We start from the raw sequence: 115343 nt of genomic DNA, 5'->3' as shown, positions 1-115343 counted from the left end.
CTGCGTACGTGCCCTGCTCACGCTGCTGCCGGGTAGCTTGCGGTGGCTGGTCACCGTGGATGCGATGCATACCCAGGTCGTCACCGCGAAGTTGATCTGCGCCACCTTGAAGTCGCACTACCTGATGATCGTCAAGTCCAACCAAGCCAAAATACTTGCGCGTATCACCGCGCTGCCCTGGGCCGAGGTGCCCGCAGCCGCTACCGACGACTCCCGCGGCCACGGCCGTGTCGAGACCCGCACCCCGCAAATCATCACCGCTGCACGAGGAATCGGCTTCCCCTACGCAAAACAAATCATCCGGATCACTCGTGAACGCTTGATCACCGCCACCGACCAGCGCAGCGTGGAGGTGGTCTATGCCATCTGCAGCCTGCCGTTCGAGCACGCCCGCCCTACCGCGATCATGACCTGGATGCGTCAACACTGGGGAATCGAGAACAGCCTGCACTGGATACGCGACGTCACCTTCGACGAAGACCGTCAAAGGGCACATACCGGAAACGGCGCACAGGTCCTAGCAACGCTACGCAACACCGCGATCAATCTGCACCGCCTCAACGGCGCCGACAACATCGCCGAAGCCTGCCGGATCACCGCTTTGACCGCCAACCGCCGCCTAGACCTCCTCAATCCACAATCCCCCAGCTCACAAGCCCGCTAATCAACAACGCCGGAGCCCTGCCCTCGGAGCTGACCACATCGGAGAGCTTCCCGCGAATCAGCAAGATCGGGATCGTCAGGTTCATCGCGGCGCGCTCGAAGTTTTCGGTGCGCAACTCCGGGTCGTCCCCAGGTGCGGTCATCATCGCCGGATCCCAGTGCCAGTACCAGCGGCCGTCGCGCAGGCGCAGGTTCTTCTTCAGCCCTTCGGGGCTGCGCGGCTTGGTCCGATGCGGCAGATAGGTGGCGACGGCGTCAGCGGCCTCCTCGAGCGTGGCGAACCCGTGGAGGTTGGTGAACATGAAGTCGCGGATGCGGGCGCTGCCGTCCTTTTCGTATTTCGGCACCACGTCGACCAGCACCAACCCGGTCACCCGGTCGGGGCCAGCCCTGTCCGCGACGAGGATGCCGGTCAGCCCGCCCATGCTGGCGCCGATCAGCACGACCGGGCGTCCGATGGCGTCGAGGACGTGCAGGATGTCAGAGGTCAAGGTTTCGATCGCGTAGTCCGCGTCCGGCGCCCGGTCGCTGTCGCCGTGTCCGCGGGTGTCGAGCGCGATCACGTGGAGGCCCGTATCGGCCAGAATCTGGCCGGTGTTCTTCCAGGAAAACCGGTTTTGGCCGCCACCGTGCAACATCAGGATGGTGGGGCGACCGGACGCGGCGGTGTCGCGGTTCCATTCGTCGGCGACCAGGGTAATCCCCTCAGTACCGGAAAACTCGACCGTTCGGGGGTTGTTGCTCATGGCGCTCACGTGTTCTGACGTTACCTAGCTGCTTTAAGCACCCGCTGTTGCGGGGCCGATAGCGCGGTCGCGATGAGTTTGCCGCCCAGCCGGGGTCTATTGAAATGACGAGATCCCAACGACCAGGAGCCGCCAATGCCAGCTATCACGCCCTCGCTGTGGTTCGACCACAATCTGGCGGAAGCCGCACAGTTCTACACGTCGGTGTTCCCGAACTCGCAGATCTAGGGATTCAACCGGCATACCGAGGCGGGGCCGGGTGAACCCGGCACGGTGATATCGGGAACCTTCGTCCTCGACGGGGTCCGGTTCATTGGAATCAACGGCGGTCCACAGTTCCCGTTCACCGAGGCGGTCTCGTTGACGGTCAACTGCAAGGACCAAGATGAGGTCGACTACTACTGGGATCGGTTAACCCAGGGCGGTACGGAATCGCAGTGCGGTTGGTGCAAGGACCGGTTCGGCCTGAGCTGGCAGATCGTTCCCGACCGGCTGTATGAGCTGCTGAGCGATCCGGACCCGGCACGGGAGGCAGCCGCAACCACCGCGATGCTCGGCATGCACAAGATTGTGGTCGCCGAGCTGGAAGAGGCGGTGAACGCCGCGGGGTGAGCTCACTCGGTGAGTCGGCCAATCCATTCGATCGTGGCGTCGATGACCGGTTTGACTTGTTCGGGCTCCTCGCATGCCGCAACCATCAGTGACGATTCCTCCATGATCGCCAGCAGAGCGCGGCTGAGGAATTGTCCATGCAGCGACGAGTCGAGTTCTAGCATCGCCATCCAGCTGCGAAAAGCAGACGTCATGCGATCGCGACGAGTGATTCCGAAGTCGGTCGGTCGATCTCCGGAGGCGAGCAATCTGGCTACCCGCCGATGCTCCCAGAGCCCATCGAGGTAAGCCCGTACACCCAGTTCGAAGATGCGACGCCGGTCGGTTTCGTCGCCGGCCTGCTGAAGTGCTTCCTCGATCTTGCCTTCGACGGCGCTGGCCATCTGCTCGAAGATCGCCAGAAACAGTTCGGTCTTACCGCCGAAGTGGTGATAGATGCTGCCGATACTGGCCCCGGAGCTAGCCACCACTTCGGCCATGGTGGCCGCATTGAAGCCTCTGGTGGCGAACACCTCGGTCGCTGCGTCGAGGATCCGGCGCTGGGTGGCGTCTGTTTTGGCCCAGCGGCGCCCGTGCGAGTCGGTCGACATATCTAGAAATTAGCCGCTGGATCATCGTCGTGCGAAGAAATTCATCGCATGTCAGCCCGACGGTTTGGGATGCAGGCGGGCTCGGTGTGGGCTCGAATGCGCATGCCCAGCGAGTTCGGCCCCAAACGGCCCCCGGATAGGTACCAGACAATCTGGCTGTATCGCGGCCGGCGCGTCGCGCAGCGCCACCCCGGCCAGACCCGGTATCGGAGCGGCCTGGCGTGCCTTTGGCCGGTCACGGACATGCATCCGGTTCGCGCCGTCCCCTGGGGTAACGTGGCGAACACCATCGACTTGGATCCGCCTGCGGGCCGCGATCTCGCCGTCGCGTCGAGCAAGTGCGTAGGCTCAGCGACCGTGCCGGGAGACGACGGCGGTGTCTCCGATCGGTGGTGTTGTCCTCATTCGGCGCCAGTTACGTTGGTGCATACGGGTTGCACGTGGCGAACAGGAGTCAACATGCAAGACGATGCCGCTCGGTGGGTCAGCGGGCCCATCGAGCCAGCCCTCGAAGGTTGTGCCGGCGCCGCGGATGACCACGACAAGGCCCGTGATGCCTGAGCCGCGCTGGATCGATGTGCCCGGGCCCAACGGTGATCTGAAAGCCTTGACCTGGGGTCGCCCCGAGGCGCCGATGGCGTTGTGCCTGCACGGCTTTCCCGACACGGCCTACGGCTGGCGCAAGCTCGCCCCGATTCTGGTCGACTCGGGGTGGCGGGTCGTTGCACCGTTCATGCGGGGCTATGCGCCGTCGGCGATTCCCGCCGACGGGAGCTATCACGTTGGTGCGCTGATGGATGACGCACTGCGGGTGCGATCCGCTGCTGGCGCTACCGAGGGTGACGTGCTGATCGGCCACGACTGGGGCGCCATCGCCGCGGCCGGCTTGGCGGCAATGCCCGACAGCCCGTTTTCCCGGGCCGTCATCATGTCGGTGCCACCGGCGGCCGCGTTTCGCCCGCTGGGCCGGGTGCCCGACCGCGGCCGTCTGGCCCGCGAACTGCCCCACCAGCTCTTACGGAGCTGGTACATCCTCTACTTCCAGCTGCCCTGGTTGCCCGAGCGGTCGGCGTCGTGGGTGCCCCGGCTGCTGTGGCGACGATGGTCGCCCACCTATTACGCCGAGGAGGATCTGCGCCACGTCGACGCTGCCATCGGGACGGCGGAGGGGTGGCGCGCGGCGTTGGGTCCCTACCGGGCAACCATTCGCAACACCCGGCCGCCGGCCCGCTACGCGGAATTGAACCGTTGGTGGACCGAGGCGCCTCAATTGCCGGTGCTCTACCTACACGGTCGTGACGATGGCTGTGCCGTAGTGGCTTTCACGCACTGGACGGAAAGGGTGCTGCCGCCGGGCAGTGAGGTGGCGGTCGTCGAACAAGCCGGTCACTTCCTGCAGCTCGAACAGCCCGAAGCGGTGGCCAAGCTGATCCTGCCGTTCATTGCCCCGCCGGGCTGAACCGGTGGCGGCGCACCCGATGGCGGCCGTCGATGCGCAGTTCTATTGGATGTCGGCGAAAATGCCCAACGATCAATTCCTGTTGTATGCATTCGACGGTCGACCGGCCGAACCAGAGTGCGCCATCGATCAGCTCGTCCGCCGGGCCCGCGCGTGTCCGGAGCTGCGGATGCGCGTCCACGACGGCGCTGTGTTGACCTATCCGCGGTGGCTAGCCACCGACGTCGGGTCCGAACAGGTGGTCCGGCACAACCTTGACGACGACAGCTGGCACGGTTGCCTCGCGGCGGTGGTCGGGCTGGCGCGCGAGCAGCTGGATATTCGGCTGATGTCGTGGCGGGCACATGTATTTGCCCCCGTTAGCGGGATTCCGGGCGTCCAGGCACCGGGCACCGTTGTCGTCGTGCAGGTCGCCCACGCCCTCGGCGACGGCGTGCGCGCCTCGGCATTGGCGGCCCGGCTGTTTGGGCGCCGCGCTCCCATCCCCTCGGCGGAGCCCCGGCGGCGGGGCTTTCTGCCCAGGGTGGCCGCCGATGCGGTCTGTACGCACCGCCGTCTGGTACGTGACACCGAAGCCGGATTGTTGGCACCCGGCGCCGGATCGCGGCCGCTGCGCAGCACCAACGCCAGGCCCGAGGGCGCCCGCGAGCTGCGCACATTGGTGCGACATCGCTCCCAGATCTGCGGTCCGACAGTCACGGTCGCGGTGCTGGCCGCGGTTTCGGCCGCACTGTCACGGCTACCCGACGGGAACGCCGAACAGTTGGGCGCCGAAGTCCCGATGGCCAAACCGGGACTGCGGCAAGCAAACAACCACTTCGGCAACATCGTTGTCGGGTTGTATCCGCAGCTCGAACGCGGCGAGCGGATGCATCGAATCGCCGCCGATCTGGCCAACGCCCGTCGTCGCATGCAGCATCCGGCGGCCAGCGCGTCCGATCTCGCCTTTGCGAGGGTCCCCGCCGCATTGTTGCGCTGGGGGGTAAGCCAATTCGATGCGGACATGCGGCCGGATCAGGTGGCCGGAAACACGGTGGTGTCCAGCGTACACCGCGGCGCTGCCGATCTGAGCTTCGGGGAAGCTGCGGTGGTGCTCACGGCCGGGTATCCGGCGCTGTCACCGGTGATGGGGCTGACCCATGGCGTGCACGGCATCGGCGACACCATTGCGGTCAGCGTCCACGCGGCACAGTCAGCGGTGGCCGACATCGACTCCTACCTGGAACTCCTTGACCAGGCTTTGTAGCGAAAACTACTGGGCGTCACCGGATCTAGCCGCCTGCTCGCGGGTCAGCCCGACGGCCAGGATTAATTCTTCGTGCAATTCGAACCACACCGTGTGGTAGGAGTCGATGAGCGGGCGGGTCAACCAGGCGGTCTCGCCGGCCTTGACCCTGCCCAGCGCCGCACTCAACTTTCTCGAGTAAGCATGCAGCCGCGGCAGCTGTGTCGCCGCGGTCGCAATGATCGGCTCCACCCGCTGGTGCACATCATCAAGCTGGGCCAGGATTGCGGCGTCATAGTCGGCGTCGTCATGGCTGTTCGGTTTGCCGCCTCGGAGCTGACACTCTGTCACCAGAGCCTTGAAATCGGCATTCACGGAACGAAAGTCGCTGTAGACGTTGGCCAGTGTGGTCGCGTCCGCCGCGTTGCGTTCCTCGGTCAGCAATTCGCTGAGCCGGACCCGGCCCTCGGGACTGATGCGCAATGTGGTGTCGCCGACCAACAGGTTTGCCGCGGTCAGCCGCGCGACCGTGTCCGCGACTTCGGCCAGGTCCAGGCTCACCGTCTCGGCAAGGTCGGGCGGGCTCACCCGCCCCTTCAACCTGATTGCTTGCAGTATCGCCAATTCCGTCATAGACCGTCCTGCACACGTAGCGCGTTCAACATGGTGATCAGCGGTGCGTCCGAGACGACATCGGTGTAGCCGGCGGCCATCGCGGTCAGCACCCCAGCCTCGGAAGGATCGTCGAGCTTGGGGTAGTCGCCGCTCGCATGCGCGCGCAGCGGGCTGATCTTCAGCGCGATCGTCGTGAGATCGCGTAGCTCGGGTGTGTCGTCCTCCGACCACGCGGACGGCGCCAAAATGCCCTCGCGCACTTCGCCCGTGTAGCCGTCGACGGTAATCCGCTTGCCGGCCAACGAGGCCGCAACCCCGTCACCACAACCGACCACCGCCACCCGGCCGAGCTCACGGCTGACCACCGCAGCGTGGCTGGCAGCGCCACCGATCTCGGTGACGATGCCCTGCGCGGCAAGCATCCCCGAGACGTCTTCGGGCCTGGTGTGGTCACGCGCCAGGATCACCTGCTCGCCCCGGTCGGCGGCGTCCAGCGCCTCGTCCACGTCGGTGTAGGCCAGGCCCGCGGCCACTCCCGGGCACGCCGGCAGGCCCTTTGCCAAAAGCGATGCGGCCAAACGCTCTTCCGGCTGCAGCGTGGGCAGCAAGAGGGTCTCCACTTGGGTGGGGGTGATTCTGCGCAGCGTCTCGGCATCGTCGATCAGGCCGGCACCGCGCAGTTGCAGCGCCAATCGCACCGCAGCCTGCGCGGACCGCTCGGCGGATCGTGTCTGCAGCAGCCACAGCTTTCCGCTTTCGACGGTGAACTCGACTTCTTGCACCTCGGCCGCGAGCCGTTCCAGGCCGCGCGCGGCATCCAACAATTCGAGGTAGATCTTCGGCAGTCGGTCGCGCAGGGCGGTGATCGGTTCTACCTTGAGCAGACCCGAGACGACGTCATCACCCTGACCGCCGGGTAGCCATTCGCCGAACGGTTCGCTGGCGCCGGTGATCGGATTGCGCGACGACAGCACCCCGGCGCCGGAATCGGCGCTGCGGTTGCCGAACACCATCGCCTGAACCACGACAGCGGTGCCGCCCTGGTCGTCGAGACTGTTGTGGTTGCGGTAGGCGATGGCGCGCGGAGAGTTCCAGGAGGCGAACACGGCGCCGATGCCAGCACGTAGCTGCTCGTAGGGGTCGTCGGGGGGATCACTTCCCGCCACGATTCGCCGATACATGCGGGTGAACCGGCGCCTGGTGTCGCGCGCGAAGTCGCCGGTGCCGGGGGAGGCCAGGGCCTGCTCGACGGTGTCGTTCATGCCCAGGTCCAAAATTGTGTCCATCATGCCGGGCATCGACTGGTTGGCTCCCGAGCGCACACTGACCAGCAGCGGATGCGGCCCGCTGCCGAAGGTGCGTCCCGTCTCGGCCTCCAGCCATCTGATCCGGTCCACGACGTCGTCCCAGATCGCGTCCAGTGTTGGTGCTGGATCCGCCAGGTAGCGCACGCCCACTTCGCTGGTGATGCAGAAGGCAGGCGGCACCGGCAGATTGTTCCGGCGCATTGAGTCGATACCGTGGCCCTTGTTGCCCAGGACCTCCCGAGGCTGATGTGCGCGGCCGTCCAGTAACACCACGGCGGGGCCGGTGAACGGGATGCCCCCGGCTCGTGAGAAACGAGTCGTGGTGCACCCCCTTGTGGTCTTCGGCAAATTCCCAGAACGCTCGCTATGTTTCCACACGGTTCAGTAGCGTCCGCGGCTCGGCGCTGCTGTTGTGGGATGCGCCGAATGATCTAGGTTTGCACTCATGGCTCCCTACGATGTCGGATTACTGATCCTTCGGCTGGTGCTGGGCCTCACAATGGCCGCGCACGGATTCAACAAGTTCTTCGGCGGCGGCCGGATTCCGGGCACGGCACGATGGTTTGAAAGCATCGGCATGAAGCCCGGAAAGTTTCACGCCACGGTGGCCGCGATCACCGAGGTATCCGCGGGCTTGGGACTTGCGGCCGGCCTGCTCACTCCGATCCCGGCGGCGGGCTTTGTCTCGCTGATGTTCGTCGCGGCCTGGACCGTGCACCGAGCCAACGGATTTTTCATCGTCAAAGAGGGCTGGGAGTACAACCTGGTGCTCGCCCTCAGCGCCGTCGCGGTGGCCACGATCGGTGCTGGAAAACTGAGCCTGGACTGGGTGATATTCGGGAACAACTGGCTCAATGGCTGGCCGGGTTTGGTGGCATCGCTTGGGCTTGGGCTGGCCGGGGCCTTCGGCCAGTTGCTGATCTTTTACCGGCCGCCGGCTCGGCAGGCCGGATAGCCGACGGGCGCAAACCCGGCTTGCCGTGGCTGCGCGGCGAAACACTAGAACACGTTCTAGTGTGTGAAACCATGGGATTTCTCAAGCCCGTGCTGCCGCAGGTCGACATTGTCGAATGGGGCAAGGGCACCCGCAGTGAAAAGATCCGCCCGATGGCCCGCCATTGGGCCGAGGTCGGCTTTGGCACTCCGGTCGTGATGCACCTTTTCTACGTCGGCAAGATCCTGCTCTACATCCTGGTGGGCTGGCTGATCGTGTTCAGCACCAAAGGAATCGAAGGATTCACCGACGTCAAGTCGTGGTACACCGAGCCGATCGTGTTCCAGAAGGTCGTGCTCTACACGATGCTGTTCGAGGTCGTCGGGCTGGGCTGCGGGTTCGGCCCGCTGAACAACCGGTTCTTCCCGCCCATGGGCTCGAGCTTGTACTGGCTACGATTCGGCACCATCCGGCTGCCACCCTGGCCCGAGCGCGTCCCGTGGACCGCGGGGACCAAACGCAAGCCGGTGGATGTCGCGCTCTATGCGCTGTTGTTGATCATGTTGGTGTCGGCGCTGTTCACCGATGGCTCCGGCCCGATGTCGGAGCTGGGCAGCAAGGTGGGGCTGCTGCCGATGTGGGAGATCGTGATGATCCTGCTGCTCCTGGCGATGGTGGGGCTGCGCGACAAGGTGATCTTCCTGGCCGCCCGCGGTGAGGTCTACGGGACGCTGACGGTCACCTTTCTGCTCGGCGGGATAGACATGATCGTGGCCGCCAAGCTGGTGTTCCTGGTGATCTGGATGGGTGCGGCGACCTCCAAGCTCAACCGGCACTTCCCATTCGTGATCTCCACGATGATGTCCAACAACCCCTTGTTCCGGCCGCGCTTCATCAAGCGGATGTTCTTTGCAAAGTTTCCCGACGATCTGCGGCCCGGATTGCTGTCACGCATGCTCGCGCACCTCAGCACTTTCATCGAAATGTTCGTTCCCGTGGCGTTGTTCCTGTCGCACGGCGGCTGGCCGACCACCGCGGCGGCGATCGCGATGGTCTGCTTCCACCTGGGAATTCTGACGGCGATTCCGATGGGGGTACCGCTGGAGTGGAACGTATTCATGATCTTCGGCGTGTTGGCGCTGTTCGTCGGCCATGCTGACCTCGGCCTAACCGATGTGAAAAGCCCTGTGCCGGTAGCGATTCTGTTTGCCGTGGTGGCAGGAATTGTCATCTTGGGCAACTTGTTCCCGCGCAAGATCTCGTTTCTGCCCGGGATGCGTTATTACGCCGGCAACTGGGACACCACGTTGTGGTGCATCAAACCCTCGGCTGACGCCAAGATCAAGCGGGGGATCGTCGCAATCGCCAGCATGCCGCAGGCTCAGCTGGAGCGCTTCTACGGCAAGGACCGGGCGCAGATCCCGATGTATCTCGGATACGCGTTCCGCGCCATGAACACTCACGGCAGGGCGCTGTTCACCTTGGCCCACCGGGCAATGGCCGGCCAGGACGAAGACGACTATGTCATCACCGACGGGGAGCGGATCTGCAGCACCGCCGTCGGCTGGAATTTCGGCGACGGACACATGCATAACGAGCAACTCATCGCCGCGATGCAGCAGCGCTGCAACTTCGAGCCGGGGGAGGTGCGTATCGTGCTGCTCGACGCGCAACCGATCCACAAGCAGACTCAGGCCTACCGCCTGGTGGATGCGGCCACCGGCGAATTCGAGCGGGGATGGGTGCGGGTCTCGGACATGGTGACGCGGCAGCCCTGGGCCGACGACGTACCAGTCCAGGTGCAGTCGGAGTAAGGCCGTCGAGCGTCGAGTGTGACGCCACTGCGAGATTTCATCGCGAAACTCGCAGTGGCGTCACACTCGACAGACCCCTACGCCTCGGGTCGTACTTTCTGTGCGGCGGCGACCATGTTCTGCAGGGACGCCGTCACCTCATCAACGTTGCGGGTCTTGAGCCCGCAGTCGGGATTGGCCCAGAGCCGCCCAGCCGGAACGGCTTTCAAGGCGGCACGTAGCGAATCCGCCATCTCCTCGGCGCTGGGCACTCGTGGTGAGTGAATGTCGTAGACGCCGGGGCCCACACTGTTGGCAAAACCGATCGCATTCAGATCGTCGAGCACCTCCATGTGGGAGCGTGCCGCCTCGATGGAGGTGACGTCGGCATCAAGGTCCGCGATGGCCCCGATCACCTCACCAAATTCCGAGTAGCACAGGTGAGTGTGGATCTGGGTCGAGTCGGCAACTCCGGACGTCGCCAAGCGGAAAGCGGCTACCGCCCAACGCAAGTACACATCCTGCTCGCTGCGCCGCAGTGGCAACAATTCGCGCAGCGCCGGCTCGTCGACCTGGATCACCGCGATGCCGGCCGACTGCAGATCCACGGTCTCATCACGAATGGCCAGCGCCACCTGATTGGCGGTATCGGGCAGCGCCTGATCGTCACGCACGAAAGACCACGCCAGGATGGTGACCGGGCCGGTCAGCATGCCCTTGACCGGCTTGGCGGTCAGCGACTGCGCGTAGCTGATCCAGTCGACCGTCATCGGATGGGAGCGCGCGACGTCACCGTAGAGAATCGGCGGACGCACGCAGCGGCTGCCGTAGGACTGGACCCAGCCATTCTGAGTGGCGAAGAAGCCGTCCAACTGCTCGGCGAAGTACTGCACCATGTCGTTTCGTTCCGGCTCACCGTGTACCAGCACGTCGAGTCCCAGCTCTTCCTGTAGGGCGATGACGTCGGCGATCTCTTTCTCCATCCGGCGCGCGTACTCCGCCTCGTCGATCTCGTCGGCGCGCAGTGCCGCACGGGCGGTTCGGATCGCCGTGGTCTGCGGATAGGAGCCGATCGTCGTGGTGGGTAGCGGCGGCAGCTGTAGCCGTGCCTCCTGGCTGAGTCGGCGTGTGGCGGCATCGCCCCGATGCACACCCGAGGCGAGGATGGCATGGATGCGGGCCCGCGCCTGCCCGTTGTGCAGCCGTGGATCCTTCTTGCGGGAGGCCACCGCTTCGTTGGACGCCGCGATCTCAGCGGCGACCGCCTCGCGCCCCTCGCGCAGAGCGCGGGCCAGAACCGCGACCTCGGCCACCTTCTCCGCGCCAAATGCCAGCCAGCTGCGCAGGCTAGCGTCCAGGTCGGTCTCGGGCTCCAACGAGTACGGCACATGCAGGGTCGAACACGACGTGGACACCGCGATGCTGGCTGCCGAACCAAGCAGGGTCGCCAGCCGGCTCAACACCGCCTGCAAGTCGGTGCGCCAGATGTTGCGACCGTCGACGATGCCGGCTACCAGCGTTTTGTCGGCCAGCTCAGGAGCCGCGACGATGGACGCGATCGCGGTGTGCGCACCGGCAACCAGGTCGACGCCGATCGCCTCGATGGGGGTACGGGCCAGCGCCCCCAGCGCGGCGCCCGGGTCGCCGAAGTAGGTAGCGACATGGATGGCCGGCCGGTTGGCCAGTGACCCCAGCGCGGTGTACATCCGTTCGGCAAGCGCGGGCGCGTCGGGGCAGATGTCGGTCACCAGCGCCGGTTCATCCAGCTGTACCCATTGGGCACCGCTATCGGCGAGCAGTGACAATAGCTCCGAATAGATCGGCATCAGCTCCTCGAGCCGCCCTATCGGCGCGGATACGCCGTCGACGGCCTTGCTGAGCAGCAGGAAGGTGACCGGGCCGATGACCACGGGCCGTGCCGGGATGCCGAGCTCCTGCGCCTCTTTCAATTCGGCGAGCACCTTGTCGGGATGCAGCCCAAACCGGGTGTCCGGCCCGATCTCGGGGACCAGGTAGTGGTAGTTGGTGTCGAACCACTTGGTCATCTCCAAGGGCGAGACCTCAGCATTGCCCCGCGCCGCGGCGAAGTAGCGGTCCAGGTCGTCGCAGATCCCGGCTACTCGGGTGGGCAAGGCGCCCAACAGAACTGCGGTGTCAAGCATCTGGTCGTAGTAGGAGAAGGTGTTCACCGGAACTGAGTCCAGACCGGCCGCGGCCAGGTCGGTCCAGGTGTCGCGACGCAGGGTGGCGGCGACGGACTCCAACTCTGCTCGGTTGGTGCGTCCCGCCCAATAGCCCTCGGTTGCGCGCTTGAGTTCGCGGCGCGGACCAATACGGGGAGAGCCGGTAATGGTTGCGAAAAATGGTTGCTGGCTTACTAGCTGAGTCACAGCGCGTCCTTCAATTGACGGGGTGATCACCGCCCTCGGACGCACAACCGACCCGACTGCGCCATGCTTTGACCGCACGAGCACAACCGCTTCGGCCGAACGCCCATTCCACGAGGCGATGAGCCGCCGGGCGCGGCGCGCCCGGCACAACTGGCAGGTCTTCGGACTCGCAGGCGCGCACCCGGTGGTGCTCCTAGTGGCCGTCGCTTCCCAGTCGTGAAGGACCAGTGCTTGTTTCGTTCATGACGGCGGTCGTTCCTGCATACCGCTGCGGGACAGTTCCGGATTCTCACCGGATTCCCTCTTACGATGCATCGTTGATGCCTCGCTCGATGCCGACACCGCGTGGGGCGATGACGGCAGACCAGCTGCGTGGTCCAGGTTACTCTGCCGCCCCGTGGTCGCGTACTGGCCGGTTAGTCTGCCAATGCCGTGGCGATGGGCACATCGCCGTTGTTGAAGTCGATGGTCCGGCCGATGGTTGAGTCGTCGTTGAGCGTGGCGGCGATCACCCGCGCGACATCGGCGCGCGAGACCGTGGCTTTGCCGCTCTTGCCCGTGCCAATTGAGATCCGCCCGGTCGCCGGTTCCATGGTGAGCCGGCTCGGCCCCAGCACGGTCCAGTCCAGGTTGCTGGCACGCAAATGGGCGTCCGCGGCCGCTTTCGCCTGCGCATACGGGAAGAACGAATCATCAACCGATACACCATGATTAGGGCCGGCGCCGAAATAGGAGACCATCACAAACCGCTGCACACCCGCCCGCGTCGCGGCATCGATGACTCTGATGGCGGCGTCGCGGTCGACGGCATAGGTGCGCGCTGGATTGCCGCCGCCCGCGCCGGCGGAGAACACCACCGCATCGTGCCCGGTCAGCAGTCCGGCCAGCGCGGCGGTATCTAGCCCTTCGATATCGGCTTGCACCGGTGTGGCGCCCGTTGCGGCGATGTCATCGCGGTGGTCGGGGTTGCGGAAGACCGAGCTCACCTGGTCGCCCCGGTCGGCCAGGATGTGCCCCAGTAGCAGAGCGACCTTGCCGTGGCCACCAAAGACAACAACACGCGTCATAGCAGCGACGCTACCGCTAGGGCATCGGGACGCGGCCCATGATGAGGTCGATGATGGGCTTGCCTGGCGGGTAGGCGCCGGTCAGTGACGACATGGTGTGCCCGTAGTCCACCAATAGCGTGATCCCGCTGATCCCGAAGGCGGCCGCGCTGTTGAGGAACACCATCACGTCGCCCATCTGCTCCGGGGTGTGCACTTTGGAGCCGGTCTCGTCGCGGTAGTCCTGCGCGAAGGTGAGCCACAGGTCGGCATTGGCTTGCGCCAACGGGGTATCGGTGGGGCCTGGGCAGATGGCGTTGATGCGGATCCCCCTTTTCAGCAGGGGATAGGCCCTGGTCGCCACGTAGGCATTGATGGCTTTCTTGCTGAAGCCGTAGTGAATGATGCCCTCGGCTTCATGCGCCGATACCCAGTCCTGGGCCGCTCCATAGTCAGGAGTGGCCAGGAACTCGGTCAGCCGCGGCAGGTCGTTCTCCCAGCCCATGCCCGCGACCGACGAGATGAAACAGACCGCCGATCCCGAAGGAAGCTGGTCATTGGCCAGCAGGCGGTCGATCAGATGGCGGTGGCCGATGAAATTGATCTTCATCAGGTCTGGTCCGTCTGCGACACCGGCCGCGGAGAACACCGCATGGACCGGCCCGCCCAGCCGCTCGACAGCGGAGTCGATGGATGCCGGGTCGCGCAGATCAACGCTCAGCGTCTGGGCGGCGTCATAACCCACCGGCGCGTAGTCCATCACGATGACTTCGGCGCCGAGTTCGGCCGCTGACTTGGCGGCCGCGGCGCCCATCCCGGTGGCGCCGCCGACGATCAGCGCTCGTTTGCCGTCGTACCGCAACCGATCCACAACTGTCATCAAGGTCCCTTTCCCCGGCCCCGGTTACCCGCCTCACTCTAAGGGGAACATATATTTGGTTCAATAGCGCAGTTGGTTCAATCGCGCCGGAGAAAGCGGTGCCGCTACTGGCCGCGCACGGCGACGCCACGCAACACCGTGTCACGGGCGTGAATGAGCGCCGCACGGGTGCCGACGAAGTGCAAGATGTTCTCCGGTATCCACTGCAAACCGATGACGCATCGGGCCAGCATCGTGATGGACGGCGGTTCGATCTGTATTTCTTCGGACCGCAGACCTTCGGACAGAAGCGATTTCATCTGTCGCAGCCGCGCGGCGTAGAGCCACCCCGGGTTGGGAGTATCCGGTGGCGACTGTCTCATCCACGCAAGCTGAATCCGGAACTCGTCGGAAAACTGATCCAGCGCATTGATATTCACCCAGCTAAGCGCGTCCAGCTTCTCGATCGGCGTCGCGTTCGAGCGCAGCACGGCGACCCAGCCCGCTTCGACCTTCTGTCCGAACGAACGCATGATTGACGCCAGCAGATTGTCTTTGGATCCGATCACCCGGTACACAGTCCCGGTGCCAAGTCCGGACGCAGATGCGATGTCTCTGATCGTGGTGACTTCGTAACCCTTGCGCCCGAACTCCATTCGTGCCACCGCCCGAACGTGGGCGGCCTTGTCACTGGGATCGGCGTCCTTTTCGTCGATCCATGTCGCGATCACGTCGTTTGCTGCGGACAGCGCATTGGAACCGTCCAGATCCACGTCGGTTGGTGCGTGGCTTGCCAAGCCTTGCAGAATGGTTCGGCACATCAACCCGGAGACCTGGTCGGCGGATGCGTTGCGACGCATCATGTCCAGACCTACTTGCAGCATTGTTTGACAGATCCGGTCGGCCAACGTGGGGAGGTCGATTTCGGTCCTGATGTAGCCGCTCCACCGCCCCGCGCGCAGCGTTTGCAGCATGGCTTCTTGTATCGCTAGCGGACGTTGCGACGTCAGCTTCATCAGTTCGGGATCCGCGCTGGGGCCCTCGTAGAACGACATCTGAAGCGCGGCCCGATGCGCTACCGCACAGTTGGCGATCGCGGCTCCCAGTTGGGTGATCTTCTCGGCCACGGTTCGCGAATCGGGTTGGTCCAGCTTCGCTTGCCAGCTTTGCCCGATCTGATGTAAGTCGTCCTGATAGCGGCGGATCAGTTCGATCAGGATCGCCTCTTTGGACTCGAAATGGTGATAGAGGCTGCCCGGCAGAATACCTGCGGCGTCAGCGATTTCCTGCAGCGACGTCCGCAAACCCGACGAGGCTATCAACGCCGCTGCGGTCTGGAGAATCTCGGTCCGGCGCGTCCCGGAGTCGTCCGTCCCGGCCTGATCTCGGTGATCAGCCATCCACCGGCTTTTCGCCGCTGCATTGACCTTCGCCATAGGCTACCGGTGTATGGGTCGGCAGAATTGCGACCTAGCAAACATATGCCTTCGCCCCTCCTGCCAACCAAATTTTTGTTAAATCTAGCAGACTGGGTGCTCGGGCAGTGGTCACGAGCGTGCCGGTGCGGGCCGGCTGCCCGGTCCTGTCGAACTGCCGGTTGGCTGCGCGATCGGCTTGCAGCGACGTGCGCCAGGGGCGGCCCGGCCCGTGGTTCGATCTTGCTGACTGCGCTGGCGCGGCGTAGCCGGCGCACGCCCGGTGAGAGGGCCCCGGCCGAGCTGACAGCGGCTTGGCAGGCTATTGACAGCAGGGTCCCATGTGAAAGCCCGGACGCCGGCGCCGACCCCGTCCTAGCATCTGGCCGTATTGGCAATTGTCGCCGAATGGCGACTGTTGCCTCAGGGGTCAAACGCAGTTGCGGAGGTTGTCGACAGGCGAGTTGTCCGGGGCGTTGGGGCGGCTGAACGGTTTGGGGTGTGATGATGTTGGACTTTGCTTGGTTACCGCCAGAGATAAATTCGACTCGGATATTCTCCGGCGCGGGCTCGGGGCCGTTGTTCGCCGCGGCGTCGGCCTGGGAAGGGTTGGCGCAGGATCTGTATGCGTCGGCGTCATCATTTGATTCGGTCGTCTCGGGGCTGTCCAGTGGGTCTTGGTCTGGTCCGGCGTCGGTGTCGATGGCGGCCGCCGCGGCGCCGTATGTGGGCTGGCTGAGCGCAGCGGCGGGCCAGGCCGAGTCGGCGGCCAATCAGGCTCGGACGGCGGCGACGGCGTTTGAAGCCGCACTGTCGGCGACCGTGCACCCGGCTGCCGTCACCGCCAACCGGATGTCGTTGGTGTCGTTGGTGGCAACCAATATTTTGGGCCAGAACACACCCGCGATTGCGGCCAACGAATTCGACTACCTGGAGATGTGGGCCCAGGATGTTGCGGCCATGGTGGGTTATCACGGTGGGGCGTCGTCGGTGGCCGCCGCCCTGGTGCCGTTCAGTCTGCCGCCCGTGGACCTGGCTGGATTGGCATCCCAGATCGGAACGCAGGCGTTCGGGATGGTCACATCCGCGTCCTCGGCGCTCGCCACACCGGTGCAAAGCGTCATGGCGGCCGTTCCGACGGCGCTGACGACGCTACAGTCATTGCCACTGCAGGATGCGTCGATGCTGATGTACCCGTTCAGCATGGCGATGTCACCGCTGATGAACCTGATGAGTAGTTCGCTGCGCGGGTCGACCGCCGGGGTGGCCGGCGCAACCGCCGCCGGAATCCCCGCGAGCGCAGCGAAGTTGGTGGACGCACCGGTTAGTGGCGTGAAGGCGATGGGCGGGGCGGGGCTGGGTTCATCGATTTCGGCCGGGTTGGGCAAAGCGCGGATGGTCGGCGCGGTATCGGTTCCGCCGACCTGGGAGGGATCGATGCCCACGCGGATGGCTAGCTCGGCGATGTCGGGGTTGGGCGCGGCCGGTGTCGCCAATGAGGCTGAGATGGCCGCGGCGGGACGACCCGCCGGAATGCCGATGATGCCGATGCCGATGGGTGCGGGTGCCGGTGCCGGTGGCGGGATGCCCGGTGGAATGCTGGGCCGAGGCGGTGCCAGCCCGAACCCAATACAGTCCCGGCCTAGCGTGGTGCCGAGGACGGGAATCGGATAGCGCGCCGATCCAATCGGAGTCCTCGGAGTCGAGGTCTGGCCTCAATTTTTCGTCGAGGGTGATGTCGGTCGAACTCGGCGATCTCGATGCGTTCGGTCTCGGAGACAAACCGTGAAGAGATGACCGTGGTGGTCAGGGGCCAGGGGGCACGACCCGTACCTGCCGTCTTTTCGGTGCACCCTGATGCCGTTGCGCCAGTTCCGGCTCGTCGAGCGACTGATGCCAACTTCACATGCGACCTTGTGTCGCTCCACCTGTGAAGTGCCTTCCTGTCAGGATCTTTGAAGCGTAGAGAATTTCATCATCCCTTGCACGACAGGAACTTTCGCAAATCTACACCCCGAAACTCGCAACGTTTCACGAAAAATCCAGGCTAGGCGTGGTCGCAACACTTTTCTAGGTTCTAGAGGTTGTGCCGGCATCATCGCGTCGGGTGAAAATGGGGCCGGAACGTCGTCCGCAGTCGGTCAAGCATCAGCGGTTCATGGAGTTGGGGGCTCGCGGCTGGAGCGTGCGTGCTGCGGCCCGCGTAGTCGGTGTTTCCCGGTCCGCAGCGACGAACCGGACGCGGGGTTGCAAGACTTGCCGCAACGGCGTCGCTGTCGGGTTCGTCCCGCCGCTGGATCGTCTGCCGGTCCGGCAAGTCAGCTCGCGATACCTGTCTCGGGACGAGCGGATCGAGATGGCCGATCTGCGCCAGTCGGGGCTGAGTCTGCGGGCGATCACGGGGCGGGCATGCAGTGATCGGCGTAGGTCTTGTGGCGGGTGCCGGCCGGTGTCATGGTGACGCCGCACCATGCGGCCGAGGTGTGATCCACTATGGTCCGCCCCAGGCTGATGGCGCTGGTCTCGCCGGGAATCAGCCAATGACTTTGCTCCGTCGCTTGGTCTCCGCAAAAGGAGCAATCAATAAGATTCGAATGTCGAACGCGCCCCTTGCGTTCGACCGGAACTTTAACCAACGATCAATGTCGCAATTCTCAATCAGCGGTCGATTCGCCAGCGGGCGGCCATTCCGAGGGAGCCGTCCCAGCGTGGCGCAGGGATATCCATACCCGCCGATTGGGGTGATCAGGGCCTTACGGCAGCCCTCGAAACACCTCGCAAACAACTTGCGAAGGGCTATCTGTTGATAGGGCTGCAACGTTTCGCCTTTGGCGCCGACGTCGAGCGTAAGACATGTTTAACCATGCTCGTGCACCTATTCCCGTGACCACGGCCACCGCCGGAAGCGCACGGTCAAGAACGGCTCGGTCCTGGCCGGCTATGGCACACTCATGATGAAGAACGCACTGGCCAACACGATGCCAACCCTGACTGTTCAGCTCGTCCAGTCGCTGAACTGGAATGCATAGTCATAAAGGATTTCCCTGTGCCTGAAATTCGTCCATATGATAGCGCGCACTTGTATTGTGGAATCGTTTGGGACGCGGAAGTTCACGACGTTGGGGCGGTCGATGACGTTGGACGAATAGTGCTGCGGAAACGAGTTCAGAGCGACCCTGCGGGACTCACCCATTTGTTGACGCTGCTAGCTCGAGCCGGTGACAGTCCACACCATCCGATACCCCTAGCGGCCGAAGTCGACCGCAGGTTATGGGTGATAGCTCTGCGCTCCGCCGGCCGTCCCATCTACTCCATCGATGCGCTGGCGTCCGCGCGATATCACACAAGTCACGCAGTGTCGGCAGCCAAATCCGCCAACAGCGGCCCGGTGCTGCTCGCGAACATTGTGCGCACCAACCAGGCCGCCCTCCGGCCGCTACCGCCTTATACCGGGCCGCCTGATGCTCTTGGAGCGCTGGCTCGAGACCTACAAAACGCGGTATGGCTGCGTCAGCAGCTTGAGAATCGGATCGTCGACCTGCTCATGGACTTCTACCCAGCCGCCATCGCCGCCTTCGCTGACCCCCTCCAAGGCGGGCTGGTCCGTCGCGATGCTCGCATGCTCCTATCCGTCGCACCGAACCCGAACCGGGCCGCCGCGCTGACAACAAGCAGGCTGCGCCACCTGCTCCGCAATGCCGGCCGTCAACGTCATGTCGACCGCGACGCAGAGCGGCTGCGGCAGGTCTTCACCGCAACCTACCCACAGCAGCCGACCCATGCCGAGACGGCGATGGAAATTCGCCTGGCAGGGCAATTGGCGCAGCTAGAAGCCGCGTGCATCACCGTTGATCGACTCATCGAGCAGGCCACCGCCCAGTTTGGCTGACTGCCAGGACGCCTTGTTGTGCAGGTGTCCCAGCAGATGCCGTTCCCGAGCAATGAACTTCGCTCCGATATGGCCGCTTCTTCGTTTCTGTCGGCGGCCACGGAGAAGTCCCGATGGGTAGCCGGCCGAACGTGGACTGGGCCGGTCTCGATCGCGGTTTCCCCAACGGAGTCCCCAGTAGCTCCGCCGTTTCTGGCCGTGCATTGAATACGCCCGGACTGGATGCCTGCCTCGGAACAGATATTTGGTCAATCAGGACGTCGGGCTGGAAACGACGACGAGCGACCAATTGATTGGCGACCCCATTGAGTTCGGATCGTTTGACGCGCTTGGGCCTGCTGGCCTCGGCTATCGCGGCTCGTAGGCTGCGAGTATGCCCGGCCGTCACGGGGATTTGATCTGGAGAAATAGCGGTCCGGTTTCATCGATGCCGGTCTGCGGGCCACGCGGTAGGCCCGGACGCCCGCATGTTCGTGGTTGCCAACCGGCTGCTTTGCGGTAAGGCTTTATATAGGGTGGCTCGGCTATTGCTGAGCATCCCGCCTCCCGGCGCTTCGCGGAGCGCCCCACCTATAGAGAGCGACAAACATGGCTGACACCACCGAGGCTGTCGAAGTTCGGTTCGAGTCCAAGATGATGATCGACGGCAAGCTCGTCGATGGTCAGGCCGGCACCTTCACCAACATCAACCCGGCCACCGAGGAGCCGCTAGGGGAAGTCGCCGACGCGTCGAAGACCGATATGCACCGGGCCATCGATGCCGCCCGGCGGGCGTTCGATGAGACCGACTGGTCAACCAACCGTGCGTTGCGCAAGCGCTGTCTCGAACAACTCCAGGAGGCCATCGAGGCCGAACGGGAATAGCTACGTGAAGAACTCATCCTCGAGGCCGGGGCGCCTCGCGCGATTACCTTCGGACCTCAGCTGGATGCGCCGCTAGCCGACGCGCTGCGCTATCCCGTCAAGCTGATCGACGAATACCCGTGGGAAACCGACCTGGGTGACGTGCTGGTCAGTATCACGGGCCAAATGACCACCCGCAAAGTCTGGCGGGAGCCGGTCGGGGTGGTCGGTGCGATTGTGCCGTGGAATTTCCCGTTCGAGGTCACCATCAACAAACTCGGCCAGGCGCTGGGCACCGGTAACACCGTGGTACTCAAACCGGCGCCCGACACCCCGTTCAACGCGACCCGCCTGGGCCGACTGATCGCCGAGAAGACCGACATACCACCGGGAGTCGTCAGCGTGGTTACCGCCTCGGACCACCTGGTGGGGGAGGAGCTCACCCTCTCGCCCAAGGTGGACCTGATCTCGTTCACCGGCTCGACCGGCGTCGGGAAACGGATCATGGAAAAGGGCGCGGCCACCATGAAGCGGCTGTTCTTGGAGCTGGGCGGTAAGTCGGCCACCATCGTTTTGGAAGACGCCGAATTCGGCTTGGCATGCGCGATCGGTATCGCACCCTGCATGCACGCCGGGCAGGGCTGTGCCAACCCGACCCGGATGCTGCTGCCGCGATCGCGCTACGACGAGGGGGTGGCGATCCTCAAGAGCATCTACGACAACGTTATGCCGGGAGATCCGCAGGACCCCGCCACGCTGTGCGGCCCGGTGATCTCGGACAAGCAACGCAAACGCGTGCTTGGATACCTCAACAAAGGTGTCGAGGAAGGAGCCACCTGCCTGGTCGGCGGGCCGGATGCCCCGACCGGATTCGACCGGGGATTTTATGTGAGGCCAACGCTTTTCGTCGACGTCGACAACTCTATGACCATCGCCCAGGAGGAGATCTTCGGCCCGGTGCTGTCGGTGATCCCGTTCGACACCGAAGAGGACGCGATCCGGATCGCCAACGACAGCGTGTACGGATTGGCCGGCAACGTGATGTCGGGTTCGTTGGAGCATTCGCTGGCGGTAGCCCGGCGGCTGCGGGCCGGCTTTATCGGCGTCAACGGTGGCGCCCCCTACGGGGCCGATACACCGTTCGGCGGATACAAAGACAGTGGCGTGGGTCGTCAAAACGGTGTCGCTGGATTCGACCAGTACACCCAGATCAAATCGCTGGGCTACCCGGCCGGATAGGGAGGAGCGATTGCGGTCCGTTCTAGAGGATCGCATCGGCCGGCAGCTCTCCAGGCCACGGGTGGCCGGTCTCGCGCCAATAGCCGCGGCATCTAGGCCAATTCAAGCAGTGTTGAGAATTCATAGAGGGCTTCGCTGTTTAATCGATGCACGGTGCCCCGCCATGACCACGGAAAGGACGAACCGACTGACGGCGATGGACGTCGATCGGGTCGGTCCGGTTGTCGACGCGAGAACGACAACCAAACCCTGACATCGGTCGGGGAGGGACACCGGCGGAAGACGGATCAGTACCCACAACGAGAACTCTTGAATATTGATGTTCGACTGCGAGTCAAGGCTTTTGGCCAAGGACGTAACCACGTATGCGGACCTGCATGCGGGGCGGGGCGTTCGTGGTCTCGTGGCGCCGGAAGAATTTGAGATCCGCAGCGCTGCTCAGCTTGTGACCGTGTCCGGCGTGCTATGCCCAGTTCCAGAGTTACGGAAGGATTGGCAGTGATCGATCTGCTCGCGAGCCCACAGGCGATGACCGCAACGGCTACGGAAGTGGCTGAAATAGGTTTGGCGATCAATCAAGCTGATCTGGCGGTGGCAGGGCCAACAACCGGCCTGGCTGCGGCGGCCGCCGACGAGGTGTCTGAGGCCATAGCGACGCTGTTCGACAACTACGCCCAGGGGTACCAGGCGGTCAGCCGGCAAGCGGCGGCGTTTCACGATGCGTTTGCGCAAACGTTGTTCGCGGCCAGCGACTCCTATGTGCGCGCCGAGGCGGCGGCCGTGAAGGCGCTTGCGGGGCTCACCGAACCAGTCGCGAACCTGTTCGCGCCGGTGCTCAGCGGCCCGGAAAGTGTGGCGGCATCAGCGACGGCGTTGCTGTCAGGGGCTCCTCTGAAACCCGTTGAGGCCGCGTTGATCCTGAGTGAAAGTGGTGTGCCCGACACCTTCGGCAAGCTACATCAGCGACGTCTACACCAAGTACGTCGAGCCGAATTTCCCCTCTGCGACCGCTCCGCAAGGCGTATCCACCCCCAACGGGCTATACCCATTTACTGGCATCAAGGATTTGACCCTGGACATATCGCTGGCCCGGGGTGCAACGATACTCAACGACGCGATCCTGCAGCAGCTCGCTGCCCTGCCCGCCGGGAGTTCCGTCGCTGTTTTGGGCTACTCCCAAAGCGCGGTGCTGTCCTCGCTCGTGATGCCGAAGCTCTTGGCCGAAGGCGTCACGAGTTCACAAGTCAATTTCGTATTGCTCGGCAACCCAATGAATCCCAACGGCGGCGTGCTTGCTCGGTTCCCCGACCTCACGTTGCCGAGCTTGGGTTTCACGTTCTACGGTGCGACTCCAGACAATGCTTTTCCGACCGTCAGTTACACGCTCGAATACGACGGCTTCGCCGACTTCCCGCGCTACCCGATCAACTTGCTTGCCGACATCAACGCAGTTATGGGTATCCCGTTCGTGCACGCTGACTATCAGCATCTTACGCAGGCGCAGCTCGACTCAGCCGTTCAGTTGCCCACCGAGGGCCCAACCCAGAGCACGTACTACATGATTCCAACTGAGCACCTGCCGTTCAGGGCTCCGGCGTTGTTGATTAGCAGGCTTGTGAGCTGGGGAATTGTGGATTGAGGAGGTCTAGGCGGCGGTTGGCGGTCAAAGCGGTGATCCGGCAGGCTTCGGCGATGTTGTCGGCGCCGTTGAGGCGGTGCAGATTGATCGCGGTGTTGCGTAGCGTTGCTAGGACCTGTGCGCCGTTTCCGGTATGTGCCCTTTGACGGTCTTCGTCGAAGGTGACGTCGCGTATCCAGTGCAGGCTGTTCTCGATTCCCCAGTGTTGACGCATCCAGGTCATGATCGCGGTAGGGCGGGCGTGCTCGAACGGCAGGCTGCAGATGGCATAGACCACCTCCACGCTGCGCTGGTCGGTGGCGGTGATCAAGCGTTCACGAGTGATCCGGATGATTTGTTTTGCGTAGGGGAAGCCGATTCCTCGTGCAGCGGTGATGATTTGCAGGGTGCGGGTCTCGACACGGCCGTGGCCGCGGGAGTCGTCGGTAGCGGCTGCGGGCACCTCGGCCCAGGGCAGCGCGGTGATACGCGCAAGTATTTTGGCTTGGTTGGACTTGACGATCATCAGGTAGTGCGACTTCAAGGTGGCGCAGATCAACTTCGCGGTGACGACCTGGGTATGCATCGCATCCACGGTGACCAGCCACCGCAAGCTACCCGGCAGCAGCGTGAGCAGGGCACGTACGCAGGGAATTTCATTGCTTTTCTCGGCGACAGCGAGTTGACCGAGCACCAATCGGGCACGGTGGGCGAACACCGACACGAGATGCGTGGCTGTCGCTTTGGCGCGTAAAGCACCACGCAGCATCTTGCCGTCCAACGCGATCGGCACCAATCCACTGGGGTCGCTGCTGGCCACGTGTGCAGTGAAGTAACTGCCCATCCTGGCGTTGAGGTCGGCGGGGTCTAGCCGAGACAAAACAGCGCGGAAGGTCTTCTCACTGGGCCGCCGGAACCGGACCCCTAATTGGGCCAACACATCATCGGGAGCGGTGGCCGCCCATGCGGCAAAACCAGCATAGCCGCGCATCCCCGCGGCAGTGGCCAGAACCGCGATCGCCAACAAAGCCACCAGCGAATACCTCCGACCGCGTGGGCCCCTCGGGTCTGGCACCGAGGCCAACACATCGAGAAACTCCGATCCGATGAACTCGCTGCGCTCACCAGGACTCCAGCAGTCGAACACCTCTGGAACCGACGACACAGGCAATACTGAAACGGTAGGCACGGGCAACTCCAGACCAACGACGAACAGTAACCAACTCGATCGTTCTCCAGATAGCCCGTGCCTACACTCCGGCCCCAATAGCGCGGCACCAAAGATCATCAACCCAGCTCACAAGCCTGCTAATCAACAACGCCGGAGCCCTGACCTGCCGTTGCTGGCGCCGCTGCGCTTCATCCCCTACGTCGGCGACCCGCTGGCTGAACTGCTGGAGCCAAATCTGAGGGTGCTGGTGAACTTGGGTTATGGCGACCCGGCCTACGGCTACGACACCGAGCCAGCTAATGTGCCCACACCGTTTGGCTTGTTCCCGCCGGTCAGCCCGCTCACGGTGGCCGAGCACCTAGCCGCGGGGACGCAGCAGGGAATCGTCAACTCGGGCGCTGCGCTCCAAGCCCAGGGGCCGCCCAGCATTCCGCTATCGGACATAGCGCACACATTGACGGCGAATCCGCCATGGGCAGGTACGCCGGCGTTGCCGCCTTCGACATCTCCGGCCTCATCAATCGAGGACTTCATCTTGGCGGTGCAGGCGGCGAATAGCTCGATCTCGCGTGGCTTCGTCAAGACGCTCTCGACGGCCTACGCGACATTGCTGCCGACCACGGATATCGCCAGTGAGCTTGTATTCACTCTGCCCAGCTACAACCTCAACCTGTTCCTGGACGGAGTGATCCAGGCAATCAACGGCCAGCCCATAGAGGGACTGATCAACGCGATCGGCAATCCGATCGCCGCAGGCACGGGACTGATCACACTTGCCGGCGGATTCCAGTTGATAGTCATCTCGTACGCACTCGACACGATCCTGTTCGGCACACCACATCCGCTTCCCTGACCCGCGGGAGATCCCGCACCATCGCAGGGTTGCCGTGGCGTAGCGGCGGCGCGCGGCCCGGGGGGCTAGTTGAAGAACCCCGATTGGTCGGGGTTGGCATTGAATCCTCCGGAGCTGTTGTTGCCCGAGTTGGCCACGCCCGAAGTCGCGGTAAGGAGGCCGTTTGTGGCCGAGTTGGCGATGCCCGCGGTCCGGAAACCGGTGTTGAACAGGCCGGTGTTGAAGCTGCCGGTGTTGAAGCTGCCGGTGTTGTTGATTCCCACGCTTTGGCTGCCGCCAGCGTTGAGCAGACCCGAGTGACCGCTGAACAGCGCGCTCGTGTTGGCGTTGTGGAAACCGGAGTTCGTGTCGCCGGTGTTGTTGAATCCTGAATTGCCGCTTCCGTTGTTTCCGAAACCGGAGTTTGTGACGGCCTGGTCGGCCGAGCTGCCGAACCCCGTGTTGAGGTCGCCCGAGTTGATCCCGCCGGTGTTGGTGTTGCCGGAGTTGCCCCACCCGGTGTTGTGGTCGCCCCCGTTGAAGTCGCCGGTGTTCAGGGTGCCTGAGTTGAAGCTGCCGGTGTTGTAGGAGCCGGAGTTTCCGGCGCCCATGTTTGCCGCGCCCGCGTTTCCGAAGCCCATGTTGCGGTCGCCGGCGTTGCCAAAGCCGAAGTCGGCGCTGCCGGCATTGCCAAAGCCGGTATTCGTGGATCCGGCGTTCCACAAACCGGTGTTGGTGTCACCGGAGTTCGCCAGGCCGAAGTTGGCGTCGCCGGAGTTGAAGAAGCCAACATTGTTGTCGCCCGAGTTGAACAACCCGATGTTGTTGTCACCGGTATTGCCGAAACCGAGGTTTCCGGCACCCGAGTTCAGCGCGCCGATGCCGACCAGGTTGTCGCCGGTGAGCCCGAAGCCGATGTTGTTGCTGCCGTTGTTGCCCAGGCCAAGATTGTTGTTGCCGAAATTGCTCAACCCGACATTTGAGTTGCCGTGGTTGCCGCTACCGAAGTTGGTGGAGCCGGCGTTTCCGCTGCCCAGGTTTCTGCTTCCGGTGTTTCCGCTGCCGAAGTTGCCGGCACCGTGGTTCCCGCTGCCGATGTTGCCGTTCCCGAAGTTTCCGAACCCGAGGTTTGCGTCACCGTGGTTTCCGCTGCCCAGGTTGAGTGCTCCGATGTTGCCGCTACCGAAGTTGGTGGAGCCGGTGTTTCCGCTGCCCAGGTTCGTGTTTCCGGCGTTGCCGCTGCCCAGGTTGGCCTGTCCGATATTGCCGAATCCGAAGTTGGCGTCGCCGGTGTTGCCACTGCCCAGGTTGTAATCGCCGATGTTGCCCAAACCGAGGTTGCCCACGCCGGCATTGCCGATGCCCAAGTTGGGAGCCGGTAGGTCTAATGCGGGCAACCCTGACGTCGTCGCGGCGGCCAGGCCGTCCGTGCCGGTGAGCACAAGACCAGAGGTGCCGAAGAAGCCGGACTGCTCGTCGCCGGCGTTGAATACACCCGAGCTGCCGTTGCCGGAGTTGAACAGTCCCGAGGTGTAGGGGAACACGGCGCCGCCGCTGGAGTTCCCCGCTCCGGTGTTGAATGTCCCGTTGTTGAACAGACCGAAGTTGTCGTCGCCCAAGTTGCCGATGCCCGCGTTGGTATTGCCTGAATTGTTGATACCGGAGTTAACGGTCCCGCCCGCGTTCAGGAATCCGGAATTGCTGTTGGTGCTGTTGAAGAACCCGGAACTGAAGCTGCCGGTATTATTGAAGCCCGAATTTCCGGAACCGGCATTCCGGAATCCCGAGTTCGCTACGGACTGGTCCTCCGGACTTCCCATTCCTGTATTGAGGTCACCAGAGTTGAAGAAACCCGTATTGGTGAAACCCGAGTTGCCCAGTCCGGTGTTGTGGCCGCTCGAGTTAAAGTATCCGGTATTCATCCTGCCGGAATTGAAGTCGCCAGTATTGAAGTTGCCCGAATTGAAACTTCCCGTATTGAGCAGGCCCGCGTTCCCGAGGCCCACATTCGAAGAGCCGCCGTTTCCGGCGCCCACGTTGTTGACGCCAGAATTGCCGAAACCAAAGTTGCTCAGGCCGGAGTTCCCGAAACCGGTGTTGGTATCGCGCCCGTTCCAGAAGCCGGTATTGATATCGCCAGCGTTCTCGAACCCGAAATTTCCGCTTCCGGAGTTGAAAAATCCGATGTTGTTGTCGCCGGAGTTGAAGAAGCCAATGTTGTTGGTGCCGGAGTTTCCAAAACCGAGGTTCCCGGCACCCGAGTTGAGTGCGCCGATGCCGATCGGATCATCGCCGTTGAGGCCGATGCCGATGTTGTTGTTCCCGTTATTGCCGAGTCCAACGTTGTTGCTGCCGAAGTTGCCGAAGCCCACATTGGAGTCGCCCGCGTTTCCGCTGCCCAGGTTCAGTGAGCCAGTGTTGCCGCTGCCGAAGTTGATGTTGCCGGTGTTGCCGCTGCCGAGGTTGAAGAAGCCCTGGTTCCCGCTGCCCAGGTTTGCGTTGCCCGCATTTCCGCTGCCCAGGCTGGCGTCGCCGATATTTCCGCTGCCCAGGTTGAACGATCCGGTGTTGCCGCTGCCCAGGTTGTAGTCGCCGATGTTGCCGACACTTAGGTTCGCGAAACCGATGTTGCCGATGTGCAGAACCGGGAACCCAACCGCGGCCGCGCCGGGCAGCGCTGCGGCGGCCGCGGGCCCGGGCGGAGGCAGTGCCGTCGTGGCCCCGGCCACCCGGTTCTGCAGGGTGCGCAACGCCTGCTGCCAAGGTGCCAGCTGCGCGGCCACCGCTGAGGCTCCACTGTGATAGCCTGCCATCGCTGCCACGTCCTGGGCCCACAGCTGATCGTATGCGGCCTCGGTCGAGGCGATGGCAGGGGCGTTCTGGCCGAACAGGTTTGACACGACCAGCGAGACCAACTGATTGCGGTTGGCCGCCACTAGCTCGGGATGTGCCGTCGCCGCTTGCGCCGCTTCAAAGACGGCAGCGGCCGCGTTAGCCTGGGCGGCCGTCACCGCGGCGCGCGCCGCTGCGGTACCCAGCCAGCTCGCATAAGGTCTGGCCGCAGCGGCCATCGCCGTCGCCGCTGCGCCCTGCCACGCCTCGCCCACGAGTCCCACGGTGATCGCGGAGAATGACTGGGCTGCTGAAGCCAGGTCGGCGGCCAGCGCGTCCCACGCCGCCGCGGCGGCCAGTGTTGGGCCGACCCCGGCGCCGGCGAATATTCGTGCCGAATTGATCTCGGGCGGCAACATCATAAAGTTCATCACGACACCCCTTCGGTGTTGATCCAGGCCGACGTCGGCAACGGAAACCAGCAGCGGCCGGCCCTGCGTCTCCCCAACCGTCCACAGCCCGGAATGCGGCTATCCGGCGTGCCTTCTGCCAATAGCGCTGTGCTCGTAGCCCCGTGTGTAAGCCACGCGGTATTGGCAACGTAATACGAAGTCCGTCGTGATTTTTGGCTTTTCGCCGATTTCTTACTGTTTAAGTGAGGAGTGCAATTAATGGAAAGTAATTCTAGTTTCGATAAACTAATAAACTAGAGTTCTATTCTAGCTTTATGTTCGAGGCCTTCGATGGGGTGTGCGGAGATCCCGCACGCAGTCTGGGCAGGGGTAATGGCGTCGTTGCGCGTAAGTCCGGCGCGCCCGGTGTGGTGCCGAGTAGGCGGGCGGATCTCTCGGTGGCAAATACTGGAATTGGAATCTGATTTAGGGCGAAGTGACGATGGCTAGTTGTTGAAACCGGACTGATCGTCTCCAGAGTTCAGGGCGCCCGAGCTGTTGGTGCCCGAAATCAGTAGGCCCGAGCTGTCGCTGCCCGAGTTGGCTATCCCCGTGTTGAAGGTCCCGGTATTGAATATTCCTGTGTTATTGCTGCCTGAGTTGCTGAACCCGACGTTGGTAGCGTCACCGGAATTGCGCACTCCAGAGTGGCCGTTCGCAGAGACGCCGGTGTTGCTGTTCTGGAAGCCGGAGTTGCCGTCACCAGAGTTGAAGAAGCCGGAGTTGCCGCTTCTGGAGTGGCCAAAGCCGGAGTTCGGTCCGGCTTGTGTGTCGGGACTGCCGATGCCGGTGTTCAAGCCGCCCGAGTTGTAGCCACCCGTGTTGACGTTGCCCGAGTTTTCCCAGCCCGTATTGGTCTCACCCGCGTTGGAGAAGCCCGTGTTGTAGGTGCCCGAGTTGTAGAAGCCCGTGTTGCCGCCTCCACTGTTCCCAAAGCCCATGTTGAAGCTACCTGCGTTGCCGTGCCCCATGTTTTCCACGCCACCATTGCCGAAGCCGAAGTTGAGGCTGCCCCCGTTCCCGAAGCCCGTATTGGTGCCGCCGGAGTTCCAGAATCCGGTGTTGGTGGAACCCGCGTTTGCGAAGCTGAAGTTGCCGTCACCTGAGTTGAAGAAGCCGATGTTATTGCTGCCCGAGTTGAAGAAGCCGACGTTGTTGTCGCCCGCGTTCCCGAAGCCCATGTTGCCTATGCCGGCGTTCAGGCCGCCGATGCCGATCTGATTGCTGCCGCTGAGCCCAAACCCGATGTTGTTGCTGCCGTTGTTGCCGAAGCCCAGGTTGTTGGTGCCGAAGTTGCCGAAGCCGATGTTGGAGTCACCGTTGTTGCCGCTGCCGATATTGAAGGAACCGTTGTTCCGGGTGCCAAAGTTGTAGCTGCCGGCGTTGCCGCTACCGAAGTTCCCATCGCCGAAGCGGTTCCCGAAACCGATGTTTCCACTGCCGAAGCGGTTGCCGCTACCGAGGTTGAGATTTCCTGAGTTTCCCGAACCGAAGTTGGTATCGCCCAAGTTCCCGTTACCGAAATTGAAGAAACCGTTGTTTCCGTTACCCAGATTTACGTTGCCGGTGTTGCCGCTGCCCAGGTTCCCGTTGCCGATATTCCCGCCGCCCAGGTTGGCTGAGCCAGTGTTTCCGCTGCCCAAGTTATTGTTGCCGATATTGCCGATATTGCCGATGCTCAAGAAGTTCCCGCTGCCGTTGTTGCCAATGCCCAGCGCCGCGGCCGGGCCGGACGCGAGTGCAGCTGCCGCTGACGCGGCCGGTCCAGTTGTGGCCATTGCGGCGACCCGGCCCGGTAGGGCCTGTATTGCCTGCTGCCACGGTGCCAGTTGCGCGGCCACGGCCGACGCACCGCCGTGGTAGCCCACCATCGCTGCCACGTCCTGGGCCCATAGCTCTTCATAGGTAGATTCGGTGGCGGCGATCGCCGGCGCGTTCTGGCCAAACAGGTTGGAGAGCACCAGCGACACCAGCTGATTGCGGTTGGCCAGCACCAACTCCGGGTGCACGGTGGCCGCTTGCGCCGACTCAAATACCGCCGCGGCCGCCTTGGCCTGCGTGGCAGCGCCCAGCGCCCGAGTTGCTGCCGCGCTCAGCCAACCGGCATACGGTGCGGCCGCTGCCGCCATCGCGGCGGCAGCGGGCCCCTGCCAGGATCCGCTCGCTAACCCCGAGGTGACCGACGAAAATGCCTCAGCTGCCTCGCCCAGCTCGGCGGCCAGTCCGTCCCAGGCCGTGGCGGCCGCCAGCGTTGGGGCTGATCCGGCGCCGGTGAACATCAGCGCCGAGTTGACCTCCGGAGGCAACATCATGAAGTTCATCAGGTCTTCCCTTCTCCGCTGGCCGCACACTCGGAGACGGCCGCTATGTTCGCGAAATCACAAACCCCGCAAGCTGCCTCGCGCGCATCTGAATCGTCCGTCCCCTGTCTGCCAAGCACACCGCGACCTCCCATAGCCGGATTAGGTTGCGGCTGGCGGCCATTGCGGGTGCGGCCGCAGAAACTGTAGTCTCGCCCGCATACGACATCGGGCCAATCCCGTCACACCTTATGCGCGTTGGCAGACAAGACACTATGACAATTGCGGGACGACATTTGCGTTTTCGCCAAAGCGCCTATCTTTGTGTCGCCGCGGGCGAAGCCTGTGAGATTTTGCGCGACTCGACGCGCGCGTCCGAGACCAATTGCCCCAGGGGCTGCTCGCCCGACGACGTGGTGCAAGGGAGTTCGGTGCCGTCGCGGTGCGCCGGCTGAACTACCCCGGTCGGGCGCCGTCCACCCGCCTGGGCTTCAATAGATTGAAGATCAATGTGTTCCTGAAGTGCCTGACGTACGGAAAATGTCAAAGGAGACATCATCATGGCTGAAGCCGTCATCGTAGAAGCGGTGCGCTCACCGGTCGGCAAGCGCAATGGCGCGCTATCCGGCGTACACCCCGCGGATCTATCTGCGCAGGTTCTCAACGGACTGGCTGACAAGGCCGGCATCGACCCGGAGATCGTGGATGACGTCATCTGGGGCTGCGTCATGCAAGCTGGGGAGCAGGCGCTCGATATCGCCCGCACCTCGCTGCTGACGGCCGGCTGGCCCGAAACGGTCCCGGGCGTGACGGTCGACCGCAGGTGCGGTTCGAGTCAGCAGTCGGTGCACTTCGCCGCGGCTGGCGTGGTGGCCGGGCACTATGACGTCGTCGTCGCCGGCGGGGTGGAGTCGATGTCGCGAACCCCTATGGGTTCTTCGCTGGCCAATGGTGGGCGGCCGTATTCGCAGACCTTCCTGGAACGCTATGACGGCCGCATCCCTAACCAGGGCCTTGGTGCCGAGATGATTGCCGAGCAGTGGGGATTGAGCCGAACCATGCTCGACGAGTTCTCCTTGATGTCGCACGAAAAGGCAGCTGCCGCACAAGATTCCGGGGCATTCGATGATCAGATCGTCGGCATCAAGGACCAGGATGGCAACCCCGTACTCAAGGATGAAGGTATCCGGCGCGGAACGCCGATGGAAAAGATGGCGGCGCTGAAGCCGGCGTTCAAGGAAGACGGCGTGATCCATGCCGGTAACTCGTCGCAGATTTCCGATGGTTCGGCGGCACTGTTGTTCATGTCCGCCGAAAAGGCTAAGTCGCTGGGGATGAAGCCGATTGCCAAGGTACACACCGCGGTACTTGCGGGGGCCGACCCGGTGATCATGCTGACCGCGCCGATCCCGGCAACCCAGAAGGTGCTCAAGCGATCCGGGCTCAGTATTGGCGACATCGGGGCATACGAGGTCAACGAGGCATTCGCTCCGGTTCCGCTGGCCTGGCTGCGTGACATCGGCGCCGACGAGAACCGGCTCAACCCCAACGGGGGTGCGATTGCGTTGGGTCACGCGCTGGGAGGATCGGGTGCTCGGCTGATGACCACGCTGCTGTACCACATGCGGGACAACGGAATTCGCTATGGTTTACAGACGATGTGCGAGGGTGGTGGTCAAGCCAACGCCACTGTCTTGGAGCTCTTGTGACAGACGCCGGTGACGACCAGCCCGCCGGGCTGGTCGAACACCGCGGCAATGTCATGGTCATAACGATCAACCGGCCCGAAGCCCGTAACGCCATCAACGGGGCGGTCAGCGTCGCGGTCGGAGATGCGCTGGAATCGGCGCAAAATGACCCCGAGGTCCGCGCCGTGGTGATCACCGGCGCCGGCGATAAGTCGTTTTGTGCCGGAGCTGACTTGTTGGCCATCTCGCGGCGGGAGAACATCTACCACCCCGGCCACAACGAGTGGGGTTTCGCGGGCTACGTCCATCATTTCATCGACAAGCCCACCATCGCGGCAGTCAACGGCACCGCCCTATGCGGCGGCACCGAGCTGGCGCTTGCCAGCGACCTGGTGGTGGCCGACGAACGCGCCAAGTTCGGACTGCCCGAGGTCAAACGGGGGTTGATCGCGGCCGCCGGGGGAGTCTTTCGGATCGTGAACCAGCTGCCCCGCAAGGTGGCGATGGAGATGTTGTTGACCGGCGAGCCGATCACGGCATCCGACGCCTATGAGTGGGGCCTGATCAACCAGGTCGTCAAGCAGGGGGCGGTGCTGGATGCGGCCCTGGCATTGGCCGCCCGGGTCACCGTGAACGCGCCGCTGTCGGTGCGGGCGAGCAAGCGCATCGCCTACGGGGTCGACGACGGAGTTGTCGCCGATGAAGAACGGGGTTGGGAACGCACTATGCGCGAGATGCGATCCCTGATTCGATCCGAAGACGCCAAAGAGGGGCCGCTGGCGTTTGCGCAGAAGCGGGAGCCGGTCTGGAAGGCGCGCTGAAGCGCGCGACGACATCGGATGCGGCCGGACGGGTTTGGCTGGGCCGCTTTGGGTCCGTGTGTCGAGTGAATCTCTACGGGGTGGGCTAGTCGTGGCGCCCCGTTTGCCCGGGCGCACCGCCATGGCTTGATCGGGATTTCGTCTCAGCCCTGGCGGTGTGACTTCTACAGGTGAAGCGGCCCCGGTTTGATGTTCTGGTGCGTTCGGTACCTCGGTGTGTGCGATCTGTGTGACGCCAGACCGGTTGTCCTGTTTGGTGTTTCGGCTCGGACTTTGTCGGTGGGTGGGCGGTTGGGGGTCCGCTACTCGTCTGCGGGTCCCTGCGGCTTGTGGCGGGTGATCGCGCGGTTTTGTTGTGAATGTATTGAGGTCGCGGTTGTTGGATCGCCTTGCTGGGTCTCTGTCGCTTGGGGAAGGCGGTTGTGAGGTGTCGTTTGTGTGGGTGAGTCCGGAGTTGGTGAGTGCGGCTGCGGCCGATGTGGCCGGTATCGGGTCGGCGGTGGGTGCGGCGAACACTGCTGCGGCGGCGGCCACTACCGAGTTACTGGCTGCTGGTGGTGACGAGGTGTCGGCGGCGATCGCGGAGTTGTTCGGCATGTACGGGCGTGACTATCAGCGGATCGCTGTTGGGGCGGCGGGATTTCACGCTCGGGTCGCGGCGCTGTTGGGTGCGGGGGCAGATTCCTATGGGTGGGCTGAGTCCTCAGGTGTGCTGTCGTTGCAGGGTTTGCAGCGCGATGTCTGGGGGATGGTCAACGCTCCTACGCAGATGTTGTTGGGGCGACCGCTGATTGGTGATGGTGCCGACGGGGGCACTGTGGGTGGGGTGGGGCAGTCGGGTGGGGCTGGTGGGTTGTTGTGGGGCAATGGTGGCGTGGGTGGGGTGAGTACTAATCCCGGTGCTGTGGGTGGTGCGGGCGGCTCGGCGGGTCTGATCGGTGCTGGTGGCGCTGGTGGCCGTGGTGGTGCGGGTGGTGTGGGAGGTAGTGGTGGGTGGTTGGCCGGTGTGGGTGGCGCTGGCGGTGCTGGTGGAGTGGGTGCTATCGGCGGTGCCGGAGGTAGCGCGGGGTTGTTTGGCGGTGGTGGTTCCGGTGGCGCTGGTGGCGCTGGCGATGTTGGCGTTGCGGGTGGGGCTGGTGGTGTGGGAGGTCGTGGTGGCTGGGTGTTCGGAGATGGTGGGTCCGGGGGTGTTGGTGGTTCCGGTGGTGTGGGTGTTGTTGGGGGTGTTGGGGGTGTTGGTGGTGGTACGGGTGTGTTTGGCGGTGGTGGTGCGGGCGGTGCTGGTGGTGTTGGCGGTGGGACGGGCGGGTCCGGTGGCAATGGTGGGTGGTTGATCGGTGCGGGTGGAATTGGTGGCGATGGTGGGGCGGGTTTTGCTGGTTTGCCGGGTGGCTTTGCTGGCGGTGACGGTGGTGCTGGTGGCTTCGGTGGTGGCGGTGGCTTGTTTGGGGAGGGTGGCGCAGGAGGCGCCGGTGGTGTGGGCGGCGCGGGTACTAGCGGTGGGGATGCGGTTGTTCCCGGTGGTGTCGGCGGTGTCGGTGGATCTGGTGGGGCTGGCGGGGCCGGAGGCTCTGGTGGTGGCGCTGGCGGGCTGGGTACCGCCGGTGATGGTGGTGTTGGAGGTGTTGGTGGCGTTGGTGGTGGCGGTGGTGTCGGGGCTAGTGGTGTGGGCCATCAGCTTGCTGGCGGTGCGGGTGGCGCGGGTGGTGCCGGTGGTGCGGCCGGTGCTGGAGGTGCGGCCGGCCAGGGACGTGGCGGCACGGTTGGCGCTGCAGGTGTTGGTGGCACTGGTGGTGTAGGTGGTGATGGTGGTGCCGGGGACTCCGGTGCGGCTGCGAGCGTCCCGGGCGGTGCCGGGGGCACCGGGTGGGCCGGTGGCGCCGGCGGTGCTGGCGGCGCCGGGGGTGCGGCCGCAGCTGGTGGTACTGCGGGTGTTGGCGGCGCCGGTGGTGATGGTGGCGCCGGTGGTGTGGGTGCCGAAGGGGCTGCAGGTGCAGGTGTTGTCGGTGGTGGTGCTGGCGGTGATGGCGGGGCCGGGGTGCGGCCGGAGCCGGTGGCAGCGGCGGCGGGGGCATTGGGGGTGGAAAAGCCGGAACCGGCGGCGGCGGCGGTAACGGCGACACCTACAGCACTCGCGGTGCCGGCGGGATCGGCGGGGCCGGTGGCGCGGCCGGTTCAGCCGGTGGCGCGGGGGCCGGTTCAGGCGGCGCCGCCGGTAGTGCCGGTAGTGGCGGTAGCGGCGGCGATGGCGGTGCTGGTGGCGCCTCGGGTCGTGAATTGGGCTCAAACCTTGGTTACGTCGGCGGTGTTGGTGGTGACGGCGGTCAAGGTGGCCAGGGTGGGGCCGCCGTCGGCGGGCTTGCCGGAGCCGCCGGTAGCGGTGGTAACGGAGGCGCCGGCGGCGCCAGCGCAGTCGCCCTCGTAGGCGGGGCTGGCGGTGCGGGCGGCGCGGGCGGCCAGGGTGGCACGGCCGGCGACGGCCCAGGCGGGGTGGGAGGTCATGGCGGTAGCGGCGGCTCCGGGGGTATCGGCGGGACCGGCGGCGACGGGTACCAGTCGGGTGACGTCGGCGGCCAAGGTGGCGAAGGCGGCGCCGGAGGGGCAGCCGGGGCTGGCGGTGAGGCCGGGGCCCAGGGACTGGCTGGCGCCGGCGGTACCGGCGGCACCGGTGGGCAAGGCGGAACCGGGGGCATCGGAGCTCAAGGCAGCAACGGGCACGGGGTCGGAGGGCGCCCGGGTACGGCCGGCGCTGTCGGGGGTGCTGGTGGTGCAGGCGGCCAAGGTGGTGCGGCCGGGTTGGATGGCACAGCTGGTGATGGTGGTGTTGGTGGCACCGGTGGGCGTGGTGGTGCTGGTGGTGACGGGGCTGGCGGTGTGGGCTATCAGCTTGCCGGTGGTGCGGGTGGTGATGGTGGTGCCGGTGGTGCGGCCGGAGTCGGAGGTGCCGCCGGCGCCGGCAGTGGCGGCGTGGTTGGTGCGGCGGGTACCGGTGGCGCCGGGGGTAATGGCGGGGCCGGGGATACCGGTGTGGCTGCGAGCACCCCGGGCGATCCCGGGGGCGTTGGTTTTGCCGGGGGTGCTGGTGGCGCTGGTGGTGCTGGGGGCGCTTCGGGCGTGGGGGGTGTCAACGGTGTTGGTGGTGCCGGTGGCGACGGCGGGACCGGTGGTGCTGGTGGCGCCGGCGCTGGTGGGGATCGCACCGACGGTGGTCGAGGTGGTGTGGGTGGCGCCGGAGGCGATGCCGGGGCTGGGGGCGTGACCGGTGCCGGTGGTAGCGGCGGCGGCGTGGGCAATGCCGGAGTTGGTGGCGCGGGTGGCGTTGGCGGGGCTGGCGGTGCGGGCGGTGCGGCTGATGGGCCGGGCTTGTTCGGCTATGACGGCGGCGCCGGCGGTGCCGGCGGGATCGGTGGCGCGGCTGGCGTTGGTGGGAGCAACGGTGCCGGCGGTACTGGCGGTGCCGGTGGTGTTGGCGGTGTGGGTGCTGATAGTGGGTTGGCGTCGAGGCCCGGCGGGGCCGGTGGCGCTGGTGGCACCGGCGGTGCCGGGGGTGGGGCTGGATCCGGTGCTGGTGGCCTGGGTGCCGGTGGTGACGGCGGGACCGGTGGTGCCGGCGGTGCCGGTGGTCTGGGCGGTCGCGGTGGCGCTGGTGGTTCGAGCACGACCGTGGCTGGTGCCGGTGGTGGCGGCGGCCGGGGCGGGGATGGCGGGAGTGCCGGTGGCGGCGTAGGCGGCGGCGGTGTGGGCGGTGCGGCCGGGTCTGGTGGTGCCGGCGGTGCTGGTGGCAGGGGGATCGATAGCTACGCGGCGGCCGGTGGGCGTGGTGGTGATGGCGGTGCGGGCGGTATCGGTGGAGGTGGGGGCCTCTCCGGGATCGGTGGTGCGGGCGCCCAGGGCGGTAGCGGTGGTGCGGCCGGTACTGGTGGGGATGTTGGTGGTAGTCCCGGCGAGGTGGGCGGGGCCGGCGGCGGTGGCGGCTTCGGAGGTGCCGGTGGTGCGGGTGGTGTCGGTGGCGGTGCTGGCGGTAGCGGTGGTGTCGGTGGTAGCGGTGGCAACGGTGGTTTGGGCGTGGCTACCGGTGGTGCTGGTGGTGTCGGTGGCCAGGGCGGGGCTGCCGGGGCCGGCGGGGCGGCCGGTGCCGGCGGGGTCGGTGGTCTTGGTGGCGACGGCGGTAACGGTGGCAACGGAGTCAGGGGCGCCGCTGGTGTCGCCGGTGGTGATGGCGCCGTTGGCGGTGGCGGCGGTGCAGGCGGTGCGGGCGGTCAAGGCGGTGCCGGCGTCACCGGCGGCAGCGCCGGCGCCGGCGGCCAAGGCGGCAACGGAGGACTCGGCGGTCCAGGTGGCGACGGGGGTAGCGCGGTGCGCTATCAGAGGGTCGGGGGTGCCGGAGGTGTCGGCGGTGTCGCCGGGGCCGACGGCGGCGGGGCAGGAGGCTCCGGGTGGGCTGGCGGCGCGGGCGGTGCTGGCGGGCAGGGCGGGGCCGCCAACGGTGGTGTGGCCGGTGACGGCGGTGTCGGCGGTAACGGTGGTGTCGGTGGTGTCGGTGGCAGAGGCGGGGACGGGGCCAACGGCGCCCCCGGCGGCGGGATCGACGGCACCGGTCGCCCCGGTGGCGCAGGGGGGCAAGGGGGTTCCGGTGGCAGGGCTGGCTTTGGGGGAGCCGCCGGCGCGGGCGAAGGCGGCGAGTACGGCGCTGCGGGTGTTGGCGGAAACGGGGGCGACGGTGGTGCTGGCGGCCGCGGCGGCTACGGGACCACTGGTTCGGGCGGTCTCTTCGGTGGCAGCGGCGGTCACGGGGGCGTCGGCGGAATCGGCGGCAACGGTGGTTCCGCCGCGGCCGGGGGCGTCAACGGTAACGGCGGCAACGGCGGTATCGGCGGGAACGCTGGCGATGCCGGCAATGGCGCCAATGGCAGCCTGCTACATCACGCTGGGGACGGCGGGAATGGCGGCAGTGGCGCCATCGGTGCGGCAGCCGGCGGGGCAGGAGGTGCCGGCGGCAATGGTGGGACCGGCGGCAATGCTGGCATTGGCGTAATGCGCGGCGCGTCTACACCCGCGTTGGCCGGCGACGGCGGGGTCGGAGGTGCCGGCGGCTTGGGTGGCGTCGCCCGCTCCGTCGGTGGCGTGGGTGGCGTCGGCGGCGACGGTGGCAGCGGCGGAACCGGCGGCATCGGCACCACCGGCAACTCTGCAACCAATGGCTATGGCGGTGCTGGCGGTGCTGGCGGCGCTGGCGGAGTTGGCGGCAATGGCGGCTTTGCTGCATTGGGCACGGGCGGTGCCGCCGGTAGTGGCGGTGGCGGCGGCACCGGTGGCGCCGGAGGCGTGAGCGATTCTCCCACCACATCGAGATCTGTCGGCGGTGCCGGAGGCGTAGGTGGCGTCGGCGGCAATGGCGGTATTGGTGGCAACGGGCAGATCGGCGGCGACGGTGGTAGCGGAGGGGCTGCCGGTGCGGGCGGCGCAGGTGCACAGAATCTGACCCGCAGCATCCAGTCGGCCAACTTCGGTGGTGCCGGCGGCGCCGGCGGTGTCGGTGGTTTCGGAGGGGTCGGCGGTACCGGCACCAGCGGTCTCGGCGGGAGCGGCGGGATTGGTGGCGATGGCGGCGCGGGTGGGGTTGGCGGCGATTGCAGTGTGCCTCTTTCGCCTGGAAACGGAGGTGACGGCGGTGCCGGGGGCGACGGTGGCGACGGTGGCGACGGCGGGAACGGTCAGCCTGGCGGGCCCGGAGGCGCCGGCGGTGGGGCTGCCTCCGGCGGCGCGGGCGGATATGGCCAATTAGGTAATGGGGCCGCCGGCGCCGATGGCGATAACGGCACCCCCGGCGCGGACGGCTGACAGTGAGCTGCCGAGGAGATCGGCCCGATCTGGATTCGGGCGGGCAACGATGGCTTTGGTGGCGCCGGAATGACCGGTGGCCGGGGTGCGCAGCGTCGGCCTGGTGTCCGCCCGACTGGGCCGTCAGCTTGCCAGGATGTTTACCCCATACCGGAACACCGGGGGTAACAGTGCGCATGCTGGCACGATGGCACGGCGCGCCGGGCGTGGCGCACTGGCCAGCACCAGCCCGCGCGTGAGCCAGCGGTAGCTGCGCGTAACCCCATGCCACGCAGCCTCATACGACGCCGGGTCATTGTCGGCGATGGCGCGCACCGCGGCGGCCGCTTGCTTGACGGCCAGGCTGATGCCCTCACCGGTCAGCGCGTCTTCGTAGCCGGCGGCATCGCCGACCAGCAGCACGCGTCCGGCGACGCGGCGCGAGACCACCTGTCGCAGCGGGCCGCAGCCCCTCGCGGCCCCGGGACTGGCGCCCCGTAGCTGCTGTGCAAGCCATGGGAACCAATCGATTTCAGGTCGCTGACGGGACAAGATCGCCACCCCGACCAGATCCGGTTCTACCGGGGTGACGTACGCCTCGCCCCACGGAGACCAGTGCACTTCGACGAACTCCGACCAAGCCGGCACACGGTAGTGCCGGCGCACGCCGTAGCGTCGTGGAGTACCGGCCGTCGCCGTTATTCCGACCGCGCGTCGTACCGCGGAATGCAGGCCATCGGCTGCCACCAACCATTTGGCGCGCACACCCGCGGCGGTCACGCCGTGCGCGTCTTGGACGACATCGGTTACCCGCGTTCTGATCCATTCCGCATCTTGCTCTTTGGCGCGGGCCGCCAGCGTTGCGTGCAATGTGGTGCGGCGCACGCCCCGGCCCGGCCCGGTGCGAAACCGCGCCTCGGCCCGGCGCTGCTGGCTTACATACGCGATGCCCTGGAACGGGACGCCGGCTGGGTCCACATCGAGGGACTTCAGCTCCGCCAGACCACCCGGCATCAGTCCCTCGCCGCACGCCTTGTCGATCGGGCTCTCCCGCGGGTCTGCGACGATGACCGAGAGCCCCCGTTTTCGTGCGTTCAATGCGGTGGCGAGTCCGCCGGGGCCACCGCCGACGACCAGCACGTCGGTGTCGTAGGTCGTCATGAGTAGCCCAGCACGGAGTTCTCCACCCGTAACCGCACGGTCAGCAAGATGGCGTTGGCCACGGTGAAGCTCAGCGCGGTCACCCACGCGGTGTGCACCAGCGGCAGGGCAAACCCTTCGGCCACCACTGCAACATAGTTCGGGTGGTGCAGGAACCGGTAGGGCCCTTTTTGCACCAGCGGTTCGTCGGGCAGCACGATCACCCGGGTGTTCCAGCGTCGCCCCAGCGACGTCACACACCACCAGCGCAGACCCTGGCTGAGCACCAGCACGGCCACCATCGGCCAGCCGAGCCATGGGATGAACGGGCGATGCAGGGCCCAGGGTTCGATGACGCAGCCCACCAGCAGCAGCGAGTGCAAGACAACCATCACCACGTAGTGTGGTTGGCCAAACTCCTTGCCGCCCTGGGCAAAAGACCAGCGCGCATTGCGCTGGGCTATCACCAGCTCGGCCAAGCGTTCGACGACGATCGCCAGAATCAGCAGGTAATACGGACTTGCCACGTCAGCAACACTAGTTCAGAACAGAACGCGGGGCCCATCGCGATCATCAGTCCGATCGAACCGGCCGGCGGCGGGTCGGCCAGGTTGGCCCGCAATACATCCAAAATGGACACCGAAGAAAGATTTCCGTTGTTGCGTAGCGAGTTTCGTGTGTGAGCGAGGGCATCTTCGGGTAGCCCCAGCACGGTCTCAACGGCCTCGATCACGCGGGGCCCGCCAGGATGGCAGACCCACGTCGTCACATCCTCGGGGGTCAACCCGTGGTCGGCCAGGAAACTGCGGACGTCCTCGCCCAGGTACTTCTCGGTGACAGTGGCGACGTCGACCGACAAAACGATTTGAAAGCCGCTGGTGCCGATCTTCCAGCCCATGACGTTCTCGGTGTTGGGGTAGATCCGGCTGCGGGTGGCCAGCACTCGAGGGCCGGCATATCCGTTTGACGCCGCACCGGCCCCCCGAACTCGGTGCGCCCCCTTGGTGACCACGGCCGCGGCGGCGTCGCCGAACAGGCTGGAGGCAACCAGATTTGCCACCGAGTTGTCGTGGCGCTGAATCGTCAGTGAACAGAGTTCCACCGCGAGCAGAGCGCCCACCTGATCGGGGAATCCGCGCAGGTAGTCATGCATGCGGGCCCAGGGCTCCGGCGTTGTTGATTAGCGGGCTTGTGAGCTGGGGAATTGTGGATTGAGGAGGTCTAGGCGGCGGTTGGCGGTCAAAGCGGTGATCCGGCAGGCTTCGGCGATGTTGTCGGCGCCGTTGAGGCGGTGCAGATTGATCGCGGTGTTGCGTAGCGTTGCTAGGACCTGTGCGCCGTTTCCGGTATGTGCCCTTTGACGGTCTTCGTCGAAGGTGACGTCGCGTATCCAGTGCAGGCTGTTCTCGATTCCCCAGTGTTGACGCATCCAGGTCATGATCGCGGTAGGGCGGGCGTGCTCGAACGGCAGGCTGCAAATGGCATAGACCACCTCCACGCTGCGCTGGTCGGTGGCGGTGATCAAGCGTTCACGAGTGATCCGAATGATTTGTTTTGCGTAGGGGAAGCCGATTCCTCGTGCAGCGGTGATGATTTGCAGGGTGCGGGTCTCGACACGGCCGTGGCCGCGGGAGTCGTCGGTAGCGGCTGCGGGCACCTCGGCCCAGGGCAGCGCGGTGATACGCGCAAATATTTTGGCTTGGTTGGACTTGACGATCATCAGGTAGTGCGACTTCAAGGTGGCGCAGATCAACTTCGCGGTGACAACCTGGGTATGCATCGCATCCACGGTGACCAGCCACCGCAAGCTACCCGGCAGCAGCGTGAGCAGGGCACGTACGCAGGGAATTTCATTGCTTTTCTCGGCGACAGCGAGTTGACCGAGCACCAATCGGGCACGGTGGGCGAACACCGACACGAGATGCGTGGCTGTCGCTTTGGCGCGTAAAGCACCACGCAGCATCTTGCCGTCCAACGCGATCGGCACCAATCCACTGGGGTCGCTGCTGGCCACGTGTGCAGTGAAGTAACTGCCCATCCTGGCGTTGAGGTCGGCGGGGTCTAGCCGAGACAAAACAGCGCGGAAGGTCTTCTCACTGGGCCGCCGGAACCGGACCCCTAATTGGGCCAACACATCATCGGGAGCGGTGGCCGCCCATGTGGCAAAACCAGCATAGCCGCGCATCCCCGCGGCAGTGGCCAGAACCGCGATCGCCAACAAAGCCATCAGCGAATACCTCCGACCGCGTGGGCCCCTCGGGTCTGGCACCGAGGCCAACACATCGAGAAACTCCGATCCGATGAGCTCGCTGCGCTCACCAGGACTCCAGCAGTCGAACACCTCTGGAACCGACGACACAGGCAATACTGAAACGGTAGGCACGGGCAACTCCAGACCAACGACGAACAGTAACCAACTCGATCGTTCTCCAGATAGCCCGTGCCTACACTCCGGCCCCAATAGCGCGGCACCAAAGATCATCAACCCAGCTCACAAGCCTGCTAATCAACAACGCCGGAGCCCTGCATGCGGGCCACCCCGGCGGCACCGGCCACACAGCCCAGACCGAACAACGGGATGCGTTTGACGTCTTCGCGCAACCCCACTCGGTGAGCCAGTCGCGCCTCCAGGGTGGGTACGGCAAGACCAGTGACGGTGGTGGAGAAAATGACATCGACTTCGGAGGGCCTGACCTTTGCTTCGTCCAGCGCCGCCCGCAGGGCCTGCTCGCCCAAGTCGAGAGCGGCGTCGACGAAGGCGTCGTTGGCCTCGGTAAAACCGCTGAGCTCGGCATAGCGTTCCAGCGGCAATGCGGTGTGGCGGGCCTCAACCCCGCTGCTGAGCGCGAACCGGCGAAACTCCGGACCGGCGAACTCGGTGAGCGCCCCGATCGCCTCGGCCTGGTGGTAGCGGTTCGGCGGGAACTTCACGGCCACCCCCGCCACATGCGGATCTGTCTTCGAGGTCTGCGTGCCCGCTGGCCGCTGCAAGTTGAAGCACGATGATCTACCCCCGGTGAATGTGTTCATGTGGTCAGTCACGTTGTCGCTTCCGGATCGGTTCAGACCGGCTCCTGCCGGATGGCCCGGCTTCCCCGCGGCCCCACCGTCTCGGGTCTAGTGTCGAAACCATGCGGATTCTGGTGACCGGCGCCACCGGCTACGTGGGATCCCGCTTGGTTACAGCGCTGCTGGCCGACGGCCATGAAGTGTTGGCGGCCACCCGAAACATGGCGCGACTCAGTCGCTTAGCTTGGTTCGACGACGTCACCCCGGTAATCCTCGACGCGACGGGCCGGGCCTCGGCGCAAGCCGCGATGAATGCCGCGGGTCAGATCGACGTGGTCTACTACCTGGTCCACGGCATAGGCCAACCGGATTTTCGCGACCGGGACAAAACCGCCGCCGCCAACCTGGCCGTCGCTGCCCGTGACACCGGGGTGCGGCGCATCGTTTACCTGGGCGGATTCGTCCCCGAATGTGAAGCGCTATCCCAACACCTGTCCAGTCGGGCCGAGGTCGCCGAGGCACTGGCCGTCGACGATGGCGCGGAACTGGTGTGGCTGGGCGCGGCAATGATCATCGGAGCCGGCTCCACGTCGTTTGAGATGCTGCGCTACGTCGGGGATCGATTACCCGTCCTGCCGATGCCGGACTGGATGTACAACCCGATCGATCCGATCTCCATCCGAGACGTTCTGCACTATCTGGTGGCCGCCGCCGACGTCGACCAGGTACCTGCCGGTGCCTACGACATCTGCGGCCCCGACACCACGTCGTACCGCGAGCTACTCAAGACGTATGCGCGCATCCGCGGCAGATGGCATGCCGCATTGCCGGTCGGCAGGCTCGATACCGCGGTAGCGTCCCGGATCACGGCGGTCACCCTGCCGGTCCCGCATGGTCTGGTCGCAGACCTGGTGGAATCGCTGGATCACCCGATGCGGGCATCCGGGGCAGGCCTGCAAGACAAGGTCCCCGAGCCACCAGGAGGACTACTGAGTATCGAAGATGCCATTACGTTGGCGCTGGCCGGCCACGCGAACGGGCCCCCGTTGCCCGTCGACGCCCTGACAGATCCCCACCAACTCGCAGCCACCGATCCGGTGTGGGCCGGCGGTGACGCGCTGCGAATTCGCCGGATCGCCGAGACGATGACGCTGCCCATCGCACGTCCCACTCTGCGATGGGTGAACATCGTCCCGGGTCCACTGGCCGGTGCGTTACGAAGCAGCCTCGACATCCTGATCGCCCTGACTCCGAAAGTTCTGTTCGCATGAGCCAATCAACAGCGCCCCAATTCAGCGCCATCGACGACATTCGCCGCGCCATCACGAATGTGGCCGTGCCACACCATGAGGCGCCTTCGGTGGTGCTACGGCGCCGCATCGTCGTCGGTGTCGTCCTGGTGATCGGCGCGGTGGTGATGGGACTGTCGATGAGGCGCCAGCCGGGGGAGTCGACCTTCTACTGGCTGACGCTGACCCTGGCCGCGGTATGGGCGCTGGGCGCGCTGGCCTCCGGCCCCCTGCATCTGGGTGGCATTCGCTGGCGCGGTCGCAACCAGCGCCCGGTGATCACCGGGACCACCATCGGTCTGCTGCTGGGCGGCATCTTTGTGTTGGGTGCCTTGGTTGTCCGTAAGATTCCGGCCGCCACCGAGCTGATAGTCCGCGTGCTGCAGTTTGCCAGCCAGGGATCGTTGTTCCTGGTCGTGGTGAGCACCCTGATCAACGGGATCGCCGAAGAGATGTTCTTTCGCGGCGCGCTCTACACCGCGTTGGGTCGGTTCTATCCGGTGGCCGTTTCGACCGTCGTATACATCGGGGCCATCATGGCCAGCGCCAACCTGATGCTCGGCTTTGCCGCTGTCATCCTCGGCGGTGTGTGTGCGTGGGAACGGCGCTCTACCGGCGGAGTGCTGGCACCGATCCTCACCCACCTGGTCTGGGGGCTCATCATGGTGCTCGCGCTGCCACCGTTGTTTGGGGTCTGACCCCGTTATCGGTCGGCGGCGGTGACGTCGCGTGCCAGTGCGCGCAGCGCGGCGGCGTGGAGGTGGCGCAGCACCAGCCAGGACAGCCGGCCGGGAATCCCGCGGGGAAAGAAGATCGCCCGCTGGTGGTAGCTGCTGCCGGCGGTGCCTCGCGGTGTGAGCGTCACCTCCAACCACGTTGGCCCGGGCACGCGGGTGCCCGCGCCCAGTCGCAGTGTGGTTGGCGTGCGCTGCGCGACCCGCCACCGCGGTGCGCGGTGCCGACGCCGTGGTGCGAGCGCCAGCGAGTACCACCTCCGGCTATTGATGGCGCGCTCGGTCGCTTTCCAAACAGCTTCGGGTGCAGCAGTTGTCGTCGCGACGCGGACATCGGTGTACACGATTTCGCCGGCCCACCGCGGGTCGCTGGGCAGTGGCTCGGCCGGTTCCGACTGCAGGGAGGCCCATGTGGCGTCGGGAAGCCCGTGCGCGGCACGGTTCAATGCCAATTCGACCGCACGACGGTAATTGGTCAGGCCCTTCGCCGGTGGCGCGATGATGGTGTCGATGTCGGAGTTGCGCATCACCGCGTCACATTCGAGCGATTCGATCAGCGGCCGGGCCAGGCCCGGAGGAATGGGGGTCACCGTGCCAACCCACAAGCTAGCGATCGTCGGCGTCAGAAACGGCAGCACGATCAGGTAGCGCCGATGCAGCCCGGCGACCTCCGCGTACACCCGCATCATGTCGCCGTACTCGAGCACGTCGGGGCCGCCGACGTCCCACGTTCGGGCCCTGGCGGTGTCGGGCACCGTGGCCGTGGCCGCGGCGACCAGGTAGTGCAGCACGTCACGAATGGCGATCGGCTGAATCCGGTTGTGCACCCACTTGGGTGTGGTCATCACCGGCAACCGGTCGGTGAGGTGCCGGATCATTTCGAAGGATGCCGATCCGGATCCGACCACCACCCCGGCTTGCAGCACGATTGTCTCGATGCCGGAACCAATCAGCGCATCGCCAACGGCCTTGCGTGATTGAAGGTGCGGCGAAAGCTTGCTCTGCTCTGGATGTAGCCCGCTCAGGTACACCACCCGGCGCACTCCGCTGCGCCGCGCGGCGAGTACCACGTTGTGGGCAGCGCGGGCTTCCTCGTCGGCGAAATGCTTTGCCGAGCCCATCGAATGGACCAGATAGTAGACAACGTCCATCCCGGCGAAGGCCGCCTCCAGCGAGTCGGTGTCGCCCAGATCGCCGCGCACCACCTCTGCCCGGTCCCGCCACGGAACGTCCGCCAACTTGCCCGGATCGCGGGCCAACGCTCGCACCCGGTGGCCCTCGTCGAGCAGTCGTGGAACCAGCCGGGCGCCGATGTAGCCGGTCGCCCCGGTTACCAGGCAGTTCACCTGTCCAGCCGACATCGGATCTCCATTCTGTCCCCATGTCTTATTCGGATCCGGTGTTGCTGAGGATTGCCGATTCAGCTCAACGGATCAGGAGTCGGTGAAGGTTGGGGTGCGGCGCTGCTGGAATGCGCGGGCGCCCTCGGCGAAGTCGGGTGATCGCAGCAGCGCCGACTGGCCCTGGAATTCGCGATCGAGGGCGCGATCCAACTCGGTGAGTGTGGCCGCGTTGATGGAGTCCTTGGTCTTGGCAAACGCCACCGCCGGGCCGGACAGCAATCTCGAGATCACCGCATCCACTTCGTTTTGGAAGTCCGCGACGGGATAGACCGCGCTGACCAGGCCGTAGGACAGCGCCTCGGTGGCCGGCAACCGCTCGGGCAGCAGGGCCATCCGCATCGCCCGAATCCGGCCGATCGCAGCGGCGATCAATGCCGAGGCTCCGCCGTCGGGCATCAATCCGATCTTGGTGAACGCGAGCAGAAAATAGGCGCTCTCGGAGGCCAGCACCAGATCGCACGCCAGGGCTAGTGAGACACCGACCCCGGCGGCGGGTCCGTGGACCACGGCGACAACCGGATGCGGCAACGCCGTGATTGCCCGCACCGCCCGGTTGATCTCGGTGAGGCTGGAAGTGCTGGTCTTGCGGCCCGTATCCTGGGCGCTCATCCTGGCCCCGGAGCTGAACCCGCGACCCGTTCCACCCAGGCGCACCACTCGCACTCGCGAATCGGTAGCCGCGGCCTCCATCGCGTCAGCGATCCCGGCCATCACCTCAGGTGTCAACGAATTCAGGCTTTCGGGACGGTCGATCGTCACCGACAGCACCCCGCCGCGCAGCTTGACCTCGAGGCCGGCGACTGGCGCCAGGGTTTCGATCCTGGTATCCGGCATGGGGCTCACCCTAGGTCACCGGGGGCGTGGCCGAGACGGCGTTGGTGGGCGAGGTGGGCCGGACGGGGTGGATTTCCGCGGCCTGCGAAGATGCCATTTGTCGGGTGTTCGGCCCGGGCGAGATCGTCAGAGTGGACGAAAGGTCGGTACATCATGTCGGGACCGCTGAACGGATTGCGGGTCGTTGAACTGGCTGGGATCGGACCGGGCCCACACGCCGCGATGATTCTCGGGGATCTCGGCGCCGACGTGGTGCGCATCGACCGTCCATCGTCCTCTGCCGGGGGGCGCGGGGGCGGCGTGAAGGACGCCATGCTGCTCAACCGACGGATCGTGACCGCCGACCTGAAGTCCGACCAGGGGCGCGAACTTGTCTTGAAGCTCGTCGCCAAGGCCGATGTCTTGATCGAGGGCTACCGGCCCGGGGTCACCGAGCGGCTGGGCCTCGGCCCGCAAGACTGCGCCAAGGTGAATGACCGGCTGATCTATGCCCGGATGACGGGTTGGGGTCAAGCCGGTCCGCGCAGCCAGCACGCCGGTCACGACATCAACTACATCTCGCTCAACGGCATCCTGCACGCGATCGGCCGGGTCGGCGAGCGGCCGGTGCCACCGCTGAACCTGGTCGGCGACTTCGGGGGCGGTTCGATGTTCTTGCTGGTCGGCATCTTGGCGGCACTGTGGGAGCGGCACAACTCGGGCAAGGGCCAGGTGATCGACGCCGCGATGGTCGATGGGTCCAGCGTGCTGGTGCAGATGATGTGGGTGATGCGGGGGATCGGCATATGGAGCGACGTGCGGGGCACCAACATGCTCGACGGCGGCGCGCCCTACTACGACACCTATGAATGCGCCGACGGCGGCTATGGCGCCGTCGGCGCCATCGAGCCGCAGTTCTACGCGGCGATGCTGGCCGGGCTGGGTTTGGATGCGGTGAACCTGCCCCCGCAAAACGACGTCGCCCGCTGGCCGGAACTGCGGGCGGTGCTGACCGAGGCGTTCGGCAGGTACGACCGCGATCATTGGGCCAAGGTGTTCGCCGATTCGGACGCCTGCGTGACCCCGGTGCTGTCGTTCGGCGAGGTGCACACCGAACCGCATATCGCCGAGCGGAACACCTTCTACGAAGGCGATGACGGCGGGCCGCAGCCGATGCCGGCGCCGCGGTTCTCACGCACCGTGCCGAGCCGGCCGCGCCCACCGGCCGCACCGCTGACGGACGTCGAAGCCGTCTTGAGCGACTGGGCATAGTCCCAACCAACCAGTAGGTTGGTTGATTTTGAGCGGAGAAATCGAGGAAGGATTCGCATGGAGATCAGGGACGCCGTTGCCGTCGTCACCGGGGGCGCGTCGGGGCTGGGCCTGGCGACCACCAAGCGGCTGCTGGACGCCGGGGCTCAGGTTGTGGTGCTCGACATCCGGGGTGAAGACGTGGTTGCTGATTTGGGCGACCGGGCACGGTTCGCGGCGGCGGATGTGACCGACGAGGCCGCCGTCGCCAGTGCGCTGGATCTGGCCGAAACGATGGGCACGCTGCGCATCGTCGTCAATTGCGCCGGGACCGGTAACGCGATACGCGTGCTGAGCCGCGACGGCGTCTTCCCGTTGGCGGCGTTCCGCAAGATTGTGGACATCAACCTGGTCGGGAGTTTTAACGTGCTGCGGCTGGCCGCCGAGCGAATCGCCAAAACCGAACCCGTCGGCCCCAATGCGGAAGAGCGCGGCGTCATCATCAACACCGCCTCGGTGGCTGCATTCGATGGCCAGATCGGCCAGGCTGCGTATTCGGCGTCCAAGGGCGGCGTGGTTGGTATGACCCTGCCGATCGCCCGCGATCTGGCCAGTCATCGCATCCGGGTGATGACCATCGCGCCCGGACTGTTCGATACCCCGCTGCTGGCGTCTTTGCCCGAGGAGGCCAGGGCGTCGCTGGGTAAGCAGGTGCCGCACCCGTCCCGGCTGGGAAACCCCGACGAATACGGGGCGCTGGCTGTGCACATCATTGAAAACCCGATGCTCAACGGGGAGGTCATTCGTTTGGATGGCGCGATCCGGATGGCGCCGCGCTAAGGGCCGTTAATAACGATGAAAGCCCCCCGCACAGGCGGGGGGCTTTCATCAATAGACGCGAATTGGCTATCGACGGAACCAACGGCTGACGGCTGGTTCGGCAATTAGTAACCGTGCAAGCATGCCCATGGTGTGCTCAGCTCGCCGTAGGGAGGGGGTGCCACTCTTCAACCTGCTCCGAGGTCTCGCCCTCCACCAGCATGTCGCCGTGGTAGAGAGCCTCGAAGTCGGCCTTAATGACATCGGCACTCGAGTCGTCGATCCACATGACACTGAGCGTAGAAGTCGCCATTAAGGAATCATTGAGTCACGATTCGGAAAATCGTGGCAATTCTTACCGGTGGGTAGGGTGCCGATGCCGAAGTGCTCGCCAGCCGCTTTGGGCAGGCCCGACGGTATGCCGTAACTCGGGGGCCTGGCCAGCGGTCGAGAAACATCGGGAAGCAAATGTGTCGCTACCGGTGGCGTCGCCGGGCGTATCGCGGTTTGTCCGCATCTCGGTTTGTCCGCGGCGCGGTGAACCGTCGGGGCGTCGGGCCTCGTGACTACGGCAGGTGTTGTTTGACGCCCTTAAGTTATCGCTGATAAGCTACCGCGGATATGGTGCAGCCGCCCGGGACGGCTGCACTCGCGGTGGAGGGGACGCACGATGTTGCAGGGGATCGCTCGACTTGCCATAGCAGCGCCGCGTCGAATCATCGGGGTGGCGCTGCTGGTTTTTATCGCAGCAGCGGTCTTCGGCATCCCAGTCGCCAACAGTCTGTCTCCCGGCGGTTTCCAAGATCCCAACGCCGAGTCGGCTCGCGCCATCAAGGTGCTCGCCGACAAGTTCGGCCAGAGCGGTCAGCAAATGCTGATTCTGGTGACCGCTCCCGGCGGCGTCGGCACGGAGCGGGCGCGCGCGGTGGGCACCGACATTGTCGCCGAGTTGAACCACTCCCCACTGGTATTCAACGTGTCCTCGCCCTGGACGGGGCCGTCGGCTGATCCCAAGAGTGCTCCCGACTTGGTGAGCAAGGACGGCAAGTCCGGGCTGATTGTGGTCAACATCAAAGGCGGCGAAAGCAACGCGCAGAAAAATGCGCAGACCCTCGCCGACGAGATCGTTCACGATCGCGACGGCGTCACCGTCCGCGCCGGTGGTTCGGCGATGGAGTACGCGCAGATCAACAAGCAGAATCAGGACGACCTGCTGGTCATGGAGTTGATCGCGATTCCGCTCAGCTTCCTGGTGCTGGTCTGGGTATTCGGCGGGCTGCTGGCGGCCGCGTTGCCGATGGCGCTGGGTGCGCTGGCCGTCGTCGGTTCGATGTCGGTCTTGAGGCTGGTGACGTTCACGACGGACGTCTCGATCTTTGCCCTCAACCTCAGCACGGCGCTGGGGTTGGCGTTGGCCATCGACTACACGCTGCTGATCATCAGTCGCTATCGTGACGAGCTCGCCGAGGGCAGCTCACGCGAGGAAGCTCTGGTCCGGACCATGGCGACTTCCGGCCGCACGGTGTTGTTCTCGGCGGTCACCGTCGCGCTGTCGATGTCGGCGACCGTGGCTTTTCCCATGTACTTCTTGAAATCGTTCGCCTACGCCGGCGTGGCCACGGTGGCCTTTGTCACGACGGCGTCGATCGTGGTGACACCGGCCGCGATCGTGTTGCTGGGGCCGCGGCTGGATGCCTTGAATGTGCGCCGGCTGGCGCGCCGGATGTTGGGCCGTCCGGAACCCCAGCACAAGCCGGTAGATCAACTGTTCTGGTATCGGTCGACCAAATTCGTGATGCGCCGGGCGCTTCCGGTCGGCTTGGCTGTTGTTGCGGTGCTGGTGATATTGGGACTTCCGTTCTTCTCGGTGAAGTGGGGCTTCCCGGATGATCGGGTGCTGCCTGCCACGGCGTCCTCGCATCAGGTCGGTGACGAGTTGCGCACCAACTTCGCACACGATCTCGCGATGGCCGTTCCGGTGGTCGTGCCTGACGTGCACGGTCTGGTCCCAGCCGACCTGGACGGCTACGCCGCCGACCTGTCGCGAGTGCCCGACGTGGCATCTGTGACCGCCCCCAGCGGGACGTTCGTCAACGGAAGTCGGGTGGGGCCGCCGGCGGGTGCTACCGGATTTTCCGATGGCAGTGCCTTTCTGACCGTGGACAGCACCGCGCCGCTGTTTTCCCACGCCTCAGACATCCAGCTCAAACGGTTGCACCAGGTGACCGGCCCGGCCGGCCGGACCGTCGAGATGGCCGGTGTGGCGCAGGTCAACCGGGACAGCGTGGACGCGGTGACCGAACGACTGCCGCTGGTGCCGGGTCTGATGGCCGCCATCACCTTTGTCCTGTTATTCTTGCTCACCGGCAGTGTCGTGCTGCCCGCCAAGGCGCTGATCTGCAACGTGCTCTCGCTGACCGCGGCGTTCGGTGCGCTGGTCTGGATCTTCCAAGACGGTCATCTGGGGGCACTGGGCACGACCCCGAGCGGGACCCTGGTGGCCAACATGCCCGTGTTGTTGTTCTGCATCGCGTTCGGGCTGTCCATGGACTACGAGGTGTTCCTGGTCGCGCGAATTCGGGAGTACTGGCTGGCTTCGGGGGCCGCACGTCCGGCGACCCCGAGCCCGGCCCAAGCCCACGCCGCCAACGACGAGAGTGTGGCGCTTGGATTGGCACGCACCGGGCGGGTGATCACCGCGGCCGCGTTGGTCATGTCGATGTCGTTCGCCGCGCTGATCGCCGCGCACGTGTCCTTCATGCGAATGTTCGGCTTGGGACTGACGCTCGCCGTGGCTGCCGACGCGACGCTGGTCCGGATGGTTCTGGTGCCCGCGTTCATGCATGTGATGGGCAGGTGGAATTGGTGGGCTCCCAAACCCCTGGTGTGGCTGCACCAGCGATTCGGTATCAGCGAGACCGGCGCGGTTGGGGGTGCTGACGCCGCCGCCACCGAGGCGGCGGACCGCCGCGACCGGCCGACCATCCCGGCGGCGCTGAGTGGTCGTGGATAGCGTGTCGATGGGACGCTTGCGACGTGCACGTGCGCCGCGTGGATCAGGTGACTTGCTGCGCCACGAGATCCTGGATGCGGCCACCGAGTTATTGCTGCAGACGCGCCAGGCCAGGGCCGTGTCCATCCGGTCTGTAGCCGAGCGGGTCGGGGTCACACCGCCGTCCATTTACCTGCATTTTCAAGACAAAGATGCGCTGTTGGATGCGGTGTGCGCCCGCTATCTGGCACGACTCGATGAGGAAATGGAGCGGGCGGCGATGGGCCACACCTGCGTGGTGGAGGTGCTGCGAGCCCAGGGCCTGGCCTATGTGCGGTTCGCTCTGCAGACCCCGGAGTTGTATCGGTTGGCCACCATGGGTGAGTGGCGCTCGGGCAGCAACGTGGATAGCGCCCTGGACAGCTCGGCTTTCCGGCATATGTGCGCCTCGGTGCAGGCGATGATGGACGAAGGCATCTACCGCGCCGACGACCCCACCACCATCGCGCTGGAATTGTGGACGGCCGCGCACGGGGTGGCGGCCCTGTTGATTGCCAAGCCACACCTGCCGTTCGGCGATGTCGCGGCCTTTGCCGACCGCGTGCTGGGCGCAGTCCTGTGTGGCCACATGGTGGCGGGTCTAGTCGGCCCGCAGGCCACGTCTCGCGACCTCATGGATTGGGTCGTGCAGCATCGCCCGTCGGAGGAGTCACGCGTATGACATCGCTCGCCAAGAACATAGATCACCCATTTTTCGCCCGGATTTGGCCGTTCATCGTCGCGCACGAGGCCGAGCCGGTGCGTGCGTTACGCCGAGAGAATCTGGCCGGCCTATCTGGGCGGGTCCTCGAGATCGGCGCCGGTATGGGGACAAACTTTGCGTTCTACCCGCAGACGGTGACCGAGGTGGTTGCCGTGGAGCCGGAGCCCCACCTAGCGCTTAGGGCCCGCGCGGCCGGCGAAGATGCGCCTATTCCGGTTACCGTGACCGCTGATACGGCCGAGCAGTTCAGCGATCAGGACCCGTTTGACGCGGTGGTTTGCTCGCTGGTGCTGTGCTCGGTCACCGACCAGCTCGGGGTGTTGCAGCACCTGCGTTCGCTGCTGCGCCCGGGCGGGGAGTTGCGCTACCTCGAACACATTGCCAGTGCCGGCGCCCGTGGGCGGCTGCAGCAATTTGTCGACGCGACCTTCTGGCCCCGGATTGCCGGAAACTGCCACACGCATCGTGACACCGAGCGGGTGATCAAGGCTGCCGGATTCGACGTGGAGAGCACGCGACGGGAGTGGACATTGCCGACGTGGGCGCCGGTCCCGGTGGCCGAGTTGGTGTTGGGCCGGGCCCGCCGTCCCTGATCGGGTGCCGTGACTGCGCCTTGCCATGTGTGAGGGCGCACTGGCTCAACAGGCCGATTCAGCGGCTATGGCGTGAATTTGTGAACCGACCGCGCTGCGGGTGTAGCTCAATCGCGCAGCAGCGCGGGCAGCCGCTCCAGCAGTCCGGGCAACGCTTGACTCGCCGACTCGCGTACACAAAGCGTCGCGCTTCGCGACAGCGGCGTGGGCTCTGGGTTGACCTCGATCACGATCTTGCCGCGCGCCAAAGCCAACTCCGGTAGACCGGCCGCGGGGTAGACGATCGCAGACGTGCCCACCACCACCATCACATCGGCAGCCTCGGTTGCCTCGACGGCGCAGTGCCGCGGCCCCTCCGGCAGCGGCTCGCCGAACCACACGATGTCGGGGCGGATCAGTCCGCCGCAGCCGCAGACCGGCGGTTCGACTTCCAGTGCGGGCTCAGGCATCTGGGGCAACGAGTCCGTGTAAGGCTTATTGCAACGGGCGCAACGGAATTCAAAAAGACTGCCGTGCAGGTGGTGTACCGGTGTGCTGCCGGCGCGTTCATGCAGATCGTCGACATTTTGCGTGACAACACTGACTTCGGCGTGATCTTGCCACTCGGCGATCGCTTGGTGGCCGGGGTTGGGTGCGACGTCGGCCACCAGATAATGCCGCCACAGATACCAGCCCCACACCCGCTCGGGGTTGCGTTCCCAGCCCTGTGTGCTGGACAGCTCGTACGGGTCGAAGCGGGCCCACAACCCGTTCTTGTCGTCACGGAACGTCGGTACTCCGCTTTCCGCGGAGATGCCCGCGCCGCTGAGCACCGTCACTCGCATCCCACAAAGATAGCCGTGCTTGACCGGATACTGGGCAATACTGGGTGATACTGTGATTGTGGAGCTTCGGGATTGGCTACGGGTCGACGTGAAGGCGGGCAAACCGCTATTCGATCAACTCAGAACCCAGGTTATCGACGGTGTGCGAGCGGGCGCGCTGCCGCCCGGCACCCGCCTCCCGACGGTGCGCGATCTGGCCGGGCAGCTTGGTGTTGCCGCCAACACGGTGGCCCGCGCGTATCGAGAGCTCGAGTCGGCCGCAATTGTCGAAACACGGGGCCGCTTCGGCACCTTCATCTCTCGGTTCGACCCGACCGACGCGGCGATGGCGGCCGCGGCCAAGGAATACGTGGAAGTGGCCCGCGCGCTGGGGCTGACCAAGTCCGATGCGATTCGCTACCTCACCGCCGTGCCCGACGACTAACGGCGTTCGCTAGCCGAACTCCAGCAGAGTCAGGCACGGGCGCAACGAGTCCAGGGCCGGCAACCGGTAGACCGTCGACAGCGCGGCGTTGAACATCAGGCCGCGCCCAGCAGGCAGCTGCACGTCCCGGACCGCCCGAATGCCTGCAATCGTGTTCACCAGGTCCGCGGCTTGAGCCACGGACAGGCTGAACGGCATTGGCGGGATCTTGTAGCGGATCGAGGTCCGCATGCCCAGGCGGGTGAACAAGGAGAACCAGCGCGGCGGCAGATCAAAGAGCAACTGAGCGCCGGGAAATCTGCTTGGCGCACTGGGCGATCAGATCCAGCGCCTGATCCGGCTCCAGATACATCAGCAGTCCCTCGGCGGTGATGAACACCCCACCGGAGGTGTCGACGGAGTCCATCCAGCCGTAGTCCAACGCGGACTGCGCGCACACCGATACCCGTGGTGAATTGGGTAGCAACCGCTTTCGGATGTCGATGATCGGCGGCGAATCGACTGTCAGCCAACGGAATTTCTTGCCGGGAAGGGCTGAATCCAAACGCCAGAAACTGGTCTGCAGGCCCTCGGCCAGCGCCACCACGGTGGCCGAGGGGTGCTTATTCAGGTAGGCCAGCGCTCGAGTATCGAAGGCCAGGGCCCGCAGTGCGATGTCTTGGCGGGTAGGGCCGAATTTCGCGAAGTCAAAGTCGATGGAGTCGACCAGCCTGACTGCCATCGGATCCTCGATGATCGGGTCACGGCGGCGCGCCTCTGCGGCCCTGGCGTTGAGCGTCAGCAGGGCGGTCTCCGAGACGCCGGTGAGGGCGACCTTTTGTTGGGCGAATTCGTCGGCAGGGGTCATTGGAGCAAACCTACCTACCGCAAGACCTTGTCCAGCGTGCGCAGGTTGCGGGTGATGGTCGAGGCCTTGTAGCGCTTCTTGCCCATGGTGCGGCCGATGGTGCTGTCCAGCGTGGCGCCCTTGGGCACCTGCCAGTAGATGACGCCATCGCCGCGGTGGATCTTCTCATTGGCGCCGGCGGTCAGCGCGGCCAGTTCATCAAGCACCGAGTCGTCGGACACGAACGTCACGTAGGACTGCAACCCGTCGACTTCTCGTTCGAACGGATACGCCTCGTTGATGGTGCGTACCGTCTCGATGTCGTAGACAAGCACCCAGGCGTCGTAGCCGAACTTGTTGCGCAGCGTGCTCTCCGCGCTCTGCCGCACCGTCGTGGCATCACCGGGTGCCTCCAGTAGCACATTGCCGCTGGCCAGGATGGTGCGCACATTCGTAAATCCGGCATCGGTCAGGGCGGCGGTCACCTCGGCCATTTTCAGGTTGACGCCCCCGACGTTGACGCCGCGCAGGAAGGCCGCGAATTGGGTCATGATTCGATTGCACCAGGCCGTTAGGGAACCGCGCACGGCAACGTAGGCTTTCGGGCATGGGACGCCAGGTCTTCGACGACAAGCTGTTGGCTGTAATCAGCGGTAACTCCATCGGAGTGCTGGCCACCATCAAACATGACGGACGTCCGCAGCTGTCCAACGTGCAGTACTACTTCGACGCCCGCAAGTTGGTGGTGCAGGTATCGATCACCGAGCCGCGGGCCAAGACCCGTAACCTGCGTCGCGACCCACGTGCCTCGATCCTGGTGGACGCCGATGACGGGCGGTCCTACGCGGTCGCGGAAGGCACCGCAGGGCTGACGCCTCCCGCCGCGGCACCCGATGACGAAACCGTTGAGGCGCTAATTGCCTTGTACCGCAACATCGCTGGGGAGCATCCGGATTGGGACGAGTACCGCGAAGCGATGGTCACCGATCGACGGGTGCTGCTGACGCTACCCATCTCGCACGTATATGGCCTGCCCCCAGGTAAGCGGTAACCGGCCGGGATAAGCTGCCGGTATGGCTGCATCGAAGTCCCCGGAAAGCTCCGCCCCGGACGACGACAACAAGCGCAAGTTCCGGGAAGCCCTCGAACGCAAGATGGCGAAGTCCTCGGGGGCGACCGACCACAAAGACGGCGGTGGCAAGAAGCCGCGGGTGCATGGGCCCGTGGAGAACCGCCGGGAATTTCGGCGCAAGAGCGGATAGCCGCAGCCCCGGCAAACTGGCACCAAATGCCGGACTTGGGCGCCTCGCCGCGACCCAGTCGTAGACTGGCCGGGTGCCGAAGCTATAGCTTGTCCAAGATCCGGCCGCCGACGCGCTGTTGGAATCGAATCCATTCGAGTTGCTCGTGGGGATGCTGCTCGACCAGCAGTAGACCTTGACAACTGCGCTACGCATTCTGCTCAGCACCTGTGACCAGGACACGCGTAGCGTCAAACGCACACGACGTGTTCGTCTATGTCAAGGGTTGCTGGTATTCCACACGATCAGGCGCGAGCAGCATTCGACAGCTTCGTCCAGTTATGGACCACCGGCACAACGGCGGGCCGTCGTGCGCCCTTACTTCGACGCCCCGACGAGGTTGGTCTGGACTGTGAGGACGTCTTCTTTCCGTCTGTGGACGGCGTTCCGCGGGAGGGTTAGTTCATGCCTGCCGACTCAGACCGGCTGATCATCCACAACCACTTCGTGCCGGGTACCGCTACGGTTACCCGGGCCATCGTCCCGAGTTCGGCGGCTTGGGCGCTTCGACGCGGAGAGCCCATACGCTGCGCCTGCGACATTCGTAGGCTGATACGTGGAAGCAGTTACAGGAGGCGGCCGGGCTTCGAAAGATCGGTCAGCGAACGCCGACCGCATCGACCAACGCGATACTCGGCGTTGGATTCTGCGGGGCTTCTCTTGCTCAACAGATCACCCGACGCAAGCAGAAGGAGTCGACAACTGGCACTGCCCCAACGCACCACACGACTACATGGTGGCTTCGAACCGCCTTCTTCGCGGTGGCCAACGGGCTAACCCGATGCTGCACGCAGCGGGTGTCTCCGTTGGGGATTGGATGATCCGGAACATGGCCGAACGGGCGGTCAGATGACCACATCCAAATGAACCGCCTCCGGCACCTTGCCAAAATCAGTCCAGGTAACCGCTTGCGGGAAGGTGGTAGCGCTTCCGCCTTGGCTGGCCGACAGGATGATCGCCGATGGCCGCGCCAAAGCAGCTATGATCCGGATCGTTCATCTAGACGATTGGGCGGAGACAGAAGTCATAAACCCCGGTCTGGTTGTTGTCGAGAAGTTCGACCTGAACAGCGTGTGGTGAGACGCTGACCAAGAGTGGCCAGCAAGTAAGGACCCTGGCGGTCGAATATGTGCGTCAGTTCTTCGCGCTTCTTGGCGATCTCGTTCTCTATATAGAGGGCATTCGCGAGAGAAACTGCCAAGACCAGGGCAGCCACGACACGGACCCATGTTGCAGCGCGCAAGAAGAATGCAACAGCCGTGCCTGCTGCCACGACACCGACCCCGGTCCAGACTGGACCCGAACCGGACATGAGGTTGACTGACTGCATCGACATCACGAGCCCAACGAGGACAAGCACACAGACGCCGATCGCAACCGCAGTTTTCTTGTGCTTATCGGCAGCTCCTGAAGCGGGCGGCCCGCTCCATGCGGTGCCGTCCCAGTAGATCTGTTTCTCAGGGTTCGATGGGTCGGGATACCAACCCGGCGCGGGTAGGGGCGCGGTCATTTCTGCTCCTTCTCCCGAAGGTCCCAGCAACCTACAGTTCGAGGTCGAACGACATTGCCGAGGTGGCATGACAAGTCGTTAGACCCAGCTACGAGTGTGGGCGTTCACCCGCTTACAGGGCAACTGGTTCGCAAATATCGACCATCCCAGTTTCAGGGTTTGCTACCGACTTGGAGCCAACGCGCTCTTCTTCCTCCCAGGGCTCCGGCGTTGTTGATTAGCAGGCTTGTGAGCTGGGTTGATGATCTTTGGTGCCGCGCTATTGGGGCCGGAGTGTAGGCACGGGCTATCTGGAGAACGATCGAGTTGGTTACTGTTCGTCGTTGGTCTGGAGTTGCCCGTGCCTACCGTTTCAGTATTGCCTGTGTCGTCGGTTCCAGAGGTGTTCGACTGCTGGAGTCCTGGTGAGCGCAGCGAGCTCATCGGATCGGAGTTTCTCGATGTGTTGGCCTCGGTGCCAGACCCGAGGGGCCCACGCGGTCGGAGGTATTCGCTGATGGCTTTGTTGGCGATCGCGGTTCTGGCCACTGCCGCGGGGATGCGCGGCTATGCTGGTTTTGCCACATGGGCGGCCACCGCTCCCGATGATGTGTTGGCCCAATTAGGGGTCCGGTTCCGGCGGCCCAGTGAGAAGACCTTCCGCGCTGTTTTGTCTCGGCTAGACCCCGCCGACCTCAACGCCAGGATGGGCAGTTACTTCACTGCACACGTGGCCAGCAGCGACCCCAGTGGATTGGTGCCGATCGCGTTGGACGGCAAGATGCTGCGTGGTGCTTTACGCGCCAAAGCGACAGCCACGCATCTCGTGTCGGTGTTCGCCCACCGTGCCCGATTGGTGCTCGGTCAACTCGCTGTCGCCGAGAAAAGCAATGAAATTCCCTGCGTACGTGCCCTGCTCACGCTGCTGCCGGGTAGCTTGCGGTGGCTGGTCACCGTGGATGCGATGCATACCCAGGTCGTCACCGCGAAGTTGATCTGCGCCACCTTGAAGTCGCACTACCTGATGATCGTCAAGTCCAACCAAGCCAAAATACTTGCGCGTATCACCGCGCTGCCCTGGGCCGAGGTGCCCACAGCCGCTACCGACGACTCCCGCGGCCACGGCCGTGTCGAGACCCGCACCCCGCAAATCATCACCGCTGCACGAGGAATCGGCTTCCCCTACGCAAAACAAATCATCCGGATCACTCGTGAACGCTTGATCACCGCCACCGACCAGCGCAGCGTGGAGGTGGTCTATGCCATCTGCAGCCTGCCGTTCGAGCACGCCCGCCCTACCGCGATCATGACCTGGATGCGTCAACACTGGGGAATCGAGAACAGCCTGCACTGGATACGCGACGTCACCTTCGACGAAGACCGTCAAAGGGCACATACCGGAAACGGCGCACAGGTCCTAGCAACGCTACGCAACACCGCGATCAATCTGCACCGCCTCAACGGCGCCGACAACATCGCCGAAGCCTGCCGGATCACCGCTTTGACCGCCAACCGCCGCCTAGACCTCCTCAATCCACAATCCCCCAGCTCACAAGCCTGCTAATCAACAACGCCGGAGCCCTGTTCTTCCTCCCTGCAAACATTTCGCGCCGAGCTCTTGTCAAAGCTGGGGCGTGAGACTCGCCAGATTGGCCGTATAGTGAAAAAGGTTGCGGTTTCACCTAGTCTCTCTGCGGACGACCTCTTTAAATAGCTCAAGTAGCTCAGGTGGAATTCCAGAGACGTTACCCGTTTTCGACTCATCGGCAAAGACGGGCGGCCCGAACACTGTTCGACCCGCAAAGAGTACCAAGTCTTTGCGTCCTTCAGGGGTGGGTATCTTCTCGGCGAACGCTCCAACGGAAATTATCTGCACGAAGGACACTTTTGCCCAACGGCTGAGAAGTCGATAGTGGGTAGATATTCGGGCGGCGTATGCGGCGATTCCTATCAATGGGAGTGTCAATGCGAATCGAAATAGCGTGTCTTGCCATTGAGCTGAAACTGGAGAGGCAATGATGAACATCCCCGATCCGATCGTCGCAAACAAGCAGCCAATTGCAAGTAAAGTCAACCGGGTTGCGGACTTTCCGTCCTTATCGGCCAGTCCCTTGAAGTGAGCACTCAGCGTGGCTGCCCCACCAAGTCCGGCCGCTTCTTCGGCCAGTTTGCTTGCCCGTATTGCCACTGCGGCTGCCTCGTTCGCAATCTCAACGGCGGTCCCGGCGGCTAGGGCCTGTGAAAAATCGTTGGCCGCTATCTGCAATTCGTCCGACCAGGCGCGCATAGCTTGGCTGAGTTTCGGGTCCATATTTGGATCGAAGGTATTCATTGAGACCCTGCCGCGCATGCGACTCGTCCACGCAATTAGGAAATTTATCAGATCTTTCTTTGTTGGACATTTATCCGCATCTGATGCGCAATTCAAAAAGTATTCCAAATGCGCTCGAAATTCTCTTATCGAGGCATCGTCAATCCGCATCACGAGGTAGTTTATTTGCTCTTGTTTCGCCGGCCCAGAAACATGTTTCACTGGGCTCTCAAATAGCAGGCGTAAGAGCGCGCTTGCGAGATTTCGAATCGCGAGGCTCGTTGTAAGATCGAAAATCGAAACGAGTTTTGTCGTCAATGGATCTTTGTCTTGTTCACGACTTGGATCGCGTAATGTGTCAAATAGATCCAGGAATTTTTTCAGCGCCTCGTAGGAACTTAACCGATCCTTAGCCGTCTCTTCCGGGACTATTCCATAGCCGTAAGCCCAATGTGGTGTTGGCTCATCCTGGGTCGCCGAGGTCGACATCATTTCACGATAGGGACCGTGCTAAGTCCGATGTGAGCGACGCGCCGTGCGCAATCAGCTCGTCGGCTGGATCGGTTGATGGGTGTGGTGAAGGAACTTGCCCACTACCGTTTGGCGATGATCGACATCTCGTCCCTGGCCATCTTTCCGGCCGGTTCGTCTAGCAGGGCATGCTGCACTCGGAAGTAGCAACCGTCTTTGGCGCCACTCGTCGCTGTCCAGGGTGTCCTCCGATCTAGGGGTTGTCCTACAGTCGACGTGTGAACCTCTGCCTAGCGCAGGACCCCGAGGCCGATGAACTCTTATCCAACAACCCGTTCGCACTGCTGGTCGGGATGTTGCTCGACCAGCAGGTTCCGATGGAAACGGCCTTTGCCGGCCCCAAGAAGATCGCCGATCGGATGGGTGGTCTGGATGCCGGCGACATCGCCGACTACGACCCGGACAAGTTCGCCGCATTGTGTTCGGAAAAGCCTGCAATACATCGCTTTCCGGGATCGATGGCCAAACGCGTCCAGACGCTGGCCCAGATCGTGGTGGACCGCTACGGCGGGGATGCGGCCGCGATATGGACCGCCGGTGAGCCCGATGGCAAAGAATTGCTGGGCAGGCTCAAGGGGCTACCCGGGTTCGGTGAACAAAAGGCGCGGATCTTTCTGGCGTTACTGGGCAAGCAGTACGGCGTGACGCCCGAGGGCTGGCAGGCGGCGGCCGGTGACTACGGCCAGCCCGGCACCCACATGTCGGTGGCCGACGTTGTCGACGCCCGTTCGCTTGGTCAGGTGCGATCGCACAAGAAACAGATGAAGGCAGCGGCCAAGGCGGCAAAGCAGTAGGTAGTAGGAGGGAAGGGCGACAACGTGAAGACACACATAACGTGTCCGCGCGGCGAAGCCATCGTCGGAAAGGACGAGGACGAGTTGGTCGAGCTCACGCAGGCCCACCTCGCCAGCGTTCACCCGGGTCTCGAATACGACCGAGACGCGATCCTGTTCATGGCGTACTGAGGCTCGCGTCTCGGCCGGCTCAACGGTGGTGCTAGGGCACCACCGTTGAGCCGATGGTGGGCATGAACTGGCATTGCCGTTCTTTGGTGGTGACCTGCCCGAAGATCGTCGACATGATGCTGCCCGAACCGGTGTCGGCAATCCCGGTCAACGTTGTGGGCCCCTCCGGATTGATGTCGGAGCGCGGCTTGAGCGTCACGCTTCCGGATTTGCCGGAGCTCAGGTTCACCCAGGTGACGTTCAACGGCAGCCGCTGCACCTCGGCGGGGCCGGGGGTGCCGACCGCGGTGAACACATAGGCGGTCTGGCCGGGCCCGGGGCCGGGCGTCGGGATGGTGGCCGGGCCCGCAACCGAGAGGGCGGTGGCGATGATGTTGCTACCGTCCGCCAGGCAGTTCGTGCCGATCGAGGGGTACATGAAGTCCTGCGTGGGCGGGGCGTCAGGGCCAAAGCCCGGTGCCGCGGCCGGTGCCGGCGCGGGTGCCGGTGCGGGTGCGGCCGCTTCGGGTGCGGGAGCGGCGGCGGGGGCAGGAGCCGGAACGGGCGCAGGTGCGGCCACGGGTGCGGCCACGGGTGCGGCCGGCGGTGCGGCGGGGGCAGGTGCCGGCGCTGGTGCGGCCGCGGCCGGTGCTGGTGCGGGTGCCGCGGGTGCTGGTCCCGGTGCCGCCGCGGGTGCTGGCGCGGTGCCAGGCGCCGACGCGGGAGCTGCGGCCGCGGGTGCCGGCGCGGACGCGGGCGGTGCGCCGGCCGGCGCCGCTACCGGTGCTGGACCCGCTGCATGCGCGGGATCGATACCCGCGGGCAGATGTGCGAGTGTCCCAGGCTCGGCGCCCGGGGCCGGCACATGCGGCACCGGGGCACTGGCCGGCGGGGCGACCTCAACCGGGGCGGCGGCCGGAGCCGGCACGCCTAGCGGAGGTGATCCGGGGGCCGGGTTCACCGGCTCCTGGACGAACTGGTTGACCGACGACGCGACGTTGCGGGATTCGGTCGGGGCCGCCGGGTTGTGCGCAAATGCCTGCGCAGCTGCCATCAGCAACTGCGTCGCCTGCTCGGGATTGCCGGCCGCTTGCTGGATTATCGGACTAAGTTGAGCCAACGCCGGCAGACCCGGTAGCTGTGGGTTGGGGTTGGGCTGCGGCGCCGCCGGGTCGGCTGCCGCGCCCGGGCAAAGCCCGAGCGCGGCAGCCGAGGTGACGACGACGGCGGCCAAACCTTTGGACAGACTCCAAGTGCTTGCCACGTAATTTCTCCCGGTCCTAGATGATGGTTTTAGCCGTCGGACGAGACGCTCAGGGCAGGGCCGCGAGCAACGTCTGGGGCTGGTTTGCAGGTGCGGCCGGCGCAGCGCCGGGGGCCGGGAGTCCCGGAATGGCGCCCCCGGTCAGCCCCGGCAGAGCGGCCTGAGCCAGACCGGGAATTGCCGACGCCAACCCCGGAAGTGCGGCCGCTGGTGCCGCCGGAGCGGCGGGTGCCGGTGCGGTGAGCCCCGGGATCGGGGCGTTCACCCCGGGGATGGACGGCGTTACCGCCGTCGCGGGGGACGGCGCAACCGGCGCGGCCGGCGCGGTAATCCCCGGAATCGGGGTGTTCACGCCGGGAATCGCCGGGGCGGTCGCCGGGGCGGCCGGGGCCAGCCCGGGCAGCACCGAGCCGAGGCCGGGTGCTGCGGGCACCGGCTGCGGAGCCTGCGGGGCGCCGAGCAACGGCGTGGTGCCCAGGGCCGTCGCCAGGTTCTGCAGGATTTGGGGCGCATTAGCGGCCGAGCTGATCAGCTGCTGCGGGATGTTGGGAGCAGGAGCCGGCGCCGGCGCCGGGTCTGCATGGGCGATTCCGCCCGTCAGTAGTGCAGCGGACGAACCGACCAAGACGGCGGCGGCGCGTACGTACGTCCAGATGGTTGGCATGACTCTCCCTGGTTATTAGTGACAGGTCCCGGGTGATGGTTGGTAGTGACAGGTCCCGGTTGCCGAAGCTATCGCGGTACGGATGTGACTCAAGTGACACGTGTGGCATTTATTTGATCGTTATGGATACGAGCGATAGCGGTGACCGGTCACCTGGGCAATTGGGTCGGCACTAGAGTCGGTCGCATCGACACGACCTCGGCCGCCCCGGCGGCAAGCACCACTCGGCACAAGGCGGTATCGCCGAAGGTCTGGGGGCGCCGTGGCGCGCCGTTGCTGCTGGTGTTCAGCGTCGCCGCGCGACTCGCCTGGACCTACCTGACGTCCAACGGAGCGAACTTTGTCGACCTGCATGTCTATGTCGGCGGAGCGGCGGCCCTTGGCCATCCCGGCAGCCTGTACAGCTACGTTTACGCAGATCAGACGCCTGACTTTCCGCTGCCCTTCACGTATCCGCCGTTTGCGGCGGTCGTCTTCTACCCGCTGCATCTGCTGCCTTTCGGGCTGGTCGCATTCCTGTGGCAGCTCGCTACCATCACCGCGTTGTACGGCGCGGTCCGGATCAGCCAGCGTCTGATCGGCGTGCCGGCCGAGCGCGGTCACCGCGCCGCGATGGTGTGGACGGCGGTCGCCATCTGGATTGAGCCGCTGCGCAGCACCTTCGACTACGGGCAGATCAACGTCCTGCTGATGCTTGCGGCGCTGTGGGCGGTTTACACCACGCGATGGTGGTTATCGGGCCTGTTGGTTGGCGTAGCGGCGGGCATCAAACTGACGCCGGCGATCACCGCCGTCTATCTGGCCGGCGTCCGGCGCTGGCGTGCCGCGGTGTGTTCGGCGATCGTGTTCCTTGTGTCCGTCGGTGTGTCGTTGCTGATCGTGGGTGGTCAGGCTCGCTACTACTTCACCGATTTGCTGGGAGACGCGCACCGGGTCGGGCCCATTGCGACGTCGTTCAACCAGTCCTGGCGCGGCGCAATCTCGCGAATCCTCGGCCATGACGCGGGCTTTGGCCCGCTGGTGTTGGCCGCCATCGCTGTCACGGCGGTGCTGGCGGTCCTGGCCTGGCGAGCGCTCGAGCCCGCCGATCACCTGGGCAAGCTACTGGTAATCGAACTTTTTGGTTTGCTGCTCTCGCCGATCTCGTGGACCCACCATTGGGTGTGGTTGGTGCCGTTGATGATCTGGCTTCTCAGCGGCCCGCTGCGCGATCGGCTCGGCGCGCGGATCCTGGGTTGGGGTTGGTTGGCGCTCACCGTCATCGGCGTGCCGTGGTTGCTGAGTTTCGCCCAGCCGACCATCTGGCAGATCGGCCGACCCTGGTACCTGGCGTGGGCCGGACTGGTCTATGTGGTGGCAACGCTGGCGACCCTCGGCTGGATTGCGACGACGCGTCAGCGGGCGCGCTAGTCCCGGTCGCGTGGCGAGGCGCTGGTCAGTCGCCGACGATGCCGTTGATGTCGCGGGCCATGTCGATGTCGTTTTGCGTGATGCCGCCCGCCGAGTGCGTAACGAGTGCGAAAGTAACTGTCCGCCAACGGATATCGATGTCCGGGTGATGGTCCTTGCTTTCCGCGTGCTCGGCCACCCGGCGCACGGCATCGATCGCATCGAGAAAAGTTGCAAACTTGATGGATCGGCGCAGCGCTCCATCGGCCCGTTGCCAGCCGTTGAGGCCGGGCAGTTCGGCGTCTACTTGCTCATCAGTTAACACAGCCATGTGGCCAACGGTACGCCGTGGGTTCATGGGTGCTGCCTAGCCCATCCGGGTTCTGCGGCATCGGGATCGGTGTGTCAGTTCGTCGTTGCGCGCCATCATGTTTGGCTTGCCCAAGCCGGCTTGGCGCGCAGTCAAGGCTGCGGTGGCGCAGGGCTGGGGGGTGTTGGGGCAACATGGCTTCGGTCGGATCGCAGTCCGCCGGATCTGGGAAGTGGCGCTGCCGGGTCGACTCGGCGAGATACCGTCACTGGCGATGCCGAATCAGATCGTCGTTGCCGGAGCCATCATCTGCGGCGCCACCGTATTGGTGGCGCAGCGGGTCCGGCCGCCGGAGCTGGCCGGTCGATGGGAGCTTCCTGGCGGAAAGGTTGCTGGCGGCGAGACCGAGCCTGCCGCGCTGGCTCGCGAGCTGGTCGAAGAACTCGGACTCGGCGTCGACGATGTCGCGGTCGGCGAGCGGTTGGGGGCCGACGTTGTGCTGGATGAAAAGACCGTATTGCGGGCATACCGGGTGCGTTTGCTGCGCGGGCACCCATGCGCGCGCGACCACCGTGCGTTGCGCTGGGTGACGGCCGATCAACTAGACGATGTCGACTGGGTACCGGCCGATCGGTGCTGGCTTGCCGACCTGGACCGGGCGCTGCGGCCAGCCCCGCCGACGGGTTAATCGGCCGCCTGCCACGCCCTGATCGGGATGGTGTTGCTCACGCTGTGACCCGTAGCCGGTCGGTGCCCGATGTGGCCGCGCGAAGTGGTTCGGTGTCGCTACCGCGCGGGTGGTAGGCCCTTTTTGGCCGATTCCCGGGGCTCACCGGGGGCGACACGCCGAGCGCGACAGCCCGAACCGGGGGCTCGATCAACGGGTCGACTCACCGGCCCAGTTCGCCTTCCGCTGCCTGCGCTGCCACAATCACCGACGTGCTATTCCGCAATGTCGCCATCGTCGCTCACGTCGACCACGGCAAAACCACCCTGGTTGACGCGATGTTGCGGCAATCCGGTGCCCTTACCGAACGCGGTGAAGTCCAGGAACGTGTCATGGACAGCGGTGACCTGGAAAGGGAAAAGGGCATCACCATCCTGGCCAAGAACACCGCCGTGCACCGACACCATCCGGATGGAACGGTGACGGTGATCAACGTCATCGACACCCCGGGCCACGCCGACTTCGGCGGCGAGGTCGAGCGCGGGTTGTCCATGGTGGACGGGGTGCTGCTGTTGGTCGACGCGTCCGAGGGCCCGCTGCCACAGACCCGGTTCGTGCTGCGCAAGGCGCTGAGCGCGCATCTGCCGGTGATCCTGGTGGTCAACAAGACCGACCGGCCTGATGCCCGCATCAAAGAGGTGGTCGAGGCCAGCCACGACCTGCTGCTCGATGTCGCGTCCGATCTCGATGACGAGGCGGCCGCGGCGGCTGAGCATGCGCTGGGGCTGCCGACGCTGTACGCATCGGGGCGCGCGGGCATCGCGAGCACCATCGAGCCGGCCGATGGTCAGGCGCCCGACGGCACCAACCTGGATCCGTTGTTCGACGTCCTGCTCGAGCACGTTCCGCCGCCGCAAGGCGACTCCGAGGCTCCGCTGCAGGCCCTGGTCACCAACCTGGACGCGTCGGCCTTCCTCGGCCGGCTCGCCCTGGTCCGCATCTACAACGGCAAGCTGCGCAAGGGCCAGCAGGTGGCTTGGCTACGCGAGGTGGACGGGGTGCCCGTGGTCACGAGCGCCAAGATCACCGAATTGCTGGCCACCGAGGGTGTCGAGCGCAGCACCACCGACGAGGCGGTTGCCGGGGACATCGTCGCTGTGGCGGGGTTGCCGGAGATCATGATCGGCGACACGCTGGCCGACCCGGACCATGCGCATGCCCTGCCGCGCATCACCGTCGACGAACCGGCCATCTCGGTGACGGTCGGCACCAATACCTCGCCGCTGGCCGGGAAGGTCTCCGGGCACAAGCTGACGGCCCGCATGGCCCGAGGCCGCCTGGACACCGAACTGATCGGCAACGTCTCGATCCGGGTCGTCGACATCGGGCGCCCGGATGCCTGGGAAGTGCAGGGGCGCGGTGAACTTGCATTGGCCGTGCTGGTTGAGACCATGCGCCGGGAGGGCTTCGAACTCACGGTAGGCAAGCCGCAGGTGGTCACCAAGACGATCGACGGCCAGCTGCACGAGCCCTTCGAGGCGATGACCATCGACTGTCCGGACGAATTCGTCGGAGCCATCACCCAGCTGATGGCCGGGCGCAAGGGCCGCATGGAAGAGATGACGAATCATGCCGCCGGTTGGGTCCGGATGGACTTCATCGTGCCCAGCCGCGGGTTGATCGGCTTTCGCACCGATTTCCTCACCCTGACGCGGGGGACCGGCATCGCCAACGCCGTGTTCGACGGTTACCGGCCGTGGGCGGGGGAGATCCGGGCCCGGCACACCGGGTCGCTGGTGTCGGATCGTTCCGGGGTCATCACCCCCTTCGCGCTGCTCCAGCTTGCCGATCGAGGTCAGTTCTTCGTGGAGCCCGGCGAGGACACCTACGAGGGCATGGTCGTCGGCATCAACCCGCGGGCCGAGGACCTCGACATCAACGTCACCCGCGAGAAGAAGCTGACCAACATGCGGTCATCGACCGCGGACGTGATAGAGACGCTGGCCAAGCCGCTCGAGCTCGACCTGGAGCGGGCCATAGAGTTCTGCGCGCCCGACGAATGCGTCGAGGTGACACCGGAGGCCATCCGGGTTCGCAAGGTCGAGCTGGACGCCACCTCGCGGGCTCGCAGCCGGTCCCGGGCCAAGGCCCGAGGTTAGCTTGGGGGCGCCCCGCGAACGTGAGCGTGACGCCAGTGCGAAATCCGGTTCGGTTTTTCGCAGCTGCATCACGCGCGAGGACCGCCTCGATACCCTGGTGGGTGTGTTCAGCCCAGTACGCCGCGTTTGCCTGACGGTCGGTGTGCTGATCACAGCGCTAGGTGTGGCGCTGTCTGGTTGTACGGTGAGTCCGCCTCCGGCGCCGCAGAGCACCGACACGACCCACAACACCCCACCGCCGCCGCCGCATCCGACCCAGATCATCATGGGCATCGACTCGATCGGCGCGGGGTTCAACCCGCACCTGCTGTCCGATCTGTCGCCGGTGAACGCGGCGATCAGCGCGTTGGTGCTGCCCAGTGCGTTCCGGCCGGTGCCGGATCCGAACTCGCCGACCGGCTCGCGCTGGGATATGGATCCCACCTTGCTGGTGTCCGCGGAGGTGACCGGCCAATCGCCCTTCACGGTCACCTACAAGATCCGTCCGGAAGCGCAATGGACTGACAACGCGCCGATCGCTGCCGACGACTTCTGGTACTTGTGGCGGCAGATGGTCAGCCAGCCTGGTGTCGTTGATCCGGCCGGCTACGACCTGATCACCGCCGTCCAATCACTGGAGGGGGGCAAGCAGGCCGTCGTCACCTTCGCGCAGCCCTACCCGGCCTGGCGAGAGCTGTTTGACAACCTGCTGCCAGCGCACATCGTCAAGGACGTTCCGGGCGGTTTCGCCGCGGGGCTGGCGCGCACCTTGCCCGTCACGGGCGGGCAGTTCCGGGTGGAAAACATCGACCCGCAGCGCGACGAGATCTTGATCGCCCGCAACGACCGCTATTGGGGGCCTCCGGCCAGACCTTCCCTGATCCTGTTTCGCCGTGCCGGGGCGCCTGCGGCGCTGGCCGACTCGGTGCGCAACGGCGACACGCAGGTGGCCCAAGTTCACGGCGGGTCGGCCGCGTTCGCCCAGTTGTCGGCCATTCCCGACGTGCGGACCGCCCGGATCGTGACCCCGCGGGTCATGCAGCTCACGCTCCGGGCAAATCAGCCCAAGCTGGCCGAAGCGCAGGTGCGCAAGGCGATTTTGGGTTTGCTCGATGTTGACCTGCTCGCCGCTGTGGGGGCTGGCAGCGACAACACCGTCACCTTGGACCAGGCCCAGGTCCGTTCACCGAGTGACCCGGGCTATGTACCGACCGCACCGCCGGCGCTGAGTACCTCCGCAGCATTGGCGCTTCTTGAAGGAGCCGGTTACCAGATCGAGAGCAACACCTCGGTTTCGCCGGCGCCGCCGGGGCCGGGGTCCACCACCACGCCGGTCAGCACGGGGCCGCCGGAAGTCATCCGCGGCGGCATCAGCAAGGACGGCAGACAGCTGACGCTGGTCATCGGGGTGGCGGCCAACGACCCGACGTCCGTGGCTGTCGCCAACACGGCGGCCGACCAGTTGCGCAACGTGGGGATCGCGGCCTCCGTACTGGCGTTGGACCCGGTCACGCTCTACGGCGACGCCCTAAACGACAACCGGGTCGACGCGATCGTGGGCTGGCACCAGGCCGGCGGAAACCTCGCGACATTGCTGGCGTCGCGCTATGGCTGCCCGGCGTTGCAGACCACGGAGGTCTGGGAGCCGACGATACCGGCGAACACACCCGCAGCAACCACGGGTTCGATGCCGTCTGCGGTGCCCAGCGCCGTCACACCGGTGCCGCCCGCGCCCAGCGAGCCACCCGGCCCGAACGCACTGTTTCGGGCGCCGTCGAACCTCACCGGCATTTGCGACCCCAGCATCCAGTCGAACATCGATGCCGCACTCAACGGCACCAAGAACATCAACGACGTGATCACCGCGGTCGAGCCGCGGCTGTGGAACATGTGGACCGTGTTGCCGATCCTGCAGGACACCACCATCGTTGCGGTCGGCCCTAGCGTTCGGAATGTCAGCTTGTCTGGCTCGGTGCCGGTCGGCATCGTCGGTGACGCCGGCCAGTGGGTGAAGACCGGCCCCTAGCTTCCGCCGTTGCTCCCGTAAAGCTATGGGAAATGGCCATTTTCGCTTTCTTTCTGCGCTCTATTGGGCCAATCATCAACGGATTGTGCAGAAACCGCGCAGTCGCCGCCCACATCGCGATACGCTCCGCTCAGGGCTGCCCTGATCGGGCCGGGGATGGCCAGCAATCAAGCTAGCGAAGCCATTGAAGCCGTGGTGGGGAGGCCCGAAATGTCTTTTGTATTTGCGGAACCGCAGTATTTGAGTGCGGCAGCAACCGATTTGGCAAGTATTGGCTCGACGATAGACACGGCGGGCAGCGCCGCAGCGTTGGCGACCACCGGTGTGATCCCGGCAGGTCTCGATGAGGTGTCGGCGGGCATCGCGGCCTTGTTCGGTGCACACGGCCAGGCATATCAGGAGCTCAGCGCCCGGGCGGCGCTGTTTCACGATGAGTTTGTCCGAGTGCTCAGTGCCGGCGCGGACGCTTATGCGAGCAGCGAAGTCGCCAATGCGCAAGCGGTGCTGGCGGCCGGGCCGGGCGGGCTCTTTGAACAGGTTGGCCGGGTGCAGGCTGGCTTCACCGCCAACCTGGTCAGCGGCGAGCTCGCGTTCAACCAGGCGCTGGTCGCCAACGAGGCGGCCGTGATTGATGCGGTTGGCGGCGCCAACAGCTTGGTCGGAGGGGTGATCTACGGCGGCTTCAACGCCACCAACTTGGTGGTGGGTACCGGCCAACAATTCGTGAACACCCTTGTGGGGGCGCGGATTCCGGCGAGTCTGAGCACCAGCTTGCTGCTCGGTGGACAGGTGCCCGGTGCTCAGATCGGTGCCGGCCTCTCTGGAGTGGTGCAGACCGGCCAGTCGCTGGCCGGCAGTTTCAACGCTGCGCTCTCGGGCATGGGAACTCAGCTGAGCGCCGCTTTGAGCGGGAGCCTCAGTGCTGGGCTCCCGGACCTGTCGAGCCTGGGGGCCCAGCTCGGCGCTGGGCTGTCGGGCGACTTGAGCGCAGGACTGCCCAGTGTTTCCGGGCTGGTGCAGACGGGGCAGGTGCTGGCCGGCAGCTTCAACGACGCCGTCGGCGGGCTGGGTTCTCGGGTGGCCGGTGTCCTGTCGGGCGCCGTCGGCGGGGAGCTTCCAGACTTGTCCGGGCTGGTGCAAGCCGGGGCGGTGCTGATGGGCGGTGTTGGCACTGCCCTTTCGGGTTTGGGCGCTCAATTGAGCGCGGCCTTGTCCGGGAGTTTGGGTACGGCAGTGCCCGGCCTCTCTGCGCTGATCCAAACCGGTGAATCACTGGCCGGCGGCTTCAATGCTGCGCTTGGCACGTTGGGCACCCAGGTGAGTGGGATGTTGTCGGGCGGCCTGGGTGGTGGGTTACCGGGGCTTGCCGCGCTGATCCAGACCGGTGAGTCGCTGGCGGGTGGTTTCGGCACCGGACTCACCGGGTTCATGGGCGGTGTTGACGTGCTGGGCAACTTGGGTGGTGAGCTGTCCGCTGTGGGCGCTCAGTTCAATGCCGCCGTCGCGGCGGGATTGACCGGTGACTTCTCCGGGTTCCCGGTACTGGTGGACACCGTGTCAGGCCTGCCCGGTGCGGTGCTCGCGCAACTGGGTCAAGCCCAAAACGGGGTATTGGCCGGTTTTGTCGACGGCCAGCTCGCGTTCAACCAGTCCTTGGTTGCCAATGAGGTTGCGCTGCAACAGGCCTTGTTCGGCACCGATGCGGCGCTCAACGGCGCGGTCAACCACGGGTTCAACGCGGTGAACCTACTGGTGGGTACGGGAGAGCAAGCCGTCAATGCCGTGCTGGGTGCCCCGACGCCGGCCAGCTTTACCGGCAGCCTGCTCGTCGGCGGCTCGCTCGAGGGCGACATACCGACCGGTGGTCTGCCTGGTGTGGCGCACCAGTTGCTGTTGCTCAACGCGGCTTTGGGAGGCCCAGCACTGGTCGATGCGTCGTGGTTGAGCCAGTTCGGCCAAGCCCAAGCGGCTTTCAATGCTGATGTGCTCAGCGGTCAACTGGCCTTCAACGAATCACTGGACACCAATGAGATGGCTTTGCAGCAGGCGATTTTCGGCACCGACAGTGCCCTCAATGGCGCGGTGAACCACGCCTTCAACATGGTCAACTTCACTCTGGGTGCGGGACAGCAGACCGTCGACGCGCTCTTGGGTGTCCCGGTGCCCGCGGACTTCACCGGCAGCCTGCTGGCCAGTGGTTCGGCCGATGCCTTCGGTGGCGTGACGACCGGTGGCTTGCTCGGTGCGGTGGAGCAGAAATTCCTGATGGATGGGGCCTTCCTGAGCGTCTTCGGTGTTCCGATCCAGGTGACACTCGACGGCCGCCTGCCGGAGCTGATCGGTCAGCTGACCGGCTCCGCCTCGGGTGGTGTTGAGGTAGGGACCGAGGTCGGTGGTGAAATTCCTGAGTAGCTATCGCTAGGGGCGCTATCGTGGCGGCACCAACGTTGATGTGCGTCAGATGTGAATATTTCTGGATCAATTGGTGAAAACCCGGCATGTCTGCACCGGAGCGGGGCTAGGCTCTGTGCATTCGCAATAGCCGCACGACCGGGCTGTGCGCTCAGTGGTCGTGCGCTTGAACCGGTGGTGATGCACGATGTCGCTCTTGACAACCGCTCCGCAAGTACTGACCTCGGCCGCAACAGATTTGGCGGGTATTGGTTCGACGATCAATGCGGCCGGCACAGCGGCGGCGGTGGCGACGACGAGAGTGTTACCGGCGGCCGCCGACGAAGTGTCGACGGCAATCGCCGCGTTGTTCGATGCGCATGGCCAGGCCTATCAACGGCTCAGCGCGCAGCTTTCGGAGTTTCACGATCAGTTCGTGCGAACCTTGAACGCGGGTGCGCAAGCCTATGCCGGCGCGGAATCGGCCAATGCCTCGCCACTGCGGGCAGTGGCTGCAGCCGCGGCGTCCTCGAGCCCCTTGGAGCAACTCGAGCAGCTGCAGATCAGCTTCAACACGTCCCTGGTCAACAACGAGCTCGCGTTCAACCATGCGCTGGTCACCAACGAGGTCGCGCTCGAGAAACTAATCTTTGGTACCGACAGTGCTCTCAATGGGGCACTCAACCGGGGCTTCAACGCGGGCAATCTGTTGTTGGGAACCGGCGAGCAAATCATCAACACCCTCCTGGGTGCTCCGGTGCCAACGAACTTCACCTCCAGTCTGCTGCTGGGCAGTTCGGCTCAGGTGTTCAACGACGGCCAGATCGGCGGCCTGCTCGGCGCCTTCGACCAGAGCCAGATGGTTCCCACCGACTTGGTTGGCATCTTCGCGGGCAGTGGGTCGCTGCTGCCGTCGGCGTCAAGTGTGTTCCCGGCCGCTGCACAGACGCTGTCAGCAAGTCCGGTAGGTGATTTCATGGAGCAGCTGGAAGCGGCTCAGATTGGCTTCAACACCGCAATGGTGAATAATCAGCTCAGCTTCAACCACGCCCTGGTCGCCAACGAAGTGGCGTGGGAGCAGAGTGTCTTCGGTACTGATAGTGCCCTCAATGGTGCGCTCAACCGCGGCTTCAATGTCGCCAACCTGCTCATTGGAACGGGCGAGCAGGCCGCAAACACCCTCGTTGGTGCGCAGGTGCCGGCAAACTTCACCTCTAGCCTGCTGCTCGGCAGTTCCGCTCAGGTCTTCAATAGCGGTGAGATCGGCGGTCTGGTGGGCGCCTTCGATCAGAGCTTGGTGATGGGCGCCGACTTGGTCGGCTTGATCACTGGCGCATAGGTACAACCCCGCGGTTGTGTGCGTTCGTTCAGCTGTCCGACGGCGCGGGGCGCTTGGGGGGATGACCGTGTCGACGATGAGTGCCAATTCCCGCCGATTCGGCGGCGTCCCGGTGAGGATGAAGTGCTGGTTCATCAACGCGGGCCCGATGCGTGCGGTAAACGGGGTAACGGTGTCGGGATCCAGGTCACCTTCGCGGATGGCGGCCCGCAGAACCGAATCGATGATCTTGAGTCGCGGATGGACCACGGAGTTGGCGAAGATGGCACGCAGTTCGGGCTCGTGTATCAGCTGGCCGATGGCCACCAGGCCCGGGAACTCGGTCTTGCCGGCGAGGACATCGCGGTGTGCGGTGAAGACGGTCAGCAGGTTCTCTCGAGCTGACGGGCCGGGGCGCGGTTCCGGGGGTGGCGGCACCGCATATTGCAGCGCGGCCTGGACCAGGTCATGTTTGCTCGCCCAACGCCGATACAGCGCGGCCTTGCCGGTCTGGGCGCGCGCCGCGATCCCTTCCATGGTCAGCCTGCCGTAGCCGACTGCGATGAGCTCGGCCAGGGTGGCCGAATACAAGGCCCGTTCGAGTACCTCGCCGCGTCGCCGGCTCCGGTAGGGGGTTAGCGTGGGTTCGGACAGCTGTGCCATCGTTCAATAGTAGCCGTTAGCGTCTCTTATTTCTCGGAATCGAACGCAATTGCGTTGTTGACGCTTGTCACTGCAAATATTACAAGCGGCCTACGCGTTTCTGGACGGGCCGCGTGGCCGGGATGGGCCGCGGCCGTGTGTGTGGCGGGTAGGGAAGGTGGGGAAGGAATCCATGCCTGAGACACCGCGCCTGCTGTTTGTCCATGCACACCCCGACGATGAGAGCCTCAGCAACGGCGCGACGATCGCCCATTACGCCGCGCGCGGGGCGCAGGTCCACGTCGTCACCTGCACCCTGGGTGAAGAGGGTGAGGTTATCGGCGACCGATGGGCCCAACTTGCGGTCGATCACGCCGACCAACTCGGCGGCTACCGCATCGGTGAACTCACCGCGGCATTGCAGCGGCTGGGGGTCGATGCGCCCATCTACCTTGGTGGTGCGGGCCGCTGGCGGGACTCGGGCATGGCTGGCACCGAGCAGCGGAGTCGGCGCAGATTCGTCGACGCCGACGACCGGGAGGCGGTCGGGGCGCTCGTCGCGATCATTCGGGAGCTGCGCCCGCACGTCGTGGTGACCTATGACCCCGACGGCGGCTATGGCCACCCTGACCACGTCCAGGCACACGTCGTCACCACTGCCGCGGTGGCCGCGGCGGGTTCGGTGGGCGACTGCGATTACCCGGGTGACCCCTGGGTGGTGCCGAAGTTCTACTGGACCGTCTTGGGGCTGAGCGCGTTCCTGGCGGGCCGGCAGGCGCTGACGCCCGACGATCTACTGCCGGAGTGGGTGCTACCGCCCGAAGACATCCCCTTTATCTACCCGGACGAGTGCATCGACGCCGTCGTGACCGGCGATTCGGACGCGCGGGCGGCCAAGATCGCCGCGCTTGCGGCGCACGCGACCCAGGTCACCGTCGGCCCGTCCGGACGCGCGTGTGCGCTGTCCAACAACATGGCGTTGCCGATTCTGGCCGATGAGCACTATCTGCTTGTCGCTGGTAGGGCGGGGGCCCGCGACGAGCGTGGCTGGGAAACAGATCTGCTTGCTGGTCTGGGCTTCACCGGGTTTGGCACGTAGGCTGCCAATCAGGCAGCCATGGAAGGAAACCCGTATGGACCCCGACCTGGACCCCAACTTGCAGCATTGGCAGGACAGGCTGGACAGTCTGCAGTGGGTCATCGGTTCGATCCTGTCCCAGATCGATAGCGTCCCGACCTGACCGCAACCCAATCGCGCGTCGTCTCGAGTGAAGAGGCCGGCGCAATCGATCCCGCGATACGTGCCGTAGTGCTGACGTTGTTGGCCGTGGACGGCGTCCTGTCTGCATTGATGGGGGCTCTGCTGCTGCCGACCTACTTGGGTTCGGTGCCCTTTCCGATCAGTGCACTGATCAGCGGACTGGTCAACGCCGCGCTGGTTTGGGCGGCCGAGCGATGGACCACATCGCATCGGGTGGCGGCGCTGCCGTTGTGGACATGGCTGGCGACCGTGGCGGTGCTGAGCTTCGGTGGGCCCGGCGACGACGTGGTGCTCGGTGGGCGTGGAGTGATGGCCTACGGCGCGCTGATCCTGATCGTGCTGGGGGCCCTGCCGCCGGGATGGGTGCTCTGGCGGCGCCAAGTCCGCGACCGCCCCAACGGCGCCTAGCCGCGCGGACCGAGGCGGTGCTCAGCTGCTCAGAACGGCAGCGGCGGGAACGGCGGGAAGAAGTTCCGTATCCAGTTGATCTCGGTTTGGATGAATTGGTTGACCGACGCCGTGGTCGCCGACCAGAAGTTGCTCAGCCCCTGACTGAACGTGATGGTGCCGTCTAGCCAGTCGAGCGTATTGAACAGGCCACTTTGCACTATCGGCTCAAAAAGGTAGTAGAAGAAATTGATCTGAGGCGCCAGGATGCCGATCCATGGCACCCAGCCCACCGCCCACGAGGCGAGGTTGAAGCCGTACTGCACCCACGGCTCGACGGCAAGGTAGAAGTTCTGGATGGCGGTGGCCACCGACACGGGCAGGATTGCTGCCGGCGCGGCGGCGGCGCTGGCGATCGGTCCCAGCAGCGAGCCGGAGGCCGCCGCGGTGGCGGCGCCGCCCGTCGGCGCCAGCGCCAACATGCTGGCGTTGGCGCCCAGCGCGTTGGAGCCGGCGCCCGCGAAAACACTCTGGACCTTGCTCACCGCGTTGGCCACGATGCCGCCCTGGCCCATCAGCGGCTGCCCGAGCAGCTTCTCGGCGGGGCTGTTCACCGCACTCAGCAGGGTCTTGGCGGCGTTGGCCTCGGCGGATGCATAGGAGTTGGCGCTGGTGTTCAACGCCGCGGCGAATTGGTCGTGAAAGGTCGAGAGCTGCGAACTGAGCCGCTGGTAGATCTCGCCATGTGACGAGAACAGGGCCGCGACCTGGGCTGATACCTGGTCGCCGGCGGCTGCGAGCACTCCGGTCGTCGGAGCCGACGCTGCGGCGTTGGCCGAGCTGATGGTTGTACCAATACCGGCTACATCCGAAGCGGCTGCCGTCAGCGCCTCCGGCACGGCGGCCACATACGACATGGCGTAACACCCCCTGCTGTACCTACTTGGCTGCTAGCGTATCGCGATCCGCGGCGGTTCGCCCCGGACTCACCAAACACATGGCGCGTGCTGGTCCGTCGAGTGCCGGCCCGGCCCTGCCGCTACTGTTGCGCATATGGCACCCGCCAAGGCTCGAATTGTGGACGCACGGATGAAATCGGGGCGTGGGGAAGTTACACCAACGTGCCGCTGACCTCGCGCCAGGAGCCCACCGCCCTGCCCAGCCCCGTCGTTCCGCCCAAGCCCAGTGCATCGGCGCTGCGGCGGGTACTACGGCGCGCGCGAGACGGTGTTGCGCTCAACATCGACGAGGCCGCTGTCGCGATGTCGGCGCGCGGCGACCAGCTGGCTGAGCTGTGTGCCGGCGCGGCCCGAGTGCGTGACGCTGGTCTGGAATCGGCCGGACGCCACGGCACGGGCGGTGGTCTGCCGATCACCTATTCGCGCAAGGTATTCATCCCGGTCACCCATCTATGCCGTGACAACTGCCACTACTGCACGTTCGTCACCGTCCCGGGCAAGCTGCGGGCCCAGGGCGCCGGAATGTATCTGGAGCCCGACGAGATCCTCGATATCGCACGGCGGGGGGCCCAACTCGGCTGCAAAGAGGCCCTGTTCACCCTTGGGGATCGTCCCGAGCAACGTTGGCCAGAGGCGAAGGAGTGGTTGAGCGAGCGCGGGTATGACACCACGCTGGCTTATGTGCGGGCCATGGCGATCCGGGTGCTCGAAGAGACCGGGCTCTTGCCGCACTTGAATCCGGGGGTGATGAGCTGGTCGGAGATGTCGCTGCTCAAACCGGTGGCGCCGTCGATGGGCATGATGCTGGAGACGACGTCGCGGCGGCTGTTCGAAACCAAAGGCCTCGCGCACTATGGCAGCCCGGACAAAGACCCGGCGGTGCGGTTGCGCACTCTGACCGACGCAGGTCGGCTTTCCATACCGTTTACCACCGGTCTGCTGGTCGGCATCGGTGAGACGCTGGCCGAGCGGGCTGACACGCTGCATGCGATTCGTAAGTTGCACAAAGAGTTTGGCCACGTCCAGGAAGTGATCGTGCAAAGCTTCCGGGCCAAGGAACACACCGCAATGGCAGCGGTTCCCGACGCCGGAATCGAGGATTACCTGGCGACGGTCGCGGTCGCCCGGCTGGTGCTCGGCCCGGGAATGCGCATTCAGGCGCCACCGAATCTGGTTTCCCAAGACGAATGTGTGGCGCTGATCGGTGCCGGTGTCGACGACTGGGGTGGTGTGTCGCCGCTGACGCCCGACCACGTCAACCCCGAGCGGCCGTGGCCCGCATTGGACGACCTGGCCGCCGTGACTTCGGGAGCGGGCTACGAACTGGTGCAGCGGTTGACCGCGCAACCCAAGTACGTGCAGGCGGGGGGCGCCTGGATTGACCCGCGGGTGCGCAGACATGTTGTGGCGCTGGCTGATCCGGCGACTGGTTTCGCACGTGAGGTCAACCCGGTGGGTCTGCCGTGGCAGGAGCCTGACGATGTCGCGTCGTCGGGTCGGGTGGATCTCAATGCGGCGATCGACACAGAGGGACGCTGCACCGAGGCGCGTAGCGACCTCGACAGCGCTTTCGGTGACTGGGATGCGGTCCGTTCACACGTGCACGAGCTGGCCGCCCGTGGTCCCGAACGCATCGACACCGATGTCCTGGCCGCTCTGCGTTCCGCCGAGCGTTCTCCCGCGGGCTGTTCCGACGAGGAATGTCTTGCGCTGGCCACCGCTGACGGGCCTGCCTTGGAAGCTGTTGCCGCGCTTGCGGATTCGCTGCGACGCGATGCGGTCGGTGACGACGTGACCTTTGTGGTCAACCGCAACATCAACTTCACCAACGTTTGTTACACCGGCTGCCGATTCTGCGCGTTCGCACAGCGCAAGGGCGACGCCGACGCCTATTCACTGTCGGCGGACGAGGTCGCCGATCGCGCCTGGGAAGCCCACGTGGCCGGAGCGACCGAGGTGTGCATGCAGGGGGGCATCGATCCCGAACTTCCGGTTACTGGCTACGCCGACCTGGTGCGCGCGGTCAAGGCTCGGGTGCCCTCGATGCACGTGCACGCGTTCTCTCCGATGGAGATCGCCAACGGTGTGACCAAGAGCGGGCTGAGCATCCGCGAGTGGCTGACCGCTCTGCGTGAGGCCGGTCTGGGCACCATCCCAGGCACCGCCGCCGAGATTCTGGACGACGAGGTGCGTTGGGTGCTCACCAAGGGCAAGTTGCCGACGTCGCTGTGGATCGAGATCGTGAGTACCGCGCACGAGGTGGGGCTGCGGTCGTCATCGACCATGATGTACGGCCACGTCGACAGCCCGCGGCACTGGATTGCCCACCTCAATGTGCTGCGCGATATCCAAGACCGCACCGGCGGGTTCACGGAATTCGTGCCGTTGCCGTTCGTGCACCAGAACTCGCCGTTGTACCTGGCTGGCGCGGCCAGGCCGGGCCCCACTCATCGCGACAACCGCGCGGTGCATGCCCTGGCGCGGATCATGCTGCACGGCCGCATTCCCCACATCCAGACCAGCTGGGTCAAACTTGGTGTCGAGCGCACTCGAGTGATGCTCAGCGGCGGCGCGAACGACTTGGGCGGGACGCTGATGGAGGAGACGATTTCGCGGATGGCCGGTTCCGAACACGGATCGGCAAAGACCGCTGCCGAACTTGCGGCTATCGCCGCGGGGATCGGTCGGCCGGCGCGCCAGCGCACCACAACGTACGCTTCGTTGGCCGCCTAGCGAGTCGCCGGCACCCGGTGGTTTCCTCCGGAGATTACGTTAATGGGCGCCGCGCCGACTGCTGTGGAGTTATACTGCCGCGCAAGCTATTAGAGTTGTCCGCGGATATCGTCGGACATTTGCACGCCGCTGCGCCGAACGCGCGTAGCGGGCATCGCGGCTGGGCAATCACGAGCTCGGCGGAAGTAAGCTCAATCGCGTGCGGTGTCATCTGTCGCCGATGTGTGTTCGCGCGCACCGCACTCAGGAACGGCACTCATCTCCCTCATGGGAACTGATCGACTGGACGGCGGCGGGCGTCCGCAGGTAGATGGCATTGCCGTGCAGGAAGTTTGAGTGTTTGCCCCGATTGGCGCGATGCTTGCCAGGGTGGCTGCTAGGGCAGCGCGGAGTCGGGGCACTCGCGGGCGGTTGGCGTGTTGGTAAACCCGGGCAATGTGCCGAGTTTGTCGAATAACCGACAAAAGTGCGCCGGGCCTTGTCGGCTGAGAATGTCGATGTTAACAATAGACGCTTCAACACTTCTCAATACCTAGCTGGGTCGTGGCACACCGATCGGCAAGGACGGATTATGTCTTTTTTGATCGCAACTCCCGAGTTATCTATCAGGGCAGCAACGAATTTGGAGGCTGTTGGCTCGGCGGTGAATGCAGCCAATTCGGCGGTGAGTTGGACGGAGAAGGTGGCCGCAATGGCTGCCGACGAGGTTTCGGGAGCCGTCGCATCTTGGTTCGGCGGGTTTGCCCAGGAGTATCAAACGGCGACCGCTCAAGCGGGGGCGTTTCACGAGCGCTTCCTGCAGACCTTGGCGGCGAGTGCGGCATCCTATGAGCACGCCGAAGCGGCCAACATCTCCTCGATATCTGGCATCCTTCGATCACTGATGGGTGGTGTTGGCGCGCAGGGTGATTCGGTTGCGCAAACCGGTGGCGGCGGCAACACCGGTCAGGCGGCCGAGGGCGCAAGTAGCGGGCAAGCCGCCGCCAGTGGTGGGGCGGTGAGCCCGAATTCCATCGCTGCTGGTGCGACCAACACCACGACCGGCAGCGCTGTGATGAGCGGAGGAACCGGCAACGGCGGGACCATCAGTGGTGGTGGCGCTGCCGGCAGTGGTGGCGCCAGCGGTGCGACGACCGCTGCCGCGACCGGCAGTGGCGAACTTGGTGGAAGTGGTGGCGTCGCCGCGGTGAGTAGCGGAGCCGCTACCACCGCCGCAGTCAGTAGCGCCAGCACCGGAGACGGCGGCGTGGCGGCGGCGTACTCGCTGACATCGCAATGGGACAGCGGTTTCATCGGGCGCTATACGATCACGAACTCGGCGGATACTGCGGCGAGCGACTGGCAGGTCGAATTCGATTTACCTGCAGACGAATCCATTACCAATGTGTGGAATGGGCAGCTCGTCCAGTCTGGCACGCACTACACGGTGACGCCTGAGTCGTGGACACAGACGATCGAGCCGGGCGGGTCGGTCACCGTTGGCTTCCAGGGCGCGCAGACTGGGTCTTACTCGGAGCCTACGAATCTCATCGTCAACGGAGTATCCGTTGGCGGCGGGGGTTCCGGGGACGGCGGTGGCACTGGCACCGGCGGTACTGGCAGCGGGAGCGGCGGGACCGGTGATACGGGTGGTACGGGGAGCGGTACTGGTGATACCGGGGGAACCGGAACCGGAACCGGTGACACGGGCGGCACCGGTGACACGGGCGGCACCGGCACCGGCACCGGTGACGGCACCGGCACTGGCGATGGTGGTGACACTGGTGGAAGTGGTACCGGCGGCACGGTCGGCGACGGAGAGGTTGCCGCAACGTACACGGTGACATCGCAGTGGGACAACGGGTTCGTTGCGAACTACACGATCAGCAATTCCGGGGATACCGCGCTGACTGACTGGCAGGTCGAATTCGATTTGCCTGCAAACGAATCCATTACCAGCGTGTGGAGCGGGCAGCTCACGCAGACTGGCACGCACTACACCCTGACTCCGGAGTCCTGGACGCAAACGATCGAGCCAGGTGGTTCGGTCGTGGTGGGCTTCCAAGCGATGCACACTGGCGCCTATTCCGAACCGACGAATGTTCTGGTTAACGGACAACCTGCCAGCGGCGGCGGCACCGGTACCGGTGGTGGCACCAGTACCGGTACCGGTGCCGGCACTAGCACCGGCGGTGCCACGGTGGGTGAGTTTTCTCCATACGTCGATATGACCCTTTGGCCGAAGTTCGACTATGCGAGTGCAGCCAACGCGGGAATCGATGACGTCACACTGGGTTTCATCGTCACCGGTGCCGATGGCAATCCGTCCTGGGGCACTTTCTATTCGCTGGACGACCCGTGGATTACCTCCGCGATGGCCGAGATGCAGCAAAACGGTATCGACCCAACCATCTCCTTCGGTGGCGCAGCCAACCAGCCGCTCGCTGTTTCGGCCCCCAACGCGACCGCGCTAGCGTCGGACTACAAATTGGTCACCGACACCTACGGAATCTATAAGTTGGACTTCGACATTGAGGGTGCGGCGTTGTATAACGTTCCAGCACTGACCAACCAGGCCCAGGCGATCGCCATGCTGCAGGCGGAGCAGGCCGCTGCCGGGACCCCGGTCCAGGTTTCCTACACCCTTCCCGTGATGCCGACGGGTCTGACCTCCAACGGGGTGCAAGCACTGCAGATCGCCATCGACAATGGCGTGGATGTTGGCCGCGTGAACATCATGACCATGGACTACTTCGACCCCAGCCTGCAGTACGAGGGCAGGATGGGTGACTACGCAATTCAAGCCGCCGAGAGCGTCCACGGCCAGTTGATGACGCTGTATCCGTCGATGTCCAGCGAGGACGCGTGGGCGATGATCAAGGTGACACCCATGATCGGCGTCAACGACGATCCGAGCGAGGTCTTTACCCTCGCCGACGCCGAAAAGCTGGCTGCTTTCGCCGATGAGAACAACCTCGGCGGGCTATCCATGTGGTCGGCAAATCGCGATTTCCCGGGAGCGGTGGGGCAGCTGTCGAATACCAGCAGCGGAGTGAGCCAACAGGCGTGGGATTTCAGCGAGATCTTCGATGAGTTCGGGGAGGATGCCGCCGCCGAGCAGGCCGCTTTGGACTGACCCGACCCCGGCACTGCGCAGGCACCGGATGAGATCCGCAATCACGCTGACGAGAGGTCGCAGCGGCGACGGCGCGATGAGAACGGCTACGGCTGCCCAAAAACAGCGCGACACCTAGCGCTCAGACGTCAGCGATAAACGCGGAAGCCCTCGCGAGCGCTAGGTGACGTGGTGTGCGGCCCCCGAAACGTGGGAGGCGCCTAATCCGCTCAGTAGTTGTTGCAGGACGAGGCGACTGACTCGACCAGCCCGACGTACTGCGACGCCCCAGGCATGGCCTGCAGCTGCGCGGCCATCTGCGCGCGCCGCGGCGGCGGCGACGCGAGGAACGAATGCAGCCAACCCTGCGCCACCGGCGAGGCGTTGAACTGCGCGGCGGCCCCAGGGTCGGTGGCGTTCAGCGCCGCCATCACCTGGCCGTAGTTGCAGGTTGTGTTGATGACCGTATCCAGTGGGCTTGCGGATGCGACCCCCGCGCCGACGCTCAACGACAACGCGAAAGCACCAGCGGCGACACCCAGTCCCGTTAACGACAGCCTCATTTTGTGGACACCTTCCCCAGCTATTGCACCGCCAACGCGGCGACGACATCTGCCCAGCGGTTGCCGCCTTTGAATCAAGACTAGCAGGCCCCGCGGGTTTGCTCCTATCAAACTTTGTATCGGAGGACTCTCTCCGGCTATAACTATCCGCAGTTCAGGGCCGTGGTTGGGGCAGTTTCACCGTAGGCGAAATGGGGTAGCCGGGTAGCCATCACAGGCGGGCGGCAAGCTCGGTGCCCTGTTTGATGGCGCGTTTGGTGTCCAACTCCGCGGCCAGTGCCGCACCGCCGATGATGTGTGGGTCAACGCCGTTGCTGCGCAGGTCGGTCTCCAGGTCGCGCACCGGTTCCTGGCCCGCGCAAATCACCACGCTGTCCACCGCAAGCAGCTGCGGCCGCTGCCGGTCCGGGCCAAAACTGATGTGCAGGCCGTCGTCGCTGATCCGCTCGTAGTTCACCCCGGAGAGCTGGTGAACCCCTTTTGCCTTGACCGAAGCGCGGTGCACCCAGCCGCTGGTCTTGCCCAGGCGCTTTCCCTGTGGCCCCTTGGTGCGCTGCAGCAGATACACCTCACGGGCCGCCGGAGTCGGCAGCTCCGTGGTCAGGGCGCCGCGGGCCTCCTGTGGATCGACAACGCCCCACTCGGCCTTCCATTCCTTGAGGTTCAGGGTGGGCGACGATTCGGTGATCAGGAGTTCGGTGACGTCAAACCCGATGCCGCCCGCGCCGACGACAGCCACGCTCGGCCCGACCGGCTTGGCGCCGGTGATCGCCTCGGTGTAGGTCAATACCTTGGCGTGCGCAATGCCGGGGATGGCCGGTATCCGGGGTGCCACGCCGGTGGCCAGCACCACCTCGTCGTAGCCGGTCAGCTCGTCGGCCGTGGCCCGGGTAGCCAGCCGTACGTCGACGCCGTGCTTGGCCAACATCGTGGAGAAATACCGAATGGTTTCGTTGAATTCCTCCTTACCCGGAATGCGACGGGCCAGGTCGAACTGGCCGCCGATGAAGTCGTTGGCCTCAAACAATGTCACCCGGTGGCCCCGCTGGGCGGCGGCGACCGCCGCCGCCAGGCCGGCCGGGCCGGCCCCGACGACGGCCACGGTGCGGGCACGTTGGGTGGGGGACAGCGTCAACAGCGTTTCGTGTCCGGCTCGGGGGTTGAGCAGACAGGACACCTTCTTCTTGACGAAGACATGATCAAGGCAGGCCTGATTGCACGCGATGCAGGTGTTGATTTCGTCGACCCGGCCGGACTGCGCTTTGAGCACCCATTCCGGGTCGCTCAGCATCGGTCTGGCCATCGATATCAGCGCCACGTCGGTGTCGGCCAGGATCTGCTCGGCGGCCTGAGGCATGTTGATCCGGTTGGATGTCATCACCGGGATGCTGACCTGCTCGGCTACCGCATTGCTGATGTCGACGAACGCGCCGCTGGGCACCGAGGTGACGATCGTTGGAATTCGCGCCTCGTGCCACCCGAAACCGGAGTTGATGATCGTGGCACCGGCTGATTCCAGTTCGGTTGCCAACGCCACGATTTCGTCCCAGCTCTGGCCGCCCTCGACATAATCGGCCATCGACATCCGGTAGCAGATGATGAAGTCGGGGCCGACCGCGGCGCGGGTGCGCCGGACGATCTCGACGGGGAATCGGCGGCGTTTGGCCGGTGTCCCGCCCCACGAGTCGGTGTGCTTGTTGGTTCGGGGCGCCAGAAACTGGTTGAGCAGATACCCTTCGCTGCCCATGATTTCGACCCCGTCGTAGCCCGCTTCTTGGGCCAGCTGTGCGCATCGCGCGAAGTCCGCGATGGTGGCTTCCACGCCGCGCGAGGTCAGTTTGCGCGGCCGAAACGGATTGATCGGGGCCTTGATCGAGGAAGCGCTGACCGAAAGGGGTGATACGCATAGCGTCCCGCGTGCAGGACCTGCAGCAGGATCTTGGCGTCCGCGTCGTGCACCGCACCGGTGATGCGCCGGTGCCGCCGGGCCTCGGCCGGCGTCACCAGTTCGGAGGCGAACGGGTAGAGCCAACCGGTGCGATTGGGTGCGTACCCGCCGGTGATCAGCATTCCGACGCCGCCGCGGGCCCGCTCGGCGAAGTACTCGGCGAGTCGGTCGGTGTCCTTGGGCCGGTCCTCCAATCCGGTGTGCATCGAACCCATGACCACGCGGTTACGCAGTGTGGTGAACCCGAGATCCAACGGAGACAACAGATTTGGGTAGGGACTGGTCATCATTTCTCCTCGAGTGCTTGAGCTACCTCGCCGAGCCATTCGATGGCACTTTCTTCGGCCCGGATTCCGCCGCGCAGCACGACGTACTGATGCAACGCGGCGCCACTGAGTGCCGACGGATCCGGAAAGCTGTGCTTTTCGATTCCGCGGTAGGTGTCTAGCGCCTGGACACGTTCGGCGCGCAGCGCGGCGACTTGGCTGCGCAGCGTTTCCCTATCGCCATAGACGGCACCGCGCAGCTTGACCGCGATGTCGCGAGTGCTGCTGTCGGTCAGCGCGCTCGCGCGGCCAGGACGGGTCGGGCTGGGTGGCTCAGCGATCCAGCGGGCCAACTCCTGGCGGCCATTGTCGGATACCGAATAGACCTTCTTATCGGGTCGGCCGTGCTGGACCACGGGCTTGGCATGCACCCAGCCGTTGCTCTCCATCAACCGCAATGTGCGATAGATCTGCTGGTGGGTGGCGGTCCAGAAGTGTCCGATGGAGCGATCGAATCGGTGGGCCAGTTCATAGCCCGAGCCGGCCTGTTCGGACAGCGATACCAATATCGCGTGTGGTAGTGCCACCCGCGCAGCATAGATCGCACCCCCGGGGTGCTATGCAACTAGGTGCATATAGGCGGCGGACCCCGACGAGCGTGCCAATTAGTTGTGTTGTATATGCAACGTCTAGTATCAGTAACCGAACGCTCGGCCTAACCGTGGCTCGGAAGAAGCCCGGGTCCAGGCGAGTAACAGCCCACATCAAGCAGTACTCAAAGGACACGTTGAGGAGACGTCCGTGACGTACACGATCGCCGAGCCTTGCGTCGACATCAAGGACAAGGCATGCATCGAAGAATGCCCGGTCGACTGCATCTATGAAGGTGCCCGGATGCTCTACATCCACCCCGGCGAATGCGTCGACTGTGGAGCTTGCGAACCGGTCTGTCCCGTCGAAGCGATCTACTACGAAGACGATGTGCCTGAGCAGTGGAGCCAGTACACGCAGATCAACGCAGATTTCTTCGCAGAACTTGGCTCTCCCGGCGGCGCCGCCAAGGTCGGTATGACCGAGAACGACCCCCAGGTGGTCAAGGATCTGCCGCCGCAGGGCGAAGAAGGAAGAAGACTGAGCGGGCCACTAGATCCCCGGAGCCGCAGCTTGCGCGTTTCAGCGTCACTACCGGAATTCCCCTGGGACACGTTGGCCGAGGCGAAAGCGCGGGCCGGGGCGCATCCGGACGGCATCGTCGACCTCTCCGTCGGTACCCCGGTGGATCCCGTCGCGCCGCTGGTCCAAGAAGCGCTGACGGCCGCCGCCTTCTCGCCGGGCTATCCCGCCACCGCGGGCACCGCTGGCCTGAGGGAATCCGCAGTGGCCGCCTTGGCTCGCCGGTACGGCATCACCGAGCTGGCCGAGTCGGCGGTCCTGCCGGTGATCGGCACCAAGGAGTTCATCGCCTGGTTGCCGACACTGCTGGGTCTGGGGTCCGCGGATGCGGTGGTGGTTCCGGAGCTGGCGTACCCGACCTATGAGGTGGGTGCGCGGCTGGCGGGCGCGCGGGTGCAGCGGGCTGACTCGTTGACTCAGTTGGGCCCGCAATCGCCGGCCCTGCTGTATTTGAACTCTCCGAGCAACCCCGCCGGCCGTGTGCTGGGCATGGAGCACCTGCAGAAGGTAGTCGAGTGGGCGCGCGGACGGGGCGTCATCGTGGCCTCTGACGAGTGCTATCTGGGCTTGGTCTGGGATGCCCAGCCGCTGTCGGTGCTGCATCCGGCGGTGTGCGGTGGCGATCACACCGGGTTGCTGGCAGTGCACTCGCTGTCGAAGAGTTCGTCGTTGGCCGGGTACCGCGCGGGTTTTGTCGCCGGGGATCCGGAACTGATCGCCGAGCTGCTGGCGGTGCGCAGACATGCCGGGATGATGGTGCCGACGCCGGTGCAGGCCGCCATGGTCGCAGCGCTGGACGATGACGATCACGAAAAGCAGCAGCGGGAGCGATATGCGCAACGACGTGCGGTGCTGCTGCCGGCGTTGACCTCCGCGGGGTTCAGCGTCGACCATTCCGAGGCTGGCCTGTACCTCTGGGCGACGCGCGGCGAAGGATGCCGGGACACGGTTGCCTGGCTGGCCGAGCGCGGCATTCTGGTTGCCCCCGGTGAGTTCTACGGTCCGGCGGGGGCCCAACACGTGCGGGTGGCGTTGACCGCCACCAAGGAGCGGATCGCCGCCGCGGTACGGCGGCTGGGCGAGCCGTGACCGCACCCGTAATCACGGTGATCGGGCGCGCTCGATCTGACAAGATCTGACAACGGCGCCGGCTCACCGCCAGGTCGTGCGCAGCTGCGTGGTCACCGACAGCGGGTTGTCGCCGCGGAACAGATCGAGAATCGCCTGGCCCTCCGGTGAATCCGCCGGCAGCTGTCGGGGCGGGCCGATGTGACGTCGCCACGACTGGGCCAGGCTTTGCCTGCGATCTTTGCGTCGGGCAAACCACCTCGGTACCGCGTGCCAGGCGATCGCCCCGGGCAGCGGAAGCCCCATGGCGGCGCGGGCGGCGAAGATTCCCCGGGCGAAACGCCCGGACGGCGGTGTGAGGATCTTGCGCCCGATCAGGTAGCGCGGTTCGGTCAGCGGCGCGAGCAGCTCATCGAGGGCTTCGGTAAACCGGCGAGACTGCTCGGTGGGCACATCGCCCAGCTCGCACCGGATCCATCCGTCCTGATCCGAAGTCATCCGCAGCGCTTCGGACCCCCTTTCGGCGCCGCCTGCCGCGTTGAGCCCATCGGCGACGGCGGCGGCGAGTTGTTCGAGAGCGTTGGGTGCGTGGGCGAGGCGGCGACTTTCGGCGGCGGCGGCCGTCGCCAACAGTGCGGCGCCCGCTGCGATGATGCCGCCCGCGGTGGTGGCCCCCGCCAGCGGACCGAAGTTGACCGCGGTGACGGCGGCGCCGGCACTGGCACCGATGGCCGAGACGCCGGCAAGCGCACCCCTGGCAAACCGCGCCGGACTGGGGTGACCCGGTACCGGCGGGGTCAATGCCGAGGCCGCGATGCGGGGTGCGGCGACGCCAAACGGGTGCGCGGCTCTTACTCGGATGGTCGCGACATCGATACCTTCATAGGGCTCGCCGATCCGCCACCAGGTCCTCGCTTCGGCCCGTTGGCTGGCGCGTTGCAGGGCGCGCGCGGTGATGGCCTGGGCATCGGCGGCCGGTGGACTGTATGGGGACAGCGCCGGGTCGCAATGCGTTACCCCGGATTCGATGAGCCCCTGTGGGCTGGCCGCGTAGTGCCCGTCGTGCTTGCGGACCAGCCGCAGGTAGTCGGCGTCCCCCCGCGGATGTTCGGTGGTGAAGCAGCAGACCGACCAGTTGTTGGCGACTTTCTGAGCGTCGTTGGTGTCCTTGCGAATTGCCCGGCCCCGCATCTGCGTGATCGCAGCTTGGGTGGTTGCACTCGTCAGGTCGATGTTGACGTTGACCGCCGCGCAATCCCATCCCTCTCCGAGCAGCGCGCGGGTGCCGATCATGACGCGGGAATGTCCGGCCAGGAAGTATTCGGTAGCCAGCGCCACCCAGGTTCGGGGCGTGAAGGTGCCGCCACCGCGCAGCGTCCGCAGGGCGGGTTGGGTGTCGAGTGGCTCGGCGGTCACGAGCAGGCCGCGCTCGGCGCAGAAGTCGACCAGCTGTGTTGCGATCGCGGCCGGGCAGGCGAAGGTTTGGCTGGTCACCAAAAGCGCGTTGAGGGGGCTGTTCCGCCGGCTGTCGGACGCCGCGAGCATGGCGGTGACCAGCTGGGCCGAACCCGACTGGTTGCTCAGCGGCGCACCCTTCAGCGACGTCGGGAGGGTGCCTGACATCGATTCGAAGTCGCACAACACCAGCGCCCGCAGTCCCGATCCCAGGACGGCGTCTTCGGTGTCGAGGATGTGTGTGGTGGCGGCGATCTTCGACTCCGACAGTGCGCACACCCGATCTATCGGGGAGGTGGCCACTCGTACGCCGCGACTGGTCAGCCGGTAGCCCAAGCCGGGTAGCACCCGCTTGATCGCGGCAAGTGCCTGCGCGTCGCGTGGATCGTCGCTTTGCTGCAGGTGCCCGACGCTGAAGTCGGTCAAGACATTGACCCAATCTTGGGCATCGGGGGGAACCCGGTGTTGTTCGCGCAGGCGGGCACCGTCGGGCAAGGGAATCAGACCGTCGTAGGCGAAGCGCAGACCGCTGCAGGCGAGATCGGGCTCGACGCGTTCGAACGTCGACCAGGCGATCTGATTGCCGTCACGTGTTGATCTGTCCACGATCCGGGTACGCAGCCAGGAGGCCAGCGACATGCTGCCCACCTGTTGGTCGATGACTGCCAGCATGAGCTCGGCGAAGCGAGCCCGATGGGTTGCCACCCAGGCCTGTTCCTCCGGCGTCGGTTCGGTGAGATAGATCAGCTCCTGATAGGGCGCGAGGTCGCCCTCCTTGACCAGAGCGGGTGTTGGAACCGCGAAGTCGGCGGCGCCGAATAACTCGTCATGCAAGGTGTGCTGCCAGGCGGTGAGTTCTGTTACCGGGGTTGCGGTGAGCCCGATCAGTGCGGTTTGCGGGCCCAGGACCGACCCGAGCGCGGCGACAAGCGCACCCCAAGTGGCCAGCAGGTGATGGCATTCGTCGAGCACCAGCGTCCAAGGGCCCAACGTTGCCGCCCGCTCGATCAACGCCCTGCCGTTCGGGTGCAACAGCTCCAATAAGGCCTGCTGGTCACGGCTGCGCAGCACTTCTCGCCGGACGGCCGAATCCGTTTCGTCGTCGATGACCGCAAGGGACTGGTAGGTCAGCACGTTCATCGCCGACGCCAGGTCGCGCTCGGTTCCACACCTGGCCGCGGACGGGTCCGTCGAGGGAAAGCGTCCATCCCAGGTGGCGGCCCACTGTGCCTGTACCGCCGTGTTGGGCACCAACACCAGGGTGCGCCGGCCCAGCCGGCGCGCCGCTTCCAGTCCGATCATTGTCTTCCCGGCACCTGGCGGCAGGACCAGATAGCACCGGTTGTCCCCGCTGGCGACGTCAGCGTCAAACGCGTCCAACGCTTGCTGCTGATAGACCCGCCAGGTACCGGCGAAGCTCCTCGATTCAAGATCCTGGCGCGGCTCCACGAGAGCCCACCCTAGCCGGCGGTGTGTGCGGGTCACTGGCAATCGGCACGCATCGTGGCGACCGCCGGCCGTGGAGACGCTCCCGGGCCCGCCCATTTGTTGGCACCGCTACCCGATGACCCGCTGGACGCGACTGACGGCAAGGGAAAGTGGCAAGCCCTAGTTGCCCCCCACTCTCAATTTATAGGGCACTGGGGGGCTTGCGGCAAGACCGGGGGTGGGGGCAAAATCGCTGGCCAAGAACGGGATCTGTGGGAATTGGGGGTTGCGAAATGCCAAAGCCGTCGTCGCCGGATCGATCGCGAAACGGGCTCGAACCGATGGCTGACCATGCGGTGGTGGTTGTCGGTGCAGGACCGACAGGGCTGATGTTGGCAGGTGAGTTGGCGTTGGCAGGGGTTGACGTTGCCGTCGTCGAGCGACGGGTCAGCCAGGATCTGGTTGGCTCGCGTGCCGGCGGCCTGCATTCACGCACCATCGAGGTTCTTGATCAGCGCGGCATCGCCGACCGGTTCCTCGCGCAAGGTACTGCCACGCAGGTCGCCCGATTTGCCGCAATCCCGTTGGACATCAGCGACTTTCCCACCCGACACAACTATGGCCTGGCGTTGTGGCAAAACCGCATTGAGCGGATCCTCGCCGAATGGGTTGCCGAGCTGCGGGTTCGGATCTATCGCGGATGTGAAGTCACTGATATCACCCAGGACGACAACGGAGTCGACATCACGCTGTCTGATGGCCCGCCATTGCGTGCGGAATACGTCGTGGGGTGCGACGGAGGACGTAGCCTGGTCCGCAGGGCGGTTGGTATCGACTTCCCTGGCTGGGATCCGACAACGAGCGCGCTGATCGCCGAAGTCGAGGTGGCAGTCGGGTCCGAATCGGGCCCGAACCTCGGCCAGGTCCGCCACGACGCCCTCGGCGTCCACGGCTTCACCAGGTTGCCGGACGGTGGTCCGCTACGGGTGGTGGTGACCGAGCGGCAGCTCGATGCCGGCGGGGAACCCAGCCTGGGCGATCTCAGCGCGGCGCTCACCGCCGTGTACGGCACCGACTACGGGATTCACAGTCCCACTTGGATTTCCAGATTCACCGATCTGACGCGGCAGGCCGCGACGTACCGACAGGGACGCGTCCTGATCGCCGGCGATGCCGCACACGTGCATGATCCAGTCGGCGGGCAGGGCCTCAACACGGGCGTCCAGGATGCGGTGAATTTGGGATGGAAGCTGGCCCAAGTGGTCAATCGCAGGTCGCCGGAAAGCCTTCTCGACACCTACCATGCCGAACGCCATCCGATCGTTGCCCGCGTGCTACGCACCACGATGGCCCAAGTCGCGCTGCGTCGTATGGACGACCGCAAAAAAGCGTTGAGCGACACCATTTCCGAGCTCCTCATGATGGAGGAGCCGCGAAAAAGGTTTGCCGCGATGATGTCCGGGCTAGACATTCGTTATGACCTCGGTGGGGGACACCCGCTACTCGGTCGCCGCATGCCCGATCTGGACCTGGCTACCTCCGATGGCCCGCGGCGGGTCTTCACCTACCTGCATGCGGCCCGGCCGGTGCTGCTCAACCTCGCTGAGCCCGGCCGCTTCGACATCGCGGGATGGCAGCATCGAGTCCTGCCGATTGACGCGAAATATGCTGGTGTCTGGGAGCTTCCGGTACTAGGCGCGATCGCTGCTCCGGATGCGGTGTTGATTCGACCCGACGGGTATGTCGCCTGGGTAGGAGATGACCTCACCGACCGGGGACTCTTCGATGCGCTTACCGCCTGGTTCGGGCGCCCAGCGGTCCCGAGCCCGCGACTGCGGGCATCGGCACCCTGATCAACCACTATGCGGGGTGCGCGCTCGGCAGGTATCAGGCCATGCCGCCGGGATCACCGGGTCCCCCGTCGGTCCCGTTCATGCCGTCGGCGCCCGCACTTCCGGTGCCCGCACGCCCGCTCGATCCGGGGTCACCCCCCTGCCCGCGCAGGCCACCAGTTCCGCCGGAGCCCCCGGCGGCGTTGCTGCCAGCGCTACCGGCGCCGCCTAGCAGGCTGCCCGAACCGCCCTCGCCGCCGGCGCCGCCATCGCCACCGTGGCCGCCGACTCCGCCGTTGCCGCCGGTTCCCCCGTTGCCAATAATGCCGTCGTAGGACAGGTTGTCGCTGTTGCGCACGCCGCCGTTGCCGCCGAGGCCGTCTTGTGCGCCGTCGCCGCCCACCCCGCCGGTCCCACCGAGGCCGCCGTCGCCGCCGGCGCCGCCAAGACCGGCCAGCAGACCGGCGCGGCCGCCTGCACCGCCCTGTCCGCCGGCGCCACCGTCACCACCCAGCCCGCCGTCACCGCCGGTGCCGCCATCGCCGCCGCTACCTCCCGCGGGAATCTTCTCGCCGAATGGGCCGTGGCCGCCGTTGCCGCCGTTGCCCGCTACGCCGCCATTGGCACCAGCTGCGGCCGCTCCGCCTTGGCCGCCCAGGCCGCCGGCGCCGCCGGCGCCGCCATCGCCGGCCAGCAGTCCGCCGTTCCCGCCGGCTCCGCCCTGGCCACCGCTACCGCCCGCTTGCCCGTTGCTGCCGGAACCGCCATGGCCACCGTCGCCGCCGGCACCGCCAGTGCCGGGGCTGGGAGTGAAGAAGCCACCACTACCGCTGTCGCCGCCTTTGCCGCCGTTGCCGCCGGTACCGCCCACCGCACCGGCGCCGCCGTCGCCGCCGTCGCCGCCGTTGGCGCCCGAGCCGGCGTTGGAGATCTTGGACGTGGTGGTGCCGCCGCTACCGCCGTTGCCGCCGTCGCCGTCGCCGCCGGCGCCACCGTTATTGCCGTCACCGCCGGCGCCCCCCGATGTTGCGGACCCACCCGAAAAGTTGTTGGCACCGGCGCCGCCATTGCCGCCACCGCCGCCGGTGCCGCCGAGCGCGCCGGGGCCGCCGTCTCCGGCGAGGCCACCGTCGCCGCCGGTACCTCCCGATGCCGTCGATGTGCCGGGGCTGCCCTGGCCGCCGGAGCCGCCGTCGCCGCCCTCTACCCCGGTCACGGTGCTTGAATCACCCGGACCGCCGTTTTCTCCTACCTCGCCGCCCGTGCCCGAGGTTGCCTGACCGGTCGGGGATACCGGGCCGGGATTGACGGCGTCGGGACCTTGTGCACCCTGTCCGCCCTGCCCGCCGGCGCCACCGGCGCCGAACAGTCCGGCGCTGCCGCCCGCCCCGCCGTTGCCGCCGGTGCCGCCGACCACCATCGCGGTCCCGCCGTTTCCGCCCGCACCACCATTGCCGAACAGCATCCCGCCGGATCCGCCGACGCCGCCGGTGGCACCCGCGCCGCCGGCCCCACCGGCCCCACCGTTGCCGATAAACCCGGCGGCGCCGCCATTGCCGCCGGTCTGCCCGGCGGCCCCGGTCGCGCCGGCCCCGCCGTTACCCCACAGGATTCCGCCGGCACCACCGTTACCGCCCGGCGTCGTGGCGTTGGCGCCGTCACCGATCAGCGGCCGGCCGAACAGCGACTGCGCGGGCGCATTGATCGCGTTGAGCGTCAGGTCTTGTAGGGCCTGCAATGGAGATGAATTGGCGGCCTCGGCGGCCGCATACGCCCCGGCCCCGGTGTTGAGCGCCGACATGAACCGGGCATGGAAGGCCGAAGCCTGCGCGCTGATTGTCTGATACCCCAGGGCATGCTCGTCGAACAGCGCCGCGATGGCGGCTGACACTTCGTCGGCGCCGGCTGCCAGCAGGCCGGTCGTGGGCAGGGCCGCCGCCGCGTTGGCCATCTCGAGGTTTGACCCAATGGTCGCCAATTCCGAGGTCACCGCCGCCATAGTTTCTGGCACTGCGAATACGAAAGACATCCAACACCTCCGCAAACGTTTGTCTGTTCGAGCCAGCCCCCGAGTGTCTTGATGGCCCGGACTGCTGCAGCTTATCCACAATCAAGACGTCCGCACTGCCATTAACGGAAAATTCATATGACCAAAGTTTTTCAGTCTAATTAATTCGCCACATGATGATTTTTTCGTTGAATGTTGTCAATTCATTCATTGTATTCATAGCTGCTCAACTTAGGGTTCAGGATGATCGTCACGTCCCGGATGCGCGCCGGTGCCTGGTGGTTGCCGCTGGTCCGTTCGGCCAGCGCTGGTACCCAATAGGCGGCCGATTGACAGTGCCCGCGAACCATGTGGACTGCCGAATCATTATGTTTAGAAGCTACTTTCGGGCAGTCGGCCAGTGTCCAGCGGGTGTGGTGCCCCCGCGAGGGCAGCAGATCTCGGCCGCTAACCGCCGAAGGCGGGACGGGGCATCCTGAATGCGCGGCGCCCGTTGCACAGCACCACGCTGCCCATTCGACTTTGCGAGCCTGCCGTTGGCGCGGCACCCAAGATATTTGCCCCCGGATTATCGGCCGTCATTGTCGCAGCTTGGGGGTTTATTCAGGGCTCCGGCGTTGTTGATTAGCAGGCTTGTGAGCTGGGGGATTGTGGATTGAGGAGGTCTAGGCGGCGGTTGGCGGTCAAAGCGGTGATCCGGCAGGCTTCGGCGATGTTGTCGGCGCCGTTGAGGCGGTGCAGATTGATCGCGGTGTTGCGTAGCGTTGCTAGGACCTGTGCGCCGTTTCCGGTATGCGCCCTTTGACGGTCTTCGTCGAAGGTGACGTCGCGTATCCAGTGCAGGCTGTTCTCGATTCCCCAGTGTTGACGCATCCAGGTCATGATCGCGGTAGGGCGGGCGTGCTCGAACGGCAGGCTGCAGATGGCATAGACCACCTCCACGCTGCGCTGGTCGGTGGCGGTGATCAAGCGTTCACGAGTGATCCGGATGATTTGTTTTGCGTAGGGGAAGCCGATTCCTCGTGCAGCGGTGATGATTTGCAGGGTGCGGGTCTCGACACGGCCGTGGCCGCGGGAGTCGTCGGTAGCGGCTGTGGGCACCTCGGCCCAGGGCAGCGCGGTGATACGCGCAAGTATTTTGGCTTGGTTGGACTTGACGATCATCAGGTAGTGCGACTTCAAGGTGGCGCAGATCAACTTCGCGGTGACGACCTGGGTATGCATCGCATCCACGGTGACCAGCCACCGCAAGCTACCCGGCAGCAGCGTGAGCAGGGCACGTACGCAGGGAATTTCATTGCTTTTCTCGGCGACAGCGAGTTGACCGAGCACCAATCGGGCACGGTGGGCGAACACCGACACGAGATGCGTGGCTGTCGCTTTGGCGCGTAAAGCACCACGCAGCATCTTGCCGTCCAACGCGATCGGCACCAATCCACTGGGGTCGCTGCTGGCCACGTGTGCAGTGAAGTAACTGCCCATCCTGGCGTTGAGGTCGGCGGGGTCTAGCCGAGACAAAACAGCGCGGAAGGTCTTCTCACTGGGCCGCCGGAACCGGACCCCTAATTGGGCCAACACATCATCGGGAGCGGTGGCCGCCCATGTGGCAAAACCAGCATAGCCGCGCATCCCCGCGGCAGTGGCCAGAACCGCGATCGCCAACAAAGCCATCAGCGAATACCTCCGACCGCGTGGGTCCCTCGGGTCTGGCACCGAGGCCAACACATCGAGAAACTCCGATCCGATGAGCTCGCTGCGCTCACCAGGACTCCAGCGGTCGAACACCTCTGGAACCGACGACACAGGCAATACTGAAACGGTAGGCACGGGCAACTCCAGACCAACGACGAACAGTAACCAACTCGATCGTTCTCCAGATAGCCCGTGCCTACACTCCGGCCCCAATAGCGCGGCACCAAAGATCATCAACCCAGCTCACAAGCCTGCTAATCAACAACGCCGGAGCCCTGGGTGCGGATGCCGGAAGTGGAGCGGGCCGGCCCGCCGCACCGGCGGCGGTTTCCGTCGGCCGCACGTAGCGCACCCAGGTCAGGATGGCCGCGCCGATATAACACGCGAAGAAGATCCAGAATGCGGGCGTTTCCGTGCCGGTGCTGACGTAGGACTGCCGCAGTGCCATGTTGATCCCGACCCCGCCCAACGCGCCGAAGGAACCGGCGAACCCGATCAGGGCTCCGGACCGGACTCGTGCCCAGTGGTGGCGTTGGGCAGCGTTCAGGCTCAGCCCGCGGCTGCGTTCCTCGAACACCGACGGAATCAGCTTGTACACCGCGCCCTTGCCCGCTCCGCAGACGATGAACAGCGCGATAAAGCCCACGATGTATCCGGCCATCATGAAGCCGGTCACCGGATCGCCGCGCTCCTCCGCCGCGTCGGCGTAGATGCTGACGCCGACCAAGAATCCGCCGGCCAGGATCGCCGCAGAGAAGACGGTGAGAGTGACGTGACCACCGCCAAAGCGATCGCTGAGCTTGCCCCCGACGATCCTTGCCAGTGAGCCCAACAGGGGACCGATGAACGCGATTTGGGCGGCGTGCAGTGACGCATGCGCCTGGGTTTCCCCGGCTGCCGCGAAGTTGTGCTGCAGCACCTGGCCGAACGCGAACGTGAAGCCGAGGAACGAGCCCGACGCGCACATGTAGAGCAGCGAGATCGTCCACGAATCGGGCACGGTGAGAATCGACCGCAGGTTGTTCAACGACAGACCGGTGCGGTGGGCTACCACGTCGTCCATGAACAATGCCGCACCGATGCCGCCAATGGTCAGCAGCACCAAATAGATTGCGCATACCCAATAGGGAGCCGCGTGGCCCGCGGTGGCCAGGACAACGAGTCCGACCATCTGGACGGCGGCAGATCCGAGGTTGGCCATGCCGCCGGTCAAGCCGAGCACAATGCCCTTGAGTCGTTGCGGAAAAAGGCCGTCGACCTTGGCCAGTGAACCCGAATAGTTGCCGCCCCCTAAACCGGTGAACGCGGCACACACGAGGTAGGGCCACAGCGGCAGGCCCGGGTGAGCCAGCAGCACGATGGTTCCGAGGGTGGGGATCAACAGCACAAGTGAGGAGATTGTGGTCCAGGTGCTTCCGCCAAACCAGTTGGCCGCCATCGCATATGGGATGCGCACCAGCGCTCCGACCAATGATGCGGTGGCGTCCAGCAGTAGCTTGTCGCCGGTGGTGAAACCGTAGATGGACTGCGGCATGAACAGCACCATCACCGACCAGAGGTACCAAACCGAAAAGGCGATGTGCGCATTGAGGACTAACCAGGTCAGGTTCCGGCGGGCAATCGCATAGTTCCCGTTTGCCCAGGCCACCGTGTCTTCTGGATGCCAGTCAGTGATGCGCGAGCGCGCCATAGGCTGCGAACCTTTCGGGTTGATGGTGGACGGCGATCGGCGATGCCGGGGTGCTTGCCTTGGGCTGTGCCGCGCCGAAAGGCAATCGAGCGTCCAGCGGGTTGGCGTCGGTCTCAGCGACGGGAACCCGGGGAATGCGCACGTGGGCAGGCGTTGTCCCGCACGGGAGTTGCATGAATTGCTTGACGGCAGTATAAATCGCCGCCGAATTCGCGGCAGTAGAGCTGCTTGCCGAAGTCGTGCGAGCCGAAGTTGTGCGAGGGGGCCGGCGCAAGTGCGACGCGGTGCCGACCGTAGTCGAGTATGAAAAACCAACGGTCACAAGGCCCCCTTCCCCGCCTCACAGGTGGCTGCACAATTGGCAGCCACGTATTGACTGTTCCGCAGGGGCCGTTGGCCATCGCTTTCGCGACGGGCGGTTATGGCGAGCCCCACCGCCGTTATGCGCCGCAATCGCCCCGGCGCACCTTTATAACGTCCTTGAAGCTATAGGTTGACAATTAAACCAAGCTATGGTACTTCGACAACTCGACCGGGGGGATGCACAGCAGACTTCCAGCTGACTTCATCGGTATCTCCAAACTGTGGGTGTGGCTTTCCGGGCAGGGCGCGGCTACGGTGCGATCGACGATGGCCGCGTCGTGCCGCAACTCCGCGTCGGGGTGGTAGCGCTCGCCATTGTGTGGGTGAAATGTGCTGCCGTACTTAATCAATTGCGGACGCGCTCAGGGGCCGAGGTGGCCGCTGAAGGTTGATGTCGGGGGCTACGTGGGTAGGCCCGCTCTTTCGGCATCTGCGCGATAGCGGTCCACCCACTCGTCGGAACGTTCGTTGGCTTGTCGAACCAGCGGTGCGGTGGGCGCCAGCCGTGCGTCGAGCCCCAACGCTTCCAGGATGTTGCCGACCAGCTCGGTTAGATTGCGCCACAGCACCGGGTAGGAGATCTCCATCGGTGCAATGCCCTCTTCGGCGAACCAGCTTCGCCAACCCTGTTCCTGCGCGCGGAGCATGCTCACCACATGGGCGATCGCGCCGGCGTGATAGCTGGCACGAGCGTCGCGTGCCGGGTCGGGGTGGCCTCGCCAGACTCCGGTCTGTACCGCGCGCCAGAACGACACTGCCTGCGACACCACATCGGGACGGTAGACATAGACCAGGAGGGGGTTCTCGCCGATCACGTCGCGGATCGCGGCCGACAGCCCGTCGCCCGATCGATTCGGGAGCTGCCTTGCCCGGTTCAGCAGCAGGGGAGTCTGATTCCACATCAGTTTGCCGCCCCAGACCCCGTTGGGTGTTCGCCCTACGGTGCGGACGTAGTCACGCCAGATTTCGGGCGGCGCCAGATCCGGCTTACCTTCGTCCAGTGGATCGAGCAGGCGCAGGATCGAGGCGTCCTCGACGCCGGCGAACCACTCGCGCGGCTGTGGAGGCTGGCTGGTGGTGGGCAGATACTGAAAGAACTCCTGAGGCTCGCCGGCGACGCCGGTGGCGCGCAATGATTCGACCAACAGCGTGCTGCCGCTGCGCTGGGAGGCTAGAACCAGATACGACGACGGGCTATCTGCCACGAAGGAAGACTAACGCGTGGCAAATCCGCGGCAAGGGCGAAAATTGGGTTCACGCTGAAGATTACTCTTGTATGCGACCGCAGTTGGCTAACTGGAGCGGTCGGTAGCCCGTAAGCCCAGCGAAAAGACCAGCCGTACATCGGGATCGGCGAAGGAGGTTGACAACAGCTTCTCGACGCGCCGAATGCGGTAGCGAACGGTGTTGGGATGTACCTGCAGTGACTGCGCGGCTAGGCCGATATCGCCGAAGCTGTCGAGATAGACACGCAACGTGTCGGCCAGCACTGGATCCTTGGCGCGCAGGTCGGGTATCCGGGGATCTATCAGCCGTGCATCGTTGCCGACCAGGGTGACGATCTCGTCAAGCAGCACGGTGGTGCGTGCTTCGGCCAGTGAGGTCACCCGACCGATCGAAATGGGGTGGCGCTCGGCGCTGTCCAGCACGCGATCCACTTCGACACGCGCCGAGGCAAGTCCATCCAGGCCCGCAACCGGTGCGGCGATGGTTGCCCGCAACTCCACCCCCAGCTCGCTGCGCAGCGCGCTGATGGTGCCGCGAACCCAGGAGGTCAGTGAACGCGCGGTCGCGGTCTGCGGCAGCACGACGTAGATGCGCGATCCATTGGTGCCGACTTGGGCGTCGCGCCGAAATGCGCTTGCACTCAGCGCTAGTACATCGGCGAGACGGGACTGCTTGTCGTCGGCTTCGATGGTGTCGAACCCGATCAGGGCGGCGTTTCCGTCAGCGGATAGACCGAGTTCGCGCGCGATGGCGGTGACGTCCGCGGGTGCCGCGGTGGGGTCAGGATCGGCTAGGCCCAGTAGCTGCTGCACTCGCCGGGCGTGCGTGGATGGGCGCGATGCCAGGCGTGTCATGATGCGGGCGCCCAGAACCGCCGCGCCGCGCAGCACTTCGTCGGCGTCCTCGGCCAGCGGCTGGGAGCCTTGTTGAACCCAGATGGATCCGGCGAACACCGGTGGGCGCCGTGCGGCGACCGGTGGCTGATGAATACCGATGGCCAATCGCGGACGCAGGCCTAGTACGGGGCGCTCGGCCACGCGCACCACCTCGCTGCCGGAGCGAAGCGCATCGAAGATGCCCCACTCGCCGATCCGCTTGAGATGCTCGGGTGGACCCGCACGCCCCAGAATGGAGAGCCGGCGCAGCTCGTCGGCCTCGTCGCTGGAAGCCGAATAGGCGAGTACGTGAGACTGAGCGTCCTCGATGCTGACCATGCCGTGGATACGGTCGGCCAGCGACTGGGCCAGGCCGAACAAATCGGTGCCCGAGTCATCGGTGGTCCGGTCCCCGTGGTGCTCGAGTACGTGGTTGACCAGACGGTACAGCCGCTCGCAGCGGGCCTGGGGCTCCACCGCCACCACCGCTGCCCCGGAGCGGACGGCCTTGGCCACCACCGCGTCCGACGGTTGCTTGACGAATATCGCCACCGGGGTCCCGGCCTGCCCGTCGATCCACCGCAACGCTTCGTGGTCGGTGACACCGAGCAGGAAAAAGATGTCGGCCGAGCCAGCCGCCGCCGCCAGACCCAGCCGCACATCGTCGGAATCGACCAAGGCTGCCGAGGCCACCGGAAGGTCTAGGCCACGCGGGGCTTCCACCAGGCTGACCAGCGTCGCATCCAGGGCGAGCAGTAGTTGGCCCAAGCCGACGCCAGCCACTCCCATGTTGTCCGATAGTACTAGTGCTGATCGTCAATCTTGTCCGATCGGCTAATCGATTCGAGCCTGCCGGCAGGGATGCTGGCAGGCATGGACGCGATTACCCAGGTGCCGATTCCCGCCAACAAGCCGGTCCACAGCTATGCGCCGCACTCACCCGAACGGTCTCGCCTGAAAAGCGAGTTGATCGCTTTGGCGCAACAGCCGATCGACCTGCCGCACGTGATCGGCGGTAAACACCGGATGGGCGACGGCGAACGTATCGACGTCGTGCAGCCACACCGGCACGCCGAACGGCTGGGCACCTTGACCAACGCCGTCCACGCTGACGCCACGGCGGCAATAGAGGCCGCCATGGCCGCCAAGAACGGCTGGGCCGCCATGCCGTTCGACGAGCGCGCCGGGGTTTTCCTGCGGGCGGCCGACCTGCTGGCCGGGCCATGGCGGGAAAAGATCGCGGCGGCAACGATGCTCGGCCAGTCGAAGTCGGCATACCAGGCCGAAATCGACGCACCGTGCGAGTTGGTCGACTTCTGGCGCTTCAACGTAGCTTTTGCTCGCCAGATCCTGGACCAGCAACCGGTCAGCGCCAAGGGGGAGTGGAACCGCACCGATCACCGCCCACTGGAAGGCTTCGTCTACGCGATCACGCCGTTCAACTTCACCGCGATCGCCGCGAACTTGCCGACCGCACCGGCACTGATGGGCAACACCGTGGTGTGGAAGCCGTCGGTTACCCAGACCTTGGCGGCCTATCTGACCATGCAGGCGCTCGAGGCCGCCGGACTGCCGCCCGGGGTGATCAACCTGGTCACCGGTGACGGACTGGCGGTTTCGGATGTCGCGCTGACCGATCCGCGGCTGGCCGGCATCCACTTCACCGGGTCGACGGCGACCTTCCAACACCTGTGGCAACAGGTCGGCGCCAACATCGCTTCCTACCAGAGCTACCCCCGGTTGGTCGGCGAGACCGGCGGCAAGGACTTTGTGGTCGCTCATTCCTCCGCGCGCCCGGAGGTGGTGGCTACGGCGCTGATCCGGGGTGCCTTCGAGTACCAGGGGCAGAAATGCTCGGCGGCATCGCGAGCATTCATCCCACACTCGGTCTGGCAACAGATGGGCGACACTTTCCTGGACACCGCCGCCGGGCTGAAATACGGCGACATCATCGACCTGTCCAACTTTGGTGGCGCACTCATCGATCGCCGCGCCTTCATCAAGAACGTCGACGCAATCGAACGAGCGAAGGGCGCAGCCGGCGTCACCATCGCCGTGGGGGGCGAATATGACGACAGCGTTGGATATTTCGTGCGACCAACCGTGCTGCTATCCGACGATCCGACCGATGAGTCCTTTGCGACCGAGTACTTCGGACCGGTGCTGTCGCTGCACGTATACCCCGACGACCAGTACGAACGGATCCTCGATGTCATCGACACCGGCTCCCGCTATGCGCTGACCGGCGCCGTCATCGCCGACGACCGCAATGCCGTGCTGACCGCTCAGAACCGGCTGAGGTTCGCGGCAGGAAACTTCTACATCAACGACAAGCCGACCGGTGCGGTCGTTGGCCGCCAGCCCTTCGGTGGCTCGCGCGGCTCGGGCACCAACGACAAGGCTGGATCGCCACAGAATCTGTTGCGCTGGACGTCGACACGCACCATCAAAGAGACATTCGTCCCGGCGACCGACCACACCTACCCGCACATGGAGTCGGACTGATGACCCGCCTATTCGCCCACACGGTCCGCCCCGCCATGCTCGCGGCCAGCCGGGCCGACCGGTTGCGGCGCACCCTGGAACACTCGTCGGTAACCCGTCGAGTGGTGCGCCGTTTTGTGCCCGGTGAGACCGTCGACAGTGTCCTTGACGTTGTTGGTGCGCTGCGTGATTCGGGCCGCTGCGTCAGCATCGACTATCTCGGCGAGAACGTCACCGATGTCGATGACGCGGCCGAGACGGTTCGGGCCTACCTGAACTTGCTCGACGTGATGGGGCGGCGCAACGATGCCGGGCGCGATGGAGTGCGGTCGTTGGAGGTGTCGGTCAAGCTTTCGGCCCTGGGGCAGGCTCTGGAACGCGACGGGCAGAAGATCGCGTTGGACAACGCCCGCACCATCTGCGAGCGGGCCGAGCAGGTCGGTGTCTGGGTCACCGTGGATGCCGAAGACCACACGACCACCGAGTCGACGTTGTCCATCGCCGGCGACCTACGTGTCGACTTTGCTTGGCTGGGTACCGTTGTTCAGGCCTGCCTGAGGCGCACGCTCGACGACTGTCAGGAGCTCGCGTCGGTGGGGGCCCGGGTCCGCTTGTGCAAGGGCGCTTATGACGAACCCGAATCGGTGGCATACCGCGACCGGGTCGAGGTCACCGACTCCTATCTGAGGTGCCTGCAGGTACTGATGGCAGGTTCCGGGTATCCCATGGTTGCGTCGCACGACCCGGAGATCATTGCCACTGTTGCCGGTATGGCCCACGAGTCAGGGCGCAGCGCAAACGATTTCGAATACCAAATGTTGTACGGCATTCGTGACGAGGAACAGTGGCGACTGGTCGGCGCCGGTAGCCAGGTGCGCGTGTACGTGCCGTTTGGTACCCAGTGGTACGGCTACTTCATGCGCAGGCTGGCCGAACGCCCGGCGAATCTCGGCTTCTTTCTGCGCGCACTGGTGAAATGACCTCGCGCTGAGGGTATTCGCAGCCGTCAGTGTACTTTCGAAACGCCGCGGGCCGGTCGCCAACGGCTATCGGAGAATCCGTCGACCACGTGCGCGCGGACGAACTCGGTGACGGCCTGGGCGTCATCCATGTCGCGTATCGGTGATGGCGTGCTGAACAGCGAGAACAAAATGCGCGCGAACCATTCGGCGGCCGCCTGGACGTCGAGGTCCTTACGGACCTCGGCGGTGAGCTTGGCCGCGGCGAGGTAAGGGGCGAAAAAGTCGATGCATTCGCGCAGCAGCACGGCGGAATCCTTGGTCAGCAACAGGCTGATCGCGTCCTGGTCGAAGTACTTGGCCGAAGCGATCGCCGGCCGGGACTGAGTCACGAATACGGCGGCTTGGCAGAGCTTTTCCTGCAGCGATCCACCTCGGTCCATCGCTTTGGACATTTCGCGATAGAACTGTTCGGAAGCGCGTTCGGCGCAGCCTTCCATGATGGCGGCCTTGTCGCGGAAGTACTCGTAGATGGTGCTTCGAGACACGTTCGCCAGTCTGGCGATGTCGACAATCGTGGTCTTCTGAAAGCCCTGCCGGCGAAAGCACACATACGCCGACCCGATGATGAGTTCGCGGGTGTCGGTTGCCTGAGGCAGGGCGGCGGACTGGGGCATCACGAGCTCATCCGGCGGGGGCAAGAATCAGTCCACTGGTCGGTACCCCGGTTCCCGAGGTGACCAGTACGTGTTCGACGTGGTCGACCTGGTTGTGCGAAGTCCCACGCACCTGACGCACCGCCTCGGTTATGCCGTTCATGCCATGGATGTAGGCCTCGCCGAGCAGGCCGCCGTTGGTATTGATCGGTAGTAACCCACCCAGCGACAGGTTCTCCACTGTGGCGAACTCCTTGGCCTCACCGCGTCCGCAGAAGCCGAGTTCCTCGAGCTGGGTGAATACGAACGGGGTGAAATGGTCGTAGATGAACGCGGTTTGAATGTCGGCAGGCTTGAGGCCCGAATCGCGCCACAGACGCTTGGCCACCACTCCCATCTCCGGTAGTCCGGTGATGTCCTCGCGGTAGTAGCTAGTCATCATCTCGCCCTCGGCGGCCGCCCCCTGGGCGGCCGCGGTGATGACCGCCGCCGGCTGGCGCAGATCCCGCGCCCGCTCGGTACTCGTCACGACCAGAGCGACGCCGCCATCGCTTTCCTGGTAGCAGTCCAGCAGGCGCAGTACGGGTTCGATGATCCAGCGCGAATTCTGATGGTCGGCCAGCGTGATCAGGCGCTGGTAGAACCAGGCGTCGGGGTTGCGTGCCGCATGGGCACGGTCGACGACGGCGATCCGGCCGAAGTCCTCGTTGGTGACTCCATAAGTCGACATGTAGCGCTGTGCGTGCAGCGCGACCCATGCTGCGGGAGTCAGCAGTCCAAAGGGCGCATAATGGGCCATGAAGAGCGGGGTTTCGGTGCTGGTGCGCCCGCTACCCCCGAACCGCATGCCGGAACGTTCGTTGAACGCGCGATAACACACCACCACCTCGGCGACCCCGGTGGCCACCGCCATCGCGGCGTGTGCCACGGTCCCGGCCGCGGCGCCGCCGCCGTGCGGTACCCGGCTGAAGAAGTTGAGGTCACCGATACCCACATTGCGTGCGACATCGATCTCGTCGCTGGCGTCCATCGTGAACGTGACCATGCCGTCGACCTCGCCGGGTGTCACCCCGGCATCGTCAAGGGCTGCGCTGACCGCCTCGCACGCCAGCTGCAACTCGCTGCGCCCGGACTCCTTGGAGAACTCGGTCTGGCCAATTCCCACGATCGCTGCGGCACCGGCCAGCGGGGCAGTCACGGCTGGGCCTCAGCGAGGAGGCTGAGTACCGCGGTTCCGGAAACGTGATTGCCAAGGCTGTTGGCGCCCTGGAAAGTGACTTCAACGAAGTTTTCCCCGTCTTTACCGGCCGACTTGCCGGTTACGCTGCCGGTGAAGTGCAGCGGGTCATCCGGAAAGCAGGGCACGCCAAGGCGAATCGACAGTTTCTTGACCATCGCTTCTGGTCCGGCCCAGTCGGTGAGGAAACGCACGCAAAGCCCGTTGGTGGTCAGGATGTTCATGAACAGATTCGGCGAGCCTTGCTTGTTGGCGTAGTCGCGGTCGTGATGTACCGGCATGAAATCCCGTGACGCGATTGCCCCCGCGACGATCACCGTTGTGGTGATCGGGATCTCCAACGCAGTCACCGCGTCGCCGACGGCGATGTCGTTCCATCCAAGGGTCTGGTAGCGGCCGGTGGTAGTGGTCATCGAACTGCCTCCGAGTCAAGGGCGACGGGCTGGAATTGATGCAGCACAAAGCTTCCGTCTGGCCCATCGAAGTCTTGGTAGAACACCTCGACCGCCATCCCGACCGTGACGTCAGCCGGATCGATGCCACACAGGTTCGAAACCAGCCGGACGCCCTCATCGAGTTCGACCAGCACGACGATGTACGGGTAATCGAAGAACGGAAACCTCGGTTGGTGGGGCATCACGAAGCTGTAGACGGTGCCGAGGCCCCCAGACTCGACGGTATCCCAGTGCAGACAGCGGCATTTGGGGCACATGGGGCGTGGCGGGTGACGTAGTTCCCCGCATTCGGCGCAGCGTTGGATCAGCAGTTTGTGCTCGCGCAGCCCGTGCCAGAAGAACTCGGTGTCCGGGCTGATTGCCGGCGCCAGTCGGGAGGCCATCAGCGTTGGGGCCTGAATCGCAGCACCCGGAACCGCTGCCGCCCGAGCGCCTCCCCGTGCTGGTCGACATAGGTGGTGACCCAGGGCTCCGGCGTTGTTGATTAGCAGGCTTGTGAGCTGGGGAATTGTGGATTGAGGAGGTCTAGGCGGCGGTTGGCGGTCAAAGCGGTGATCCGGCAGGCTTCGGCGATGTTGTCGGCGCCGTTGAGGCGGTGCAGATTGATCGCGGTGTTGCGTAGCGTTGCTAGGACCTGTGCGCCGTTTCCGGTATGTGCCCTTTGACGGTCTTCGTCGAAGGTGACGTCGCGTATCCAGTGCAGGCTGTTCTCGATTCCCCAGTGTTGACGCATCCAGGTCATGATCGCGGTAGGGCGGGCGTGCTCGAACGGCAGGCTGCAGATGGCATAGACCACCTCCACGCTGCGCTGGTCGGTGGCGGTGATCAAGCGTTCACGAGTGATCCGGATGATTTGTTTTGCGTAGGGGAAGCCGATTCCTCGTGCAGCGGTGATGATTTGCGGGGTGCGGGTCTCGACACGGCCGTGGCCGCGGGAGTCGTCGGTAGCGGCTGTGGGCACCTCGGCCCAGGGCAGCGCGGTGATACGCGCAAGTATTTTGGCTTGGTTGGACTTGACGATCATCAGGTAGTGCGACTTCAAGGTGGCGCAGATCAACTTCGCGGTGACGACCTGGGTATGCATCGCATCCACGGTGACCAGCCACCGCAAGCTACCCGGCAGCAGCGTGAGCAGGGCACGTACGCAGGGAATTTCATTGCTTTTCTCGGCGACAGCGAGTTGACCGAGCACCAATCGGGCACGGTGGGCGAACACCGACACGAGATGCGTGGCTGTCGCTTTGGCGCGTAAAGCACCACGCAGCATCTTGCCGTCCAACGCGATCGGCACCAATCCACTGGGGTCGCTGCTGGCCACGTGTGCAGTGAAGTAACTGCCCATCCTGGCGTTGAGGTCGGCGGGGTCTAGCCGAGACAAAACAGCGCGGAAGGTCTTCTCACTGGGCCGCCGGAACCGGACCCCTAATTGGGCCAACACATCATCGGGAGCGGTGGCCGCCCATGTGGCAAAACCAGCATAGCCGCGCATCCCCGCGGCAGTGGCCAGAACCGCGATCGCCAACAAAGCCACCAGCGAATACCTCCGACCGCGTGGGCCCCTCGGGTCTGGCACCGAGGCCAACACATCGAGAAACTCCGATCCGATGAGCTCGCTGCGCTCACCAGGACTCCAGCAGTCGAACACCTCTGGAACCGACGACACAGGCAATACTGAAACGGTAGGCACGGGCAACTCCAGACCAACGACGAACAGTAACCAACTCGATCGTTCTCCAGATAGCCCGTGCCTACACTCCGGCCCCAATAGCGCGGCACCAAAGATCATCAACCCAGCTCACAAGCCTGCTAATCAACAACGCCGGAGCCCTGGGTGGTGACCCAGGTGAGGAAGAAGCCGGTTCCCAGTGCCGTCTTCTTCTCCTCGGAGACCTCCTCATAGACCGTCGTCGCGCTGATCAGGTCGCCCAGGCGTGGGTAGCGCTCGATCTCGAACTCCGAGTTCACCGCCACCGTACTGGTGTAGGCGGCCTCGTCGAGGAACGCGGTTGGGTTGGTCTTGATCTCAACGGGGGCGCCGCCACGCTCCCGAATCCCTTCCAGCTTCGGTGCCGGCATTGTCCACGTCTGCAACATGACCGGCGGTGAAACGATGCCGCCAAACCTGGATGCGGCCGCGAATTCCGGATCGAGGTAGACGGGATTCATGTCGTCGAGCGCATGCGCCCAGTGCCGAATCATCGGCTGGTTCACCGGATCGGGTGCCACTGAGGGCCGTCCCGTTCCACCTGTCGGCTGTCCGACGAGTGAGCGCAGTCTGGAGAGAAACTCGGTTTCGGAGTCAGTCACCCGGTTGTCCTCCTGACTTGTTGACGCGTCAGAACGGCGTCTGGTCATCGGGCGGGTCGCCGTACCCACGCCACCCGGTACCTCCCTGATCGCCGCTGATCGGACACATCTGCGCAATATGTCTGCCGAGTCGTGTCTACTCCCGGGCCCGGCGGCGTGTCAATGCATCTGCAAATCATCGAATTTGGTGGCGATTCATCCTGGGAGGTCATTGACGCCTGAACGCCCGCGGTGTACACCAAGTGCGTATATGACCGACGCCTACGGGTTAGGAATCAGATGGCTGAGCGGGCACTTCCGGAATCCCTGGTCGATACGTATCAGCTCTATATCGACGGGCGTTGGGTCGAACCGGAAAACGGCCGCTACGACGACGTGTCACCGTCGACGGGGATGGTCATCGCGACCGCACCCGATGCGAGCGTCAGCCAGGTAGGCGATGCGGTTGATGCCGCGCGTCGCGCATTCGACGCGGGCCCGTGGCCGGCCATGTCCCACCAGGAGCGCGGCCATTGCCTTGCCCAGTTGGGCGCCGCGCTGCAGGACTACGCCGACGCGTATTTTGCGCTGTCTCAGGTCGAATGGGGCTGCACGGCCAACGAGCGGCGGTTGCAGATCGACGCTTCGGCCAGCGCGGCCCGGCGTGCGGGTCATCTTGCGGGCACACTTGGCGATCAGCCCATTCAGTCAGCGTCCGGCGCCGCGGTGCTGTGCCATGAGCCGCTCGGTGTCGTGTCGATCCTGACGCCTTGGAACTTCCCGCACAGCCTCAACGTCATGAAATTGAGCCGGGCGCTGGCCGGCGGCAATACCGTCGTGCTCAAACCGTCCCCGCTCACGCCGCTCGCGGGCCTGGCGCTGGCCCGAATCATCCACGAGCACACCGATATCCCACCCGGGGTGGTCAACGTCGTCACGCCCGGCGGCATCGAGGCCAGCAAGGTGCTGGCCGTCGACCCCCGTATCGACATGGTCAGTTTCACCGGGAGTTCGGCGGTCGGTCGCGAGGTGATGGCCGCGGCGGCCGGCACGATGAAACGCGTCTTGCTCGAGTGTGGCGGGAAGTCGGCCAGCATTGTCTTGGACGACGCCGAGTGCAGTGACGAACTCCTGGCGCGAATGTTGTTCGAATCCTGCTTGCTGCATGCCGGGCAGGCCTGCATCTTGCACAGTCGGCTGCTGCTACCCGAGGCGATGCACGATGAGATCGTTGACCGGCTCGTCGCGCTGGCCCGTGCGGTCCGGGTGGGTGATCCCGCCGATCCGGATGTGCAGATGGGGCCGCTGATCAGCGCCGCTCAGCGCAGCCGGGTCGAGGACCAGGTAGCCCGCGCGCTGCGGGATGGGGCCACGCTGGCCGCCGGTGGCAGGCGACCGGCCACGCCGGAGGCAGGTTTCTACTACGAGCCGACGATCCTTACCAGGCGTCACACCAGACGCCCACATCGCCCAAAACGAAGTTTTCGGGCCGGTGTTGAGCGTGCTGCGCTACCGCGACGACGACGACGCCGTGGCGATCGCCAACAATTCGCAGTACGGCCTGTCTGGCGCCGTGTGGGGTGGCGACGCTGACCGCGCCGTCAGGGTCGCCCGCCGGATCCGGACCGGCCAGATCGCGGTCAACGGCTTCGGTCCTGGTGACGCGCCGTTCGGCGGCTTCAAGCAGAGCGGCCTGGGGCGGGAGGGCGGCGGAATTGCCGGGCTGCACCAGTACATGGAGCCCAAGGCCATCGGCATGCCTGGCTGACCTGCGGCGGCCAGCGTCACGCCAGGGTGGCCGTGGGAAACGACCGCCACGCTGGCGTGACGCTCGGACAAGGGGGCTCGGTGCTCAGCGTCAGCGCGCTTGATAGGCATTCGTTATCGAATTGTTGCATGCCCTACCAAAAAGGTGCATCGGCGCGTCATCGCATGCGATGCTGCTGGGCATGGCCGTCGCTATCGCCCGACCCAAGCTCGAGGGAAACATCGCCGTCGGCGAAGACCGTCAGATCGGATTTGCCGAGTTCGGAGCGCCGCAAGGGCGTGCGGTGTTCTGGTTCCACGGCACTCCGGGCGCCCGCCGGCAGATACCAACCGAGGCGCGGGTCTACGCCGAACACCACGACGTGCGCCTGATCGGCGTCGATCGTCCCGGCATCGGCTCGTCCACACCCCACCAGTACGGGACCGTCTCGGCCTTTGCCGACGACCTGCGGGCCATCGCCGACACGCTGGGGATCGACAAAATGGCGGTCGTCGGCTTGTCCGGGGGCGGCCCCTACACCCTGGCCTGCGCTGCCGGTCTGCCGGACCGGGTAGTGGCAGCGGGGGTGCTCGGCGGGGTGGCGCCGACCCGCGGACCGGATGCGATCAGTGGCGGCCTGATGGACCTGGGTCGACGAGTGGCGCCGCTACTGAGAGTCGGTGGGAGCCCGCTACGGCTGAGCGCCAGCGTGCTGATCCGGATGGCTCGCCCGGTGGCTTCCCCGGCCCTGGATGTCTATGGGCTGATGTCGCCGCAAGCGGACCGGCATCTACTCGCCCGGCCGGAGTTCAAGGCCATGTTTCTTGACGATCTGCTCAACGGAAGCCGCAAACAGCTGGCCGCACCGTTCAACGACGTGATCGTTTTCGCCCGCGACTGGGGATTCCGGCTCGAGGACGTGTCGGTACCGGTCCGTTGGTGGCACGGTGACCACGATCACATCATCCCGTTCTCCCATGGTGAGCACGTCGTTTCGCGACTGCCCAATGCAGAGTTGTTCCACTTACCGGGCGAAAGTCACCTCGCCGGGCTGGGGCGCGGCGAGGAAATCCTGGCTACGCTAATGAAGATTTGGGATGAGGAGGCTTGATCGATGTCTGTGGCTGCTGAGGCTGTGGAATTCCCCACTGCCGCCCCCCACGTTGTCTCCGCGGGTGCCCCGAAAATGGGGCTCTATCTCAGCGACATCCCCCGCGCGGTGGCCGAGTACGGGCAGCTGGTTTCGCTGTTCCCACTGCAGAAGGCGTTGCCGGTCGGTGACGGGCACCCGGTCTTGGTGTTGCCCGGCTTGTTGGCCGGTGACGGCTCCACCTGGACACTGCGGTGGCTGCTGGGCCGCCTCGGTTACCGGGCGTATGGCTGGCGGCTGGGCCTCAACATCGGCCCAACCAGCAAGGTTGTGGACGGGATGAGCGCGCGCCTGGAGGCGCTGCACACCCGCTACAACACACCCGTCAGTCTGGTCGGTTGGAGTCTGGGCGGGATCTTCGCGCGCACCCTGGCGCGGCGTCACCCCGAGGCGGTACGTCAAGTGATCACCCTTGGCAGCCCGTTCCGGATGCAAGACGAATCCCAATCTCGGGCCGCGCGGCACTTCAGGATCTTCCAGCGCCTGCACGCCGAGCGACACGAGTTGCCGTTGCCGGCCGAAGCCGAACCGCTTCCGGTGCCCAGCACCGCGATCTATTCGCGCTACGACGGCATGGTCGCCTGGCAGACCTGCCTCGACACGCCGTCGGAACGTGCGGAAAACATCGCCGTGCTGAGCAGCCACATCGGCTACGGTCATCACCCGGCCACGGTCTGGGCCATCGCGGATCGGTTGGCCCAGCCGGTGGATACCTGGGCCCTGTTCCGGCCCCCGACGGTGTTGCGGCCGCTGTTTCCCCGGCCACATACTCTGCACGCCGCGAGCTAGCCTGCGTTCAGACCGCGGCCGGTGCCACGGGTAGCCTCGCTGACGTGCTGCTGGCCTCACTGAACCCCGCCGCCGTATCGGCTGACGACATCGCCGACGCGGTTCGTATCGACGGCGTCGACCTCAGCCGCAGCGATCTGCTCGGCGCCGCAACAGCGGTGGCGGAGCGTATCGCTGGCGCGCATCGGGTTGCCGTACTGGCAACGCCCACCGTATCGACGGTGCTGGCGGTCACCGGATGCTTGATCGCCGGGGTGCCCGTGGTCCCGGTGCCGGCCGATGTCGGTGTGGCCGAACGCCGCCACATGCTGGCCGACTCCGGCGCCGTGGCCTGGCTGGGCCCGGCGCCCGCCCAGGACGCGGAGCCCGACGGACTGCCGCAGATACCGGTGCGTCTGCACGCACGATCATGGCACCGCTACCCCGAGCCGCCGCCGGACTCGGTTGCGATGGTGATCTACACCTCGGGCACCACGGGGCTGCCCAAGGGCGTGCAGCTGAGCCGGCGGGCGATTGCAGCCGACTTGGACGCGCTGGCCCAGGCCTGGCAATGGAATGCAGAAGACGTCTTGGTGCATGGCTTGCCGCTCTACCATGTGCACGGTCTGGTACTCGGCTTGCTGGGATCGCTGCGAGTTGGAAATCGCTTCGTGCACACCGGAAAGCCGACGGCAGCGGGATACGCGCAAGCAGGCGGAACCCTGTATTTCGGGGTGCCCACGGTCTGGTCGCGGGTGGCTGCGGACCGGGCGGCCGCCGAGGCGCTACGGCCGGCTCGGCTATTGGTTTCTGGCAGCGCGGCCTTGCCGGTCCCGGTGTTCGATCAGCTGGTGCACCTCGCCGGGCACCGCCCTATCGAGCGCTATGGCTCTTCGGAATCGCTGATCACCCTGTCTACCCGGGCTGACGGCGAGCGCCGCGCGGGCTGGGTGGGCCTGCCGCTGGCCGGAGTGCAGACCCGGCTGGTCGATGATCACGGCAACCCGGTCCCGCATGACGGGGAAACCGTTGGGAAGCTGCAGGTTCGGGGCTCGACACTGTTCGATGGCTACCTGAATCGGCCTGAGGCCACGGCTGAGGCGTTCGATGCCGACGGCTGGTATCGCACCGGCGACGTTGCGGTCGTTGACGACGGTGGCATGCATCGCATCGTCGGCCGTGAGTCGGTTGATTTGATCAAGTCTGGTGGCTACCGTATCGGCGCCGGGGAGGTCGAGACGGTGCTACTGGGGCATCCGGAGGTTCAAGAGGCAGCTGTCGTCGGATTGCCTGACGAGGATTTGGGCCAGCGGATCGTGGCCTACATCGTGGGTTCGGACCGTATCGATCCCGACGTATTGATCGATTTTGTCGCGCAACAGCTTTCGGTCCACAAACGGCCACGCGAGGTGCGGATTGTGGAGTCGTTGCCGCGCAACGCGCTGGGCAAGGTGCTCAAGAAGCAGCTGTTGTCAGAGGGCTGAGCCTAGGCCGGCACTTCGTCGTCTTGGCTGGTGGGGGTGGGGAGCTTGGCGATGTTGTCGCCACGCCACTGCAGTGCTTCCAGAGCGACAGCGACGTGGACGGAGGTATGGGCCAGCGGTCGCGGCAAGAGTCGTTGTGCGGCTTCAATTCTGCGCAATAGCGTGTTGCGGTGGGTGTAGAGGCGCTTTGCGGCGCGGGAAGCGTTGCATTGCTCGTTGATGAACATCAGCAACGTGGCCTGAAGTTCGGGAGCCGCCGATTCCAGTTCACCGAGCGTGCTCGTGATGAATTCGTCAGCGGCTTGCGGATTTTGGGTGATCAGGGCGACGATCTGGACGTCCGAGAAAAAAGCCACCCGTTGGTCGGATTTCAGTCGCGCCAGGGTGCGTTGTGTGGTGAGCGCCTCGAGGTGGCTGCGCCGAAAGCCCTCGATTCCACTTGCCTTGGTGCCGATGGCAATTCGGGCATCCGATGCGTTGTCCACCGCCTGCTCGATCGTATCGATGTCGAGGTTGGTGGCCTCGGCCAACCACACCCAACGGGTAGCCGCGTTGGCGACCACGGTCAGATCTTGCGACGATCCCACGGCGTGACAAAACGCGTCGGCAGCTCTATCCAGATTGCTGTGGTCGCCGTCGAAGTCGTCGCTCCAGATGATGGCGGCGGTGTG

Annotated in this window: 82 protein-coding genes, 13 pseudogenes and 1 riboswitch (2 of these 96 only partly in view); of the genes and pseudogenes, 50 read left to right on the top strand and 45 right to left on the bottom strand. The window is 65.1% G+C overall.

Annotation, left to right across the window (positions count from 1 at the left end; genetic code table 11):
* Positions 1-664 carry the 3' portion of an ISAs1-like element IS2404/ISMul1 family transposase gene (locus tag MPSD_RS22190; RefSeq protein WP_420811820.1) on the top strand. 539 nt of this gene lie to the left of the window's left edge, so the window shows 664 of its 1203 coding nt (coding positions 540-1203); its start codon lies off the left edge, out of view; the stop codon is at positions 662-664.
* 19 nt (positions 665-683) lie between these two features.
* Here MPSD_RS22190 and MPSD_RS22185 read toward each other — a convergent pair.
* Positions 684-1409 (bottom strand): annotated as a pseudogene (locus MPSD_RS22185) (alpha/beta fold hydrolase); the annotation flags it as partial.
* A 135-nt stretch (positions 1410-1544) separates the two neighbouring features.
* Here MPSD_RS22185 and MPSD_RS22180 point away from each other — a divergent pair.
* Positions 1545-2021 (top strand): annotated as a pseudogene (locus MPSD_RS22180) (VOC family protein).
* Positions 2022-2023: 2 nt separating this feature from the next.
* Here MPSD_RS22180 and MPSD_RS22175 read toward each other — a convergent pair.
* Positions 2024-2611, bottom strand: a complete 588-nt coding sequence (locus tag MPSD_RS22175; RefSeq protein ID WP_020786262.1) for a TetR/AcrR family transcriptional regulator — start codon at positions 2609-2611, stop codon at positions 2024-2026.
* A gap of 553 nt (positions 2612-3164) precedes the next feature.
* Here MPSD_RS22175 and MPSD_RS22165 point away from each other — a divergent pair.
* Positions 3165-4070: an alpha/beta fold hydrolase gene (locus MPSD_RS22165; protein ID WP_036426334.1), complete on the top strand. Its 906-nt coding sequence runs from the start codon at positions 3165-3167 to the stop codon at positions 4068-4070.
* A gap of 4 nt (positions 4071-4074) precedes the next feature.
* On the top strand, positions 4075-5316 hold the full coding sequence (locus MPSD_RS22160) for a WS/DGAT domain-containing protein (protein ID WP_020786265.1): 1242 nt from the start codon (positions 4075-4077) through the stop codon (positions 5314-5316).
* 6 nt (positions 5317-5322) lie between these two features.
* On the opposite strand, the gene MPSD_RS22155 is transcribed toward MPSD_RS22160, so the two are convergent.
* Complete coding sequence (locus tag MPSD_RS22155; RefSeq protein WP_020786266.1) at positions 5323-5928, bottom strand: hypothetical protein; 606 nt, start codon at positions 5926-5928, stop codon at positions 5323-5325.
* The gene (locus MPSD_RS22150; protein WP_020786267.1) at positions 5925-7490 is read right to left on the bottom strand and encodes a pyruvate, phosphate dikinase; all 1566 of its coding nucleotides are present in this window, start codon (positions 7488-7490) and stop codon (positions 5925-5927) included. The genes MPSD_RS22155 and MPSD_RS22150 overlap by 4 nt, the downstream gene beginning before the upstream one ends.
* Positions 7491-7662: 172 nt before the next feature.
* Here MPSD_RS22150 and MPSD_RS22145 point away from each other — a divergent pair, with 172 nt between their 5' ends.
* Both MPSD_RS22145 and MPSD_RS22140 read left to right on the top strand, forming a co-directional pair.
* On the top strand, positions 7663-8172 hold the full coding sequence (locus MPSD_RS22145) for a DoxX family protein (RefSeq protein WP_015356873.1): 510 nt from the start codon (positions 7663-7665) through the stop codon (positions 8170-8172).
* A gap of 71 nt (positions 8173-8243) precedes the next feature.
* The gene (locus MPSD_RS22140; RefSeq protein ID WP_086085695.1) at positions 8244-9965 is read left to right on the top strand and encodes a DUF3556 domain-containing protein; all 1722 of its coding nucleotides are present in this window, start codon (positions 8244-8246) and stop codon (positions 9963-9965) included.
* Positions 9966-10042: 77 nt separating this feature from the next.
* Here MPSD_RS22140 and metE read toward each other — a convergent pair whose 3' ends face one another.
* From metE to MPSD_RS22120, 4 genes are all read right to left on the bottom strand, one after another.
* Positions 10043-12334, bottom strand: a complete 2292-nt coding sequence (gene metE, locus MPSD_RS22135; protein WP_086085697.1) for a 5-methyltetrahydropteroyltriglutamate--homocysteine S-methyltransferase — start codon at positions 12332-12334, stop codon at positions 10043-10045.
* Positions 12335-12469: 135 nt separating this feature from the next.
* Positions 12470-12695: riboswitch (cobalamin riboswitch) on the bottom strand.
* Positions 12696-12750: 55 nt separating this feature from the next.
* Positions 12751-13401, bottom strand: a complete 651-nt coding sequence (locus MPSD_RS22130) for an SDR family oxidoreductase (RefSeq protein WP_012395891.1) — start codon at positions 13399-13401, stop codon at positions 12751-12753.
* Between the two features lie 16 nt (positions 13402-13417).
* Entirely contained in the window at positions 13418-14260 is an 843-nt protein-coding gene (locus MPSD_RS22125) for an SDR family oxidoreductase (protein WP_015356871.1), read from the bottom strand.
* Between the two features lie 104 nt (positions 14261-14364).
* Entirely contained in the window at positions 14365-15639 is a 1275-nt protein-coding gene (locus MPSD_RS22120) for a TetR/AcrR family transcriptional regulator (protein ID WP_020786271.1), read from the bottom strand.
* 519 nt (positions 15640-16158) lie between these two features.
* Between MPSD_RS22120 and MPSD_RS22115 the strand changes: the two genes are divergently transcribed.
* The 5 genes and pseudogenes from MPSD_RS22115 (at position 16159) to MPSD_RS28505 (ending at position 23264) form a co-directional block, all read left to right on the top strand.
* Complete coding sequence (locus MPSD_RS22115; RefSeq protein WP_012395888.1) at positions 16159-17328, top strand: PPE family protein; 1170 nt, start codon at positions 16159-16161, stop codon at positions 17326-17328.
* A gap of 1372 nt (positions 17329-18700) precedes the next feature.
* Entirely contained in the window at positions 18701-19543 is an 843-nt protein-coding gene (locus MPSD_RS22100) for an IS110 family transposase (RefSeq protein WP_167470906.1), read from the top strand.
* A 633-nt stretch (positions 19544-20176) separates the two neighbouring features.
* Positions 20177-21625, top strand: a pseudogene (locus MPSD_RS22090) (aldehyde dehydrogenase family protein).
* Positions 21626-22090: 465 nt separating this feature from the next.
* Positions 22091-22345: pseudogene (locus MPSD_RS30460) on the top strand (PE family protein); the annotation flags it as partial.
* Between the two features lie 202 nt (positions 22346-22547).
* On the top strand, positions 22548-23264 hold the full coding sequence (locus tag MPSD_RS28505) for a PE-PPE domain-containing protein (RefSeq protein ID WP_174524126.1): 717 nt from the start codon (positions 22548-22550) through the stop codon (positions 23262-23264).
* On the opposite strand, the gene MPSD_RS22075 is transcribed toward MPSD_RS28505, so the two are convergent.
* Complete coding sequence (locus tag MPSD_RS22075; RefSeq protein WP_420811963.1) at positions 23230-24432, bottom strand: ISAs1-like element IS2404/ISMul1 family transposase; 1203 nt, start codon at positions 24430-24432, stop codon at positions 23230-23232. The genes MPSD_RS28505 and MPSD_RS22075 overlap by 35 nt on opposite strands.
* Before the next feature lie 151 nt (positions 24433-24583).
* On the opposite strand from MPSD_RS22075, the gene MPSD_RS22070 reads away from it, so the two are divergent.
* Positions 24584-25267: a PE-PPE domain-containing protein gene (locus tag MPSD_RS22070; RefSeq protein WP_232022631.1), complete on the top strand. Its 684-nt coding sequence runs from the start codon at positions 24584-24586 to the stop codon at positions 25265-25267.
* A 65-nt stretch (positions 25268-25332) separates the two neighbouring features.
* Here MPSD_RS22070 and MPSD_RS22065 read toward each other — a convergent pair whose 3' ends face one another.
* Together MPSD_RS22065 and MPSD_RS22060 are read right to left on the bottom strand one after the other, a co-directional pair.
* On the bottom strand, positions 25333-28509 hold the full coding sequence (locus MPSD_RS22065; protein ID WP_174524141.1) for a PPE family protein: 3177 nt from the start codon (positions 28507-28509) through the stop codon (positions 25333-25335).
* 467 nt (positions 28510-28976) lie between these two features.
* Positions 28977-30851, bottom strand: a complete 1875-nt coding sequence (locus MPSD_RS22060) for a PPE family protein (RefSeq protein WP_086085835.1) — start codon at positions 30849-30851, stop codon at positions 28977-28979.
* A 539-nt stretch (positions 30852-31390) separates the two neighbouring features.
* Between MPSD_RS22060 and MPSD_RS22055 the strand changes: the two genes are divergently transcribed.
* The 5 genes from MPSD_RS22055 to MPSD_RS30310 all read left to right on the top strand — a co-directional run bounded on the left by MPSD_RS22055 (position 31391) and on the right by MPSD_RS30310 (position 39180).
* Complete coding sequence (locus MPSD_RS22055; RefSeq protein ID WP_086085836.1) at positions 31391-32539, top strand: thiolase family protein; 1149 nt, start codon at positions 31391-31393, stop codon at positions 32537-32539.
* Between the two features lie 53 nt (positions 32540-32592).
* The gene (locus MPSD_RS22050) at positions 32593-33339 is read left to right on the top strand and encodes an enoyl-CoA hydratase-related protein (RefSeq protein WP_223161244.1); all 747 of its coding nucleotides are present in this window, start codon (positions 32593-32595) and stop codon (positions 33337-33339) included.
* Between the two features lie 427 nt (positions 33340-33766).
* On the top strand, positions 33767-35764 hold the full coding sequence (locus tag MPSD_RS30315; RefSeq protein ID WP_197716253.1) for a PE family protein: 1998 nt from the start codon (positions 33767-33769) through the stop codon (positions 35762-35764).
* A 243-nt stretch (positions 35765-36007) separates the two neighbouring features.
* Positions 36008-36598 carry a hypothetical protein gene (locus MPSD_RS31095; protein ID WP_188069061.1) on the top strand — a complete coding sequence of 197 codons (591 nt, stop codon included), beginning with the start codon at positions 36008-36010 and terminating at the stop codon, positions 36596-36598.
* On the top strand, positions 36559-39180 hold the full coding sequence (locus tag MPSD_RS30310; protein WP_265338749.1) for a hypothetical protein: 2622 nt from the start codon (positions 36559-36561) through the stop codon (positions 39178-39180). The genes MPSD_RS31095 and MPSD_RS30310 overlap by 40 nt, the downstream gene beginning before the upstream one ends.
* A 123-nt stretch (positions 39181-39303) precedes the next feature.
* Here MPSD_RS30310 and MPSD_RS22040 read toward each other — a convergent pair whose 3' ends face one another.
* The 5 genes and pseudogenes from MPSD_RS22040 to MPSD_RS22015 all read right to left on the bottom strand — a co-directional run.
* Complete coding sequence (locus MPSD_RS22040; protein ID WP_086085889.1) at positions 39304-40320, bottom strand: NAD(P)/FAD-dependent oxidoreductase; 1017 nt, start codon at positions 40318-40320, stop codon at positions 39304-39306.
* A complete protein-coding gene (locus tag MPSD_RS22035; RefSeq protein ID WP_015356858.1) occupies positions 40317-40826 on the bottom strand; it encodes an isoprenylcysteine carboxyl methyltransferase family protein in 510 nt (169 codons plus the stop codon). The genes MPSD_RS22040 and MPSD_RS22035 overlap by 4 nt, the downstream gene beginning before the upstream one ends.
* Positions 40802-41458 (bottom strand): annotated as a pseudogene (locus MPSD_RS22030) (type III polyketide synthase); the annotation flags it as partial. The gene MPSD_RS22035 and the pseudogene MPSD_RS22030, both read right to left, overlap by 25 nt.
* Before the next feature lie 21 nt (positions 41459-41479).
* The gene (locus MPSD_RS22025) at positions 41480-42682 is read right to left on the bottom strand and encodes an ISAs1-like element IS2404/ISMul1 family transposase (protein WP_420811961.1); all 1203 of its coding nucleotides are present in this window, start codon (positions 42680-42682) and stop codon (positions 41480-41482) included.
* Positions 42683-42825: 143 nt separating this feature from the next.
* Positions 42826-43365: pseudogene (locus MPSD_RS22015) on the bottom strand (beta-ketoacyl-[acyl-carrier-protein] synthase family protein); the annotation flags it as partial.
* A gap of 65 nt (positions 43366-43430) precedes the next feature.
* On the opposite strand from MPSD_RS22015, the gene MPSD_RS22010 reads away from it, so the two are divergent.
* Together MPSD_RS22010 and MPSD_RS22005 are read left to right on the top strand one after the other, a co-directional pair.
* Complete coding sequence (locus MPSD_RS22010; protein WP_086085769.1) at positions 43431-44579, top strand: NAD(P)H-binding protein; 1149 nt, start codon at positions 43431-43433, stop codon at positions 44577-44579.
* Positions 44576-45295 carry a CPBP family intramembrane glutamic endopeptidase gene (locus MPSD_RS22005; RefSeq protein ID WP_020786277.1) on the top strand — a complete coding sequence of 240 codons (720 nt, stop codon included), beginning with the start codon at positions 44576-44578 and terminating at the stop codon, positions 45293-45295. The genes MPSD_RS22010 and MPSD_RS22005 overlap by 4 nt, the downstream gene beginning before the upstream one ends.
* 5 nt (positions 45296-45300) lie before the next feature.
* On the opposite strand, the gene MPSD_RS22000 is transcribed toward MPSD_RS22005, so the two are convergent.
* On the bottom strand, positions 45301-46692 hold the full coding sequence (locus MPSD_RS22000) for an NAD(P)H-binding protein (RefSeq protein ID WP_086085768.1): 1392 nt from the start codon (positions 46690-46692) through the stop codon (positions 45301-45303).
* A gap of 72 nt (positions 46693-46764) precedes the next feature.
* Complete coding sequence (locus MPSD_RS21995) at positions 46765-47568, bottom strand: enoyl-CoA hydratase (RefSeq protein WP_086085767.1); 804 nt, start codon at positions 47566-47568, stop codon at positions 46765-46767.
* A gap of 153 nt (positions 47569-47721) precedes the next feature.
* Between MPSD_RS21995 and MPSD_RS21990 the strand changes: the two genes are divergently transcribed.
* Together MPSD_RS21990 and MPSD_RS21985 are read left to right on the top strand one after the other, a co-directional pair.
* Complete coding sequence (locus tag MPSD_RS21990) at positions 47722-48819, top strand: CaiB/BaiF CoA transferase family protein (RefSeq protein ID WP_086085766.1); 1098 nt, start codon at positions 47722-47724, stop codon at positions 48817-48819.
* A gap of 57 nt (positions 48820-48876) precedes the next feature.
* The gene (locus tag MPSD_RS21985) at positions 48877-49638 is read left to right on the top strand and encodes a 3-hydroxyacyl-CoA dehydrogenase (RefSeq protein ID WP_020726303.1); all 762 of its coding nucleotides are present in this window, start codon (positions 48877-48879) and stop codon (positions 49636-49638) included.
* A 136-nt stretch (positions 49639-49774) separates the two neighbouring features.
* Here MPSD_RS21985 and MPSD_RS30305 read toward each other — a convergent pair whose 3' ends face one another.
* Positions 49775-49906 (bottom strand): hypothetical protein, encoded by a 132-nt coding sequence (locus tag MPSD_RS30305; protein ID WP_020726302.1) that lies wholly within the window; start codon positions 49904-49906, stop codon positions 49775-49777.
* Between the two features lie 381 nt (positions 49907-50287).
* On the opposite strand from MPSD_RS30305, the gene MPSD_RS21970 reads away from it, so the two are divergent.
* From MPSD_RS21970 to MPSD_RS21960, 3 genes are read left to right on the top strand one after another with little or no spacing between them, the layout of a single operon-like run.
* Complete coding sequence (locus MPSD_RS21970; protein ID WP_086085765.1) at positions 50288-52630, top strand: MMPL family transporter; 2343 nt, start codon at positions 50288-50290, stop codon at positions 52628-52630.
* 7 nt (positions 52631-52637) lie between these two features.
* A complete protein-coding gene (locus MPSD_RS21965) occupies positions 52638-53330 on the top strand; it encodes a TetR/AcrR family transcriptional regulator (RefSeq protein WP_020726301.1) in 693 nt (230 codons plus the stop codon).
* Positions 53327-53965, top strand: a complete 639-nt coding sequence (locus tag MPSD_RS21960; RefSeq protein WP_011739227.1) for a class I SAM-dependent methyltransferase — start codon at positions 53327-53329, stop codon at positions 53963-53965. The genes MPSD_RS21965 and MPSD_RS21960 overlap by 4 nt, the downstream gene beginning before the upstream one ends.
* Positions 53966-54072: 107 nt before the next feature.
* On the opposite strand, the gene MPSD_RS21955 is transcribed toward MPSD_RS21960, so the two are convergent.
* The gene (locus MPSD_RS21955; protein ID WP_020786286.1) at positions 54073-54789 is read right to left on the bottom strand and encodes an NAD-dependent deacylase; all 717 of its coding nucleotides are present in this window, start codon (positions 54787-54789) and stop codon (positions 54073-54075) included.
* A 58-nt stretch (positions 54790-54847) separates the two neighbouring features.
* Here MPSD_RS21955 and MPSD_RS21950 point away from each other — a divergent pair, with 58 nt between their 5' ends.
* Positions 54848-55213, top strand: a complete 366-nt coding sequence (locus tag MPSD_RS21950) for an Rv1152 family transcriptional regulator (protein ID WP_012395866.1) — start codon at positions 54848-54850, stop codon at positions 55211-55213.
* Positions 55214-55222: 9 nt separating this feature from the next.
* Here MPSD_RS21950 and MPSD_RS21945 read toward each other — a convergent pair.
* Together MPSD_RS21945 and MPSD_RS21940 are read right to left on the bottom strand one after the other, a co-directional pair.
* Positions 55223-56060, bottom strand: a pseudogene (locus MPSD_RS21945) (class I SAM-dependent methyltransferase).
* Positions 56061-56074: 14 nt separating this feature from the next.
* The gene (locus MPSD_RS21940; protein WP_020786289.1) at positions 56075-56590 is read right to left on the bottom strand and encodes a DUF1697 domain-containing protein; all 516 of its coding nucleotides are present in this window, start codon (positions 56588-56590) and stop codon (positions 56075-56077) included.
* 56 nt (positions 56591-56646) lie between these two features.
* On the opposite strand from MPSD_RS21940, the gene MPSD_RS21935 reads away from it, so the two are divergent.
* From MPSD_RS21935 to MPSD_RS30595, 3 genes and pseudogenes are all read left to right on the top strand, one after another.
* Positions 56647-57090, top strand: coding sequence for a PPOX class F420-dependent oxidoreductase (locus MPSD_RS21935; RefSeq protein WP_015356848.1), 444 nt, complete (start codon positions 56647-56649; stop codon positions 57088-57090).
* A 22-nt stretch (positions 57091-57112) separates the two neighbouring features.
* Positions 57113-57301 (top strand): DUF5302 domain-containing protein, encoded by a 189-nt coding sequence (locus MPSD_RS21930; RefSeq protein WP_011739232.1) that lies wholly within the window; start codon positions 57113-57115, stop codon positions 57299-57301.
* A 273-nt stretch (positions 57302-57574) separates the two neighbouring features.
* Positions 57575-57843: pseudogene (locus MPSD_RS30595) on the top strand (alpha/beta hydrolase); the annotation flags it as partial.
* 521 nt (positions 57844-58364) lie between these two features.
* On the opposite strand, the gene MPSD_RS21915 reads toward MPSD_RS30595, so the two are convergent.
* Positions 58365-58850 carry a DUF2510 domain-containing protein gene (locus MPSD_RS21915; protein WP_232022627.1) on the bottom strand — a complete coding sequence of 162 codons (486 nt, stop codon included), beginning with the start codon at positions 58848-58850 and terminating at the stop codon, positions 58365-58367.
* A gap of 340 nt (positions 58851-59190) precedes the next feature.
* Here MPSD_RS21915 and MPSD_RS21905 point away from each other — a divergent pair, with 340 nt between their 5' ends.
* Positions 59191-60393, top strand: coding sequence for an ISAs1-like element IS2404/ISMul1 family transposase (locus MPSD_RS21905; RefSeq protein ID WP_420811960.1), 1203 nt, complete (start codon positions 59191-59193; stop codon positions 60391-60393).
* A gap of 114 nt (positions 60394-60507) precedes the next feature.
* On the opposite strand, the gene MPSD_RS27895 is transcribed toward MPSD_RS21905, so the two are convergent.
* Positions 60508-61629, bottom strand: a complete 1122-nt coding sequence (locus MPSD_RS27895; protein WP_131807384.1) for a hypothetical protein — start codon at positions 61627-61629, stop codon at positions 60508-60510.
* A 260-nt stretch (positions 61630-61889) separates the two neighbouring features.
* On the opposite strand from MPSD_RS27895, the gene MPSD_RS21895 reads away from it, so the two are divergent.
* Both MPSD_RS21895 and MPSD_RS21890 read left to right on the top strand, forming a co-directional pair.
* Complete coding sequence (locus MPSD_RS21895) at positions 61890-62465, top strand: HhH-GPD-type base excision DNA repair protein (RefSeq protein WP_020786293.1); 576 nt, start codon at positions 61890-61892, stop codon at positions 62463-62465.
* 24 nt (positions 62466-62489) lie between these two features.
* Positions 62490-62636 carry a hypothetical protein gene (locus MPSD_RS21890; protein ID WP_020786294.1) on the top strand — a complete coding sequence of 49 codons (147 nt, stop codon included), beginning with the start codon at positions 62490-62492 and terminating at the stop codon, positions 62634-62636.
* Between the two features lie 31 nt (positions 62637-62667).
* Here MPSD_RS21890 and MPSD_RS21885 read toward each other — a convergent pair whose 3' ends face one another.
* Together MPSD_RS21885 and MPSD_RS21880 are read right to left on the bottom strand one after the other, a co-directional pair.
* Positions 62668-63969: an Rv1157c family protein gene (locus tag MPSD_RS21885; RefSeq protein ID WP_372509754.1), complete on the bottom strand. Its 1302-nt coding sequence runs from the start codon at positions 63967-63969 to the stop codon at positions 62668-62670.
* Positions 63929-64543, bottom strand: a complete 615-nt coding sequence (locus MPSD_RS21880; RefSeq protein ID WP_020786296.1) for a hypothetical protein — start codon at positions 64541-64543, stop codon at positions 63929-63931. The genes MPSD_RS21885 and MPSD_RS21880 overlap by 41 nt, the downstream gene beginning before the upstream one ends.
* A 141-nt stretch (positions 64544-64684) precedes the next feature.
* Here MPSD_RS21880 and MPSD_RS21875 point away from each other — a divergent pair, with 141 nt between their 5' ends.
* The gene (locus tag MPSD_RS21875; protein WP_020786297.1) at positions 64685-65953 is read left to right on the top strand and encodes a mannosyltransferase; all 1269 of its coding nucleotides are present in this window, start codon (positions 64685-64687) and stop codon (positions 65951-65953) included.
* 25 nt (positions 65954-65978) lie between these two features.
* Here MPSD_RS21875 and MPSD_RS21870 read toward each other — a convergent pair whose 3' ends face one another.
* Positions 65979-66263: a 4a-hydroxytetrahydrobiopterin dehydratase gene (locus tag MPSD_RS21870; RefSeq protein WP_020786298.1), complete on the bottom strand. Its 285-nt coding sequence runs from the start codon at positions 66261-66263 to the stop codon at positions 65979-65981.
* Between the two features lie 253 nt (positions 66264-66516).
* Here MPSD_RS21870 and MPSD_RS21865 point away from each other — a divergent pair, with 253 nt between their 5' ends.
* From MPSD_RS21865 to MPSD_RS30455, 5 genes are all read left to right on the top strand, one after another.
* Complete coding sequence (locus tag MPSD_RS21865) at positions 66517-66930, top strand: (deoxy)nucleoside triphosphate pyrophosphohydrolase (protein WP_106407442.1); 414 nt, start codon at positions 66517-66519, stop codon at positions 66928-66930.
* Between the two features lie 251 nt (positions 66931-67181).
* Positions 67182-69068, top strand: coding sequence for a translational GTPase TypA (typA, locus tag MPSD_RS21860; RefSeq protein ID WP_020786300.1), 1887 nt, complete (start codon positions 67182-67184; stop codon positions 69066-69068).
* 97 nt (positions 69069-69165) lie between these two features.
* Entirely contained in the window at positions 69166-71073 is a 1908-nt protein-coding gene (locus MPSD_RS21855; protein ID WP_084472667.1) for an ABC transporter family substrate-binding protein, read from the top strand.
* Positions 71074-71283: 210 nt separating this feature from the next.
* Entirely contained in the window at positions 71284-73485 is a 2202-nt protein-coding gene (locus MPSD_RS21850; protein ID WP_036426343.1) for a PE family protein, read from the top strand.
* Positions 73486-73672: 187 nt separating this feature from the next.
* A complete protein-coding gene (locus tag MPSD_RS30455; protein WP_020786303.1) occupies positions 73673-74803 on the top strand; it encodes a PE family protein in 1131 nt (376 codons plus the stop codon).
* A 33-nt stretch (positions 74804-74836) separates the two neighbouring features.
* Here MPSD_RS30455 and MPSD_RS21840 read toward each other — a convergent pair.
* Positions 74837-75445 (bottom strand): annotated as a pseudogene (locus MPSD_RS21840) (TetR/AcrR family transcriptional regulator); the annotation flags it as partial.
* A gap of 172 nt (positions 75446-75617) precedes the next feature.
* On the opposite strand from MPSD_RS21840, the gene mshB reads away from it, so the two are divergent.
* Both mshB and MPSD_RS21830 read left to right on the top strand, forming a co-directional pair.
* Positions 75618-76523 (top strand): N-acetyl-1-D-myo-inositol-2-amino-2-deoxy-alpha-D-glucopyranoside deacetylase, encoded by a 906-nt coding sequence (gene mshB / locus MPSD_RS21835; protein ID WP_020786305.1) that lies wholly within the window; start codon positions 75618-75620, stop codon positions 76521-76523.
* A 138-nt stretch (positions 76524-76661) separates the two neighbouring features.
* Positions 76662-77093, top strand: coding sequence for a hypothetical protein (locus MPSD_RS21830; protein WP_036426345.1), 432 nt, complete (start codon positions 76662-76664; stop codon positions 77091-77093).
* A gap of 29 nt (positions 77094-77122) precedes the next feature.
* Here MPSD_RS21830 and MPSD_RS21825 read toward each other — a convergent pair whose 3' ends face one another.
* On the bottom strand, positions 77123-77989 hold the full coding sequence (locus tag MPSD_RS21825) for a PE family protein (RefSeq protein WP_086085474.1): 867 nt from the start codon (positions 77987-77989) through the stop codon (positions 77123-77125).
* A 204-nt stretch (positions 77990-78193) separates the two neighbouring features.
* Between MPSD_RS21825 and MPSD_RS21820 the strand changes: the two genes are divergently transcribed.
* Both MPSD_RS21820 and MPSD_RS28495 read left to right on the top strand, forming a co-directional pair.
* A complete protein-coding gene (locus tag MPSD_RS21820) occupies positions 78194-80764 on the top strand; it encodes a bifunctional FO biosynthesis protein CofGH (protein ID WP_020786308.1) in 2571 nt (856 codons plus the stop codon).
* A 571-nt stretch (positions 80765-81335) separates the two neighbouring features.
* On the top strand, positions 81336-83879 hold the full coding sequence (locus MPSD_RS28495) for a cellulose binding domain-containing protein (protein ID WP_086085475.1): 2544 nt from the start codon (positions 81336-81338) through the stop codon (positions 83877-83879).
* A gap of 209 nt (positions 83880-84088) precedes the next feature.
* Here MPSD_RS28495 and MPSD_RS21810 read toward each other — a convergent pair whose 3' ends face one another.
* From MPSD_RS21810 to MPSD_RS21800, 3 genes and pseudogenes are all read right to left on the bottom strand, one after another.
* A complete protein-coding gene (locus MPSD_RS21810) occupies positions 84089-84421 on the bottom strand; it encodes a hemophore-related protein (protein ID WP_012395847.1) in 333 nt (110 codons plus the stop codon).
* 211 nt (positions 84422-84632) lie between these two features.
* A pseudogene (locus tag MPSD_RS21805) lies at positions 84633-86656 on the bottom strand (FAD-dependent oxidoreductase).
* Positions 86656-87222: a PadR family transcriptional regulator gene (locus MPSD_RS21800; protein WP_020729884.1), complete on the bottom strand. Its 567-nt coding sequence runs from the start codon at positions 87220-87222 to the stop codon at positions 86656-86658. Before MPSD_RS21800 ends, MPSD_RS21805 begins: the two are co-directional and overlap by 1 nt.
* A 214-nt stretch (positions 87223-87436) precedes the next feature.
* On the opposite strand from MPSD_RS21800, the pseudogene fdxA reads away from it, so the two are divergent.
* Together fdxA and dapC are read left to right on the top strand one after the other, a co-directional pair.
* Positions 87437-87757: pseudogene (gene fdxA / locus MPSD_RS28490) on the top strand (ferredoxin); the annotation flags it as partial.
* A 42-nt stretch (positions 87758-87799) separates the two neighbouring features.
* The gene (dapC, locus tag MPSD_RS21795; RefSeq protein ID WP_174524107.1) at positions 87800-88897 is read left to right on the top strand and encodes a succinyldiaminopimelate transaminase; all 1098 of its coding nucleotides are present in this window, start codon (positions 87800-87802) and stop codon (positions 88895-88897) included.
* A gap of 63 nt (positions 88898-88960) precedes the next feature.
* Here the strand turns inward: dapC and MPSD_RS21790 are convergent, their stop codons facing one another.
* Positions 88961-91780, bottom strand: a complete 2820-nt coding sequence (locus MPSD_RS21790; RefSeq protein WP_020786312.1) for a DEAD/DEAH box helicase family protein — start codon at positions 91778-91780, stop codon at positions 88961-88963.
* Between the two features lie 320 nt (positions 91781-92100).
* On the opposite strand from MPSD_RS21790, the gene MPSD_RS21785 reads away from it, so the two are divergent.
* Positions 92101-93612, top strand: a complete 1512-nt coding sequence (locus MPSD_RS21785; protein ID WP_439951886.1) for an FAD-dependent monooxygenase — start codon at positions 92101-92103, stop codon at positions 93610-93612.
* 34 nt (positions 93613-93646) lie between these two features.
* Here MPSD_RS21785 and MPSD_RS21780 read toward each other — a convergent pair whose 3' ends face one another.
* The 5 genes from MPSD_RS21780 to MPSD_RS21745 form a co-directional block, all read right to left on the bottom strand.
* Positions 93647-95620 carry a PE family protein gene (locus MPSD_RS21780; protein WP_086085478.1) on the bottom strand — a complete coding sequence of 658 codons (1974 nt, stop codon included), beginning with the start codon at positions 95618-95620 and terminating at the stop codon, positions 93647-93649.
* Between the two features lie 603 nt (positions 95621-96223).
* Positions 96224-97426, bottom strand: a complete 1203-nt coding sequence (locus MPSD_RS21770) for an ISAs1-like element IS2404/ISMul1 family transposase (protein ID WP_420811852.1) — start codon at positions 97424-97426, stop codon at positions 96224-96226.
* Positions 97427-97487: 61 nt separating this feature from the next.
* Positions 97488-98981, bottom strand: coding sequence for an MFS transporter (locus tag MPSD_RS21760; RefSeq protein WP_119571744.1), 1494 nt, complete (start codon positions 98979-98981; stop codon positions 97488-97490).
* 764 nt (positions 98982-99745) lie between these two features.
* Complete coding sequence (gene stf0, locus MPSD_RS21750) at positions 99746-100549, bottom strand: trehalose 2-sulfotransferase (RefSeq protein WP_020786315.1); 804 nt, start codon at positions 100547-100549, stop codon at positions 99746-99748.
* 87 nt (positions 100550-100636) lie between these two features.
* Complete coding sequence (locus MPSD_RS21745) at positions 100637-102235, bottom strand: PucR family transcriptional regulator (protein ID WP_086085855.1); 1599 nt, start codon at positions 102233-102235, stop codon at positions 100637-100639.
* Positions 102236-102319: 84 nt separating this feature from the next.
* On the opposite strand from MPSD_RS21745, the gene pruA reads away from it, so the two are divergent.
* Together pruA and MPSD_RS21735 are read left to right on the top strand one after the other, a co-directional pair.
* Positions 102320-103951, top strand: coding sequence for an L-glutamate gamma-semialdehyde dehydrogenase (gene pruA, locus MPSD_RS21740; RefSeq protein WP_086085856.1), 1632 nt, complete (start codon positions 102320-102322; stop codon positions 103949-103951).
* The gene (locus MPSD_RS21735) at positions 103951-104910 is read left to right on the top strand and encodes a proline dehydrogenase family protein (RefSeq protein ID WP_020786318.1); all 960 of its coding nucleotides are present in this window, start codon (positions 103951-103953) and stop codon (positions 104908-104910) included. The genes pruA and MPSD_RS21735 overlap by 1 nt, the downstream gene beginning before the upstream one ends.
* Before the next feature lie 26 nt (positions 104911-104936).
* On the opposite strand, the gene MPSD_RS21730 is transcribed toward MPSD_RS21735, so the two are convergent.
* The 6 genes from MPSD_RS21730 to MPSD_RS21700 all read right to left on the bottom strand — a co-directional run bounded on the left by MPSD_RS21730 (position 104937) and on the right by MPSD_RS21700 (position 109544).
* Positions 104937-105566, bottom strand: coding sequence for a TetR/AcrR family transcriptional regulator (locus MPSD_RS21730; RefSeq protein ID WP_036427182.1), 630 nt, complete (start codon positions 105564-105566; stop codon positions 104937-104939).
* 7 nt (positions 105567-105573) lie between these two features.
* Positions 105574-106743, bottom strand: coding sequence for a lipid-transfer protein (locus tag MPSD_RS21725; protein ID WP_020786320.1), 1170 nt, complete (start codon positions 106741-106743; stop codon positions 105574-105576).
* The gene (locus tag MPSD_RS21720) at positions 106740-107195 is read right to left on the bottom strand and encodes a MaoC family dehydratase (RefSeq protein ID WP_012395818.1); all 456 of its coding nucleotides are present in this window, start codon (positions 107193-107195) and stop codon (positions 106740-106742) included. The genes MPSD_RS21725 and MPSD_RS21720 overlap by 4 nt, the downstream gene beginning before the upstream one ends.
* A complete protein-coding gene (locus MPSD_RS21715; protein WP_015356809.1) occupies positions 107192-107620 on the bottom strand; it encodes a Zn-ribbon domain-containing OB-fold protein in 429 nt (142 codons plus the stop codon). Before MPSD_RS21715 ends, MPSD_RS21720 begins: the two co-directional genes overlap by 4 nt.
* A gap of 101 nt (positions 107621-107721) precedes the next feature.
* A complete protein-coding gene (locus tag MPSD_RS21710; protein WP_420811959.1) occupies positions 107722-108924 on the bottom strand; it encodes an ISAs1-like element IS2404/ISMul1 family transposase in 1203 nt (400 codons plus the stop codon).
* A gap of 119 nt (positions 108925-109043) precedes the next feature.
* Positions 109044-109544, bottom strand: coding sequence for an FAS1-like dehydratase domain-containing protein (locus MPSD_RS21700; protein ID WP_086085873.1), 501 nt, complete (start codon positions 109542-109544; stop codon positions 109044-109046).
* Between the two features lie 279 nt (positions 109545-109823).
* Between MPSD_RS21700 and MPSD_RS21695 the strand changes: the two are divergent.
* From MPSD_RS21695 to MPSD_RS21680, 4 genes and pseudogenes are all read left to right on the top strand, one after another.
* Positions 109824-111291 (top strand): annotated as a pseudogene (locus MPSD_RS21695) (aldehyde dehydrogenase family protein).
* A 181-nt stretch (positions 111292-111472) separates the two neighbouring features.
* Positions 111473-112381 carry an alpha/beta fold hydrolase gene (locus MPSD_RS21690; RefSeq protein ID WP_086085874.1) on the top strand — a complete coding sequence of 303 codons (909 nt, stop codon included), beginning with the start codon at positions 111473-111475 and terminating at the stop codon, positions 112379-112381.
* 75 nt (positions 112382-112456) lie between these two features.
* Complete coding sequence (locus tag MPSD_RS21685; RefSeq protein ID WP_020786324.1) at positions 112457-113209, top strand: esterase/lipase family protein; 753 nt, start codon at positions 112457-112459, stop codon at positions 113207-113209.
* Between the two features lie 44 nt (positions 113210-113253).
* Positions 113254-114672: an acyl-CoA synthetase gene (locus MPSD_RS21680; RefSeq protein ID WP_020786325.1), complete on the top strand. Its 1419-nt coding sequence runs from the start codon at positions 113254-113256 to the stop codon at positions 114670-114672.
* Between the two features lie 2 nt (positions 114673-114674).
* On the opposite strand, the pseudogene MPSD_RS21675 reads toward MPSD_RS21680, so the two are convergent.
* Positions 114675-115343, bottom strand: a pseudogene (locus MPSD_RS21675) (Rv1453 family transcriptional regulator) (it continues 597 nt past the right edge of the window).

The organism is Mycobacterium pseudoshottsii JCM 15466 (genome assembly GCF_003584745.1).
Classification (GTDB): Bacteria; Actinomycetota; Actinomycetes; order Mycobacteriales; family Mycobacteriaceae; genus Mycobacterium; species Mycobacterium marinum.
This window is presented reverse-complemented; position numbering and strand designations above follow the sequence as displayed.

Bases quoted from the DNA above. Each gene is read 5' to 3' on its own strand.
- MPSD_RS21690 (WP_086085874.1), top strand. From the start codon at position 111,473: ATGGCCGTCGCTATCGCCCGACCCAAGCTCGAGGGAAACATCGCCGTC.
- MPSD_RS21915 (WP_232022627.1), bottom strand. From the start codon at position 58,850: ATGACCGCGCCCCTACCCGCGCCGGGTTGGTATCCCGACCCATCGAAC.
- MPSD_RS21745 (WP_086085855.1), bottom strand. From the start codon at position 102,235: ATGGGAGTGGCTGGCGTCGGCTTGGGCCAACTACTGCTCGCCCTGGAT.
- MPSD_RS30305 (WP_020726302.1), bottom strand. From the start codon at position 49,906: ATGTGGATCGACGACTCGAGTGCCGATGTCATTAAGGCCGACTTCGAG.
- MPSD_RS22165 (WP_036426334.1), top strand. From the start codon at position 3,165: ATGCCTGAGCCGCGCTGGATCGATGTGCCCGGGCCCAACGGTGATCTG.
- MPSD_RS21735 (WP_020786318.1), top strand. From the start codon at position 103,951: ATGACCCGCCTATTCGCCCACACGGTCCGCCCCGCCATGCTCGCGGCC.
- MPSD_RS22000 (WP_086085768.1), bottom strand. From the start codon at position 46,692: ATGTCGGCTGGACAGGTGAACTGCCTGGTAACCGGGGCGACCGGCTAC.
- MPSD_RS21780 (WP_086085478.1), bottom strand. From the start codon at position 95,620: ATGTCTTTCGTATTCGCAGTGCCAGAAACTATGGCGGCGGTGACCTCG.
- MPSD_RS22065 (WP_174524141.1), bottom strand. From the start codon at position 28,509: ATGAACTTTATGATGTTGCCGCCCGAGATCAATTCGGCACGAATATTC.
- MPSD_RS21985 (WP_020726303.1), top strand. From the start codon at position 48,877: ATGGAGATCAGGGACGCCGTTGCCGTCGTCACCGGGGGCGCGTCGGGG.
- MPSD_RS21965 (WP_020726301.1), top strand. From the start codon at position 52,638: ATGGGACGCTTGCGACGTGCACGTGCGCCGCGTGGATCAGGTGACTTG.
- MPSD_RS22115 (WP_012395888.1), top strand. From the start codon at position 16,159: ATGATGTTGGACTTTGCTTGGTTACCGCCAGAGATAAATTCGACTCGG.
- MPSD_RS21960 (WP_011739227.1), top strand. From the start codon at position 53,327: ATGACATCGCTCGCCAAGAACATAGATCACCCATTTTTCGCCCGGATT.
- MPSD_RS21720 (WP_012395818.1), bottom strand. From the start codon at position 107,195: ATGACCACTACCACCGGCCGCTACCAGACCCTTGGATGGAACGACATC.
- MPSD_RS22145 (WP_015356873.1), top strand. From the start codon at position 7,663: ATGGCTCCCTACGATGTCGGATTACTGATCCTTCGGCTGGTGCTGGGC.
- MPSD_RS27895 (WP_131807384.1), bottom strand. From the start codon at position 61,629: ATGTCGACCTCGGCGACCCAGGATGAGCCAACACCACATTGGGCTTAC.
- MPSD_RS21715 (WP_015356809.1), bottom strand. From the start codon at position 107,620: ATGGCCTCCCGACTGGCGCCGGCAATCAGCCCGGACACCGAGTTCTTC.
- MPSD_RS21810 (WP_012395847.1), bottom strand. From the start codon at position 84,421: ATGAGGCTGTCGTTAACGGGACTGGGTGTCGCCGCTGGTGCTTTCGCG.
- mshB (WP_020786305.1), top strand. From the start codon at position 75,618: ATGCCTGAGACACCGCGCCTGCTGTTTGTCCATGCACACCCCGACGAT.
- MPSD_RS21995 (WP_086085767.1), bottom strand. From the start codon at position 47,568: ATGCCGGATACCAGGATCGAAACCCTGGCGCCAGTCGCCGGCCTCGAG.
- MPSD_RS21730 (WP_036427182.1), bottom strand. From the start codon at position 105,566: ATGCCCCAGTCCGCCGCCCTGCCTCAGGCAACCGACACCCGCGAACTC.
- MPSD_RS21785 (WP_439951886.1), top strand. From the start codon at position 92,101: ATGGCTGACCATGCGGTGGTGGTTGTCGGTGCAGGACCGACAGGGCTG.
- MPSD_RS21850 (WP_036426343.1), top strand. From the start codon at position 71,284: ATGTCTTTTGTATTTGCGGAACCGCAGTATTTGAGTGCGGCAGCAACC.
- MPSD_RS22055 (WP_086085836.1), top strand. From the start codon at position 31,391: ATGGCTGAAGCCGTCATCGTAGAAGCGGTGCGCTCACCGGTCGGCAAG.
- MPSD_RS21940 (WP_020786289.1), bottom strand. From the start codon at position 56,590: ATGACCCAATTCGCGGCCTTCCTGCGCGGCGTCAACGTCGGGGGCGTC.
- MPSD_RS21865 (WP_106407442.1), top strand. From the start codon at position 66,517: ATGCCGAATCAGATCGTCGTTGCCGGAGCCATCATCTGCGGCGCCACC.
- MPSD_RS22175 (WP_020786262.1), bottom strand. From the start codon at position 2,611: ATGTCGACCGACTCGCACGGGCGCCGCTGGGCCAAAACAGACGCCACC.
- MPSD_RS22125 (WP_015356871.1), bottom strand. From the start codon at position 14,260: ATGACAGTTGTGGATCGGTTGCGGTACGACGGCAAACGAGCGCTGATC.
- MPSD_RS22010 (WP_086085769.1), top strand. From the start codon at position 43,431: ATGCGGATTCTGGTGACCGGCGCCACCGGCTACGTGGGATCCCGCTTG.
- MPSD_RS21935 (WP_015356848.1), top strand. From the start codon at position 56,647: ATGGGACGCCAGGTCTTCGACGACAAGCTGTTGGCTGTAATCAGCGGT.
- MPSD_RS21760 (WP_119571744.1), bottom strand. From the start codon at position 98,981: ATGGCGCGCTCGCGCATCACTGACTGGCATCCAGAAGACACGGTGGCC.
- MPSD_RS21825 (WP_086085474.1), bottom strand. From the start codon at position 77,989: ATGTCGTATGTGGCCGCCGTGCCGGAGGCGCTGACGGCAGCCGCTTCG.
- MPSD_RS22005 (WP_020786277.1), top strand. From the start codon at position 44,576: ATGAGCCAATCAACAGCGCCCCAATTCAGCGCCATCGACGACATTCGC.
- MPSD_RS22130 (WP_012395891.1), bottom strand. From the start codon at position 13,401: ATGACGCGTGTTGTTGTCTTTGGTGGCCACGGCAAGGTCGCTCTGCTA.
- MPSD_RS21930 (WP_011739232.1), top strand. From the start codon at position 57,113: ATGGCTGCATCGAAGTCCCCGGAAAGCTCCGCCCCGGACGACGACAAC.
- MPSD_RS21880 (WP_020786296.1), bottom strand. From the start codon at position 64,543: ATGCCAACCATCTGGACGTACGTACGCGCCGCCGCCGTCTTGGTCGGT.
- MPSD_RS22050 (WP_223161244.1), top strand. From the start codon at position 32,593: ATGGTCATAACGATCAACCGGCCCGAAGCCCGTAACGCCATCAACGGG.
- MPSD_RS21955 (WP_020786286.1), bottom strand. From the start codon at position 54,789: ATGCGAGTGACGGTGCTCAGCGGCGCGGGCATCTCCGCGGAAAGCGGA.
- MPSD_RS21870 (WP_020786298.1), bottom strand. From the start codon at position 66,263: ATGGCTGTGTTAACTGATGAGCAAGTAGACGCCGAACTGCCCGGCCTC.
- MPSD_RS22120 (WP_020786271.1), bottom strand. From the start codon at position 15,639: ATGGCTGATCACCGAGATCAGGCCGGGACGGACGACTCCGGGACGCGC.
- MPSD_RS22140 (WP_086085695.1), top strand. From the start codon at position 8,244: ATGGGATTTCTCAAGCCCGTGCTGCCGCAGGTCGACATTGTCGAATGG.
- MPSD_RS30455 (WP_020786303.1), top strand. From the start codon at position 73,673: ATGTCGCTCTTGACAACCGCTCCGCAAGTACTGACCTCGGCCGCAACA.
- MPSD_RS21685 (WP_020786324.1), top strand. From the start codon at position 112,457: ATGGGGCTCTATCTCAGCGACATCCCCCGCGCGGTGGCCGAGTACGGG.
- MPSD_RS21990 (WP_086085766.1), top strand. From the start codon at position 47,722: ATGTCGGGACCGCTGAACGGATTGCGGGTCGTTGAACTGGCTGGGATC.
- MPSD_RS28495 (WP_086085475.1), top strand. From the start codon at position 81,336: ATGTCTTTTTTGATCGCAACTCCCGAGTTATCTATCAGGGCAGCAACG.
- MPSD_RS22060 (WP_086085835.1), bottom strand. From the start codon at position 30,851: ATGAACTTCATGATGTTGCCTCCGGAGGTCAACTCGGCGCTGATGTTC.
- MPSD_RS22155 (WP_020786266.1), bottom strand. From the start codon at position 5,928: ATGACGGAATTGGCGATACTGCAAGCAATCAGGTTGAAGGGGCGGGTG.
- MPSD_RS21970 (WP_086085765.1), top strand. From the start codon at position 50,288: ATGTTGCAGGGGATCGCTCGACTTGCCATAGCAGCGCCGCGTCGAATC.
- pruA (WP_086085856.1), top strand. From the start codon at position 102,320: ATGGACGCGATTACCCAGGTGCCGATTCCCGCCAACAAGCCGGTCCAC.
- MPSD_RS22040 (WP_086085889.1), bottom strand. From the start codon at position 40,320: ATGACGACCTACGACACCGACGTGCTGGTCGTCGGCGGTGGCCCCGGC.